This is a genomic window from Neobacillus paridis (assembly GCF_016765675.1).
GTDB lineage: Bacteria > Bacillota > Bacilli > Bacillales > Cytobacillaceae > Neobacillus > Neobacillus paridis.
In genome coordinates this window covers 1-90,372 of record NZ_JAESWB010000165.1, presented here as the reverse complement: position 1 = coordinate 90,372, position 90,372 = coordinate 1, and the positions used below count along the sequence as shown (strand labels likewise).

General features: G+C 42.5%; 81 protein-coding genes, 2 pseudogenes and 3 riboswitches. Of the genes and pseudogenes, 68 read left to right on the top strand and 15 right to left on the bottom strand.

Features of this window, described 5'->3' with window-relative positions; all coding sequences use genetic code 11:
* Positions 1–214: 214 nt before the first annotated feature.
* From JK635_RS08930 to JK635_RS08875, 12 genes are all read left to right on the top strand, one after another.
* Positions 215–1,198, top strand: coding sequence for a Gfo/Idh/MocA family protein (locus JK635_RS08930; RefSeq protein ID WP_202653612.1), 984 nt, complete (start codon positions 215–217; stop codon positions 1,196–1,198).
* A 69-nt stretch (positions 1,199–1,267) separates the two neighbouring features.
* Complete coding sequence (locus JK635_RS08925) at positions 1,268–4,084, top strand: sigma-54-dependent transcriptional regulator (protein WP_202653599.1); 2,817 nt, start codon at positions 1,268–1,270, stop codon at positions 4,082–4,084.
* Positions 4,085–4,448: 364 nt separating this feature from the next.
* Positions 4,449–4,871: a PTS sugar transporter subunit IIA gene (locus JK635_RS08920; protein ID WP_202653598.1), complete on the top strand. Its 423-nt coding sequence runs from the start codon at positions 4,449–4,451 to the stop codon at positions 4,869–4,871.
* A 2-nt stretch (positions 4,872–4,873) separates the two neighbouring features.
* Complete coding sequence (locus JK635_RS08915) at positions 4,874–5,362, top strand: mannose/fructose/sorbose PTS transporter subunit IIB (RefSeq protein WP_202653597.1); 489 nt, start codon at positions 4,874–4,876, stop codon at positions 5,360–5,362.
* A gap of 59 nt (positions 5,363–5,421) precedes the next feature.
* Positions 5,422–6,231: a PTS mannose/fructose/sorbose transporter subunit IIC gene (locus tag JK635_RS08910; RefSeq protein ID WP_235887994.1), complete on the top strand. Its 810-nt coding sequence runs from the start codon at positions 5,422–5,424 to the stop codon at positions 6,229–6,231.
* Between the two features lie 18 nt (positions 6,232–6,249).
* Positions 6,250–7,098: a PTS mannose transporter subunit IID gene (locus JK635_RS08905; protein WP_202653596.1), complete on the top strand. Its 849-nt coding sequence runs from the start codon at positions 6,250–6,252 to the stop codon at positions 7,096–7,098.
* A 78-nt stretch (positions 7,099–7,176) separates the two neighbouring features.
* The gene (locus JK635_RS08900) at positions 7,177–7,632 is read left to right on the top strand and encodes a DUF986 family protein (protein ID WP_202653595.1); all 456 of its coding nucleotides are present in this window, start codon (positions 7,177–7,179) and stop codon (positions 7,630–7,632) included.
* 204 nt (positions 7,633–7,836) lie between these two features.
* Entirely contained in the window at positions 7,837–8,970 is a 1,134-nt protein-coding gene (nagA, locus tag JK635_RS08895) for an N-acetylglucosamine-6-phosphate deacetylase (RefSeq protein ID WP_498043862.1), read from the top strand.
* Positions 8,971–9,702, top strand: coding sequence for a glucosamine-6-phosphate deaminase (gene nagB, locus JK635_RS08890; protein ID WP_202653593.1), 732 nt, complete (start codon positions 8,971–8,973; stop codon positions 9,700–9,702).
* Positions 9,703–9,727: 25 nt separating this feature from the next.
* The gene (locus JK635_RS08885; RefSeq protein ID WP_202653592.1) at positions 9,728–9,994 is read left to right on the top strand and encodes a phosphocarrier protein HPr; all 267 of its coding nucleotides are present in this window, start codon (positions 9,728–9,730) and stop codon (positions 9,992–9,994) included.
* Positions 9,994–11,706 (top strand): phosphoenolpyruvate--protein phosphotransferase, encoded by a 1,713-nt coding sequence (gene ptsP / locus JK635_RS08880; protein ID WP_202653591.1) that lies wholly within the window; start codon positions 9,994–9,996, stop codon positions 11,704–11,706. Before JK635_RS08885 ends, ptsP begins: the two co-directional genes overlap by 1 nt.
* 27 nt (positions 11,707–11,733) lie before the next feature.
* Positions 11,734–12,351 (top strand): NAD(P)-dependent oxidoreductase, encoded by a 618-nt coding sequence (locus JK635_RS08875; RefSeq protein ID WP_202653590.1) that lies wholly within the window; start codon positions 11,734–11,736, stop codon positions 12,349–12,351.
* A gap of 190 nt (positions 12,352–12,541) precedes the next feature.
* On the opposite strand, the gene JK635_RS08870 is transcribed toward JK635_RS08875, so the two are convergent.
* From JK635_RS08870 to JK635_RS08855, 4 genes are read right to left on the bottom strand one after another with little or no spacing between them, the layout of a single operon-like run.
* Positions 12,542–13,405: an energy-coupling factor ABC transporter ATP-binding protein gene (locus tag JK635_RS08870; RefSeq protein ID WP_202653589.1), complete on the bottom strand. Its 864-nt coding sequence runs from the start codon at positions 13,403–13,405 to the stop codon at positions 12,542–12,544.
* 15 nt (positions 13,406–13,420) lie between these two features.
* Positions 13,421–14,191 (bottom strand): cobalt ECF transporter T component CbiQ, encoded by a 771-nt coding sequence (cbiQ, locus tag JK635_RS08865; protein ID WP_202653588.1) that lies wholly within the window; start codon positions 14,189–14,191, stop codon positions 13,421–13,423.
* Between the two features lie 9 nt (positions 14,192–14,200).
* Complete coding sequence (locus tag JK635_RS08860) at positions 14,201–14,485, bottom strand: energy-coupling factor ABC transporter substrate-binding protein (protein ID WP_202653587.1); 285 nt, start codon at positions 14,483–14,485, stop codon at positions 14,201–14,203.
* Positions 14,482–15,159 carry an energy-coupling factor ABC transporter permease gene (locus JK635_RS08855; RefSeq protein WP_202653610.1) on the bottom strand — a complete coding sequence of 226 codons (678 nt, stop codon included), beginning with the start codon at positions 15,157–15,159 and terminating at the stop codon, positions 14,482–14,484. The genes JK635_RS08860 and JK635_RS08855 overlap by 4 nt, the downstream gene beginning before the upstream one ends.
* Positions 15,160–15,357: 198 nt before the next feature.
* Positions 15,358–15,554: riboswitch (cobalamin riboswitch) on the bottom strand.
* Positions 15,555–15,740: 186 nt separating this feature from the next.
* A riboswitch (cobalamin riboswitch) is annotated at positions 15,741–15,919 on the top strand.
* A 130-nt stretch (positions 15,920–16,049) separates the two neighbouring features.
* Between JK635_RS08855 and cobJ the strand changes: the two are divergent.
* The 15 genes and pseudogenes from cobJ to JK635_RS08780 form a co-directional block, all read left to right on the top strand.
* Positions 16,050–16,877: pseudogene (cobJ, locus tag JK635_RS08850) on the top strand (precorrin-3B C(17)-methyltransferase); the annotation flags it as partial.
* Between the two features lie 57 nt (positions 16,878–16,934).
* Positions 16,935–17,897: a sirohydrochlorin chelatase gene (locus JK635_RS08845; RefSeq protein WP_202653586.1), complete on the top strand. Its 963-nt coding sequence runs from the start codon at positions 16,935–16,937 to the stop codon at positions 17,895–17,897.
* 8 nt (positions 17,898–17,905) lie between these two features.
* The gene (cobK, locus tag JK635_RS08840) at positions 17,906–18,685 is read left to right on the top strand and encodes a precorrin-6A reductase (protein WP_202653585.1); all 780 of its coding nucleotides are present in this window, start codon (positions 17,906–17,908) and stop codon (positions 18,683–18,685) included.
* Positions 18,681–19,331, top strand: a complete 651-nt coding sequence (locus tag JK635_RS08835) for a precorrin-8X methylmutase (RefSeq protein ID WP_202653608.1) — start codon at positions 18,681–18,683, stop codon at positions 19,329–19,331. Before cobK ends, JK635_RS08835 begins: the two co-directional genes overlap by 5 nt.
* Positions 19,328–20,422, top strand: coding sequence for a cobalt-precorrin-5B (C(1))-methyltransferase (locus JK635_RS08830; RefSeq protein ID WP_438803825.1), 1,095 nt, complete (start codon positions 19,328–19,330; stop codon positions 20,420–20,422). Before JK635_RS08835 ends, JK635_RS08830 begins: the two co-directional genes overlap by 4 nt.
* On the top strand, positions 20,419–21,627 hold the full coding sequence (cbiE, locus tag JK635_RS08825; RefSeq protein WP_202653584.1) for a precorrin-6y C5,15-methyltransferase (decarboxylating) subunit CbiE: 1,209 nt from the start codon (positions 20,419–20,421) through the stop codon (positions 21,625–21,627). Before JK635_RS08830 ends, cbiE begins: the two co-directional genes overlap by 4 nt.
* A gap of 1 nt (position 21,628) precedes the next feature.
* Positions 21,629–22,330, top strand: coding sequence for a precorrin-2 C(20)-methyltransferase (cobI, locus tag JK635_RS08820; RefSeq protein WP_202653583.1), 702 nt, complete (start codon positions 21,629–21,631; stop codon positions 22,328–22,330).
* The gene (gene cobM / locus JK635_RS08815) at positions 22,330–23,100 is read left to right on the top strand and encodes a precorrin-4 C(11)-methyltransferase (protein ID WP_202653582.1); all 771 of its coding nucleotides are present in this window, start codon (positions 22,330–22,332) and stop codon (positions 23,098–23,100) included. Before cobI ends, cobM begins: the two co-directional genes overlap by 1 nt.
* Positions 23,097–24,245: a cobalt-precorrin 5A hydrolase gene (locus tag JK635_RS08810; protein WP_202653581.1), complete on the top strand. Its 1,149-nt coding sequence runs from the start codon at positions 23,097–23,099 to the stop codon at positions 24,243–24,245. Before cobM ends, JK635_RS08810 begins: the two co-directional genes overlap by 4 nt.
* The gene (locus JK635_RS08805) at positions 24,232–25,602 is read left to right on the top strand and encodes a cobyrinic acid a,c-diamide synthase CobB (protein ID WP_202653580.1); all 1,371 of its coding nucleotides are present in this window, start codon (positions 24,232–24,234) and stop codon (positions 25,600–25,602) included. Before JK635_RS08810 ends, JK635_RS08805 begins: the two co-directional genes overlap by 14 nt.
* A complete protein-coding gene (locus tag JK635_RS08800; RefSeq protein ID WP_202653579.1) occupies positions 25,599–27,110 on the top strand; it encodes a cobyric acid synthase in 1,512 nt (503 codons plus the stop codon). The genes JK635_RS08805 and JK635_RS08800 overlap by 4 nt, the downstream gene beginning before the upstream one ends.
* 57 nt (positions 27,111–27,167) lie before the next feature.
* Positions 27,168–27,956, top strand: a complete 789-nt coding sequence (gene cobA, locus JK635_RS08795) for a uroporphyrinogen-III C-methyltransferase (RefSeq protein WP_202653578.1) — start codon at positions 27,168–27,170, stop codon at positions 27,954–27,956.
* A 26-nt stretch (positions 27,957–27,982) separates the two neighbouring features.
* Positions 27,983–28,570 carry a histidine phosphatase family protein gene (locus tag JK635_RS08790; RefSeq protein ID WP_202653577.1) on the top strand — a complete coding sequence of 196 codons (588 nt, stop codon included), beginning with the start codon at positions 27,983–27,985 and terminating at the stop codon, positions 28,568–28,570.
* Between the two features lie 50 nt (positions 28,571–28,620).
* On the top strand, positions 28,621–29,694 hold the full coding sequence (gene cobD / locus JK635_RS08785; RefSeq protein WP_202653576.1) for a threonine-phosphate decarboxylase CobD: 1,074 nt from the start codon (positions 28,621–28,623) through the stop codon (positions 29,692–29,694).
* Between the two features lie 66 nt (positions 29,695–29,760).
* Entirely contained in the window at positions 29,761–30,345 is a 585-nt protein-coding gene (locus tag JK635_RS08780; protein ID WP_202653575.1) for a cob(I)yrinic acid a,c-diamide adenosyltransferase, read from the top strand.
* A gap of 97 nt (positions 30,346–30,442) precedes the next feature.
* On the opposite strand, the gene JK635_RS08775 is transcribed toward JK635_RS08780, so the two are convergent.
* Positions 30,443–31,582, bottom strand: a complete 1,140-nt coding sequence (locus JK635_RS08775; RefSeq protein ID WP_202653574.1) for a PD40 domain-containing protein — start codon at positions 31,580–31,582, stop codon at positions 30,443–30,445.
* Positions 31,583–31,765: 183 nt separating this feature from the next.
* Here JK635_RS08775 and JK635_RS08770 point away from each other — a divergent pair, with 183 nt between their 5' ends.
* From JK635_RS08770 to purD, 14 genes are all read left to right on the top strand, one after another.
* Entirely contained in the window at positions 31,766–32,308 is a 543-nt protein-coding gene (locus JK635_RS08770) for a DUF2179 domain-containing protein (protein ID WP_202653573.1), read from the top strand.
* Positions 32,305–32,496 carry an NETI motif-containing protein gene (locus JK635_RS08765; protein ID WP_202653572.1) on the top strand — a complete coding sequence of 64 codons (192 nt, stop codon included), beginning with the start codon at positions 32,305–32,307 and terminating at the stop codon, positions 32,494–32,496. Before JK635_RS08770 ends, JK635_RS08765 begins: the two co-directional genes overlap by 4 nt.
* Before the next feature lie 88 nt (positions 32,497–32,584).
* Positions 32,585–32,686, top strand: a riboswitch (purine riboswitch).
* 163 nt (positions 32,687–32,849) lie between these two features.
* Positions 32,850–33,335 (top strand): 5-(carboxyamino)imidazole ribonucleotide mutase, encoded by a 486-nt coding sequence (gene purE, locus JK635_RS08760; protein WP_202653571.1) that lies wholly within the window; start codon positions 32,850–32,852, stop codon positions 33,333–33,335.
* A complete protein-coding gene (gene purK / locus JK635_RS08755; protein ID WP_202653606.1) occupies positions 33,328–34,485 on the top strand; it encodes a 5-(carboxyamino)imidazole ribonucleotide synthase in 1,158 nt (385 codons plus the stop codon). Before purE ends, purK begins: the two co-directional genes overlap by 8 nt.
* On the top strand, positions 34,482–35,780 hold the full coding sequence (purB, locus tag JK635_RS08750; RefSeq protein ID WP_202653570.1) for an adenylosuccinate lyase: 1,299 nt from the start codon (positions 34,482–34,484) through the stop codon (positions 35,778–35,780). The genes purK and purB overlap by 4 nt, the downstream gene beginning before the upstream one ends.
* 113 nt (positions 35,781–35,893) lie before the next feature.
* On the top strand, positions 35,894–36,607 hold the full coding sequence (gene purC / locus JK635_RS08745) for a phosphoribosylaminoimidazolesuccinocarboxamide synthase (RefSeq protein WP_202653569.1): 714 nt from the start codon (positions 35,894–35,896) through the stop codon (positions 36,605–36,607).
* The gene (purS, locus tag JK635_RS08740) at positions 36,600–36,854 is read left to right on the top strand and encodes a phosphoribosylformylglycinamidine synthase subunit PurS (RefSeq protein ID WP_202653568.1); all 255 of its coding nucleotides are present in this window, start codon (positions 36,600–36,602) and stop codon (positions 36,852–36,854) included. The genes purC and purS overlap by 8 nt, the downstream gene beginning before the upstream one ends.
* The gene (gene purQ, locus JK635_RS08735; protein WP_202653567.1) at positions 36,851–37,534 is read left to right on the top strand and encodes a phosphoribosylformylglycinamidine synthase subunit PurQ; all 684 of its coding nucleotides are present in this window, start codon (positions 36,851–36,853) and stop codon (positions 37,532–37,534) included. Before purS ends, purQ begins: the two co-directional genes overlap by 4 nt.
* Complete coding sequence (purL, locus tag JK635_RS08730; protein WP_202653566.1) at positions 37,518–39,746, top strand: phosphoribosylformylglycinamidine synthase subunit PurL; 2,229 nt, start codon at positions 37,518–37,520, stop codon at positions 39,744–39,746. The genes purQ and purL overlap by 17 nt, the downstream gene beginning before the upstream one ends.
* Entirely contained in the window at positions 39,722–41,131 is a 1,410-nt protein-coding gene (purF, locus tag JK635_RS08725; protein WP_202653565.1) for an amidophosphoribosyltransferase, read from the top strand. The genes purL and purF overlap by 25 nt, the downstream gene beginning before the upstream one ends.
* A 5-nt stretch (positions 41,132–41,136) precedes the next feature.
* Positions 41,137–42,171 carry a phosphoribosylformylglycinamidine cyclo-ligase gene (gene purM, locus JK635_RS08720; RefSeq protein WP_202653564.1) on the top strand — a complete coding sequence of 345 codons (1,035 nt, stop codon included), beginning with the start codon at positions 41,137–41,139 and terminating at the stop codon, positions 42,169–42,171.
* A complete protein-coding gene (gene purN / locus JK635_RS08715) occupies positions 42,168–42,746 on the top strand; it encodes a phosphoribosylglycinamide formyltransferase (RefSeq protein WP_202653563.1) in 579 nt (192 codons plus the stop codon). The genes purM and purN overlap by 4 nt, the downstream gene beginning before the upstream one ends.
* A 1-nt stretch (position 42,747) precedes the next feature.
* Positions 42,748–44,283, top strand: a complete 1,536-nt coding sequence (gene purH, locus JK635_RS08710) for a bifunctional phosphoribosylaminoimidazolecarboxamide formyltransferase/IMP cyclohydrolase (protein ID WP_202653562.1) — start codon at positions 42,748–42,750, stop codon at positions 44,281–44,283.
* A 204-nt stretch (positions 44,284–44,487) separates the two neighbouring features.
* Positions 44,488–45,756: a phosphoribosylamine--glycine ligase gene (purD, locus tag JK635_RS08705; protein WP_202653561.1), complete on the top strand. Its 1,269-nt coding sequence runs from the start codon at positions 44,488–44,490 to the stop codon at positions 45,754–45,756.
* A gap of 52 nt (positions 45,757–45,808) precedes the next feature.
* On the opposite strand, the gene JK635_RS25460 is transcribed toward purD, so the two are convergent.
* Positions 45,809–45,922, bottom strand: coding sequence for an EYxxD motif small membrane protein (locus tag JK635_RS25460; protein ID WP_368857080.1), 114 nt, complete (start codon positions 45,920–45,922; stop codon positions 45,809–45,811).
* Between the two features lie 76 nt (positions 45,923–45,998).
* Positions 45,999–46,292 carry a YgaP family membrane protein gene (locus JK635_RS08700; protein WP_202653560.1) on the bottom strand — a complete coding sequence of 98 codons (294 nt, stop codon included), beginning with the start codon at positions 46,290–46,292 and terminating at the stop codon, positions 45,999–46,001.
* 159 nt (positions 46,293–46,451) lie between these two features.
* Here JK635_RS08700 and JK635_RS08695 point away from each other — a divergent pair, with 159 nt between their 5' ends.
* From JK635_RS08695 to JK635_RS08645, 11 genes are all read left to right on the top strand, one after another.
* Complete coding sequence (locus JK635_RS08695) at positions 46,452–48,197, top strand: adenine deaminase C-terminal domain-containing protein (RefSeq protein WP_202653559.1); 1,746 nt, start codon at positions 46,452–46,454, stop codon at positions 48,195–48,197.
* 72 nt (positions 48,198–48,269) lie between these two features.
* Complete coding sequence (locus JK635_RS08690; RefSeq protein WP_202653558.1) at positions 48,270–49,301, top strand: DUF3048 domain-containing protein; 1,032 nt, start codon at positions 48,270–48,272, stop codon at positions 49,299–49,301.
* 25 nt (positions 49,302–49,326) lie between these two features.
* Positions 49,327–49,638: a YerC/YecD family TrpR-related protein gene (locus JK635_RS08685; RefSeq protein WP_202653557.1), complete on the top strand. Its 312-nt coding sequence runs from the start codon at positions 49,327–49,329 to the stop codon at positions 49,636–49,638.
* A 293-nt stretch (positions 49,639–49,931) separates the two neighbouring features.
* On the top strand, positions 49,932–50,615 hold the full coding sequence (gene pcrB / locus JK635_RS08680) for a heptaprenylglyceryl phosphate synthase (RefSeq protein ID WP_202653556.1): 684 nt from the start codon (positions 49,932–49,934) through the stop codon (positions 50,613–50,615).
* Positions 50,616–50,679: 64 nt separating this feature from the next.
* Positions 50,680–52,935, top strand: a complete 2,256-nt coding sequence (gene pcrA / locus JK635_RS08675; protein WP_202653605.1) for a DNA helicase PcrA — start codon at positions 50,680–50,682, stop codon at positions 52,933–52,935.
* A 57-nt stretch (positions 52,936–52,992) separates the two neighbouring features.
* A complete protein-coding gene (gene ligA, locus JK635_RS08670; RefSeq protein ID WP_202653555.1) occupies positions 52,993–54,999 on the top strand; it encodes an NAD-dependent DNA ligase LigA in 2,007 nt (668 codons plus the stop codon).
* A gap of 15 nt (positions 55,000–55,014) precedes the next feature.
* Positions 55,015–56,181: a CamS family sex pheromone protein gene (locus JK635_RS08665; RefSeq protein ID WP_202653554.1), complete on the top strand. Its 1,167-nt coding sequence runs from the start codon at positions 55,015–55,017 to the stop codon at positions 56,179–56,181.
* Positions 56,182–56,392: 211 nt separating this feature from the next.
* Positions 56,393–57,985, top strand: a complete 1,593-nt coding sequence (aceB, locus tag JK635_RS08660; protein WP_202653553.1) for a malate synthase A — start codon at positions 56,393–56,395, stop codon at positions 57,983–57,985.
* Between the two features lie 46 nt (positions 57,986–58,031).
* The gene (gene aceA / locus JK635_RS08655) at positions 58,032–59,315 is read left to right on the top strand and encodes an isocitrate lyase (protein ID WP_202653552.1); all 1,284 of its coding nucleotides are present in this window, start codon (positions 58,032–58,034) and stop codon (positions 59,313–59,315) included.
* 204 nt (positions 59,316–59,519) lie between these two features.
* A complete protein-coding gene (locus JK635_RS08650; protein WP_374049098.1) occupies positions 59,520–61,055 on the top strand; it encodes a peptide MFS transporter in 1,536 nt (511 codons plus the stop codon).
* Between the two features lie 254 nt (positions 61,056–61,309).
* Positions 61,310–61,729 carry a YueI family protein gene (locus tag JK635_RS08645; RefSeq protein ID WP_202653551.1) on the top strand — a complete coding sequence of 140 codons (420 nt, stop codon included), beginning with the start codon at positions 61,310–61,312 and terminating at the stop codon, positions 61,727–61,729.
* A 1,026-nt stretch (positions 61,730–62,755) separates the two neighbouring features.
* On the opposite strand, the gene JK635_RS08640 is transcribed toward JK635_RS08645, so the two are convergent.
* The gene (locus JK635_RS08640; protein ID WP_202653550.1) at positions 62,756–63,421 is read right to left on the bottom strand and encodes a lysozyme family protein; all 666 of its coding nucleotides are present in this window, start codon (positions 63,419–63,421) and stop codon (positions 62,756–62,758) included.
* A gap of 381 nt (positions 63,422–63,802) precedes the next feature.
* Between JK635_RS08640 and gatC the strand changes: the two genes are divergently transcribed.
* The 3 genes from gatC to gatB are packed head-to-tail and all read left to right on the top strand — an operon-like array spanning position 63,803 to position 67,010.
* Positions 63,803–64,096, top strand: coding sequence for an Asp-tRNA(Asn)/Glu-tRNA(Gln) amidotransferase subunit GatC (gene gatC / locus JK635_RS08635; RefSeq protein ID WP_202653549.1), 294 nt, complete (start codon positions 63,803–63,805; stop codon positions 64,094–64,096).
* A 15-nt stretch (positions 64,097–64,111) separates the two neighbouring features.
* Positions 64,112–65,569, top strand: coding sequence for an Asp-tRNA(Asn)/Glu-tRNA(Gln) amidotransferase subunit GatA (gene gatA / locus JK635_RS08630; protein WP_202653548.1), 1,458 nt, complete (start codon positions 64,112–64,114; stop codon positions 65,567–65,569).
* Between the two features lie 13 nt (positions 65,570–65,582).
* The gene (gene gatB / locus JK635_RS08625; protein ID WP_202653547.1) at positions 65,583–67,010 is read left to right on the top strand and encodes an Asp-tRNA(Asn)/Glu-tRNA(Gln) amidotransferase subunit GatB; all 1,428 of its coding nucleotides are present in this window, start codon (positions 65,583–65,585) and stop codon (positions 67,008–67,010) included.
* Positions 67,011–67,124: 114 nt separating this feature from the next.
* Here the strand turns inward: gatB and JK635_RS08620 are convergent, their stop codons facing one another.
* Complete coding sequence (locus JK635_RS08620; RefSeq protein WP_202653546.1) at positions 67,125–68,723, bottom strand: WG repeat-containing protein; 1,599 nt, start codon at positions 68,721–68,723, stop codon at positions 67,125–67,127.
* Between the two features lie 204 nt (positions 68,724–68,927).
* The gene (gene putP / locus JK635_RS08615; protein WP_202653545.1) at positions 68,928–70,424 is read right to left on the bottom strand and encodes a sodium/proline symporter PutP; all 1,497 of its coding nucleotides are present in this window, start codon (positions 70,422–70,424) and stop codon (positions 68,928–68,930) included.
* Between the two features lie 214 nt (positions 70,425–70,638).
* On the opposite strand from putP, the gene JK635_RS08610 reads away from it, so the two are divergent.
* Positions 70,639–71,193, top strand: coding sequence for a thioredoxin family protein (locus JK635_RS08610; protein WP_202653544.1), 555 nt, complete (start codon positions 70,639–70,641; stop codon positions 71,191–71,193).
* A gap of 145 nt (positions 71,194–71,338) precedes the next feature.
* Here JK635_RS08610 and plsY read toward each other — a convergent pair whose 3' ends face one another.
* Positions 71,339–71,965 (bottom strand): glycerol-3-phosphate 1-O-acyltransferase PlsY, encoded by a 627-nt coding sequence (gene plsY / locus JK635_RS08605; protein ID WP_202653543.1) that lies wholly within the window; start codon positions 71,963–71,965, stop codon positions 71,339–71,341.
* 279 nt (positions 71,966–72,244) lie between these two features.
* On the opposite strand from plsY, the gene JK635_RS08600 reads away from it, so the two are divergent.
* The 4 genes from JK635_RS08600 to rlmD all read left to right on the top strand — a co-directional run bounded on the left by JK635_RS08600 (position 72,245) and on the right by rlmD (position 77,708).
* Positions 72,245–73,186, top strand: a complete 942-nt coding sequence (locus JK635_RS08600; RefSeq protein ID WP_202653542.1) for a diacylglycerol kinase — start codon at positions 72,245–72,247, stop codon at positions 73,184–73,186.
* A gap of 168 nt (positions 73,187–73,354) precedes the next feature.
* On the top strand, positions 73,355–73,900 hold the full coding sequence (locus tag JK635_RS08595) for a cysteine hydrolase family protein (RefSeq protein WP_202653541.1): 546 nt from the start codon (positions 73,355–73,357) through the stop codon (positions 73,898–73,900).
* 62 nt (positions 73,901–73,962) lie between these two features.
* Positions 73,963–75,426: a nicotinate phosphoribosyltransferase gene (locus JK635_RS08590; protein ID WP_202653540.1), complete on the top strand. Its 1,464-nt coding sequence runs from the start codon at positions 73,963–73,965 to the stop codon at positions 75,424–75,426.
* Positions 75,427–76,331: 905 nt separating this feature from the next.
* Positions 76,332–77,708, top strand: a complete 1,377-nt coding sequence (rlmD, locus tag JK635_RS08585) for a 23S rRNA (uracil(1939)-C(5))-methyltransferase RlmD (protein WP_202653539.1) — start codon at positions 76,332–76,334, stop codon at positions 77,706–77,708.
* Between the two features lie 241 nt (positions 77,709–77,949).
* On the opposite strand, the pseudogene JK635_RS08580 reads toward rlmD, so the two are convergent.
* Together JK635_RS08580 and JK635_RS08575 are read right to left on the bottom strand one after the other, a co-directional pair.
* Positions 77,950–78,213, bottom strand: a pseudogene (locus tag JK635_RS08580) (type II toxin-antitoxin system RelB/DinJ family antitoxin); the annotation flags it as partial.
* 289 nt (positions 78,214–78,502) lie between these two features.
* A complete protein-coding gene (locus JK635_RS08575) occupies positions 78,503–78,958 on the bottom strand; it encodes a helix-turn-helix domain-containing protein (RefSeq protein WP_202653602.1) in 456 nt (151 codons plus the stop codon).
* A 504-nt stretch (positions 78,959–79,462) separates the two neighbouring features.
* Here JK635_RS08575 and JK635_RS08570 point away from each other — a divergent pair.
* The 6 genes from JK635_RS08570 to JK635_RS08545 all read left to right on the top strand — a co-directional run bounded on the left by JK635_RS08570 (position 79,463) and on the right by JK635_RS08545 (position 85,396).
* On the top strand, positions 79,463–80,581 hold the full coding sequence (locus JK635_RS08570; RefSeq protein WP_202653538.1) for a helix-turn-helix domain-containing protein: 1,119 nt from the start codon (positions 79,463–79,465) through the stop codon (positions 80,579–80,581).
* A gap of 152 nt (positions 80,582–80,733) precedes the next feature.
* Positions 80,734–81,693: an alpha/beta hydrolase gene (locus JK635_RS08565; protein ID WP_202653537.1), complete on the top strand. Its 960-nt coding sequence runs from the start codon at positions 80,734–80,736 to the stop codon at positions 81,691–81,693.
* Between the two features lie 16 nt (positions 81,694–81,709).
* On the top strand, positions 81,710–82,435 hold the full coding sequence (locus JK635_RS08560; protein WP_202653536.1) for a CPBP family intramembrane glutamic endopeptidase: 726 nt from the start codon (positions 81,710–81,712) through the stop codon (positions 82,433–82,435).
* Positions 82,436–82,495: 60 nt separating this feature from the next.
* Positions 82,496–82,732, top strand: coding sequence for a hypothetical protein (locus JK635_RS08555; protein ID WP_202653535.1), 237 nt, complete (start codon positions 82,496–82,498; stop codon positions 82,730–82,732).
* On the top strand, positions 82,707–82,931 hold the full coding sequence (locus JK635_RS25455) for a GNAT family N-acetyltransferase (protein WP_202653601.1): 225 nt from the start codon (positions 82,707–82,709) through the stop codon (positions 82,929–82,931). The genes JK635_RS08555 and JK635_RS25455 overlap by 26 nt, the downstream gene beginning before the upstream one ends.
* Positions 82,932–83,116: 185 nt before the next feature.
* Positions 83,117–85,396: an MFS transporter gene (locus JK635_RS08545; protein WP_202653534.1), complete on the top strand. Its 2,280-nt coding sequence runs from the start codon at positions 83,117–83,119 to the stop codon at positions 85,394–85,396.
* Between the two features lie 512 nt (positions 85,397–85,908).
* Here the strand turns inward: JK635_RS08545 and JK635_RS08540 are convergent.
* The gene (locus tag JK635_RS08540) at positions 85,909–86,820 is read right to left on the bottom strand and encodes an AraC family transcriptional regulator (protein ID WP_202653533.1); all 912 of its coding nucleotides are present in this window, start codon (positions 86,818–86,820) and stop codon (positions 85,909–85,911) included.
* 747 nt (positions 86,821–87,567) lie between these two features.
* On the opposite strand from JK635_RS08540, the gene JK635_RS08535 reads away from it, so the two are divergent.
* Positions 87,568–88,263, top strand: a complete 696-nt coding sequence (locus tag JK635_RS08535) for a response regulator transcription factor (RefSeq protein ID WP_202653532.1) — start codon at positions 87,568–87,570, stop codon at positions 88,261–88,263.
* Here the strand turns inward: JK635_RS08535 and JK635_RS08530 are convergent.
* Positions 88,250–88,405: an anti-repressor SinI family protein gene (locus tag JK635_RS08530; RefSeq protein WP_306792927.1), complete on the bottom strand. Its 156-nt coding sequence runs from the start codon at positions 88,403–88,405 to the stop codon at positions 88,250–88,252. The genes JK635_RS08535 and JK635_RS08530 overlap by 14 nt on opposite strands.
* Positions 88,406–88,584: 179 nt before the next feature.
* Here JK635_RS08530 and JK635_RS08525 point away from each other — a divergent pair.
* Positions 88,585–90,372, top strand: a 1,788-nt coding sequence (locus tag JK635_RS08525; protein ID WP_202653531.1) for a serine/threonine-protein kinase, incomplete at its 3' end; no start/stop codon positions are given.

Genomic DNA, 90,372 nt, shown 5'->3' with positions numbered 1-90,372 from the left:
AGCATTAAAAGAGTTGGCCGGTTTTTAAAAAAGACAAATTTTCTATCAAGAGAGCACTCTAAATAAGTGAATCCGCTTTCACTTCTGTGGAGATAAAAAAACTGCCCACAAATACTTGACTCAAACTTCCGGAAGATGTGATTTCAAATTTAATCAATATTAGCGTAAAATAGAAACTTGAAAGAGAAAAAGTATAAAGGAGACAAGAGATATGATAAATTTCGGCACCATTGGTACAAGTTGGATTACTAAATCGTTTATTAAAGCTGCACAGCTTAGTGGGGAATTCAATTTAACTGCGGTTTATTCCCGTTCAGAGAAAAAAGCAAAAAGTTTCATAGAAGAATTCAATGTCAACGATGTTTTTACCGATATCGAAGCGATGGCAAAATGCAATGATATTGATATGGTCTATATTGCTTCACCGAACTCACTCCATTTTGAGCAGGCTTTATTATTTTTAAAAAATAAAAAGCATGTCGTCTGTGAAAAACCGATATTTTCAAACACAAAGGAACTGGATGAAGCGTTTAAAACGGCAGATGAAAATGGGGTATTCTTATTTGAAGCTACCCGTAATATTCATACTCCTAATTTTAACACTCTTAAAGAAAAGCTGGGAATGGCAGGGCAATTAAGAAGCGCGGTCTTACCATATATTCAATATTCCTCACGCTATGATGCCTTTTTACAAGGGGAAGAGCCTAACGTGTTTTCCGCTTCTTTTTCAGGTGGTGCACTGGTTGACTTAGGCGTATACTCGGTTTCGTTGGCAGCGGGATTGTTTGGGGCGCCAAAGAAAGTCAGCTATCATCCTGTAATGTTGAGAAGTGGAATTGACGGGGCCGGAACACTGGTGTTAGAGTATGACGGTTTTGTCTGCACGGTGATCTGCTCGAAAATTTCTCATTCCTCCATGTCGCCCGAGATTCATGGGGAAAAGGGGACGTTTATTTTAGAGGATGTCGCACCAATTTCTAAATTGGAGTTTGTTGATAATCATACGAAGGAGAGCGAAAACTTAGGTGTTCCGCAGGAGGAACAAGATATGGTCTATGAATGCCGGGATTTTGCTGCGATTATCAATACAAATAATCAGCGCGAATATGAAAAGTGGCGGAATTTGAGCACAACGGTTCTTCAAATTACAGAGGAGGCTCGAAAACAAAACAATATAATCTTTGCATCCGAAAAATGAGTCGATCCCCTGTCCAAACATTAACAGGTTTCTTGGAGTTTCCATTATAAAGTTGAGGTTGAGATAGGTATGAAACGTATTGAACGTATTTATCAATATTTGCAAGATAAGTCCAATGAATTAACGAAAGAACAGATATTGGAGATCGAAGGATTTACTGCCAGCGACATGGCTAAGGAATTGGAGATGCTGCGAAATAATGTAAGCCTTGAACTCAATAATCTTGTCCGTGATGGCAGAGTGGTAAAAATTAAAAAACGACCCGTCCGTTATATCCCCCGCGATGTGATACAGAAGTTTTTCGGTAATATCGTCGACAGGACTGTATTGGAAATCCCTTCCTTAACAGCTTTGTATCAGGAAAAGGAAAAACCTGCGATCCATAAAAATGAAGATCCTTTTAACCTGATGATCGGTGCGGAGGGAAGTTTGACAAAGTTAATTGATCAGGCCAAAGCAGCAGTTGTTTATCCGCCAAATGGACTTCATACCCTGATCCTTGGGCCAACGGGTTCTGGAAAGACGTTGTTTGCCCATATGATGCATGAATACGCAAAATATGTCGGAAGAATGAACGAACATTCACCATTTATCGTATTTAACTGTGCGGATTATTATAATAATCCTCAGTTGCTGTTATCCCAACTTTTTGGGCATGTCAGCGGTGCCTTTACCGGTGCCACCGGTAACAAACAGGGGCTTGTCGAAAAAGCCGATGGCGGAATACTCTTCTTGGATGAAGTCCATCGGCTTCCTCCTGAGGGGCAGGAAATGATCTTTTATTTTATGGATACCGGGCGATTCAATAAATTGGGAGAAGTCGAACGGAATCATACATCGAATGTTTTAATTATTGGGGCGACAACGGAGGATCCTTCATCTTCCTTTTTAAATACCTTTTTGCGGCGGATTCCGATAACGATCACCATTCCTTCATTTCATGGCAGAAAAGTAGAGGAGAAGGTTGAACTTTGTAAGTACCTGCTGGCTAAGGAGGCGAAGCGGGTCAATAAAGAGCTCAGAGTTCACGCAGATGTCATTAAAGCATTGATTGGGGCTGTTACTTTTGGTAATGTCGGACAGCTGAAATCCCATATTCAACTTGTTTGTGCCCAAGGATTCCTTGAAAGTATGAACAAGCCCTATATAACGTTATCACTAAAAACGCTTCCACAGGAAATTAAAGAGGGCTTATCACGGGTATCCCGAAATGTCAATGAAAATGAGAAAATCACGAAATTGATTAATACGGTCACGATCATTACGGGGGAAGGCAGTAAGGAACTGGTTGAGGATGATGTTTACGATCTGCCTTTTGATATGTATAAAATTATTGAGGATAAGGCACGGCTTCTTAAGGAAGAAGGGGTTGAGGATGAAGAAATAAATAAATTTGTCGAAACAGATATTAAAATCCATATTAAGAGTTTTTACCAGCAAGTATCGAAATATCATAATATGGAGCTGGCCAAATTAGTTAATAAACAGGTACTTGAACTTGCCGAAGAACTGCGGTCCTTTGCTGAAAGTGTTTTAAACCGGACTTTTAATGATAAGTTTATTTATTTCATCAGTCTTCATATTGATGGCTTTTTGCAAGGAAAAAACCACGATCAGCGAACAGCACCGCCTGCACTTGATGAGACCATAAAAGAAATCGAAAAAGAATATCAAGTTGCTTCTAAAATGAAAGAAATTATTGAAGAAAGACTTCAAATTACGCTGCCGGAATTTGAAACGACCTATTTGGCAATGCTGCTTGTATCCATCAATGAGCTGAACCAAAAAGGGAAAGTCGGGATTGTGGTGGCTACTCACGGAAATAGTACCGCCTCTTCTATGGTGGAAGTTGCCAAGGAATTACTTGGTGATTACAACATCGTGGCAGTGGATATGCCGCTGGATGTTGGCTTTTATGACATTTTAGATGATATTGTTGCTGCTGTCCGCGAAGTGGATCGCGGTGAAGGGGTTCTCATGCTGGTTGATATGGGATCACTTTATTACTTCGAGGAACAAATTCATGAAAAATCAGGGGTGGCTGTAAAGGCGATTGATATGGTTTCCATGCCGATGGTTCTTGATGCTGTCCGCCGCTCCAATTTTTTAGATATGGATTTAAACAGCATATATCAGTCAGTTCAAAAATCTTATTATAAAAGCGAAGAGGAAGTTCCTGAAAAACCGAAGGAGTCGGGAAAACCAAAAGCAATATTGACGATTTGCTCTTCCGGTCAAGGAACAGCGATTAAATTGGAAGAAATGACTGAGCTTTTTATTAATGATATTACTACTGAAAATATTACGATTATTCCGCTGTCAACGATTGGTCTGAACGCTGAAGTGGAGAGAATCTCCAAAATATATGACATTCTCGCTGCAGTAGGCGTCAAGAAGCCGCAATTGGATGTGCCTTTTATCTCTCTGGAAAAGTTTATCGAGGGAGAAGGCCAGAAATTAATTGAGCAAATTATTAAAAGCGGCCATATGACGGTGAAGAACAGTGAATCAGATGTTATTATCCGTGCATTGTGTGAGGATACCCTTAAATCCCTTTTGGTTTATCTTAATCCTACCCGGGCAATTTCGGTTCTTCTGAAGTTCTGTGGCCAATTACAAAAACAACTAGATGTTTATTTTAAAAATACAACCGTCATTCGGATTATCGTGCACACTGCTTTTGCAATAGAACGTGCAATTACCAGAGCGGAGCTTGTCTACAAAGGGGAACCGACAGACAAGGGAACCGCCCTATTGAAAAAAGTGAAAGATGCTGCCGATGTGATTGATAAAAATCTGAATGTAACTTTATCGAATAATGAACTCTGGTATATTGTAGATCTTCTTTTAGATGAAATTGGCAGTAAGTCAATTAAAGAAGATTAATACACTGTTTTATTATTTATTTTTGATTATGAAAAAAGTGTATTAGATATTATCTACAAAACAGACGAAGTGTATCAAATATAAAATTATTAAAAGTAGTGTATTAAAAAGTGCCGATGATGCGTGTTGGCGCTTTCTTTTTTGCAGAAAAGTGTATTGTTTATGTCGAAAAATGTAAAAATTAATTGAAACAGTTCTACTGAAGAGAGTTCTTTAAGAAGCTTAAAAACTAGCAAAATCGCGGCTTAGCAAGGTTTTCTAAGGAGTGATAACGGCGTCTATTAATTTCACTACATAGTTTGGCATGGTTTATGCATAATAAAATGATGAAGACTGGCAGTTAAGCCAAGAAGGAGGCTTATGAATGATTGCGCTCGTTGTCGCAACCCACGGTCAATTTTCGCGGGAAATTGTCAAATCTGCGGAAATGATCTTTGGCGAGCAGGAAAATGTTGCTATTATTACATTTAAACCTGGAGAAGGTTTGAATGATCTTCAGAATAAATATCAAAAAGCAATCGGAGAACTTGATACTCAAGATGGGGTACTCTTTCTCGTCGACTTATTTGGGGGAAGCCCATTTAATGCTGCAGCTAATTTAATTTCCCAAGAGGAAAATATGGATATAATTACAGGTGTTAACCTTCCTATGCTAATTGAATGCTTCACCCAGCGGGGGGGAAGTAAACTTGAAGCTTTAGTCGATACCATTTCTCAAACGGCTGTCAATGGTGTCAAATCTTTAAAGAAAACGCTACAGCAAAGTGAAGATGAGGAGGATTTATAAAAATGATTATTGCTCTAGCAAGGATTGATGATCGTCTTATCCATGGACAGGTAGCAACAGTTTGGACAAAGGAAACTGGAGTCAGCCGAATTATCGTGGTCAGTGATGAGGTTGCGAAGGATACCGTGCGAAAAACATTATTAACCCAAGTCGCACCTCCAGGGGTTAAAGCAAGTGTAGTTGACGTGGATAAAGCTGTTCGTGTTTATAACAATCCGAAGTATGCAAACGACCGTGTTATGCTACTATTTACCAACCCAACTGATGTCGTACGAGTTGTTGAGGAAGGGGTGGAAATTAAGAGTGTAAATATTGGCGGCATGTCCTATAAAGAAGGAAAAACAATGATCACCAATGCCGTTTCCGTAGACAAGAAGGATCTTGAAGCATTCAACAAACTGAATGAACGCGGTATTGAATTAGAAATCCGCAAAGTTATTGCGGATAGCAAAGTGGATCTCATGCCACTTCTAAAAAAACTTAATGACTAATCCCATTCTGTGACTTCAGCAAATTTTTAATAAATAACCTTTTTTGGGGGGGAATATCAATGGATATTTCAGGGGTTCAAATTGTTCTTATCTTTATTGTTGCATGTATTTCTGGTATGGGATCCATCCTGGATGAATTCCAGACTCATAGACCATTGATCGCCTGTACGCTGATTGGGTTAGTCTTAGGTGATATGAAAACCGGGATTATCATCGGCGGTACGCTGGAAATGATTGCTCTCGGTTGGATGAACATTGGTGCCGCCGTTGCCCCAGACGCAGCGCTCGCTTCCATTATTTCAACGATTCTGGTTGTTGCCGGACATCAACAAATTGGTGCAGGTATTGCGTTGGCGATTCCACTTGCTGCTGCCGGCCAAGTATTAACCATTCTTGTTCGCACGATCACGGTTGGTTTCCAACATGGTGCCGATAGAGCCGCAAAAGAAGGCAACCTGCGGATGATGGACTGGCTACATATGTCGGCTTTATTATTACAAGCCATGCGGATTGCTATTCCGGCCCTTGTCGTTGCTCTAACTGTTGGAACGTCTGCTGTAAGAAATATGTTGGATGCGATTCCTGAAGTAGTCACAGGCGGCTTAAACGTTGCCGGCGGGATGATCGTAGTTGTTGGTTATGCGATGGTTATTAATATGATGCGTGCTGGATATTTAATGCCATTCTTCTTCTTAGGTTTCGTTGTCGCGGCCTTTACGAACTTTAATCTTGTTGCATTAGGTGTTATTGGTTTAGTTCTAGCTCTAATCTTTATTCAACTACATCCTAAATATAATACTCAATATGCAGCAGCTGCTCCTGCAGGTGATTCCGGCTTAGATGACGATTTAGACGACGAATTGGATTAAGTAAAGGAGGGCTGAGGAATGAGTACTGAAATGACAACAGGTCAAAAGAAATTAACGAAAAAAGATTTATTTTGGGTCTTTGTTCGCTCGAATTTTCTTCAAGGCTCTTGGAACTTTGAACGGATGCAGGCCTTAGGTTTTGCTTTCGGGATGACCCCGGCGATTAGACGGTTATATCCAAAAGGCAGCGAAGAACGCAAGCAAGCGATGAAACGTCATAATGAATTCTTTAATACTCACCCATTTATGGCTGCACCCATTGTCGGCGTAACCCTGGCGATGGAAGAAGAACGAGCCAACGGAGCAGAAATTGACGATGCAGCTATTAACGGGATTAAAGTTGGTCTAATGGGACCGCTTGCCGGTGTTGGCGACCCAATTTTCTGGGGAACACTCCGTCCAGTATTTGCTGCACTTGGAGCATCCATTGCATTAAGTGGAAGTATTTTAGGGCCGCTATTATTCTTTATACTCTTTAATGCCGTCCGCCTTGGCATGAGATGGTGGGGTGTTTCCTACGGTTACCGTAAAGGGTCCGATATTGTGTCAGATATGGCTGGCAATGTGCTGCAAAAATTAACAGAAGGTGCATCGATCCTCGGACTATTTGTCATGGGGGCACTAGTCAATAAATGGACGAAGGTCAATATTCCGTTTGTCATTTCCAAAGTGAAGAACCCTACGACTGGAAAAACTGATATCACAACAGTTCAAAGCGTACTCGATCAGTTAATGCCTGGACTAGTTCCACTAGCACTAACCTTCCTATGCATGTGGTTATTACGCAAAAAGGTTAACCCGCTTGTGATTATTTTAGGCTTCTTTGCAGTCGGGATTTTAGGCTATTGGGCAAATATTTTAAGATAAAGGAACACAACATTTCAATGGGAATCGACCTTTATCCGATTCCCTTATTAACATGGATAAAATGGAAGGGTGCAAACCATGTCCATTACAGGTATAATCTTATTGGTATTTATCATAGTCATGGCAGGATATTTAATCTATGAGTCAGCTGTTATTCCCTCATTAAAGGGAAAAACAGAGCTTGTTGTTCCGTTGAGAAAACGTCTGCTGGCTGATCAACTCATTTTTGCCGCAATGCTGATCATCCTGTATATTTCGAATTATTTTCGTGGGGTGAAAGGATGGGACAATTATCTGTTGCTCATTGCCTCATTTCTCTTTATCTATTACGTGTTTATCCGTTCTCCAAAGGCCCATTTTAAGGATAAAGGCTTCTTTTACGGGTTGTTCTATACAGAATATGATAGGATTAAAGAGATGAAACTGTCTGAGGATGGATACCTGGTTGTTGATACGGACCGCCGCCGGCTTCTTTTACCTGTAAAACGGGTTGAGGATTTGGAGAGTATTCTAAACCATCTTCTCGAACATTAGGACGTAGAAAAAGTTAGAATACATAAAAATATTCAATAGCCAAAAGAATCATATGGAAGCGGTCTGGACATTATCTTTTACACGATACTATGGGGAAATCAATTCTTTGACGAGTTGATTGGGGCCAGAAAGGAAGGAATGAACGTGACAGCAAAAGATGATCCTGTGTTATTAATAGGTCCGCAAATTTACTCAGAGCATGAAATGATTGAAAATGGATATATCAAAATAAAAAATCAGCAAATCGAAGAAGTTGGGTCTATCGCTAATCTTCCAAATAAGGAAGGATATAGGATTGTTAAGCTTCCTTCAGAATACAAGGCTATTCCTGGTTTTATCGATGTTCATATTCATGGTGTGAATGGTGCGGATACGATGGATGCCACAAAAGAAGCATTAGACACGATCGTATCGGCACTTCCAAAGGAAGGGACCACGGCATTTTTAGCTACCACCATTACACAAGAAAATAATCAGATAGAATCTGCGATTGTAAATGCAGCGAATTATATCAGCAGCGAACAAGCACTAGGAAAGTCTGAGATACTAGGGATTCATTTAGAAGGGCCATTCGTAAATGCAAAGAGGGCAGGTGCCCAGCCAAGCCAATATATTATTGACCCTGATCTAGAGGTGTTTAAAAAGTGGCAAAGATTAGCAAACGGTTGGATTAAGTTAGTGACCCTTGCTCCTGAAAGACCGGGCGGCATGGAAATGATTAAATATTTAACCGATCATGACGTTATAGCTTCCATTGGTCATACGGATGCATCGTATTCAGAAGTCATTGCCGCTGTTGCGATGGGGGCTAATCACGTAACACATCTGTTTAACCAAATGAGAGGGCTGCATCACCGTGAGCCGGGTGTCGCAGGTGCAGCGCTTTTAGAAGAAAAATTAATGGCTGAACTGATTGTCGATGGCATCCATGTACGCCCCGAGATGGTGAGGTTGGCTTATAAGCTGAAAGGAAAAGCCGGCCTGATATTAATCACCGATTCAATGCGGGCAAAATGCCTGAAAAATGGTCAGTATGATCTTGGCGGACAGGATGTAACCGTAAAGGACGGCAAGGCAGTGCTTAAAGACGGGACTCTTGCCGGGAGTATTTTGAAGCTGGGACATGCAGTAAAAAATATTATCGACTTTACCGGATGTTCACTTGAAGATGTGATTGAAATGGCATCTGTTAACCCTGCTAAGCAACTGGATATTTTTCACCGCAAAGGAAGCATAGCTGCAGGAAAGGATGCAGATATCGTTCTGCTTAACGAAAACTTGGATGTGAAGATGACCTATTGCAGAGGGGTGGAAGCTTTTGTAAAGGAGGACAACTAAATGCAAATCATTAAAGTGAAAAATTATCAGGAAATGAGTAATAAAGCGGCCGAATATATCATTCAAAAGGTCGTCCAATTTCCAAATTGTAACCTTGGGTTAGCTACTGGGGGTACACCGATTGGAACCTATCAAAATTTAATTGAAGATCATCAAAAAAATGGTACGTCTTACCGGGATGTGACCACCTTTAACTTAGATGAGTACATTGGTCTTGCTGCATCCAATAAAAATAGCTATCATTATTTTATGAATGATCAGTTGTTTAAGCATATTGATATTAATCCTGAAAGAACGTTTATACCGCGCGGAGATGCCGCAGATATTCAAAAAGAGTGTCTTCGATATGAAGAATGTATTGAAAGACACGGCGGAATTGATTTACAGCTGTTGGGGATTGGCAGCAACGGACATATTGGTTTTAATGAACCAGGGGCTTCATTTGAGTCGAAAACTCATGTTGTTAATCTGACGCAAAGTACAATCAATGCTAACTCCAGGTTCTTCGCCAATAAGGATGAGGTTCCAACTAAAGCGATAACGATGGGGATTGCAACCATCATGAAGAGTAAGGAAATCTTGCTTTTGGCTTCGGGAAGCAAAAAAAGTGAGGCGTTGTTTAACTTGTTAAATCTCGAGGTCAACGAAGGCTTCCCGGCTTCTATTTTGCAAAAACATCCCTCTGTTACGATCATTGCTGATGAAGAGGCCCTATCCCGTGTAAAAAATTAAATAAACAATAGGAGAATGAGATAAAATGGCAGAAAAACAATTTAACGTAACTTCAGATACAGGTATTCATGCACGTCCGGCATCATTATTAGTTCAAACGGCCAGTAAATTTAATTCGAATATCAATTTACAATATAAGGAAAAAACCGTCAATTTAAAATCGATTATGGGCGTCATGTCTTTAGGCATTAGCAAGGGGGCAGACATTATCATCTCGGCTGAAGGCAGTGATGCTAATGATGCCTTAAAAGCTCTGGAGGAAATGATGATGAAAGAAGGTATTGCGAAATAATGGAATCTTTAAAAGGAATAGCTGCCTCTAACGGAATTGCGATTGCCAAAGCCTACCTGCTGGTTGAACCTGATCTGTCTTTTGAAAAACAGACCGTTGACGATGGAAATGCAGAAGTAGAACGGTTTCGTACGGCACTGGAAAAATCAAAGGAAGAGTTAAAATTAATTCAAAGTCATGCTGCAGAAAAATTGGGCGCCGATAAGGCAGCGATTTTTGAGGCACATTTGCTCGTTTTAAGCGATCCTGAGCTAACTGGACCGATCGAAGAAAAAATAACTGGAGAAAAGACGAATGCAGAAGCCGCCCTCAAAGAAACAGCAGACATGTTTGTCAGCATGTTCGAGCAAATGGATAACGACTATATGAAGGAACGGGCAGCGGATATCCGTGATGTGACGAAGCGTGTTCTGTCCCACCTGCTGGGGGTTCAAATACCGAATCCAAGCATGATTTCTGAAGAAGTTGTGGTGATTGCCAATGACTTAACACCATCTGATACTGCACAATTAAACCGTCAGTTTGTAAAAGGATTTGCAACCGATATTGGCGGTCGGACCTCGCATTCGGCGATTATGGCCCGTTCACTGGAAATTCCTGCAGTCGTTGGAACAAAAACAGCAACAGCCGAAATAAAAAATGGCGATTTGGTCATTGTCGATGGTCTAAAGGGGGAAGTGCATATTAACCCTGCAGCTGACCTGGTTGAGGAGTACGGTAAAATCTCTGAACAATATGAGCTGCAAAAAGCAGAATGGGCCAAGCTAGTAAACGAAAAAACGATTTCTGCGGATAATCACCATGTTGAACTAGTGGCCAACATTGGTTCACCCAACGATTTAAAGGCGGTCATCGAAAATGGTGGCGAAGGAGTCGGGCTTTTCAGAACAGAATTCCTCTACATGGGCAGGGATCAACTACCTTCGGAGGAGGAGCAATTTAATGCCTATAAAGCTGTTCTTGAAGGCTTAAATGGCAAGCCGGTTGTCATTCGGACATTGGACATCGGCGGTGACAAAAAACTTCCTTACTTGAGTTTGCCGGAAGAACTGAATCCGTTTTTGGGGGTTCGGGCGATCCGTTTATGTTTAATCGAACAGGATATTTTTCGGACACAGCTGCGTGCCTTGCTGCGGGCCAGCAATTATGGCAATTTAAAAATTATGTTCCCGATGATTGCAACCCTTGATGAGTTCCGGGAGGCAAAGAAAATATTTACCGAGGAAAAACAGAAACTGCTTGCGGACGGGCAGCAGGTTTCCGACCAGATTGAACTGGGAATCATGGTGGAAATCCCTTCTACAGCCGTGTTAGCTGATCAATTTGCTAAAGAGGTTGATTTCTTCAGCATCGGTACCAACGACTTGATTCAATACACGATGGCTGCGGACCGCATGAATCAGGGTGTATCTTACCTGTATCAGCCATACAGCCCATCGATTTTAAGATTGGTAAAGATGGTAATTGATGCAGCCCATGCTGAAGGAAAATGGGCAGGTATGTGCGGCGAAATGGCCGGCGATGAAACCGCCATTCCACTTCTTCTTGGTCTCGGTCTTGACGAATTTTCAATGAGTGCTACATCGATTCTGAGAGCACGTTCACAAATTCGCAAATTGAAAAAAACGGCTATGGAGGAGCTTACCAAGACCGTGCTGCAAATGCAAACCACGAGTCAAGTAATCGAAGCTGTGCACCAAGCAACAAAATAGGTAAGAATGGTTGTAAGAGGTGTTAGTATGTTACCGTTATTCATCAATTTAACAAAGAAAAAAATCGTCATCGCAGGCGGAGGAAAGATTGCTGCCAGGAAGGCAAGGAATCTGGAGGCGGAGGAACCGGAGATCACTTTTATTGCACCCGACTTTTGTAACGATGTCCTAATATTATCCGAAGAAAAGGGCTACACCTTAATCCATCGAGAAGCCAAACCAACTGACTTTAGTGATGCATTTTTCGTTATCTTGGCAACTAATGATCCAAAAATAAATAGGATATTGTCGAAACAGCTTTCCCCGAATCAGTTAGTATGTGTGGTTGACCCTGCGGAGGAAGGAAATGTAATTTTCCCATCAACTCTTCGGCGGGGGCAACTGCAAATTGCCGTCACAACCAATGGGGCGAGTCCCAAATTGACAAGAAAAATAAAACTAGATTTAGAACAGCAATTTGACAGGTCATGGGAAACATACATTAGGTTCCTTTCGCAATGCAGGAGCAAATTAAAAAAGATGGCAATTCCGTTTGAGCAAAAAAATGAGCTTTTGGAAGAGGTTCTTAATGACCGCTATCGGACAGAAGAACCATTGAGAAATGAGATGCTAAGGCGGATTCAATCACTGGAGAAAACTAGCTGAAGAGTGTAGAAGTCATTGTCAAAATGAACCTTGGGTAATGCGAATTGTTTATTAAAATTTTATTTAGAATCATTTCTAATGAATAACAGCCCCCTCCGATAATACGCCTGGATAGAGGGGGTTGTTCCTTTTATAAACTGAACAGCAAAAGTTGGTTTAGATTATTTTATGAGGGGTGGGTATTTTGTGATTATTGACCATTCTTCAAGATACGACTTGTACTGATTGACAACAGCTTCAAAAGATCTTCTTTTGTCCGCGGGATTTGTTTTTGTGTAGGAAAGTAATCATTGTCAATAAGAAATTGATAAAGGTCGAGAATCATCGGCCGCTCTAGGTTTGCCTTTTGAAAAAGGTCTTTCTGGAGAAATATTTCCTCCCTTCCCCCATTTCCAAGAACTTTGCCATCATGTAAGATAATAATCTCATCCGCCCATTCGAAAGCAAAATTGATATCATGGGTCGAGAGGACAATGGTTTTTCCATCACGGTTAATTTGATTTAAAAGATTAATAATCTTTTTCGCATAATAGCTGTCCAGACCGGCAGTTGGTTCATCCAAGATTAGGAGTTCGGGGTCCATGGAAAGCACACAGGCAATGGAAACACGCTTTTTTTGGCCAATACTTAAGGAATGAGTGGCTTTTTTTTGCAGTTCTAAAGTTCCAGTTTCTTTCATCGCCCAGTGAACCAAGCGTTCGATGGCATCTTTGGTCAGTCCCAAATTTCGCGGCCCATAGGAGATATCTTCAAATACAGTTGGAGAAAATAATAGCTCATCCGGATTTTGAAAAATGATTCCTACCTTTTGTCTTAGCGCCTGTAAATACTTCTTCGTATACTGGATCCTCTCCCCTTTAAAGGTAATTGACCCTGATAAAGGCTTAAGAATTCCGTTCAAATGTAAAAAGAAAGTGGATTTTCCTGCTCCATTGTTCCCGAGGATGGCTATTTTTTTTCCTTGGTTTAAGGTGAGGGAAATCCCCTTTAATGCTTCCGTACCATCCCCATAACGATAAATAAGATTGTTAGTTGTGATAATAGGTGTTGTCATATAAGGGGTTCCTCCTTAAAAGGTGAATAGCAAAACGAGCAATAACAGGACAATCATAAAAACACCCAAATTTAGTAAGGAAAGGCTGTACTCTCTTTCACTGCCGATAAACTCTCCATATCCGCCACGGGATTCGACAGCTTGATGTAGCTTAGCCGCTTTCTGAAAGCTTTTTAAAAATAAGGCAGTCGTTAAGTATCCCAAAGAGGTTAAGCCAGTTCTAAACGAAGTATACCCCAGCCTGGAAGACTGCGAATGGTAAATTTCCGCAGCCGTTTCAATTAGTGTAAATAAAAAACGGTAAGTGATCGCAATCATTTCAATGAAAAGCGGAGAGATCCGCCACTTTTTTAATAAATATAGAATTTCCACGAGTGGCGTGGTTAAAATGAGCAGGTATAAACAACTAATGCTGCCAATAGAAACCATAAATAGTTGAAAGGCTGCCCTTACACTCGACATATCTACATAGATGAACAGTTTCCCCATTGAAATATCAAAAATAATTTCGCTGCCGGGTATCGCATTCAGGGAGAAATTAACCATTAGAGGAATTAATCCCAAGAGAATAAAAGTAATCGGAAGAACTAATAATTTTATGTAATATTTTATAGGAATCCTTGCCAGAAGGATCATGATACTCGAAATCAGAAAAACTGTGAAACTTACCTTCATGTCTCTTGCGAATAAAGAGAACAAAAGCATAAACAGCGAAAAAGTAACTTTGTCAAAGGCGTGAATATCGCTGAAACGGTTATGGTAGGCGTACTGGTCAATTAACAACATCGCTATATATCACTTCATATCCTTGTCATGAATTTTGCGCTCTCGATAGGTCCCGATAATAAAACCGATGGCACCGGCACCTATAGCAGCTTGACCGGCAAATAAGAAACTTTCAACTTCACTGCTTGCCGGGGCCCAAAGGTAATTGACCCACGGTTTATAATTTGGCTTCAGAGAATGGACAATATCGGTTGCTCGTCCATCCGTCCCGGAAAAATCCGCTTGACCATGGATGAAAAACGGAATAGCAGTAATGAAGATAAAAACAAGAATTAAAAACGCATTATTTTTCATAGGTTAGCTTCCTCTCTGAAAGGAACTTTTAATAGTTTTAATACTTGAGTATTGTATTTAAATAGTAAATTCATCACGATGACCGTCAAGATAGCTTCACTTATAGCAAGCGGCAGCTGTGTAACTAAGAAAATGCTGGAGAATTTCAAAAAAGACGCTGCCACTCCACCCGTTGCCGCAGGAAAGGCTAATGCCAATTGGAACGAAGTAACAGAATAAGTAGCCAAATCACCTAACAAGGCTCCCGTAAAAAGAGAGACACGGAAAGACAGGCCGAGACGTTTTCCTAGCTGTATGATCCAATAGGCAACAAACGGACCGGCAACCGCCATAGAGAACCCGTTTGCACCGAGCGTTGTTAACCCTCCATGAGCAAGCAGAAGAGCTTGAAATAACAGAACAATGAATCCAAGTACGCTCATGACAATGGGACCGAATAAGGCTGTGCCTAAACCCGTTCCTGTCGGATGGGAGCTGCTCCCGGTAACAGAGGGCAATTTTAAGGCCGAGAGCACAAAGACAAAGGCGCCGGACAGACCTAGCATCATTTTCACTTCAGGTGCATCGGCAACAAGCTTGTGAATTTTTTTCATTCCGGCAAAAAGGAAAGGAAGGTAAATAGCCCACCAGATGATCACCCACTTCAATGGCAGAAATCCTTCAGCAATATGCATGGCATAAGCCGATTGATACGAATTAAGCCAAAAATAGATCGTAGCCGCTAATACTAAAATGGGGACAGTCCTCCGAAAAGGTTTTTTCTTCACTTCTCTCACTCCTTTAAATTGTAAAAAAAAGCATTCTGAACGTTAGGTTAGTTCAGAATGCTTTGGCTTTGTGACATTTTGAACATACCTATATCCCGTAGGCAGTTAAAACTTGAAAAACAGGCAGGTTTCCTGACTCATTGTCATCGCAGAACCGCGCCTTCCCTAGTCAAGGTTTTAAATTGACTAAGTGGCCTTCTTGCGGACTGCTCCAAATTACAGTGGCGGGAACCGTGCTGGAATTTAACCAGCTTCCCTTTTACGTTGATTAATTAATCAACACCCGTTTTCCCATGATTAAATTGTTATCACTAAGTATAGCCTTGTGTTTTTCGAGTTGTCCATGGAATATTTGTGACAGAAAGTTCAAAAATCCCTCGATAACAAGTCATATCTAAGTTCTAGCCAGTTGTGAATTTTTTGACAAAAATTGTTCACTTGTTAATTGTCAAATGTTGCTGTTTAATGATACTGACCTTTAAAAAAGTGAATAGGTAATACGTAAAAGTGCTCCGTTTTAAGGAGATAAAAGGGAAATCGGTTAGAAACCGATGCAGCCCCCGCTACTGTAACGCAAACGAAATTGTAGAATTCCACTGGAAAACCGGGAAGGGACAAGAGTAGGATGAAGCGAAGCCAGGAAACCTGCTTTTACGTTGTATCTTGTTCTTCGGAGGGAAGAATAGTGATAGCGTTGCAGTTAAAGACGTGTATCATTCGCTACTGTTAAAAAGCCTTAGCCACCTCCGATGGACTAAGGCTTTTTTGTATTGAAAGGAAAAGATGGAGGGGAAATGATGAAGGGAAAATTATTTGTGATTGGCTGCGGTCCGGGAAGTATGGAGCATTTGACAAAACGAGCGATAGATGCCGTAAGAGAGAGTGATTTCATCGTTGGTTATAAAACCTATGTGAACCTTATTAAAGACTTAATTACCACACAGGAAATCGTCAGTACGGGAATGTCGGAGGAAGTGGAACGGGCACAAGAAGCTGTCAAGTTGGCCAAAACCGGGAAAAAGGTAGCTGTGGTTTCAAGTGGTGATGCCGGTGTGTATGGAATGGCCGGTCTGGTATATGAGGTGCTGACCCAGCAAGGGTGGTCTGGCAAGACAGGAGTTGAAGTAGAAATTATTCCAGGTGTTTCCGCGATTCACTCAAGTGCGTCCTTATTGGGAGCCCCGATCATGCATGATTCCTGCACCGTAAGTTTAAGCGATCACTTAACCCCGTGGGAGATCATTGAAAAACGTTTAGAGGCCGCGGCAATGTCCGATTTTGTTATTGCGCTTTATAATCCCAAAAGCGGGAAAAGGACACGTCAAATCGAAGAGGCACAAAGAATTCTATTAAAATATAAATCACCTGATACACCAGTGGGATTGGTGAAAAGTGCTTATCGGCAAAAGCAACAAATTGTGATCACCAATTTAAAGGAAATGCTGGACCATGAAATTGGCATGCTTACCACCGTCATTATTGGAAACTCTGCAACCTTTGTTCATGATAACAAGATGATTACCCCAAGAGGTTATGAAAAAAAATACTCCCTAACTGATGCGGAGCAAGCTCTAGTTAAACATGAAAGACTGAAATCTGAACATGAACCATGGGCACTTCATCAAGGACAAGCCGATTAAGTAAAGTGGTCACAAAGAAAGTTATTTTGGGGAGGAATTATCGTGAAAGCTGTTTTAATGGTGGCCCACGGAAGCCGCGACCAAGAGGCAAATGATCAAGTCCGCCGAGTTATACATAATTTGAACCATTCATTAGATCCGGCACTTCTGCTGGAACTCTGTTTTTTGGAGCTTGAGGCACCAGGGATTGACCAAGGCATTGCAAATTGCGTGGCCAAGGGAGCGGAAGAAGTTGCGCTGATTCCCATCATGCTGCTGCAGGCCAGTCATTCGAAAATCCATATTCCAAATGCCATTGATCAGGCAAAAAAGAAATATCCTAATATTCATTTTAGCTACGGCAGACCGATTGGAATCCATCCGGCTGCGCTCGAAATATGTCAGACACGGCTTGAGGAGTGTGGTGAGGAACTAAGAAATCCAGATCCCAAAGCCGCTGTGCTTGTCGTTGGCAGAGGCGGAAGTGATCCTGATGCCAATAGTGATTTATACAAAATTTCCCGATTATTATGGGAACAGCTCGATTATAAATGGGTTGAAACCGCCTTTTTTGCCGTGACAGATCCGTCAGTAGAAGAGGGAATTAACCGCTTAATAAAGCTTGAAGCCAAAAAGATTATCATTCTTCCCTACTTCTTATTTACGGGGGTATTAATCAAGGAACTTGAAAGAATGGTAGAGCAATTAAAAATAAAATATCCTGATTGTCAGTTTAAACTTGCGGGTTTTTTTGGCTTTCATCCAAACTTGGAAGTTATTTTAAAAGAACGAATCAATGAGGCACTTAAGGAAGATGTCAGAATGAATTGTGATACCTGTCAATATCGTTTTGAAGCAAGCAAGCATACGGGGCACCACCATCATCATCATGAACCAGGACACCATCATGATCACCACCATAACACTGAAAACCATCATGACAGGGACGATCATCACTGCCATGATCATTGTCAACATGGCGAAAGCCAACATCACGATGGACATGATGGTCAAAAAGGCATCTGAGGCAACCGATGATTCTACTGATTGCCGGTACAAGTGATGCTCGGGATCTGGGTCTCCAAATAAAAGCAAGAGGCTTTTCCCAAATCGCAACGGTGGTATCGCCCAATGCGGCAAAAGAATGGCGCGATGCTGAAATTTCCGTACGGGTTGGCAGGTTAACGGCGGAGAAAATGAAAGATATTATTGCCCAAAATCAGATCACCGCCATTGTCGATGCCAGTCATCCCTTTGCGGATGAAGCCAGTATAAATGCGATTGCGGCTGCCAAGCATTGTGGGATTCCTTATATCCGCTTTGAGCGGGAATCAGTAAGGATAAACAACCCCTCCATCTCCTATGTCGATAGTTATCAAGAAGCAGCAGAACTTGCTGCAGGGAAAAAAGGGGTGGTATTTTTGACAACCGGAAGCAAGACGCTTCCAGTGTTCGCCGATAAGCTTCTTCCATTGCCAGATGTCAGAATGATAATCCGTCTCCTTCCGCAAAAAGAGAACTTGGAAACATGTGAAAGGCTACACATTCCCCAGAAGAATATCGTGGCGATGCAAGGACCATTTACGAAGGAATTTAACAAAGCCTTGTTTGCGTTATATAAGACAACGGTGATGATTACAAAAGAAAGCGGAAAAGTCGGGTCTTTAGAAGAGAAACTGACAGCTGCTTTGGAGCTGGGAATTGATGCGATCATCATCAAACGCCCTACTGTCGATTATGGAACCGTATATTGGACGTTTGAAGACGTGATTCATCATTTAAAAGGTGTAGAAAGGGAAGGGAACCATGATTGATTTTAAAACGGAGTTTAAACCATATACCATTCAACCACAAAAAATTGAGGGCCGGAGCTTTGAAATAATTGACGAGGAAATTGGCAGTCACTCCTATACAGCGGAACAATACCCGATCGTTCAAAGGGTCATTCATTCCTCAGCCGATTTTGAACTGGGGAAAAGCTTACGATTTCATCTCGATGCCATTCAGGCCGGGATCCATGCGATCAAAACGGGGAAAAAAATTGTTACCGATATCAAGATGGTAAGTGTCGGGATTAACAAACGCCGAATTGAAAAATTTGGCTGTACGATCCATGAATATATTACCGATGAAGAAGTTGTCAAGGAAGCACGTGCTTTAAATGTTACCAGATCCATTATCGCCATGCGAAAAGGGATAAAGGAAGCGGAAGGTGGTATTTTTGCAATCGGAAATGCCCCAACTGCCTTGCTGGAATTAATCCGTCTGATAAAACAGGGGGCACCAAAGCCGGGATTGATCATTGGGTTTCCTGTCGGCTTTGTCTCGGCAACAGAATCAAAGGAAGAGCTGATGAAATTAGATATTCCGTTTATTACCAATAAAGGGAGGAAAGGCGGGAGTACGGTTGCTGTAGCAGCCGTAAATGCCATTGCCATTATGGCAGAAAGGGTGGAATGATGTTAGATCAACAGACCCAGCCACTTAGATTTGGATATACAACGGGAGCCTGTGCAACCGCAGCGACGAAGGTAGCTTTAATCGCCTTGATTACCGGGGAAAGCCAAGAAGAAGTGACGATTTTGATTCCTGCCGGTAACCAGGTGAAATTCACCATTGAGGAAATGGTCATTTCCAAGGGCCAAGTAACCGCAGGAATTATTAAGGATGGCGGTGATGATCCTGATGCCACACATGGTGCGCTCATTCAATCAACCGTTTCCTGGAGGAAAGATGACAGAATTGCTTTAGATGGAGGCAAGGGTGTAGGCCGCGTCACGAAAGAAGGTCTTCCAATTCCTGTAGGAGAGGCGGCGATCAATCCCGTCCCAAGACAAATGATTGAAGCAGTGGCGGGAGAGATCTTGCGGCAGTATGGTGTGGGGAACGGTGTATCGATTATGATTTCTGTTCCAAAAGGCGAGGAAATTGCCAAAAAAACTCTTAATGGAAGATTGGGGATTATTGACGGTATCTCGATATTGGGGACCCGTGGAATCGTCGTCCCTTTTTCAGCAGAGGCCTATACAGCAAGTATTTCCTTGGCGATCAAGGTAGCTAGAAAAGCAGGCTGTGAGCATGTCGTCTTAACGACTGGAGGACGTAGTGAAAAATATGCGATGAAACAGTATTCCTACCTGCCGCAAGTGGCTTTTATTGAAATGGGTGACGTTGTTGGATTTGCCCTTGAAGAATGTAAGCAGCAAGGGATCAAGCAGGTATCGCTGGTCGGAATGGTTGGCAAGTTTTCCAAAATTGCACAAGGGAAAATGAACGTCCATGCGAGAAAGATTGATATAAATTTTTCCTTTCTTGCCCAAATTGCCAAAGAAGCAGGAGTAAAAGAAACCATTCTGCCGGACATTGTCCGGGCGAATACAGCCGCAAAAGTGGCTGAAATCATGATCGGGATCGGAAATTACCAGTTCTTTCAGTTAATATGTGAATACTGCTGCCAATCAGCTTTGGCTGAAATTGGTGGAGGACTGAAGGTGGAAACAAGCCTTTATACCCTTTCAGGTGACTTCTTAGGAAAGGCGGAACGACAGTGAACCAGTCAGTTAAATTAATCGGAATTGGAGACGGCGGCCAGGAAAGCTTATTGCCCATTTATCAGAGATGGATTGATGAAAGTGAGAGATTAGTAGGCGGGGAGCGCCATTTAGCTTTTTTCCCCCAATATAAAGGTGAAATAGTAGCGATCAAGGGCAAATTGGAACAGCTTCTGGAACGGTTGCAAAAGGAACCGAAAAATACAGTCATCCTGGCTTCCGGGGATCCCTTGTTTTACGGTATTGGTAACAAGCTCTCAAGCAGTATAGAGTTGGAAATATATCCCCATGTCAGTTCGATTCAGCTTGCTTTTGCTAAAATAGGTGAGCCTTGGCATGATGCTTATGTCACCAGTATTCATGGACGATCGATGAAAGGATTGGCACAGCGGATTGATGGAAAATCAAAGGTCGCTGTCTTGACGGATAAGGTAAACACCCCCGCGGCCCTGGCCGACTACTTATTATCATTTGGGATGAACGAGTACCGTCTTTTTGTTGCTGAAAACCTTGGCGGTGAAACGGAAAAGGCTGGCTGGTATAACCTTGAAGAAGCAAGAAAAAAGGAATTTTCCCCCTTAAATATTGTGGTTCTGAAAAAGTCAGGATTAGCACCACGTTGGCCGGTCGGGATAGATGATGAAGAGTTTTTCCAGCGAAAGCCGGAAAAAGGCCTAATAACCAAAAAGGAAGTGCGAATTCTTTCTTTGGCCGCACTCGGTTTACAAGCGGACAGTATCGTTTGGGATATCGGAACCTGTACCGGTTCACTCGCAATCGAAGCTGCAAGAATTGCCAGAGAAGGCATGGTTTATGCCATTGAGAAAAACAACAATGACTTGGCGAATTGCCAAAAAAACATGATGAAATTTCGCACCGATCTAACGCTTGTCCATGGGAAGGCACCAGATGGGCTGTCACCATTCGCTGACCCTGATGCTGTCTTTATTGGTGGGGCTTCAGATGCTCTTTCGCCAATATTGGATGTTTGCTATGATCGGCTGAGACCTGGAGGAAAAATTGTTATCAATGCGGCCACTATTGAAAAACTATATGATGCCGTCACAATGTTGAAAGAACGAAAATTTTCCGTGAGCATCACCCTTGCACAAATATCAAAAAGCAAGCCGGTACTGCAGTTAACAAGATTTGCAGCCTTTAACCCTATTTACATTATTACCGGTACTCGGGAGGGAGAATCATAATATGCTTGGCAGGTTATATGGATTGGGAGTTGGACCGGGAGATCCGGAATTGATTACGGTTAAAGCAGCGAGAATTTTACAGGAATCTTCTGTGATTGCTTTCCCAAAGAAACGAGACGGTCACAACAGCTATGCCTATTATATTGTCGACACATATATAGACCAAGAGGAAAAGGAAATGTTGGGGTTGATTTTTCCAATGACTAAAGACCCTGAAGAACTGAATCAGAAGTGGTCACATTCTGTTGAACAAATTTGGGAGAAGCTGGCCGCAGGGAAAGATGTGGCTTTTGTAACTGAAGGAGATCCTCTCCTGTTTAGTACCTTTATCTTTATGATGAATCTAATGAGAGACAGACACCCGGAAGCGGTTATTGAAATAGTACCGGGGATTACTTCCATGGGTGGAGCCGCGGCAAGGCTCGGTATCCCGCTCGCTGACGGTGAAGACCATGTGGCGATTATTCCAGCTTGCGATGACTACGATACGATGAAAAAGGCCATCAATGATCATGATTGCATCGTATTTATAAAAGTAGCCAAAGTAAAAGACCTGATGTTACAGGTGCTGAAAGACCTGAACTTACTGGATCGGGCATATGTCGTCACAAAAGTGACCTCTGAAGATGAGATCATTTGGAAAACCAATGAACTCGCAGGAGTGGAGTTGGAATATTTATCGCTGATGGTGGTGAGAAAGTAATGAAGCTATTTATTGTTGGAGCTGGTCCCGGGGATCCGGATTTAATTACCGTCAAGGGGTTAAAGCTTCTAAAGGAAGCAGATGCCATTTTTTATGCTGATTCGCTTGTAAATGATGCGCTGCTGACAGAAGTCAAGCCACAAGCGGAAATTATTAAAACAGCTCCGCTTCATCTGGAAGAAATCGTAGATAGGATGGAAGGGCGTTTGCTGGAGGGAAAAAAGGTTGTTCGCCTACATACAGGGGATCCGGCGATGTATGGTGCCATAATGGAACAAATGGCGCTCCTGAAGGAAAGGAATATCGACGTTGAAATTGTCCCTGGTGTGAGCTCCGTATTTGCTTCGGCAGCGGCTGTTGGTGCAGAGTTGACGATTCCGGACCTTACCCAAACGGTGATCTTGACAAGAGTGGAAGGACGGACTCCGGTCCCGGAACGTGAAAAATTGCGGGAATTGGCTGCACACCATTGTACCATTGGCTTGTTTTTAAGTGCTGCTTTAACGAAAGTAGTTGTGTCAGAATTTATTGCAGCCGGTTGGCGCGATGATACGCCTGTTGCTGTCGTATACCGGGCAACCTGGCCTGACCAAAAGATTATCCGGACAACACTGGCGCAATTGGAGCAGGCGATGAAGGCTGAAGGCGTCCGTAAGCAGGCGATGATTTTGGCAGGATGGGCACTGGATGAACGTATTTTGGAGCAGGAATATCGTTCCAAACTTTATGATAAGGCTTTTCCCCATGGATATCGGGGTGTGAAAGGATGAATCTGCAGCTTGGTCCATATGCCGTTGTAGCGATTACCAAAAACGGAGCAGAACTTGCCGGGAAATTACAGAATTCGTTGGGCAATACTGATATTTATGTGAAAAGAAAGTTTTTGAAAGAATCAGAGAGCAATGCTGCCGCATTTGCCTTTGATGGAAGTGCGAGCGAATTGATCGGAAGACTTTTTCAATCCTATAAAGGCTTGATCCTGCTCTTTTCATTAGGTGCGGCTGTCCGTTTGATTGCTCCGTATTTAAAAGATAAGAAGACTGACCCGGCGGTCGTTGTCGTTGATGAACAAGGAAAATATGCCATCAGCGTGGCTTCCGGACATCTTGGCGGGGCCAACCAATTAACGGAGCGTGTGGCCGAAATACTTCAGGCCCATTCAGTCATTACCACTGCATCTGACCGGCAAAAAACCATTGCGGTCGATTTATTGGGAAAAGAATTCGGCTGGACGTGGGAATCACCGGAAAATTTAACGGCGGTCAGCGCTGCCGTTGTAAATGGAGAGCGTGTTGTCATTATTCAAGAATCTGGGGAAAGAAACTGGTGGCCGGAAAAAGTGGAATTGCCAGCAAATCTTAAGCTCGTTGGGGATTTTAGCACTGCCTTGGCCGCAAAGCCTGATGCAGTCATTTGGATCACGCACCGCTTAATCAGTCATCAGGAATTAGCGGCCTTCCCTGTTTCCATCATCTATCGTCCGAAAGTGCTTGTTTTAGGGATGGGCTGTAACCGGGGTACTTCCGAGCAGGAAATTGAAGCTGTTATTAAGGAAACACTGGCTGAGTTAAAGTTCTCAATTAATAGTGTTAAAGCCATATGTACCATTGATATAAAAAAAGATGAGCCGGGGTTATGGAAAATCGTTCATAATCATGGCTGGGAATTTCATTATTACACCTCGGAAGAATTAAATTCAGTCAAGCTGGAGGCGCCATCGACGACTGTCTTTCACTATACGGGAGCATATGGAGTCAGCGAGCCGGCGGCCAAATTATATAGTGGTGCTGCAAGCCTCGCGGTAGTAAAAAAGAAATCTGGTAATGTGACCATCTCAGTTGCTGTCAGAGCAAATAAAGTCGGAAGTTTTTTTGAAACATGCCAGAAAAGGGGTGAAATTGTTGAGTTCAAATAGATTAGTCATTGCCGGAACCGGAAGCGGGGTAGGCAAAACAACCCTTACAATCGGCTTAATGGCGGCCCTGAGAAAGAAAAGCTTGCAAGTACAAGGGTATAAATGTGGACCTGATTATATTGATCCCTCCTATCATACAGCGGTCACAGGCAGACCTTCACGAAATTTGGACAGCTGGATGCAGGAACATGACTTGGTGAAAGACATTATCCGGCGATCCAGTGCGGATGCTGATATTTCGATCATTGAGGGCGTCATGGGACTCTTTGATGGAAAAGCCCCCACCTCAAATGTCGGAAGTACAGCGGAAATTAGTGTCATTACCCAAAGTCCTGTCATCCTGGTTGTTAATTGTGCCAGCATGGCCCGCAGTGTAGCTGCGATTGTCAAAGGGTTTCAATCTTTCGCCCCTAAGGTAAATATTGTGGCTGTTATCGCCAACAAGGCGGGGAGCGAGGGACACTACCAGCTGGTAAAAACCGCGGTGGAACAGGAGTGTCACATCCCTGTTATTGGGTACTTAAAGGCAGATACGGCTGTTAAAATACCAGAACGGCATTTGGGACTTATTCCTTCCATTGAGCGTGGTGAATTGGACCCCTTCTTTGAAAAACTTGGAGAACTAGTGGCAGAAACCATTGATCTTGATCAATTAATGGCCTTATCGGAGGCACCGCCGATCGTTACAACCACCCCGTCCATTTTTGCACGGAGACAGAAGCAAACTGTAAAGATTGCGGTGGCACAGGATGCAGCGTTTAATTTTTATTATCAGGAAAATCTTGACTTGCTGTCGGCGTTCGGAGCGGAATTATCTTTTTTTTCACCATTAAATGATGAACCGCTTCCAAATGAGGCTGCCGGGCTGTACCTAGGCGGCGGGTTTCCGGAAGAATTTGCAGAAATTTTATCAATGAGGTCAGACGTGAAGGCGTCTATACGGACTGCGATTAAGAATGGTCTGCCTACGATTGCCGAGTGTGGCGGATTTATGTATCTTACCGAAGCGATCGAAACGAAAGATGGGAAAAGCTTTGATATGGTCGGTACCATCCCAGGAAAAGTAGTGATGCAAGGCCATTTAGTTGCCCTTGGATACCGTGAAATTACGGGAAGATCCGGGAATCCCTTTTTATCTCAGGGGATGTCAGCCAAAGGACATGAATTCCATTATTCTGTTTATGTATCGCAGGCAGAGACGCCGTATGCCTACGAAACAATAAGCAGGAGAAAATCCCAGCCGGAAGGATACATGAATGGGAACCTCGTTGCCGGGTATAGCCATTTTTACTTTGCCTCCTGTCCGAAAATGGTGGAAAATTGGATTAACAAGTGTAAGGAGTGGAACAGCAGATGACGAATGCCCAGCGGTTAATGATTCAAGCGACCAATTCCGATGCTGGCAAGAGCGTATTAGTTACCGCGTTTTGTCGGATCTTTGCCCAAGATGGTTATAAAACAGCGCCTTATAAATCTCAGAACATGGCATTAAATTCCTACATTACTGTTGATGGTTTTGAAATCGGCCGTGCCCAGGGTGTTCAGGCGGAGGCTGCCGGGATTTTGGCAACGACAGACATGAACCCGATTTTAATCAAGCCGAGCCGGGAAAACGAATCCCAAATTGTTGTCAATGGCAAACCATATAGAAATATGGCTGCTTTTGAATATCGCGAGGATTTTTTTTACAAAGGGTTGGAACTCATAAAGGCATCTCTGGAGAGACTGGACCAACAATATCAACGAATTATCATTGAAGGCGCCGGGAGTCCTGCCGAAATCAACTTAAATGATCGTGAATTAGTTAATATGCGGGTAGCTAAGCTGGCCAACGCTCCGGTCATCCTCGTAGGGGATATTGAAAAGGGCGGGGTATTTGCCAGTTTAGTAGGTACATTGCAATTACTGTCAGAGGAAGATCGGCGGCGAATTATCGGTGTGGTGATTAATAAATTTCGCGGTGACATCGCTCTATTGCAGCCGGGCCTTGATTGGTTCGAACAGTATACAGGTGTACCAGTTCTTGGTGTTGTTCCTTATCTTCCTAATTTAACTATCGAGGCGGAGGATTCCTTGATTCTCGATAGCTATACGGCGCAGCAAGATTTGACGAAAGATCTTGATATTGCCGTGATTCGCTATCCGAAAATATCCAATTTCATTGATATCGATCCGTTCTTCGCAGAATCAGACTGTGATGTAAGGTTTGTGAGCAAACAAGATCAGCTGAAAAGCCCGGATATCATTATTCTGCCGGGGAGTAAAAATACGATTGAGGATTTGCAATTCCTCGAGCAAAGTGGGTTGAAAGAAGCCATTTTAGCTTTACAAGCAAAAGGGAATACCATTGTATTTGGAATTTGCGGTGGCTTTCAAATGCTTGGGGAGGAGATTCTCGACCCGGATCATATAGAAACAACCTGTGAAAAAATGGCGGGGTTGGCCCTTCTTCCGATTCATACCGTTATGACCACGGAAAAGACAACCGTTCTATCTAAAGGGGTTGTGACCTATCAAAATAAGCAATTTACGATTAACGGGTACGAGATTCATATGGGACAAACTCACTTGAAAGGTAATGCCGTCCCGTTCATTAAAATGGAAAAGGGATGCGATGGGTGCAAGCATTCATCCGAAAAGGTACTCGGTTCTTATTTTCATGGAATCTTCCATAATGATGAATTTCGTGCCTATTTCTTAAATAAGGTAAGGGAAAGCAAAGGTTTGGCACCTTTAACGGAACGTGTTGCTTTCAGCCAACTACGGGAGGATGCCTTCGATCGTCTTGCAGAGCATGTAAGGCAGCATGTAAAAATGGAATTCATTACTCAAAAAATGAAACAATTTCAGCAGCGGGAAAGTTAGCGGATGAAGACAAAAACAACATTTTACTGCATTTTTTAATAGAAAGGAAAAGGTCGGATGAAGAGCGGAAAAGTATTTTTAGTCGGGGCCGGACCCGGGGATGCTAAGCTTATCACAGTTTACGGTTTGGAATGTATCAAGAAAGCGGATGTCATCGTCTATGACCGCCTGATTAAAGAGGAACTATTACATTTTGCAAAGCCAACAGTTGAGTTAATCTTTTGTGGGAAATTCCCGGGAAATCATACGATGGTTCAGGATCGAATTAATAGTATATTAGTCAAGAAGGCATGTGAAGGGAACATCGTTACACGGTTAAAAGGGGGTGACCCATTTGTTTTCGGCCGAGGGGGTGAAGAGGCGGCAATTTTAGCCGAGAACTCAATTCCATATGAGATTGTTCCCGGTGTCACCTCGAGTATTGCCGCTTCCGCCTATGCCGGGATTCCGGTTACCCATCGGGGGTATGCCTCTTCTTTTGCTATGATTACCGGGCATGGTCGTCTTTATAAGGAGCCGGATAAGATCAATTGGCGGGCCCTTGCGACGGGAATTGACACGCTTGCCTTTTATATGGGGATTCGAAATCTTGACTATATATGTGAACAACTGATAAACAACGGAAGAAAGGCAGACACGCCGACAGCCGTGATTGAATGGGGGACAACGGAATATCAACGGACGGTAACCGGTACCTTGGAGACGATTCACTCCAAAGTGGAAAAAGAACAAATAACCAACCCGGCTATCATTTTGGTCGGAAATGTTGTTCAATTAAGAAAACAGCTTAAATGGTTTGAAGAGGAAAAGTTGAACGAGCCACTTCCCGTTTTTTTACAGGAATAGACAGGACTTTTTCGAGGAGAAACATTATGAAGCTTATTTTTCTCAGACATGGACAAACAGATTGGAATGTGCAAAGAAGAATCCAAGGATGTCAAGACACGGAATTAAATCAAACAGGTAGAGAGCAAATTAAGCGAATAGCTGTTGAGACAAAGGAACCTTGGCAGGTATCGCGGATTATTTCCAGTCCATTGGCAAGAGCACGGCAATCGGCGGATATTTTTAGTTCTGTCCATCAAGTTCCTGTCAGCGTTTCTCGTTTTTTTCGGGAACGGCATTTTGGTTTTTTGGAAGGTCAATCCATAGAGGACATAGAGAGGAAATATTTGATTGACTGTGAAGAAATTCCTGACAGCCGCTTTGGGATGGAGCCATTGGATCAAGTCAAGGTAAGAGTCATAAAAGGGATCAATATGCTAAAGGAAACTCATCAAAAACAAACACTTTTGATTATTACCCATGGCAGTATTATCAAATTGCTGGGGAATATATATGGCTATGACATGGGGATCATCACAAATGGCGGATATATCGAATTGGAATTGAATGACGAGAATAGTTTTTGGTGGGATTCCTACTATATGGATAAGTTTGAGGATATGCGCAAGTTTTGATAAAAGTGGATACAATTTTTCATGATTGAGATGGCTGGGGGGAATGCTGCTTGAAATGGCCAGCGCATGGAGCAAATTTAAATTATTTATTTGAAGCCTTAAAGATGCCTAAACCTGAAAGAATCATTGACTTCAGTGCCAATATTAATCCTCTTGGACCACCTCCATTGTTAAAAGAGCAATGGCATCAATTATATGATAGGATATCCGATTATCCTGACCCGATGGGATTTCTGTTAAAAAAAAGAATTGCCGAGAGGGAAGGATTGCTGGCAGAGCAGGTTTTAATCGGAAATGGTGGAGCTGAAATCATCTCGTTAATAGGCCGGATGCTCTCCGGCAAAAGGGTTGTCATTGTCCAACCTGCTTTTTCTGAATATGAAAAGGTCTGCCGGGTGAATGGATGTTCCATTGAATATCATCAGCTAAAACCGGATCATTGGGAGTGGGCGGACGAGGGCCTGGATCGAAAACTTGAACATGCAGATGCTATGTTTTTTTGTAATCCAAGCAACCCAACCGGCGTTTATTACCCAAAAACAGTTGTCCTCCATTTGCTGGAGAAATGCGCAACAAATAACTGTCTTTTGATTGTGGATGAAGCTTTTTACGATTTTGTTCCCACCTATGAGAGCATTGTCGAATATATGAAGGATTTCGCAAATTTACTGGTGATTCGCTCAATGACCAAAATGTTTGCCATTCCGGGGATCCGGCTTGGTTATTTGCTGGGAGATCCAACCATGATTAAAGAGATTGGTAAATTTCAACCTGAATGGAGTATAAATGCCCTTGCTTTAATGGTAGGGGAATGGTGTCTTTCCAGCGAAAACCATATAACCAAAACAATTAAGCTGATTGAAGCAGAAAAAGCAAGGCTGACAGATTTTTATGTTGCGGAAAACTTCCTAGTTTCTCCGTCCAGTACGAACTTTTATTTGCTAAGAGACCCTTCATTGGAAGACCAATTTCCGTTTTATCAATTTCTCATCACACAAGGGATGATTCCCCGTCATACGATGAATTTCGTCGGACTGGAAGGGACGTGGATGAGGTTTGCCATCAAATCACCAGATGCCAATGACCAGTTGGTCGGGGCGATTGTCGCATGGCGAAATCTTTAATAGAAGGGCCTTTAAGTTTTTTCGTCTATCATCAGCCATCAAGACATGTAAGGAGAGGTATGTCAAATGAGAATCTATACACGTACAGGAGACAAAGGGCAAACAAGTATCATTGGCGGCAGAGTGGATAAAGATGACATTCGTGTCCAAGCGTATGGAACCGTCGATGAGGTGAACTGCTTTCTGGGCCAGGCCATAACCCAACTGGATGGAGAGCTTTTCCAGGATATTTTGGCTGACCTTGAAACCATTCAGCATGAACTATTTGATTGTGGAGGAGATTTAGCCAATGTTACTGCCACCCGTCCTTTAAAGCTGAAAAAAGCATCAGTGGACAAGCTGGAAAAGAAGATTGACCTGTTGATGGCGGAAGCTCCTAACATTGAACATTTTATTTTACCAGGAGGAACTCCGGCCGCTGCGTCCATCCACATCGCCAGGGCAATCACACGAAGAGCCGAAAGATTAGTTGTTTCATTAAGGAAAGCTTCCCCCGAGATTTCGGAAACCGCTTTGCAATACTTAAATCGCTTATCCGACTACTTCTTTGCCCTGGCGCGAGTAATCAATTTTCGTCTACATCACAAAGATGTTGAATATATCCGCAGCGCTAAAGTATTCAGAACAGGCAAACGTCTCAAGGAAAAATAGAGACAAAGAACAAAAGCTGGTGTCAGGCAACTTGGAGATTTCTAACAAACTGTCCACCCCACACGGACATTTGTCCACGGATGGTGCCTGACACCATTTAAAGGCGGTACAAACTAAATACCTCCTGCCAATTCCACTTGCCGTAATACGAACTGGCCAGGGTTATGTTTTTTATCCAATGTTTCCCCACATTTCTCCCATCTGAAAACATGACATCGGCGGTTCGTGGATTTGTATTACTGATCCAAAATAACTGTCGGTTGAAAAACTCCGGTGCATAATCGCCTTCATTTAATTCAGGGTAGCTGGCCGGCTTGGCCTTTCCGGTAGAAGCATTTACTTTAAACAAACTTGGTAGGGGTCTTAGATGCAATGGGGCTTGTTCATCTTCAACCAGGCGGGAAACAAATAACCAGCCGTCGTTTTTCCAGGTAAAGTCACCGTCGACCAAGCCATCCGGTGTGTAGACAAGTCCTTTTGTGGAGGTGGCCTGGATGGCCCGCAATTGTTTGTTTATGTTTGCTTCTCGGCCAGTCCCGCTAATATAGGCAAGAATGTTCTTCTTTGGTGCCCAGCGAAACCAATCTATTTCATCGATGCGGCGAAATAATTTTCCGTCCGCGGAAAGGATGCAAAGCGTGTTGCTGTCTGCAGATACTGAGGCGGTCGGGACAAGTAAAAAGCTAAGCCATCTGTGGTCGTGTGACCACTTAAACTGGCTTGTACTGACCACAATTTCATTGCTTCCAACCGGCACCGTATAAAAGTGATTGATTACAGGTTCCTGTTGATTTTTCCCTAACATCACTTGGTATAAAAGAATATCAGAATTGAGCAGTTGATTTTTCTTTTTTGAGACTAATAGGCCGTCACCGCTTGGCAACCAGGAAAAGTTTTCGATTGACTTCGCGACGAGACGAATAGATAAGGTCTCTGAAGGTTCTATCGTTAATACATATACATCATTCTGTATCATAAAACTCAGTTCCGTTTTCCTTGGCGACCACTGAAAATGGTTACTTACCTCTTCCTTCACTTTTAAGTGTTTGTTGGTCGGAAGATGATAAAGCCACAGTTCGTCGGGATTTCTGCTGTCCTTTCTCCCCCTTAAGTAGGCGATCCAGCTGCCATCCTTGGACCATTTCGGAAAGCGGATATATTCCCTGTTCGTCAGCCGTCTTTCTTGCTTATCGATTTTCAACCAGAGGTCGTCATTTCTGATAAAAGCCGCCAGCATTGGTTTCGCTGCAGAAACCTGTACATGATGGCATGGAAAAAAAACTAAGCAGCACAACCAGCAATCTAATCAACTTTTTTAGCATGAAAATCACCTCATGTTAGTTTGTGCAATTTTTAGGGTTAACAAAATAAAAATTTGTGCTAAAGTGAAATGAGAATCTTTCATATGGAGGGATTATCCATGTTAGAAAATAGTTTTGTAATGGTTGCGATTATCCTTATAATAAATATTGTTTACGTATCATTTTTTACGATCAGAATGATTCTAACGCTAAAAGGCCAGCGTTATTTAGCTGCCTGTCTGAGTATGGTGGAAGTGGTCATTTACGTACTCGGACTTGGACTGGTTCTAAAAAACCTTAATGAAATCCAGAATTTGATTGCCTATGCCGTCGGGTACGGCATCGGCGTAATTATCGGGATGAAAATTGAAGAAAAGCTGGCATTGGGCTATATTACAGTCAATGTCATTACTACTGAGTGGGATAAAGACTTGCCTAAACTCATAAGGGAAAAGGGCTACGGGGTCACGGACTGGCAGGCCCATGGTCTGGAGGGAAACCGGATGGCAATGCAAATTTTGACTCCGCGAAAATTAGAATTAAAGCTTTATGACACCATCAAAAGTCTGGACCCAAAAGCCTTTATCATATCATACGAGCCAAAAACGATTCACGGCGGTTTTTGGGTGAAATCAGTGAAACGAGGGCAGCTGTTTAAATGAGTAAAAAGAAATTTGAAGTCAGGGAATATGAAAGTATTGATGAATGTCTTAATAGAATGAAACAGGAAGGATACGTACCAGTTCGCAGGATTGAGAAGCCGATTTTTCAAGAAATAAAAAAAGGAAATGAGGCAATTTATGAACCAGTCGGTCGACAAATCGTCTTTGAGGCAAAGTTAATTAAGTAAAACCCGAACGTTTTACTGAATAAGATAAATTATCGTTCGATTTATTTATTGACACCTTGATGATTTACCTGTTAAGATAAAGGTAGTCAATAAGAAATTCCATTACCCTCGTATATCCATGGGAATATGGCCCATAAGTTTCTACCCAATAACCGTAAATTATTGGACTATGAGGGAAAGTCAATATGTTCGGCAACCGGAGGGCGTAGGCCCTTGCTTTGTGTTGACCTGATTTTTTCTATGCCCGGGCAAATGGCTTTCTCTTTTTTGAGAGGCTGTTTGCTTCGGGTTTTTTAATTGGCAAATGGCGGCAAGCCACGTACATAGGTATACCTAAAAAAGGGGGGCTTTGGATGACACAGGTTGGAGTGATTATGGGAAGTAAATCGGATTGGGAAACGATGAAGCATGCTTGCGATGTGCTGGAGCAACTGGGGGTTAGCTATGAAAAAAAAGTGGTATCTGCCCATCGGACACCTGATTTGATGTTTACATACGCAGAAGAGGCGAGAGATAGGGGCCTAAAAGTTATTATTGCCGGTGCAGGGGGAGCAGCGCATCTTCCGGGAATGGTGGCCGCTAAAACAACGTTGCCAGTCATTGGCGTTCCCGTTCAATCGAGAGCTCTGAACGGATTGGATTCGTTATTGTCGATTGTGCAAATGCCTGGCGGTGTACCGGTAGCGACGGTGGCAATTGGTAAGGCCGGGGCGGTCAATGCCGGACTTTTGGCGGCCCAAATTATCGCGACAGAGGATGTCGTCTTAGCAGAACGGATTGCGGCCAGAAGAGAGGCAACCCGTCAAGAAGTGTTAGAAAGTAGTGATCAACTTGTTTGATAAGGTTATTTTACCGGGTGCTACGATTGGGATTGTTGGCGGTGGGCAACTTGGGAGAATGCTTGCGCTGGCAGCAAAGGCACAGGGTTTTCGGGTGGCAGTATTAGAGCCGACTGCCGATTCTCCATGCGGCCAGGTAGCCGATATTGAAGTGATTGGAGCCTATGATGACCGCGAAGCAATCAGTAAATTGGCCGCGGTCAGTGATGTTATTACCTATGAATTTGAAAATATCGATGCCGATACACTAAGGTGGATTTGCGATCAGGCGTATGTCCCGCAAGGACCCGAGCTGTTGGCCATCACTCAGGACCGGATCAAAGAAAAAGCGGCAATTCGTCAGGCCGGTGTTGAGGTTGCACCATATGAGGTAATTGAAACGATCGAAGATTTATTTTTAAAAATAGAAAAAGTTGGTTATCCGGCGGTGCTGAAGACAGCGAGAGGTGGCTATGATGGCAAGGGGCAGCTGGTCATAAAGACGGAACAGGACTTGGCAAAGGGAGAGGATCTACTCAAACATGGAGCCTGTGTGTTGGAGAAATGGGTTCCCTTTACAAAAGAAATTTCAGTGATTGTAACGCGGAAATTTAACGGTGAAACAGCGATTTTTCCAGTTGGGGAAAATATTCATGTCGAAAATATTTTGCATCAAACCATTGTACCGGCAAGGATTTCTGTCGGTCTGCAGTTACGGGCAGTGGAAAAAGCCAAGCAGATTGCCGACTCGCTTGGATTAGTGGGGATCTTAGCAGTTGAAATGTTTGTCACCGAAGAAGGAACGATTTACATAAATGAACTGGCACCACGGCCGCATAACTCTGGGCATTACTCGATTGAGGCCAGCATGACATCACAGTTTGAACAGCATATCCGTGCTATCTGCAATTGGCCGCTGGGAAGTACTGAGCTATTAAAACCGGTCGTAATGGTCAACCTATTAGGAGAGCATTTAGAGCAGCTTTTTGCCGAAATTCCTTTCCTAACAGACTGGAAGATTCATTTATACGGGAAGAAGGATGCGAAGATCAAACGGAAGATGGGGCATGTGACATTATTAAGAGATTCAGTTGAAGCGGCTTTGGCTGAGGTCGAAAACAGCAAGATTTGGAATGGAGTTAAGCAAAAGATCGGAGGAAATGTAAAATGATTGATCGCTATACAAGACCGGAAATGGGTGCGATTTGGACAGAGGAGAACCGTTTTAATGCCTGGCTGGAGGTTGAGATTCTTGCCTGTGAGGCATGGGCGGAATTAGGTGAGATTCCAAAAGAGGATGTGCAAAGGCTGCGCCAAAATGCCTCTTTTAATATTGAGCGGATTAAGGAAATTGAAGCGGAAACAAGACATGATGTCGTCGCCTTTACCCGTGCTGTTTCGGAAACATTAGGCGAGGAGCGGAAATGGGTTCATTACGGTTTAACGTCAACAGATGTTGTTGATACGGCGCTTTCATATGTATTAAAGCAGGCCAACGAGATTTTATTGAAGGACATCGAAAACTTTATTGAGATTTTGCGAAATAAGGCAATCGAACATAAATACACCGTGATGATGGGACGGACACACGGCGTCCATGCCGAGCCGACGACATTTGGATTAAAGCTGGCGCTTTGGCACGAAGAAATGAAACGTAATCTCGAGCGGTTTAAGCAGGCGGCAGAAGGAATTGCCGTTGGAAAAATCTCCGGTGCTGTTGGCACCTATGCCAATATCGACCCGTTTGTCGAGCAATATGTATGTGAAAAATTAGGTTTGCAGGCCGCACCGATTTCGACGCAGACATTGCAGCGTGACCGTCATGCCCACTATATGTCGGTGCTGGCATTGATTGCGACTTCGATCGAAAAATTTGCTGTTGAGGTGCGGGGACTGCAGAAAAGTGAAACCCGTGAGGTCGAAGAGTTTTTTGCCAAGGGTCAAAAGGGGTCTTCAGCGATGCCGCATAAGCGCAATCCAATTGGCTCGGAAAACATGACAGGGATGGCGCGTGTGATTCGCGGCTATATGATGACCGCCTATGAGAATGTGCCGCTCTGGCATGAACGTGATATTTCCCATTCCTCTGCTGAGCGGATTATTTTACCGGATGCGACGATTGCCTTGAATTACATGCTCAACCGCTTCGGGGGGATTGTGAAAAACTTGACGGTTTATCCGGAAAATATGAAACGCAACATGGACCGCACCCTCGGGCTGATCTATTCCCAGCGTGTCCTGTTGGCACTGATTGATAAGGGTTTATCCCGGGAAGAAGCGTATGATACGGTACAGCCGAGAGCAATGGAAGCATGGGAGAAACAGGTGCCATTCCGCAGCCTGATTGAGGCCAATGAAAAAATTACTTCTCTGTTGTCACCGGAAGAGCTATACGATTGCTTTGATTATCATTACCATCTTAAACATGTCGATATGATCTTTGATCGACTCGGGCTAAATGACTAGATGATGGTCAACAATTAGCTTTAAAACCTAAGCGCAAGCATGATGTAGGGGCTTCACCTGCCCCTACAGATAATAAAAAAATTCCCAATATTAAAAAATAGGAGTGATCCACAATGAAGGAACTGCTATATGAAGGAAAAGCGAAGCGACTTTATGCAACAGAGGACGAACAGGTTGTTCTTGTTGAGTACAAAGATTCTGCTACCGCCTTCAACGGACAAAAAAAGGCGGAAATCGCCGGTAAGGGCAAATTAAATAACGAGATTACCAGTTTGTTATTTTTAAAGCTTAAAGAAAACGGTATCGATTCGCATTTTATTAAGCGTGTCTCGGAAAATGAACAACTTGTCAAAAAGGTGGCGATCATCCCGCTTGAGGTTGTTGTCCGCAACGTTGCTGCCGGCAGTCTGTCAAAGAGATTGGGAATTGAGGAGGGGGCACCATTAACTGCTCCCATCGTGGAGTTTTACCTGAAAAATGATGAACTTGGCGACCCGCTTGTCACCGTAGACCATATTTATGAACTAAAGGTAGCAAGTGCATCAGAGATAGCTATATTACGAGAAAAGGCACTACAAATTGATAAAGTGCTAACAGACTTTTTTGCTGACCTTGGCATTCGGTTAATCGATTTCAAGCTGGAATTTGGTAAGGATCAGGACGGACAAATTTTACTGGCCGATGAAATCTCCCCAGACACCTGCCGTCTATGGGACAAACAAACAAACGAAAAGTTGGATAAGGACGTATTTCGCCGTGATTTAGGCAGCCTGACAGAAGCGTATGAAAAGATTTTAGAAAAACTTGGAGGTCACCAGCATGTATAAAGTAAAGGTATATGTCATATTACGGGAAAGTGTTTTGGATCCGCAGGGCCAGGCTGTAACCCATTCGCTAAATTCGTTAAATTATCGAGAAGTAACCGATGTTCGCATCGGCAAATACATGGAATTGACAATCGAAAAATCGGAACGCGAGATCAATGAGGTAGTTGATGAAATTTGCCATAAGCTGCTTGCAAATCCAGTCATTGAAGATTACCGATACGAGATAGAGGAGTGTGTCGTGCAGTGAAGTTTGCGGTGATTGTCTTTCCGGGATCCAATTGTGATGTTGACATGTACCATGCGATTAAGGATGAGCTCGGGGAAGAAGTAGAATATGTATGGCATGATGCTGACACCTTAGACAGTTATGACGGAATCCTGCTTCCGGGCGGCTTTTCTTATGGCGATTATCTCCGTACTGGTGCAATTGCCCGTTTCAGCAGGGTGATGCAAGAGGTCATCAAAGCTGCCGATGCCGGGAAACCAATCCTTGGTGTCTGCAACGGATTTCAAATCCTTTTAGAAGCAGGCCTCTTGCCCGGGGCAATGCGGCGAAATGAAAGTCTTTCCTTCATTTGCAAGCCGGTTGAATTGAAGGTTGAAAACAACACCACTATGTTCACAAACAGCTACGAGGAAGGTCAGACGATTACGATCCCAGTCGCCCATGGCGAAGGGAATTACTACTGTGATCAAGAAACTCTAGCAAACTTGAAAGCAAAAAAGCAAATTGTTTTTACCTATAAGCAAAATCCGAACGGGAGTCTCGAAAATATCGCTGGAATCATCAATGAAAACGGAAATGTCCTCGGAATGATGCCGCACCCGGAACGGGCTGTAGATGCCCTTTTAGGCAGCGCAGACGGGCTGAAACTGTTTCAATCAATCGTAAAGACTTGGAGGGAATCGCATGTTGTTAAAGCATGAACCAAATCCAGAGCAAATCAAAGCCGAAAAACTCTATCAACAAATGGGTTTATCTGATGAAGAATTTACGATGGTTGAAAATATTCTTGGCCGCATTCCGAACTGGACAGAAACGGGCTTGTTTTCCGTCATGTGGTCGGAACATTGCAGCTATAAAACCTCCAAGCCGGTCTTAAAGAAATTCCCGACAACGGGGGAAAAAGTGCTTCAAGGTCCAGGCGAGGGTGCGGGGATTGTCGACATTGGCGATAATCAGGCGGTTGTGTTCAAAATCGAAAGTCATAACCATCCATCGGCGATTGAGCCCTATCAAGGTGCAGCCACAGGGGTAGGCGGAATTATCCGTGATGTTTTTTCAATGGGTGCCCGACCGATTGCGATGCTAAACTCCCTCCGTTTTGGGGAGCTTGATTCGGCCCGCGTTAAATATTTATTTAAAGAAGTTGTTGCCGGAATCGCTGGCTATGGTAACTGTATTGGAATTCCAACAGTTGGCGGTGAGGTGCAATTTGAACCAAGCTATGAGGGCAATCCGCTGGTAAACGCCATGTGTGTTGGTCTGATCGACCATAAGGATATTAAGAAAGGTCAGGCCCACGGTGCTGGCAATACGGTCATGTATGTAGGCGCGAAAACTGGCCGGGACGGGATCCATGGAGCCACCTTCGCTTCGGAAGAATTGACCGAACAGTCCGACGAAAAACGCCCGGCTGTACAGGTTGGTGACCCTTTCATGGAAAAACTGCTTCTTGAAGCCTGCCTGGAGCTAGTACAATCAGATGCTCTAGTGGGGATTCAGGATATGGGAGCAGCCGGCCTCACCAGTTCTTCGGCAGAAATGGCAAGCAAGGCCGGAATGGGGATCGAAATGAACCTCGACCTTGTACCACAGCGGGAAACCGGAATGACTGCCTATGAAATGATGCTGTCGGAGTCACAAGAGCGGATGCTGATTGTCATTGAAAAAGGCCGAGAGCAGGAAATTATTGATTTGTTTAAAAAATATGATCTGGAAGCAGTGGCAATTGGTACTGTCACCGATGATAAAAAACTGCGTCTAATCCATCATGGAGAAATCGTTGCCGACGTTCCGGTCGATGCACTGGCGGAGGATGCCCCGGTTTATCATAAGCCTTCAAAAGAACCTGCATATTTTGCCGAGTTCCAAGCGATGGCTCCAGAAGTTCCACAGGTTGACGACATAAAAGAAACGTTCATCCAAATTCTGTCACAGCCAACGGTGGCCAGCAAAGAATGGGTTTACGAACAATATGACTACATGGTACGGACAAATACAGTTGTGGCACCGGGTTCTGATGCCGCCGTCCTTCGGATTAGAGGTACTAAGAAAGCATTGGCGATGACAACCGATTGTAATTCCCGCTTTGTTTATCTTGATCCGCAAACCGGTGGGAAAATTGCCGTCGCTGAAGCGGCCCGCAATCTTGTCTGCTCCGGTGCCGAGCCATTAGCGGTTACTGATAACTTAAATTTCGGCAGCCCGGAAAAGCCGGAAGTATTTTGGCAGATAGAAAAATCCGCCGACGGCATTAGTGAAGCCTGCCGTGTCCTTGGAACTCCGGTCATCGGTGGGAACGTCTCTTTATACAACGAAACAAGCGGTACGGCCGTCTATCCAACCCCGGTCATTGGCATGGTGGGGCTTGTCACCGATCTTGACCATATTACAACGCAGCCGTTCAAAAACAGCGGCGACCTGATCTATTTAGTAGGGGAAACAAAACCGGAATTTGGCGGCAGCGAACTGCAAAAGCTGCTTAACAACGGAAGAATCTACGGCAAGGCCCCTGAAATAAACATCGAGCTTGAAAAAGAACGCCAGGATCAGGTACTGGCGGCTATTCGCGCCGGTGTCGTGCAGTCGGCACATGATTTAGCAGAGGGCGGTTTGGCCGTTGCTTTGGCAGAATGTCTTTTTGACAATGGGGAACTGGGGGCAGACATCCACTTAAATGGCAACCCGGTCACAGCTTTATTCAGCGAATCGCAGTCGCGTTTCCTATTATCGGTGAAAAAAGAAGATCAACAACAGTTTGAAAGTTTAGTAGCAGCAGAGCTGATTGGTCAAGTGAATCAAACCGGCAGCCTGAACATTACCGTCGAAGGGGAAAACATTTTGGAGGCGGAAGTTGCCGAATTACGCGCAGCCTGGAAAGGAGCGATCCCATGCTTGCTGAAATCAAGGGATTAAATGAAGAGTGCGGCATCTTTGGTGTTTGGGGACACCATGATGCCGCCCAGCTGACCTATTATGGCCTTCATGCCCTTCAGCATCGTGGCCAAGAGGGAACAGGGATTGTTGTTTCCGATGGCAAAATGTTAAAAGGGGTAAAGGGAGAAGGATTAGTAACGGAAATTTTCACCGCAGAAAGCATGGCTGAATTAACCGGATCGGCGGCCATCGGCCATGTCCGCTATGCAACAGCAGGAGGAGGCGGCTACGAGAACGTTCAGCCGCTCCTGTTCCATTCCCAAACCGGCAGTTTGGCGCTAGCCCATAATGGAAACTTGGTCAACGCCAATTTCTTAAAGCACCAGCTTGAAGCACAAGGAAGTATTTTTCAGACGAGCTCCGACTCAGAAGTATTGGCCCATCTGATCAGAAGAAGCGGTTTTCCCAACATCAGCGATCAAGTGAAAAATGCCTTGTCAATGCTAAAAGGGGCCTACGCTTATTTAATCATGACCGAGACCGAGCTAATGGTGGCATTGGACCCGCATGGCCTGCGACCGCTATCGCTCGGCTGTCTAGGTGATGCCTATGTTATCGCCTCGGAAACATGCGCCTTTGATGTCATCGGAGCCCAGTATATTCGTGATATTGAACCGGGAGAATTATTAATTATCAATGATATAGGCTTAAAGTCAGAACAGTTTGCTGTCAGTTCAACAAAAGCGATGTGCATGATGGAATATGTTTATTTTTCCAGGCCGGACAGCAATATTCTTGGCGTTAATGTCCATACAGCCAGGAAAAACATGGGGAAACGGCTGGCCCTTGAGGTGCCGATTGAGGCAGATGTGGTAACGGGTGTTCCAGACTCCAGTATTTCCGCAGCGATCGGTTATGCTGAAGCGGCCGGGATTCCTTATGAAATGGGGTTAATCAAGAACAAGTATGTCGGCAGGACGTTTATTCAACCCTCGCAATCGTTGCGGGAACAAGGGGTGAAAATGAAGCTGTCTGCAGTCCGCGGCGTTGTTGAAGGAAAACGGGTCATCATGGTGGATGATTCCATCGTTCGCGGCACGACGAGCCGACGAATCGTGAACCTGTTAAAAGAGGCAGGAGCGACAGAAGTCCACGTTGTCATCAGTTCTCCCCCGATAAAAAATCCTTGCTTTTACGGTATCGACACATCATCGAAGGAAGAATTGATCGCCTCCGATAAATCTGTCGAAGAAATCCGCCAGATTATTAGTGCTGATTCGTTAACCTTTTTAAGCTTGGAAGGAATGCTGGCAGCTTTAGGGCAAACAGAGGGAACGAACGGATTTTGCCTTGGCTGCTTTACCGGGAATTATCCGACAGAAATTTATCCCGATACACTTCAATACTATTACCAAAGGGGGTAGCGGCTGTGGCCAATGCATATAAACAAGCAGGCGTTGATATCGAAGCCGGCTATGAAGCAGTTAAACGAATGAAAAAGCATGTCGAAAAAACAGCCAGAGCCGGTGTCCTCGGCAGCCTGGGCGGTTTCGGCGGCATGTTTGACCTATCGGCATTAAATTTAAAAGAACCGGTGCTGGTGTCAGGCACCGATGGCGTCGGCACGAAAATCATGCTCGCTTTCATGCTGGATCGTCACGATACGATTGGAATTGATGCGGTCGCGATGTGTGTGAACGACATTGTCGTTCAAGGAGCAGAGCCGCTTTACTTTTTAGATTATATAGCCTGTGGAAAGGCAGAGCCTGAGAAAATTGAAGCCATTGTCAAGGGGGTCGCTGATGGCTGCCAGCAGGCCGGCTGTGCCTTAATCGGCGGGGAAACAGCAGAGATGCCTGGGCTTTACCGCGAAGAGGAGTACGATCTTGCCGGGTTTGCCGTAGGCGCTTGTGAAAAGCAGCAGCTTGTCACCGGCGAAACGATTAAGCCGGGTGATGTCTTAATTGGGCTGGCCTCAAGCGGCATTCACAGCAATGGTTACTCACTAGTGAGAAAGGTATTTAACAACTGGTCGTTGTTGGAGTTCGTGGATGGACTCGAGTGTACATTGGGCGATGAATTGTTGAAACCAACGAAAATCTATGTGAAATCGATCTTGGCTGCTCTGAAAAAATTCAATCTGAAGGGTATGGCCCATATCACCGGCGGCGGTTTTATCGAAAATATTCCACGGATGCTGCCGGAAGGTCTGGGGGCGGAGCTTGATGAAAGAAACTGGCAGATACCTGCTATTTTCAAGTTAATCTCTGAGGTTGGGCAAATTGATTATAACGAAATGTATAATATTTTTAACATGGGAATCGGTATGGTAATTGCTGTTGACCGGGAGGAAGCTTCTGCCGTAATGGAGCATTTTCAACAATGTGGTGAAACGGTTTATGAAATTGGGGTTGTAACCGCTCAAGAGGGGATCATTATTAAAGGACGCGGTGGACGCCGATGAAGAATATTGCCATCTTTGCATCTGGAAGCGGGAGCAATTTTCAAGCGATTGTCGAGGCGGTCAGGGCGGAAGAACTGGCGGCGAAAATTTGCCTGCTTGTTTGTGACAACCCAAAGGCCTATGTATTGGAGCGAGCAAGGAAGGCGAGGATTCCAACATTTGTGTTTCAGCCAAGGGAATACGCCAGCAAGGAAGAGTTTGAGCAGCAAATTGTTACCCAGCTTAAGGAAAGAAACGCAGAGTTCATCGCACTTGCCGGCTATATGCGGCTGGTCGGGCCAACGCTTTTAAGGGAGTACGAAGGCCGGATTGTGAATATTCATCCGTCGCTGCTGCCGGAGTTCCCGGGTAAAGATGCCATTGGTCAGGCGTTGGCCGCCAACGCCAAATGGAGCGGTGTGACGATTCATTTTGTTGATCAAGGAATGGATACTGGTCCAATCATTGTTCAGGAACGAATCCGGATTGCCGATGATGAAACGAGAGAAAGTCTGCAACGGAAGATTCAGGATACCGAACACAAGTTATATCCAGCGATTCTGCAAATGCTGTTGACAAGAGGAGAGGGAAAATAAAATGAAAAAACGTGCATTAATAAGTGTCTCTGACAAAAGCGGAGTGGGGGAATTTGCTAAGGAACTCAGCCGTCTTGGGTTTGAAATTATTTCAACAGGCGGGACGAAAAAAATGCTCCAGGAGCAAGGTGTACCTGTTCTTGGTGTCAGTGATGTAACGGGATTCCCGGAAATTCTTGAAGGCCGTGTTAAGACATTAAATCCTTTGATCCATGGCGGGTTACTGGCCAAACATGATGATGAAGGGCATCAACAACAGCTAAAGGAACATGGCATTGAACCGATTCAACTTGTCTGTGTCAACTTGTATCCATTTCAGCAAACCATTGCAAAACCGGATGTAACCGTCGAGGATGCCATCGAAAATATTGATATCGGCGGACCGACGATGCTTCGGGCCTCGGCAAAAAACCATCAGTATGTAACGGTTGTCGTCGACCCGGCGGATTATGTAACGGTTATCGCTGAGTTAAAGGACCACGGTGAGACGACACTTGAAACGCGCCGTAAGCTGGCGGCAAAAGTTTTCCGTCATACGGCAGCCTATGATGCTCTTATTGCCGAATATATGACAAATCTTGCAGGTGAGGAAACGCCGGAAAAGTTAACAGTTACATATGAATTAAAGCAATCCCTTCGTTATGGTGAAAACCCGCATCAGAAGGCCGCTTTTTATCGCAAACCGCTCGGTTCGACCTTCTCGATTGCATATGCGAAACAGCTGCACGGAAAAGAATTATCCTACAATAATATCAATGATGCTGATGCTGCCCTGCAAATTGTCAAAGAATTCACTGACCCGGCGGCAGTTGCCGTAAAACATATGAACCCGTGTGGCGTCGGTACTGGAACAACGGTATTTGAGGCATTTGAAAAAGCCTTTGAGGCGGATCCAGTTTCAATTTTTGGCGGAATCGTTGCTTTCAACCGGGAAATCGATACGCAAACAGCTGCGAAACTTCATGAAATCTTCTTGGAAATAGTGATTGCCCCGTCCTTCACGGACGAAGCGGTAACGATTTTAGCAGCGAAAAAGAATATCCGCTTACTCACTGTTCCATTTGGACAGTCGCAAAAAGCAGAGTCGAAGTTGGTAACCGTTGAAGGCGGATTGCTTGTCCAAGATCGCGACAATTATACACTAGACGATGCCACGATCACGATCCCAACAAAGCGGCAGCCTACTCCTGAAGAATGGGCAGCTTTGAAGCTTGGGTGGAAGGTCGTGAAACATGTAAAGTCGAACGCGATTGTTGTTGCAAATCAAGATATGACGCTCGGGATTGGTGCGGGACAGATGAATCGCGTTGGTTCAGCAGAAATAGCCCTTAAACAGGCTGGCAAGCGAGCAGAAGGGGCGGCACTGGCCTCCGATGCCTTCTTCCCAATGGATGATACCGTCGAAGCAGCGGCAAAAGCAGGCATCACTGCGATTATTCAACCCGGCGGCTCGATTAAGGACGCGGATTCGATTAAAAAAGCCGATGAATATGGTATCGCCATGGTATTTACCGGGGTAAGACATTTTAAACATTAATGTTGAAGTGCTTTCTACGATTCGCTAATATGTTGGTTGAAATCGCTAATAAACTAGACGAAACCGCTAATAAACGAGTTGAAACCGCTAATAAATGAGTCGATATCGCAAATAAACGAGACAAAACCGCAAATCAGATTGTTAAATTCGCTAATATAACTCAATTAATCGTTATTTTTACAATAAGAAACGGAGGTGGGCAGCGTGAAGGTTCTAGTTATCGGACGCGGTGGCAGGGAGCATGCGATATGTCGCAAGGTCAGCGAAAGTCCGCTGGTTGAGAAAGTATTCGTGGCCCCCGGGAACCCCGGCATGACAGATGTGGCTGAACTTGTTGCCATTGAGGAGTCCAACCACGAACAGCTGCTGGATTTTGCCCAGTCTAAAGAGGTCGGCTTAACCATTATCGGTCCAGAGGTTCCGTTGTTAGCAGGACTGGCTGATCAATTTCAGGCGGCAGGATTAAAAGTGTTTGGTCCGCAAAAAGCAGCGGCGGAAATTGAAGGCAGCAAATCGTTCGCCAAAGAATTGATGAAAAAATATAAAATCCCAACGGCTGATTACGCGGTGTTTACCTCCTATGAGGAAGCGCGTCAGTATGTCGAGGAAAAAGGGGCGCCGATTGTCATCAAGGCAGACGGTTTAGCGGCAGGAAAGGGTGTAACAGTAGCGTTCACGAAAGAAGCGGCGTTCGCTGCTCTGGAGGAGATGTTAGTTGCGGCAAGATTTGGCGAAGCCTCTTCACGTGTTGTTGTCGAGGAGTTTTTGAGCGGGGAAGAATTTTCGTTAATGGCATTTGTCAATGGTGAGGTCGTGATACCGCTTGAAATTGCTCAAGATCATAAACGGGCATACGACGGGGACGAAGGTCCGAATACCGGCGGAATGGGGGCGTATTCCCCTGTGCCGCAAATCGGTTCGGAAACGGTGCAAACTGCCGTCGACACCATTTTGATTCCAGCCGCAAAAGCATTAGTGCAGGAAGGCAGGAGCTTTTGCGGAATTTTGTATGCAGGGTTGATCAAGACGGCTGAGGGTCCAAAGGTCATCGAGTTTAATGCTAGGTTTGGCGATCCGGAAACACAGGTGGTGCTCCCACGGCTGCAATCAGATTTAGTCGAAGTAATCCTTGAACTTTTAAGTGGCGGCCGACCGATTCTGACATGGGACTCCCAAGCAATGCTTGGGGTGGTTGTTGCTTCAAAGGGATATCCGGGAAGCTATCAAAACGGTGCTGTCCTGGCTGGTTTAGCAGACATTGATCAATTTGTTTTTCATGCTGGAACGGCCAAGAATCAGGCCGGGGACTTTGTTACAGCAGGCGGCAGGGTACTTCTTGTGGGGGCAAAAGCACCCGGACTCAATGAGGCACAGGCAAAAGTTTATAAAGAGCTTGAAAAAATAAACTGTTCGGGTATTTTTTATCGAAAAGATATCGGTATGAAGGCGATCGCCGCCGCATATCGCGGCTGATTGACAAAACTCACAGTTATATGTGTAAGCATGCGGAAATCGGACTCGAAATTCATTGTCGAGCCCGATTTTTTGTACGGCGTGTGAAAGCATATAGGATGGCGACAATGCTTCCAATTAACAAAATAACGACAAATGAAGTATGCGTTACCCATTCACCAATCATGGTGACCAACTTCCTTTCCAAAGGGCTGTCCGGTTAGGGGCAGCCATCTATTTTGTTTGAGAATGTGATCCCCTCATCAAGATGGGTTATCTGTGAAAACATCATCAGTCAGCCCTTCCATGCCGTCGAGCGAATCTTGCTCACCACTGGACTGCTGCGGCATTTGCTGACATTTTTCAAAAAATGCCGTCATCGGACAATAGCGAACAATTCCTTCCGCTACCTTCATGGCTGCACAGATGGCGACAAACAAATAGGAATCCCGCCAAGGCCGTTTTACCAGTTTTGCCGTGCACCATGTTAGAATCGTTAATCCTGCAGTAATTCGAATTAACGCGTTGATAATCCCAATATTTGGTTTTACATTCATTACGCTCACTCCTTCGCAAATCGTTTACAGTTTTTATCAATTCTTTACTGCTTTAACTGAGAAAATATGATAGTATAGTAATTAAGATAATTTGTAAGGGTTTTCTTTTTAGAAAAATTTCATTTGAATTATAGATATTACACTTAGGGAGGGTTTCGTATGCTGGAACAGCGCTACCGTTGGAAAAATAAACATTTACGCATGCATGTGTCCGTTTTGGACGGGACGATATCACCCACTATTTTATTAAAAAATGCCACCTATCTAAATCAAACCTTCCGGAAATGGATGAAAGCTCATATATGGATTTTCCAAGATCGGATTGTCTATGTCGGTGAAAACTTACCAAAACATGTGGAAAATTGTGAAGTGATCGATTGTTCGGATCAAATCCTCGTACCAGGTTACATCGAACCGCATGCTCATCCGTTCCTGTTATATAATCCCCATACACTTGCGGAATATGCATCACAGTTTGGCACGACGACTATCATTAATGATAACATGCCACTTGTTTTAAATTTCGAAAAAAAGGAAGCGTTTTCATACCTGAATGATCTTCAATCAATTCCGACAACCATGTTTTGGTGGTGTCGCTTTGATTCCCAAACGGAAATTTTGCATGAGGAAGAAAAATTTTCGCACAGTAATATTAAGTCATGGCTTGAGCATGAGTCTGTTCTCCAAGGAGGGGAACTGACGGGATGGCCGAAGCTGTTAAACGGTGATGATATGATGCTTCATTGGATTCAGGAAGCAAAAAGAATGCGAAAGCGAATTGAAGGTCATTTTCCGGGTGCATCCGAAAAGACATTGGCCAAAATGATGCTCTTGGGCGCAGACTGCGACCACGAAGCGATTAACGGGGAAGAAATTTATACCCGTCTAATGCAAGGCTATATGGTGTCATTAAGACATTCATCGATCCGTCCCGACCTTCCTGATTTATTAGACGATATGAGAAGAATGGGCATTGATGCCTATGATCGGATGATGCTAAACACCGATGGGGCCACTTCGCCTTTTTACGAGCAAGGGGTTACCGACCAATTAATCCGGATTGCCATTGAAAAAGGAGTTCCCGTCATGGACGCCTATAATATGGCGACTGTAAATATTGCCAGATACTATAATATCGATTATATACATGGAAATATTGCAACAGGACGGGTCGCCAATATTAACTTTTTATCAAGTATTGAGAATCCGACGCCGGTTTCGGTTTTAGCAAAAGGAAGATGGGTAAAACGCGATGGGGTGAAGGTTGAGGGTGCCTATCCGCAATTCGATTGGGGACCATATGGGCTTAAACCGCTAGAATTAAATTGGCAATTATCAATGGATGATTTACAATTTTCGATGCCTTTTGGAATTAAAATGGAGAACTCTGTTATTACGAAACCCTATTCCATTTCAATTGATGTTTCGAGTGATGAGCTGTCGACTAATCATGATGAAAGTTTCTTTACGATGATTGATCGAAAGGGAACATGGCGGATTAGCACTATGTTAAAGGGGTTTACGTCTAAATTGCAGGCGTTGGCAAGCTCCTTTTCCAATACAGGCGATATCATTTTAATCGGAAAAAGCAAACAGGATATGCTTTTTGCTTTTAATAGAATGAAAGAAATGGGCGGTGGCATTGTTCTCGTAGAGAATCGCAAAATTGTTTGTGAACTGCCGCTGCCTTTAGCCGGGGTTATGTCTAGTCTCCCAATCGAAGAGTTGATGCTTCAGCAAAAAACGCTGTTTGCAGAATTGGTAAAACGGGGTTATGCTTTTAACGATCCAATTTATAGTTTATTATTCTTGCAATCAACTCACCTGCCATACATTCGTGTTACACAGCAAGGAATGTATGACGTCATAAATAAAACAGTACTCTTTCCGACAATAATGCGTTAAAATATAAAGGTATTACTGATTTAAAGTATAAAAGAATTTATCAACTTGACTGGAAGCAGGGGTGTTCATTAGATGAAGAAATGGGCTGTTGCGATAGCAGCTGTCCTTCTACTTTTTTCTGGCTGCAGTAAGGAGAAAGTGAAGGAACCGGAGAAGAAAGAGAAAGCAGCCAAGCAGGTCGTGAAAAAGCAGGAAACTCAATATACTTTTCCTTTAACAGGTATGGCTGCTGCGAAAGAGCCGGAGCAAAGAGCGATAGCGGTGATGATAAATAATCATCCGAAGGCACGGCCGCAATCCGGTTTAAGCAAGGCTGATGTGGTATACGAAATTCTTGCAGAGGGTGATATTACCCGTTTCTTAGCTGTGTTTCAAAGTGAAAAGCCGGCTAATATTGGTCCAGTAAGGAGTGCCAGAGATTATTATATAAAGTTAGCCAAGGGTTTGAATGCTCTTTACATTGCTCACGGCTACAGCCCGGAAGCAAAGAAAATGCTCAACAATAATTATGTCGATAATTTAAACGGAATGGTGTATGACGGTACGTTATTTAAACGCTCTACAGCTCGAAAAGCCCCCCACAACTCTTATATTACGTACGAGAATATTTTAAAAGGGGCAAAGTTGAAAAAGTATTCGATGAAAAAGACAACACCAGGCTTCCAATTTTTGTCGGATGAAGAAATGAAAAATTTATCCGGTAAAGCTGCAAATTCCGTTGATATAAACTATTCAACTGGCGGAATCTCCAATTCTTCGTTTGTGTATGATGCTGCACTCGGAAAATACAAGCGCTTTTTCTCCGGTGGTCAACAAACCGTCGATTTGGAAACAAACGACCCGGTTTTAGTGGATAATATTTTTATCATTGAAGCAGTTCATAGCTTTATCGACTCTTACGGGCGCCGGGATATTGATTTAACTTCTGGCGGGAAAGGCTATTTGCTGCAAAAAGGCAAGGTAAATGAAGTGAATTGGGAAAATCATGATGGCCTGATTGTTCCGCTGAAAGATGGACAAGAGGTGCGAATGGTACCAGGGAAGACATGGGTCAATGTAGTTCCGACCAAACCGGGATTACAAAAGAGTGTTAGCTTTAAATGATTCTCATATTAAAGGAGTAAGATATATGCAAATTGATAAATTACGGGGTAAAGAACTCGATCAATTATTTAAGGCGATCCTTTCTTTAAAGGATCTGGAAGAATGCTATCGATTTTTTGATGATTTATGTACGATTAACGAAATTCAATCATTAGCCCAACGCCTCGATGTTGCAAGAATGCTTCGCGAGGGTAATACCTATCATAAAATTGAAACCGAAACAGGGGCAAGCACGGCAACGATTTCACGGGTAAAACGCTGCTTGAATTTTGGCAATGATTCCTATGAAATGGTACTTGAGCGGATTAAAGAAGATCGTAAAGAAGAAGAGGAATGACCAGCCGGAGATCCAAGTCTCCGGTTTTTCCTTTTAGGATAAAAGCTGAAAGTATTAATCTTACATATTTGAAGCTTTTTTTACAAAATCCCTCAATAATTCTACAAAATTAGGAATAAAAAGGGAATTTCACTTCGTTAATGTGTCAGATCTACATAATCAAAGCTCTTTTATTATAAAGTGGCTTCCCGTCCTATATATTTCCAACCCCAGATTTAATGTTTTCTTTTTGAATCGTTTCCGCAAATGCTATAATGATGTAATGGAATTAGAATACAGGAGGACTCCTTTCAATGTACGATGTTAGCAAGTGGCGCCATGTATTTAAACTTGACCCCAATAAAGAAATTTCCGATGAAAAATTGGAATTACTGTGTGAATCAGGAACGGACGCAATTTTAGTTGGAGGAACGGACGGGGTGACACTCGACCAAGTCCTACATTTAATGGCGAGAATTCGTCGCTATACGGTTCCGTGTGTTCTCGAGGTATCTAGCATCGAGACAGTAACACCGGGCTTCGATCTTTATTTTATCCCAACGGTCCTCAACAGCAGCGACCCAAAATGGGTTACCGGACTGCATCATCAAGCTGTAAAAGAATATGGTGAAATCATGAATTGGGATGAAATCATCATGGAGGGCTATTGTATCCTTAACGAAAATTGTAAAGCTGCCCTATTGACAGCAGCAAACTCCAATTTAGCGGCGGATGATATAAAGGCATATGCAATGATGGCAGAGAAAATGTTTCATCTGCCAATCTTCTATTTGGAATATAGCGGAAAATACGGGGATCCGGGGCTAGTGGCTGAAGTGAAAAAAACGCTTGAGAGCACAACTTTGTTTTATGGCGGCGGTATTTCGACCTTTGAACAGGCAACAGAAATGGCCAAGCATGCTGATGTAATTGTCGTGGGCAATGCCATTTATGAGAATTTTTCTAATGCCTTGGAAACTGTCCAAGCCATCCACTAAAGATTTGCCAGAATACGAAATAAACGATAAAATAAGAACAAACGTTTGTACGGTGGTGAAAAAATTGCAATATTTAACTGATAAGCTTCTTAACGGCTTAAATCCGGAGCAGCAAAAAGCAGTCAAGGCAACAGACGGTCCACTGTTAATTATGGCCGGTGCCGGCAGCGGCAAAACAAGGGTGTTAACACATCGTATTGCTTATTTAATTGTTGAAAAGCGCGTGAATCCCTACAACATTCTAGCGATTACCTTTACCAATAAAGCGGCCCGGGAAATGAAAGAAAGAATTGCGAAGATGATGGGCGGGACAGCCGAAGAAATTTGGATTTCGACGTTCCACTCCATGTGCGTTAGAATTTTACGCCGGGACATTGACCGGCTCGGTTTTAATCGTAATTTTACTATCCTTGACTCAGCCGATCAGCAATCGGTGATCAAGGGCATTTTGAAAGATAAAAATATAGATGCCAAAAAATTTGATCCGCGGGCCATTCTTGGTTCGATAAGTTCGGCAAAAAATGAATTGATAGATCCCGAGGAATATGCTAAAACTGCCGGCGGCTACTATGAGCAAGTTGTCAGTGATGTGTATGAAGAATATCAAAAGCGCCTCCGGAAAAATCAGGCGCTCGACTTTGATGACTTGATCATGAAAACGATCCAGCTATTTAAGCGTGTTCCGGAAGTGCTGGAATATTATCAACGCAAATTTCAATATATACATGTCGATGAGTATCAGGATACGAACAAAGCCCAGTATATACTCGTCAAGCTACTGGCAAGCCGCTTTAAAAATCTCTGTGTCGTCGGCGATTCGGACCAATCGATCTATCGTTGGCGCGGCGCTGACATTACCAATATTCTTTCGTTTGAAAAAGATTATCCCAATGCCACAGTGATTCTGCTTGAGCAAAACTACCGTTCAACGAAACGAATTTTGTTAGCGGCGAACAAGGTGATTGAACATAATTTTAACCGCAAGCCGAAAAATCTGTGGACGGAAAACCCGGAAGGAAACAAGATTGTTTATTACCGTGCTGATAGTGAGCAGGGCGAGGCCCAATTTGTCGCCGGAAAAATTAAAGAGTTAACCCGTGACAATCAGTATAAGCTGTCTGATATGGCTATCCTTTACCGCACCAATGCCCAATCGCGTGTGATGGAGGAAGTGCTGTTAAAATCAAATATAAGCTATCAGATTGTCGGCGGGACGAAGTTCTATGACCGCAAAGAAATTAAAGATATGCTGGCGTATTTACGGCTTATATCTAATCCGGATGATGATATCAGTCTGCAGCGGATTATCAATGTCCCAAAACGCGGGATTGGAGCGAGCTCTTTAGATAAAATTGCAAGCTTTGCAGCAGCGCATGATCTTTCTATTTTTGAGGCATTGAATTCGGTTGAACTGATTGGGCTAAGCCCGAGAATCACCAAATCGGCGAGAGAATTCCGCGACTTAATCAAAAACTATACGCAAATGCAGGAATTCCTTTCAGTTACGGAGTTAGTCGAGGAAGTCTTAGAGAAAACAGGTTACTCGGAAATGCTGAAAGCGGAAAAGTCAATCGAAGCGCAAAGCCGCTTGGAAAACCTGGAAGAATTTTTATCTGTTACGAAGAACTTTGAGGAAGTAAATGAAGACAAAAGCCTCGTTGCCTTCTTAACCGATTTGGCTTTAGTCGCCGACATTGATTCGATGGATGATGAAGGGGAAAAAGCGGATTCCGTCGTCCTGATGACCTTGCACTCGGCAAAAGGGCTGGAATTTCCGGTTGTCTTTTTAATCGGGATGGAGGAGGGCGTCTTCCCTCATAGCCGCTCATTAATGGAAGAGGCGGAAATGGAGGAAGAACGGCGCCTTGCTTATGTTGGCATTACCCGAGCGGAGCAAAGCTTGTTCCTCACCAATGCCCAGATCAGAACGTTGTTTGGCCGTACTAATGTCAATCCGGCATCACGGTTCATCAGTGAAATTCCGGAAGAACTTTTAGAAGGGGTCGAACAGGAGACTAGTGTGGACACGCCGTTTGGGTCAAGACCCTTTGGCCGATCGGGATCGGCAACATTTGGGACATCGAGATCATCCTTCGGAGCTCCTGCAGCACCTAGAAAACCGGTGATGAGGCCGACTTCTTCCGGCGGTGAAAATGTCGCTTGGAAGGTCGGCGATAAAGCAGAACACGGGAAATGGGGAATTGGAACGGTTGTCAGTGTGAAAGGTCAAGGCGAAGGAACAGAGCTTGATATTGCTTTCCCAAGCCCAATTGGCATTAAACGTCTACTGGCAAAATTTGCACCTATCAAACAGGTGTAACAAAAACTCCCGTTATGGAGTCCAATTTAATGATTTTTTCAGGAAAGGGCTGGATATATGGACCTTCAAACTGCTGAAACAAGGATACAAGAATTAAGAAGTTTATTAAATCAATATGGCTATGAATATTATGTGTTAGACAAACCGTCAGTACCGGATGCGGAATATGACCGTTTAATGCAGGAGCTAATCCAGTTGGAAGAACAGTTTCCCCAGCTTAAAACTCTGGACTCGCCAACCGTTCGTGTTGGCGGTGCCGTACTTGATATGTTTGAAAAAGTTGAGCATCGGATTCCGATGTTAAGCTTGGGAAATGCCTTTAATGAGCAGGATTTGCGCGACTTTGACCGGAGAGTCCGTCAGGCTGTCGGCGATTATGTATCCTATGTGTGTGAACTGAAGATTGATGGACTAGCGGTTTCCCTGCGATATGAAGACGGTCTGTTTGTTCAAGGCTCCACCCGCGGTGACGGCACGATCGGCGAAGATATCACGGCAAACTTAAAAACGATTAAATCGATTCCGCTGCGTTTAAAGGAACCAATTTCCATCGAGGTTCGCGGGGAAGCATACATGCCAAAGCGTTCATTTGAAGCTTTAAATGAAGCCAGGAAAGAGCGGGGTGAGGAACTGTTTGCCAACCCGAGAAATGCTGCGGCAGGTTCACTCCGCCAGCTCGATCCGAAAATAGCTGCCTCAAGACGGCTGGATATCTTTTTGTATGCTATTGGAAACCCCGAGGTAATTGGAGCTGCTACCCATAGCGACAGTCTTGACCAATTAGACAAGCTTGGCTTTAAAACAAATAAAGAACGGCGCAAATGTGCCACAATTGATGATGTATTGGCATACATCCATAACTGGACTGAAAAACGCCCACAACTTCCGTATGAAATAGACGGGATTGTCATCAAAGTCGATTCACTTGCCCAGCAGGAAGAACTCGGCACAACGGCTAAAAATCCGCGCTGGGCGATTGCCTATAAATTTCCGGCTGAAGAAGTGGTTACGACCCTCTTAGATATTGAAGTTAGCGTTGGCAGGACGGGTGTGATTACGCCAACCGCCATTCTTACTCCTGTTAAAGTAGCCGGAACAACTGTTCAACGTGCCTCGCTCCACAATGAGGATTTAATTCGGGAGAAAGATATTAGAATCGGCGATAAGGTTGTGGTCAAAAAAGCCGGCGATATCATTCCGGAGGTGGTAAATGTTCTTGCTGGTGAGCGAACAGGTGAAGAGGTTGATTTTCAGATGCCGACCCATTGTCCGGAATGTGGTAGTGAACTTGTCCGTCTTGAAGGTGAGGTTGCACTGAGATGTATTAATCCGAAATGTCCGGCACAAATTCGTGAGGGGCTGATTCACTTTGTCTCTCGTAATGCCATGAACATTGAAGGCCTTGGAGAAAAGGTCATTAGTCAGCTGTTTGCTGCAAAATTAATCAGTGATGTCGCTGATATTTATAAGCTAACTCGTGAGCAACTGCTGGCGCTGGAAAGAATGGGTGAAAAATCTGTTTCCAATTTATTAGCGGCGATTGAAGCATCGAAGGGCAATTCCTTGGAGAAATTGCTGTTTGGACTTGGTATCCGTCATGTCGGGGCAAAAGCAGCCAAAACACTGGCAATCCAATTTGATACCATGGAAAAACTGGCTGCCGCTTCAAAAGAGCAGTTAATCGCAATCGCTGAAATTGGCGACAAGATGGCCGATTCCATTGTCAGCTTTTTTGAACAGGAAGAAGCGAAGGAACTCATTCAGGAGTTAGTGGCTGCCGGAGTTAATATGGAATACAAAGGGGCAAAACCCGTTTCAGCAGCGGAACTGGATTCGATTTTTGCCGGAAAAACAGTTGTGCTTACTGGAAAACTCGAGCAGTTAACCCGCAGTGAAGCAAAGGAAAAGCTGGAATCCCTTGGTGCCAATGTTTCCGGAAGTGTGAGTAAAAAGACAAATCTGGTCATTGCGGGTGCCGACGCAGGTTCAAAGCTAACCAAGGCACAAGAGCTGGGAATTGAAGTGTGGGATGAAGAGAAGCTGCTGGAAGAATTAAATAAGTAAGAGGTGTTTCATTATATGAGAAAACTCTCATTGCTTGCCTTTACCCTCGTTCTTTTGCTTAGTGCCTGTGCACCTAATTTCAGTAAGCAAAATGAAGAGGTCCAAACTTCAGGGAAGTCGAGTAAAGGAAAGGCAATTATTCCAAAGTACAATATATCGGATAAATATTATCGGACGATTCTTCCCTTTAAACCAGGGGAAGCGCGCGGGCTGGTCGTAAATAATATTAATACGAGATATGATTTAAATGAATTCGAAATGGGTTTAATGCGGATTGCCCAGAACAGTTTTGATACGGATAAGTATTATTTTCGTGAAGGGCAGGAGATTAAGGCTGATACCATTAAGGCCTGGTTAAACCGCCGATATACAAAACAACAACTAAAGAAAAATAAACTAAAACAATCTGATAATGTCGGATTGAACCCGATTAATACAGGGACTGAAGCAAACCCGAGCTCACCGATTTATTTGGCTCATATTCTCGAGCATGATTATTTAACCAAGGATGATAAAGGAAATGTAAAATTAGGCGGAGTTGTAATTGGACTCGCGATGAATTCGACCTATTACTATAAAGTTTCCGTCGGCAGCGGTACGGTGGAAAGGGATGAAACGATTAAATATGCCGATATGGTACAGGAAGGAAAAAAAATCGCCGCTGAAGTAGTCAAGCGGATGAGGGGAATGAAAGGTCTGTCCGAGGTCCCGATTACGATTGCCTTATTTAAACAGGAAAAGAAATCGTCTGTCGTCCCCGGTAATTTCTTTGCTTATACCACCGTTGACAGTGGCAGTTCGAGCCTGAATAAATGGGAGAAGGTAAATGAAAAGTTTTATTTATTCCCTTCAGCTGATGCCCAAAAAGATCATCGCGATGATGTCATTTCCTTTTTGAACTTTAAGCAGGATGTAGAGGATTATTTTCCTAACTTTACCGGTGTTATTGGAAGAGCTTTTTACGTAGGAGATCAGCTGCAGGATCTTTCGATTACGATCCCAATCCAATTTTATGGGAAATCGGAAGGAATCGGTTTTACCCAGTATGTAACAGGGTTAGTAATGCAATATTTCCCTAAATACTTACCGGTTTCGGTAAGTGTCACCTCTGTCAACGGACCCGAAGCGCTGATCGTCAAAAAGGCCAATGATACCGAACCGTTTGTTTATATTTACCCGTAATAACCGACCGGCTTTTTTGCCGGTTATTTTTTTGCTTTTAGGCTATTTTTTTATTTCTGTCAGCTGTTTTCCCCTTGTAAATATTGAATTAAGGTAATATTCACCTCTTTTTTATAAAAATTTTCAGAAAAGTGGTTTCTTTTTTGTAAATAGTGTTATATAATACAAAACGAGGTAAGTTTCTGTATTATAACAAGAGGTGATGTAGTACATGTCGACGCAAACAAGGGGTATTGAAGTGGTCGGGGCCTTGAAAGCCCAATTTGAAGAGATTTTGACGCCTGAAGCGTTGAATTTCATTGAAGAATTAGAGCGGAATTTTGGCGCGAGAAGAGTGGAACTGTTACAGTCCAGACAAAAGCGCCAAGAGGAAATTAACAATGGCAAGCTGCCTGACTTCCTTCCGGAAACAAAACATATCCGCAACGGGGATTGGACAATTGCCCCGCTGCCAAAAGATTTACAAGATCGCCGCGTGGAAATTACCGGGCCGACAGACCGAAAAATGGTGATAAACGCCTTGAATTCAGGTGCAAAAATGTTCATGGCTGACTTTGAAGATGCCACATCACCGACATGGGAAAATATTGTTGAAGGACAGATCAACTTACGAGATGCGGTAAAGCGGACGATTTCCTTTGAAAATCCAAATGGCAAAAAGTACGAATTAAATGAGCAGACAGCCGTGTTGATCGTAAGACCCCGTGGGCTCCACCTTGAGGAAAAGCATATTTTAGTAGACGGAAAACCAATCTCGGGAAGCTTTGTCGATTTCGGCCTTTACTTTTTCCATAACGTAAAAGAATTGTTGGCTAGAGGTACAGGCCCCTATTTCTATCTGCCAAAGCTGGAAAGTCATTTAGAAGCTCGACTTTGGAACGATGTATTCGTTTTTGCTCAAGAAAAACTCGGTATCGCGCAGGGAACGATTAAAGCAACTGTGCTGATCGAGACGATTATGGCAGCATTTGAAATGGAAGAAATTCTCTATGAGTTAAAAGAACATTCAGCCGGCTTGAACTGTGGACGTTGGGATTATATTTTCAGCTATTTGAAAAAGCTGCGCCAACAGGACGATGTCATTCTGCCAGATCGTTCACAGGTGACAATGACCGTTCCGTTTATGCGTTCGTACTCGCTACTTACAATTCAAACATGTCACCGCCGCAAGGCACCGGCAATTGGCGGAATGGCCGCACAAATTCCGGTAAAAAATAACCCGCAGGCTAATGAAGAAGCATTTGCGAAGGTTCGCGCCGATAAAGAGCGTGAAGCGCGTGATGGTCATGATGGGACATGGGTTGCTCATCCGGGGCTGGTACCGGTAGCAATGGAAGTGTTCAATCGCGAGATGCCGACGCCAAACCAGATTCATACGACAAAACAGCAGAAAATTACCGTCACTGCTCAAGACCTGTTGGAAGTACCAAATGGAACGATTACCGAGGCAGGAGTTCGTACCAACATCAACGTTGGGATTCAATATGTTGCATCATGGCTATCCGGACGAGGAGCAGCCCCTATTTACAACCTGATGGAGGATGCGGCAACAGCGGAAATTTCACGGGCTCAGCTTTGGCAATGGATCCGTCACCCGAAAGGGATCTTAAATGACGGACGTAAAGTGACAGTTGAAATGTATGAGGCGTTTAAGGCAGAGGAGTTGGAGAAAATCAAACAGGAAATTGGGGAACAAGCTTTTGCCGGCGGCCGTTTTGAAGAAGCCGTTAAACTGTTTGATCAATTAATTTTAGACGATGAATTTGTTGATTTCTTAACACTACCCGGATATGAGCTGTTATAAAAAATTTATATATAAAAAATAGTAGATTAATAGGAGGAAATGGAAAATGACAGATGCAAGAGTAGCGCAATTACAAGAAAGCTGGGAAATGGATGCACGTTGGAAGGGGATTACAAGACCATACACGGCAGAAGATGTTATCAAACTTCGCGGTTCCATCGACATTGAATATACATTGGCTCGTAAAGGCGCCGAAAAGCTTTGGAAGCTGTTAAACGAGGAAGACTATATCAATGCACTTGGTGCTCTGACAGGTAACCAAGCAGTTCAACAAGTGAAAGCAGGCTTGAAAGCCATTTACTTAAGCGGCTGGCAGGTTGCTGCAGATGCCAACCTGGCTGGACAAATGTATCCGGACCAAAGCTTGTATCCGGCAAACAGCGTTCCTGCTGTTGTGAAGCGGATTAACCAAGCATTGCAGCGCGCCGATCAAATTACACATGGAGAAGGCGACCACTCAATCGACTGGTTTGCTCCGATTGTAGCTGATGCTGAGGCCGGCTTTGGCGGTCAATTAAACTGCTTCGAATTAATGAAAGCAATGATTGAAGCAGGGGCATCCGGCGTTCACTTCGAAGACCAACTATCTTCCGAGAAAAAATGCGGTCACTTAGGTGGTAAGGTATTACTTCCGACACAAACAGCCGTCCGCAACCTGATTGCAGCCCGTCTAGCAGCCGATGTTATGGGTGTGCCAACTGTATTGGTTGCTCGTACAGATGCCAACGCTGCTGATTTAATTACAAGCGATATCGATATGAACGATGCTCCATTTATTACTGGTGAGCGTACAACCGAAGGATTTTTCCGTACGAAAGCCGGAATTGATCAAGCAATTGCCCGTGGCTTAGCTTATGCACCATATGCGGACTTGATCTGGTGTGAAACTTCCGAGCCAAATATTGAGGAAGCAAGACGTTTTGCGGAAGCAATCCATGAACAATTCCCTGGCAAGCTATTGGCATATAACTGCTCTCCTTCTTTCAACTGGAAGGCTAAGCTCGATGAAGAAACGATTGCAAACTTCCAACAAGAGCTTGGTAAAATGGGCTACAAATTCCAATTCGTTACACTTGCAGGTTTCCATGCTCTAAACCACAGCATGTTCGAGCTTGCTCGCGGCTACAAAGATCGTGGCATGGCCGCTTACTCTGAATTACAACAAGCTGAATTTGCCAGCGAACAATACGGTTATACTGCAACTCGTCACCAACGTGAAGTTGGCACAGGTTACTTTGACCAAGTATCTATGGTAATTACTGGTGGTACTTCTTCTACAACTGCACTAAAAGGCTCAACAGAAGAAGAACAATTTACAAGTACAAAATAAATATAATCCTTTTGATCCTTCTCTCCTTAACTGGAGGGAGGGATTTTTTGTTTTCAGATGCATTTTATAAAAAATTTTGACGAATTAGTATTTTAAGATAATTTTCACTAAGTACTAAACAAATCTAATCTTTGAAAAAACTAACAATTGACAACTTTCAACAATATATTTATTATTTTAATATAGAAATGGAGGTTAAATTGAATGTCAACATTAAGAAAACAGAAAATTGAGGAAATAATTCCAGAAGAAATGTCAAATAGACAGAAGATTGTGGATAGTGTTCCTCAAACAGGTTTTTTTGGTCATCCTAAAGGATTGTTTACGTTATTCTTTACTGAATTTTGGGAAAGATTTTCATACTATGGCATGAAAGCCATTCTAGTCTATTATATGTATTATTCCGTCACTAAAGGCGGATTAGGTATGAACCAGCAGACGGCCCTCGCCATCGCTTCTGTATATGGATCATTGATCTACATGTCAGGGATCATTGGTGGATGGGTGGCAGACCGGTTGATTGGACCATCCAAGTCGCTGTTTTACGGCGGTATTTTGATTATGTTCGGTCATATCGCTTTAGCTGTACCTGGAAGTAAAGCAATGTTTTTTACTTCAATGGTGTTAATTATCCTCGGTACAGGCTTATTAAAGCCAAATATTTCGACGGTTGTAGGGGAAATGTATGATATTAATGACGCCCGCCGTGATGCTGGCTTCAGTATTTTTTATATGAGTGTAAACCTCGGGGCCTTTATTGCTCCATTAATTGTCGGAACAGTTGGAATGAATTATAATTTCCATTTAGGTTTTGGTATCGCTGCTCTTGGAATGTTCTTGGCATTAGTTTGTTATGTTTTAACAAGGAAAAAGAACCTTGGCCTTGCTGGTCAATTCGTTCATAATCCATTATCCTCAGAGGAAAAGAAAACTACTTTTGTAAAATTTGGCTTGGCAGCAGTTGTTCTTGCCGTAATCATTACGATTTCTGCTATGACCGGCATTTTAACCGTTCAACGGTTTATTTACCTTGTCGGAATCCTTGGATTTGTAATTCCAACCATCTATTTTATTTACATGTACCGCAGTCCAAAAACAACAAAGGAAGAGCGTTCGCATTTGATCGCCTTTATTCCGTTATTCTTGGCAGCCGTTATGTTCTGGTCAATCCAAGAGCAAGGTTCAACGATTCTTGCCGCTTTTGCTGACAAACGGACACAATTAGACTTTGCGGGAATTCATATTAATCCATCTTGGTTCCAGTCAGCGAACCCATTGTTTATCGTTGTGTTTGCACCAATTGTTGGAACACTTTGGGTAAAATTGGGTAATAAGGCACCAACGATCCCGGCGAAATTTGCCTACGGTCTGCTATTCGCGGGGTTGTCATTCGTCGTTATTTTAGTTCCTGCTTTGATCGGCGGAACGCATGCATTGGTTAATCCATTATGGCTTGTACTTAGCTACTTTATCGTCGTAATCGGGGAATTGTGCTTATCGCCTGTTGGCCTGTCAGCGACCACCAAACTGGCACCGTCTGCTTTCTCATCACAAATGATGAGTATGTGGCTCTTATCGAACGCAGCGGCTCAAGCACTTAACGCGCAAATCGTTAAATTCTATACGCCGGAAACAGAAATGACCTACTTTGGTGTTATTGGAGTACTGTCAATTGTTCTTTCGATTATTTTGTTTGCACTGACTCCAAAAATCAAAACCTTTATCAAGGATATCCGCTAATTTGTTATCATAAAACTACGGGGAAGCCGGTTTCTCCGTAGTTTTTTACTTTTTTACGCCTTGCCTGGATGGATAGAGAGAAGGGGGCATTGTCCAGAATATAGCCATAGGAACTCCCATCAACGCAAAATTTATAAATGAGAGCCCTTGCTCAAGAAAGTCCGGTTGCTTGGTACGAAAAAATAAAAATGAATGGAACAATCCTTTTTGTCCTATCATAGGAAATAATAGTTCTTGTATTGGAGTTGATTGGATTGAAAAAAACGAATGTTGAAGAGATCCTTCAACAAGGGATTCATGGACCTTTGGAAACGAAGCCGGATGAGCGGCGGACATACTTGGGGACACTGCGCGAGCGGATAGTGGTCGCTTTAAAGAAAGGCCAGGTTGCAGAGGAAACGGTATACCCAGAGGTAGAGCAGTATATGAAGGAGTATCCCAAGGCACACCTTTTTCTTAATGGAACTTTGAGCTATGAGCAACTATCCAAATATGTAAAACAAGCAACGAAGAACAAAATTGGGCATACCATTGTCACAAATAAAGAAAGTAACACAGACATTGGTTTGGTATTGGCACTGGATTATGCAATTGATAAGGATGAAATTTTTATTACAAAGAAAGCTCCGGAAATCCCTGCTGCCAAGGAAAGCTTTTGGACAAAATTATTTTAAAGCAAAAAAGAGTGTATGATTCACAACGGAGTCAGGCACTCTTTTTTCATAACGCAACTCCTCGTAAGGTATAAGTCCGATAAGAGACAGGGAAGAGCGAAAAAGAGTAACGAAGGTCACCAAACGAGGGAGCGGAGCGGGGAAAAGTGAACATGGGAAGGTTCAATGAACAGAAAGCAGTGAGTGGAACGAGGAAAAGTGAATATGGGAGGGTTCAATGAACAGAAAGCAGGGAGCGGAGCGGGAAAAGTGAATATGGGAAGGTTTAATGAACAGAAAGCAGTGAGCGGAACGAGAAAAAGTGAATATAGGAGGGTTCAATGAACAGAAACGAACGAGCGGGAAAGGAAAAAGTGAATATAGGAAGGTTCAATGAACAGAAAGCAGTGAGCGGAGCGGGGAAAAGTGAATATGGGAAGGTTTAATGAACAGAAAGCAGTGAGCGGAACGGGGAAAAGTGAATATGGGAAGGTTCAATGAACAGAAACGAACGAGCGGGAAAGGAAAAAGTGAATATAGGAAGGTTCAATGAACAGAAAGCAGGGAGCGGAACGAGAAAAAGTGAATATAGGAGGGTTCAATGAACAGAAACGAACGAGCGGGAAAGGAAAAAGTGAATATGGGAGGGTTCAATGAACAGAAACGAACGAGCGGGAAAGGAAAAAGTGAATATAGGAAGGTTTAATGAACAGAAAGCAGGGAGCGGAACGAGAAAAAGTGAATATAGGAGGGTTCAATGAACAGAAACGAACGAGCGGGAAAGGAAAAAGTGAATATAGGAAGGTTCAATGAACAGAAAGCAGTGAGCGGAACGGGGAAAAGTGAATATGGGAAGGTTCAATGAACAGAAACGAACGAGCGGGAAAGGAAAAAGTGAATATAGGAAGGTTCAATGAACAGAAACGAACGAGCGAGAAAGGAAAAAGTGAATATGGGAGGGTTCAATGAACAGAAACGAGTGACCGGGAAGGGAGAGAAAACCCAAGTCCGGCCAGTCACCCCTGCAAATTACACTAAGAAAATCAACTATTCAAAACGATTCCCCAGTTTTATTTTTTCCCCATTCCCACTTACTGGCACGCTGTCAACCAGCAATCGCATGTTTTTTATCACCTTTGTACTGTAGGTGAAGTCACCATAACAGTAAGGGTAGCGGAAATTATTTTTATCTCCGCCGCAATTATAAAGATCAGGCTTCTTTTTCACCTGTATCTTTGAGAACTGTTTAGCTAGTTCCTCGCTATGCTTGCCGCCGTGCTGTGCCACGAAGGTAATATAGCCGGTGCCCATGTTGTAGGCTTGAATAATTGTCGGGAAATCCACCTTTTGCTGACGGCCATAGGTGAGAACCCGATGAAAATGTTTCACCCCTACTTGAATGCTCTGTTTCGGATTCTGAATCGTATTCTTTGCCAAACCGGCCGACTCGGAAGCCTGCATGGGATCGCCGCCTTGACCGTGGCTTTCTTGCTGCATCAATGCAACCAAAACATCTGTGTATTTTTCAAGATGGTACTTTGCTAATTCACTTTGAAGTTGAGGACGATATTTTTTAACCCCAGCAAAGGGATCAGTTTTTTCTCGCGGTATAGAAGGACTTTGTTGAAAATAAGTTTGAATCATCGCCAAAATTCCAAAAAGCACGAGCAGACCGAAAAACGTTCTAAATTTCTTCCGTCTTCTTTTTTTCATAAGTGATTCTCCTAAACTATAAAGTTTGATTTTTATGTTTTAACCAAAAATTCACTCGCAGCAATAGGATTCTAGGTGGGTTTTACATAAATTGAAAAAATTCCCTAGTTTGCTACTCTTTACTTTGTATATAAAAATTAAAACTAGAGTCAATGCGATGTAATCATGAAGCATAGTTGGAATCTATTTTACCATTGTTTAAAGGTAGATTTCAAAATAACGCAAATTTGCAGGCCATATCTTTGGGTATCAAAAAATAGGTGTTCCAAGACAGCCATTAAATCATAATGAACTTGGCCATAATGGAGAAGGAATCATTGCGGTAAAGCAAAAAAGTTTGGTATCATCAATAGTAAATAAAAGTGATCGGAGGGGATCGTTATGTCACGGATTTCAACAGAGCAGGTGAAGCATGTGGCCAATTTGGCACGGCTTGCGATTACGGAACAAGAGGCGGAAAAGTTTACAAAACAGCTTGATGCCATCATCACATTTGCAGAACAATTAAATGAACTGGATACGGATAATGTCAAACCTACATACCATGTGCTTGATATGAAAAATGTTTTGCGCGAGGACATTCCGCAGCTGGGATTACCGCAGGAAGAAGTATTGAAAAATGCGCCTGAACATCAGGATGGGCAATTTAAAGTGCCATCGATTTTAGGGGAGTAGAGGAGGACCAAAAAAGTGAGTTTATTTGATCATAAAGTATCAGATTTGCATGAGCTTTTACATAAAAAAGAGCTGAAAGTATCTGACCTTGTTGATGAATCGTATAAACGAATCGCTGAAGTGGATGACAAGGTACAGGCATTTTTAACATTAAACGAAGAACAGGCGCGGCAAACCGCAAAGGTCCTTGACGAAAAGCTCAGCTCTGGTAACGCCGAAGGGCTTCTTTTTGGCATGCCGATTGGAATAAAGGACAATATTGTCACGAAAGGATTAAGGACAACCTGTGCCAGCAAAATTCTTGAAAACTTTGATCCAATTTATGATGCCACTGTCGTGCAAAAATTACAAAAGGCAGAGACGGTGACAATCGGTAAATTGAACATGGACGAGTTTGCGATGGGGTCATCGAACGAAAACTCGCACTTCCAAAAAACATATAATCCATGGAATTTAGACAGAGTTCCAGGCGGATCTTCAGGCGGTTCGGCTGCTTCCGTTGCTGCAGGTGAAGTATTATTCTCCCTTGGTTCTGATACAGGCGGGTCGATTCGCCAGCCAGCTGCATTTTGCGGTGTCGTGGGCATGAAGCCAACCTATGGGAGGGTCTCCCGCTTTGGACTTGTAGCCTTTGCCTCTTCACTTGATCAAATCGGGCCGATCACGAGAACGGTTGAGGATAATGCTTACCTGCTTGAAGCTATTTCCGGCCTTGATCCGATGGACTCCACATCAGCCAATGTCGATGTTCCGAATTTTACCAAGAGCTTGACTGGTGATGTCAAAGGTTTAAAAATTGCTGTTCCAAAAGAATATCTTGGTGAGGGTGTCAATGAATCTGTCCGTCAATCCGTTTTAGACGCATTAAAGGTGCTGGAAGGCCTTGGGGCTGTTTGGGAAGAAGTTTCACTACCACACTCGAAATATGCCTTGGCCACTTATTATCTGTTGTCATCATCCGAAGCATCGGCCAACCTTGCCCGCTTTGATGGTGTCCGCTACGGGTATCGGTCACCGAATGCCGAGACACTATTAGACTTATACAAAAATACAAGAGCGGAAGGCTTCGGTGATGAAGTCAAGCGCCGTATTATGCTTGGTACTTTTGCGTTGAGTTCAGGTTACTATGATGCTTACTATAAAAAGGCACAGAAAGTGCGTACTTTGATTAAGCAAGATTTTGAAAAGGTATTTGAACACTATGATGTCATTATCGGTCCGACTACGCCGACTCCAGCGTTCAAAATCGGCGAAAATATCGACGATCCAATGACAATGTATGTCAATGATATTTTAACGATTCCGGTGAATCTTGCCGGCGTCCCGGGCATATCTGTGCCATGCGGCTTTGATGGCGGACTTCCGCTTGGATTACAAATTATCGGTAAGCATTTTGATGAAGCTTGCGTTTATCGCGTTGCCCATGCCTTCGAGCAGGCAACAGACTATCATACACAGAAGCCACAATTGTAGGGGGTGAACGAAAGTGGAATTTGAAACAGTAATCGGACTTGAAGTCCATGTTGAGTTAAAAACCGAATCGAAAATCTTTTCATCCAGTCCAAACCATTTTGGGGCCGTGCCGAACACTAATACAAGTGTGATTGATTTAGGGTACCCAGGCGTCCTTCCTGTTTTAAACAGGAAGGTTGTTGATTACGGCATGAAGGCGGCGATGGCGTTGAATTGTCAAATCGCCACGCACACAAAATTTGACCGAAAAAACTATTTTTACCCAGACAATCCCAAGGCATATCAGATTTCTCAATTTGACCAGCCAATCGGCGAGCATGGCTGGATTGAAATTGAAGTTGATGGCTATAAAAAGAAAATCGGCATTACCCGCATCCATTTAGAAGAAGATGCCGGTAAGTTAAACCATGAAAAAGGCTATTCTTTGGTCGACATTAACCGTCAGGGAACACCGCTGATTGAAATTGTCTCGGAACCGGATATTCGCACGCCGAATGAAGCCTACGCCTATTTGGAAAAATTAAAATCGATTATTCAATATACCGGTGTATCCGACTGTAAAATGGAAGAGGGCTCACTAAGATGTGATGCCAATATCTCCATTCGTCCTGTGGGACAAAAAGAATTCGGGACAAAAACCGAGTTGAAAAACTTAAACTCGTTCAATTTTGTCCGTAAAGGACTTGAATTTGAGGAGAAGCGGCAACGAGAAGTTGTGATGGCAGGCGGAAAAATCGAGCAGGAAACACGCCGCTTTGATGAAGCCACCGGGACAACAATCCTCATGCGGGTGAAGGAAGGCTCTGATGATTACCGCTACTTCCCCGAACCGGACTTATTAGAGCTTTATATTGATGAAGACTGGAAATCCCGCATCCGTGCTGAGATTCCGGAACTGCCGGATCAGCGGCAAAAACGCTATGTAGAAGAGCTTGGATTGCCGGTTTATGATGCCAAAGTATTAACTGTGACAAAAGAAACCGCTGACTTCTTTGAAGCCACCGTTCATGCCGGGGCTGATGCCAAACAGGCTTCCAACTGGATTATGGGTGAAGTTTCCGGTTATTTAAACGCCGAAGGAAAAGAATTGCATGAGGTTGCTTTGACTCCAGAGGGTCTGGCCGGCATGATTAAACTGATTGAAAACGGCACGATATCTTCAAAGATTGCCAAGACGGTATTCAAAGAGTTAATCGAAAACGGCGGCGATGCTGAGAAGATTGTTAAAGAAAAAGGACTTGTGCAAATTTCTGATGAAAGCACACTGCTAAAAATTATCTCAGAGGTTTTGGATGCAAATCCGAAATCAGTTGAGGACTTCAAAGGTGGTAAAGCAAAAGCAGCAGGCTCCCTTGTTGGTCAGGTTATGAAAGCAACAAAAGGACAAGCCAATCCGCAAGTAGTCAACAAATTATTGCAGCAGGAATTACAAAAACGCTAAAAGGCCAGTCGGCAGAATCCTTTCTGCCGGCTGTTTCTTACTAGAAAAGAAAGTATAAAATTTCACCTAACTTTAAGAAGTGATACAAGCCGAGTTTACCGGTACATTTTTGTTTTATTTATAAATCAGCTTTATAACCACTTTTCCATTTTTATCAATAAATCCAGCTTTTCCGTCCTTTTTCACATAGAGCAGACCTTCATGAAAGCTGTTTATTTGATCATATTGCGGTTGAATGACGATTTTTCCCTGCTCATTGATAAAGCCGGATTTTCCTTTATAAACAACACTTGCCAAATGATAATTACTTGGATAAAAGAGGCCAATCTCGCTATATTTTGGTTCAACTAGTACCTTTCCGGATGAGGTGACGAGTCCATATTTAGACCCTTTCATCACTCTGATCAAACCTTTATATTCTAATGGATCAATCCGGTCGTATTTCGCTGTAATGATGATTTTTCCTTTACTATCAATGGCCCCTTCTTTGCTGCCTTTTTTATAGATAACGAAATCCCCATTAATCTCACCGTCGGCATAGCTGGCCAGTCGCATATAGTCATAGGTTGGTTTTACAATAATTTTCCCCGCCAAATTCACGATGCCGTATTTATGGTTCTGCCTGATAACCGCTAACCCTTTTTGGTTGAAATGGCTGATATAATCGTAGTTGAAATCGAGTACCACAGCGCCTTTTTTGTTAATAATACCAAACTTTTCATTTTTGGAAACAACCGCTGCATCCTGCCAAAATTCAAACAATCCACCTTCGTCACTCTCGTAATCTGCGTCATACTGTGGCTTAATCACGATGTTTCCGGTGGTATCAATAAACCCAAGTAGACCATTTACTTTTATTGGTGCTAAGCCATTTCTAAACACACCAACAGAGTCAAAACTTGGTTCAGCCACCACTTTCCCCTTTGTACTAATGAAACCAAATTTATTATTGAATCTTGTCTGGGCATAACCATTGAAAAAGGTTGAGATATAATCATATTTGGGTGGGGAAATGATATTTCCCGTTATGCTAATAACCCCGTACTTTCCGCCATCGCGGATATGTGCTAAACCATTTATGAAGGAACCTATGCTAGAATAGGCTGGCTTTACAATGACTTTACCATTGTGATCGACTAAACCATACTTTTTATTTTGAACTACTGTAAAGATGCCGTTGGTGTTGGCGGTTATTTTTTCGTAGTTTGCTTTAAGAATAATTTTCCCCTTTGAATTGATGATGCCGTATTTCCCGTTCTGCTTGTAATAAGCGACTTCATTAGAGAAGCGGGAAATTTTTTCATATTTGGGAGAGACTATTGTCTTGCCGCTGGTGCTAATGAGTCCATATTTTTTATTTTTAACAACGATGATCAGGCTGCTGTTCCCGTACTCAACGGAATCATATACTGGAGAAACAATCACCTTTCCCTTCACACTAACGGCTCCGTACTTCTTGTTCTTTTTAACCAATACGAAATTCTTGAATGACCTTGATGGGTAGATCTCGTCATACACCGGTTTAATTACCGTTTTTTCTTTTTTGTCGATCATGCCGTATTTTCCGTTTTCCTTGAATAAAACAAGCCCATTGATGAATTCATTGCCAAGAACCTTTTTGCTGGTTGCGGCAAAGGTGGAGGACAGTGATGTGCCGAATAACATACAAAATGAGACGAGCCCAATAATCCAAATTTTCATTTGGCTTTTCATCCTTTTCACTCCTTCAAACATATTCATACTACTACTTCTATTATATTGGCTGTATGCAAAAATAGTAAGCCATCAAAAATGTAGAGTTAGGATGAGTTTGCTATTCTGTTGGCTGAAAGTGAGGATTCTATTTGAGGAGTAATGAAGAACACGACCTGCTTAAAAAGAAAAACGCTCGGGTTGAGCGTTTCTCTTCTATAATTCTTATTGTTCTTCTCTTAATAAACGAACACTTTCATCAAATTCGCTTTCGATTTCTTCATTTTTCTTATAGGTAATCAAGCTGACGATGACAGCAACCATAAGGTTAAATACAAAGCCTGGAACGATTTCATACAAGGATTGTCCGAAAATAACTTTTCCAAGGTCAAAGTTTTTCCAAACAATAACGGTGATAGCCCCGACAATCATTCCGGACAAAGCACCCCAGTTCGTCATCTTTTTCCAGAATAAGCTTAAAAGAATAACCGGACCGAAGGAAGCTCCGAAACCAGCCCATGCATAGGCAACCAGGTTTAAAATGGTGTTATCCTGTTTGAATGCGAGGGCAATAGCAACTATAGCTACGAGCAGAACGGCCATTCTGCCTAAGAAAACAAGGTGGCGGTCGGTGGCTTTTTTGTTCATGACGACCTTATATAAATCTTCAACCAGGGCACTGGAGGTAACGATTAATTGTGACGAAATCGTACTCATAATCGCGGCCAAGATAGCAGCTAAAGCAAATCCGGCAAACAGCGGATGGAAGAAAATCTGGCTCAAGGAAATGAACACAGCCTCCGGATTTTTCAGGATATGGGCCGTGTTTTCATGGAAATAGGCAATCCCAATTAATGCTGTAAAAATTGTCCCAAGCAAGGAGAAAATCATCCAGCCCATTCCAATGCGGCGGGCACTTTTTGTTTCTTTAACGGTTTTGATTGCCATAAAGCGGACAATGATGTGCGGCTGACCAAAGTAGCCAAGCCCCCATGCCGCAGCAGAAATAATCCCAATAAAGGTTGTGCCTTTGAACAAATCTAGTAAAGTTGGGTCAATTGCCCGGATCGTATCAAATGTTTCGGCAGGGCCACCGGTTTTGAAAATTCCAATTGCCGGAACAAGGAGAAGGGCAATCAGCATCATCAAGCCTTGAATAAAGTCAGTGTAGCTTACGGCAAGGAAACCACCGAACAATGTATAGGCCACGACAACGCCGCCAACAATAAATAATCCAATATGATAACTAGTACCAAAGGAGTTCTCAAAGAAGACAGCACCGGAAACCATTCCGGAAGAAACGTAGAATGTAAAGAACAGAAGAATAACAATTCCAGAGACAACACGCAACAACTTTGTATTATCCTTGAAGCGGTTTTCCAAGTAACTTGGAATGGTAATTGAGTCGTTTGCCACTTTCGTGTAGGAACGTAAGCGCGGTGCAACGAATAACCAGTTTAGATAGGCACCAATAGTTAAACCAATGGCGATCCAGGCTTCTGCCAGCCCGCTGACATAAATGGCGCCAGGCAGCCCCATTAACAGCCAACCGCTCATGTCGGCGGCGCCTGCACTCAGAGCGGTTACCGCAGGTCCTAACGACCGGCCCCCAAGCATATAATCTGTAAGATTGCTAGTTTTTCGGTAGGCATACCAGCCGATCCAGAGCATACCTACGATATAGATGGTGATCGAAATAAGTTGTAAAGTTTGATCAGACATCCATTTTCCCCCTTTTTAGAATAATAATTATAATAATATTTCCCCTATATTTAATATTCTATCAATTTATTGAAAGCATTTCCAGTAGAAAATATTATTTTTTTACCATAATTATAAATACTTTTAATATAGTAATGGTACTATTTGTAAGTACTATCATTGTAAGGACAAACAAAAACATTTATGATAAAGGAAATGAAAGGAGTTCGATATTGTGGATTTAAATTCATGGTTCCAAAAAGGAATGACGGTTGAGGAGTACATAAATTCAATGAAAAGGAATAAGGTGGAAATGCTTTCGATTTATGAACGCTTCACGTTAACGGAGAATGATCGAAGTAAACTGGCAGCATTAAGGCAGCACAAAATACGCGCCCTTGTAATATCAGAGGATTGGTGCGGGGATGCCCTGTTAAATAACCCAGTGTTGCTTCGGATTGCAGAAACGGCGGGAATTGAAGTTCACTTTCTGCTTCGGGATCAAAACCTTGAACTGATGGATCAATATTTAACGAATGGTACATCAAGAGCTATTCCCATTTTTATCTTTATCGATCAGGAAGGGGAGGAAGTTGCTGTCTGGGGGCCTCGTGCACCAAAAATTCAGGAACTTGTCGAGAAAGAGCGGGCTTCCTTACCAGACAAGGAAGCAGCGGATTTCCAAGAAAAGCAGCTGGCAATGTACAAAAGCCTTGGAAAAAGGTATCAAACTGAACCGGATATGTGGCAAACAGTGGCAGAAAGCATTATTTCTACACTATTAAAATAAAATAAAACCGGGATGAAGGACAAAACCGGCAGCGAACGAAGGTAAACTGTCTTTCATAAGCGGGATGAAGGACAAAACCGGCCGTGAACGAAGGTAAACTGTCTTTCATAAAAAGAGGGCGCAGTAAAAAGCCGACCCTCTTTTCTCATGTCTTAAATCCTCCGCCCTTTGGAGGGATCCGATCATTTTTTAAACTTTTATCATTAATTTTCGGCTCAATGCCGAGAATGAAGTTTCGAATGTTGGAACGGTGGAGATAAATCAATAGGATGAAAAATAATAAGAAGATCAATTCAAAATCCAGCCTGACTGAATATAGATCATAAGCGAGCAGGCTTATGCCGACAGAAATCGACCCAAGAAATACATATTTTGTTAGCAGGATAACGAAAAAGAACGTTACATAAGCAATTAATAGTAACGGCAAATCCGCAATCATCAAAGCCCCGGCGGTAGTAGCAATAGCCTTGCCGCCTCTAAATCCGGCGAAAATCGGGAAACAATGCCCAATGACGGCAGCCAAGCCAAAATATAATGGTTCAGCACTAAGGTGGAAGAACAGTGGGAGGTAAGCCGCAAGTGCACCTTTCCCAAGATCAATCAGCAGGACAAAAACAGCTGACTTTTTTCCCAGGACTCTAAGCGTGTTGGTGGCTCCGGGGTTCTTGCTGCCGAGTTCACGGATATCAACGCCAAAGAATAATTTACCTACGATTAAGGCGGTGGGAACGCTGCCAATTAGATATGAAACGGCCAGCAAAAGCCAAAACATTTATACCAATCCCTTATTTGGTAAATTTGTAGTTATATTGTAACATGGGAAAATGGTAGAATTCCGTTGAAATATCTGAATTTGAAAAATAAAAGTAGGAAGGACGTGTACAAAATTCTCGTTGGAAGTAAATCATTACTTGTTTTTTGCAAAAAAAATAAAATGGTTTATGATAGTTAATGGGCTTGCCTGACAAATTATTTGTAAGTGGCAGTGTTAATTGGTAAAATATTGAACAGACTAAACCGTTATGGATTTTAAAAATAGGTGGATGAATTTATGAAACGAGCGAGATTGATTTATAATCCGACATCAGGGCGCGAAATGATTAAGCGTCATTTGCCGGAAATTCTTGAAAAACTGGAAATAGCCGGATATGAAGCATCCTGTCATGCAACAACCGGAGCCGGTGATGCAACGCGAGCAGCACGAATCGCTGTTGAGCGTCAGTTTGATGTGGTTATCGCTGCTGGTGGGGACGGAACGATTCATGAGGTAGTAAACGGATTAGCTGAGCAGGAGTTTCGCCCCAAATTAGGAATTATTCCATCCGGTACGACGAATGACTTTGCCCGTGCTCTGCATATTCCCCGTGATGTCGCTTCAGCTGTGGACATTATTACCAATGGTGAGCTGATTCCTGTCGATATTGGCCGCATCAATGATAAGTATTTCATTAATATCGCCGGTGGAGGCAGACTCACCGAGCTTACCTATGAAGTTCCAAGTAAATTAAAGACCATGCTTGGTCAGCTCGCCTATTATCTAAAAGGAATCGAAATGCTGCCTTCGATTAAAGCTTCGAACTTACGCATCGAATATGATGGAAAGCTGTTTGAAGGCGAAACGATGATGTTTCTTGTCGGTCTGACCAATTCCATTGGCGGCTTTGAAAGATTAGCACCCGATGCTTCGATTAACGATGGCCTATTTTCTTTATTAATTTTGAAAAAGGTTAATCTTGCAGAATTTATTCGGATTGTTACACTGGCAATCCGCGGCGAGCACGTGAATGACCCCAATGTGATTTATACGAAAGCAAATCGGATTAAAGTTCAATCCAATGAAAAAGTTCAAGTGAATTTAGACGGAGAATACGGCGGCTTGTTACCAGCCGAATTCGCCAATCTGTACCGGCACTTGGAGGTATTTGTTCCGCTAAAAGACATTCGGCCAAATGACCGCCCAACCGATTGGGTGTCGGGAAAAAGATATAGTTAAGAGTGTTCGTTCCTATCGTGGAACGAACTTTTTTTCATAACCGACAGGTGAAGTGGCCTGGTTATTAGCGCTCTCTCTAGCAGTTTTGAAAATTGTAATTTTTTTTCGTTAACGTGTATAATGAATTAAAGACAAGAGTCAAGACAGCCGAAAAAAGGAGCGATTAGGGTGAGGGCGTTAATAAATATTGATTATACGTTTGATTTTGTTGCTGATGCCGGTGCGTTAACCTGCGGTAAGCCAGGGCAGGACATCGAAGGAAAAATTACGGAACTGACGAAAGAATTTATCGATAACGGTGATTATGTCGTATTTGCTATTGATGTTCACGACAAAGGCGACGAATACCATCCTGAAACAAAGCTATTCCCACCTCATAATTTGCGTGAAACAGATGGCAGACATTTATATGGAACATTGCAACAGGTTTACGAGGAAAACAAACAACGCAGTAATGTTGTTTTCATGGATAAAACAAGATATTCTGCTTTTGCTGGTACCAACCTGGAAATAAAATTACGGGAACGGGGAATTACAGAAGTCCATCTAGTAGGTGTATGTACCGATATTTGCGTTCTCCATACGGCCGTCGATGCCTACAACAAAGGTTTTAAAATTGTCGTCTATAAAGATGCTGTTGCTTCCTTCAATTCCGCGGGGCATGATTGGGCCTTGGGACATTTCGAAAAAACACTGGGCGCTATGGTGAAATAAGTATTTTAATGATATGATTGTAAAAAAGGTGTAAAGCTGTAATAGTATTATGGAGGGCGATTATGAAACACATTTACCACGATGATAGTTTCACTTTGCATACAGATCTTTACCAGATTAATATGGCAGAAACATACTGGCGTGATGGCATTCATAATAAACGGGCGGTCTTTGATTTATATTTTCGTAAGCTGCCGTTTGGGAACGGGTATGCCGTGTTTGCCGGCCTTGAAAAAGTCATTCAATTTATTCAAGGCTTCCGTTTTAGTGAGGAAGACCTTCATTATTTGAAAAACGAAGTGGGCTATAAGGATGACTTTTTAGATTTTTTAAAAAATATGCGGTTTACCGGGACGATTCGCTCAATGAAGGAAGGAGAACTTGTTTTTGGCAATGAGCCGATGTTACGAGTTGACGCTCCTTTAGCAGAAGCACAAATAATCGAAACAGCCTTACTTAATATTGTGAACTATCAAACATTAATTGCCACCAAAGCATCAAGGATCAAGCAGGTCCTTGGTTCTGATATTGCGATGGAATTTGGAACAAGGCGGGCCCAGGAAATGGATGCAGCCGTCTGGGGAACGAGAGCCGCTTATTTGGCCGGATTTGCTGCTACGAGCAATGTCAGGGCAGGTAAGATGTTTGGCATTCCGGTTTCGGGGACACATGCCCATTCGCTGGTCCAGGCTTACAAGGATGAGTACACTGCCTTCCATAAATATGCTGAAACCCATAAAGATTGCGTTTTCTTGGTGGATACGTATGATACACTTCACCTTGGTGTACCAAATGCCATTAAAGTTGCCAAAGAATTAGGTGACAAAATTAATTTCGTCGGGATTCGCCTTGATAGCGGAGATTTAGCTTATTTGTCTAAGGAAGCACGTAAACTTCTCGATGAAGCAGGCTTTAAGGATGCAAAAATTTTTGCCTCAAGTGACTTGGACGAGTATACGATTATTAACCTAAAAACACAGGGGGCCAAAATTGACAGCTGGGGAATCGGCACTAAACTGATTACTGCATTCGATCAGGCCGCTTTGGGGGCTGTTTATAAAATAGTAGCAATTGAAAATGAAACGGGAGAGATGGAAGATACGATAAAAATTTCATCTAATCCTGAGAAAGTGACAACTCCGGGCCTGAAGAAAGTTTACCGGATTATTAATAATCGGAACGGTCATGCCGAAGGGGATTACATTGCAATGGAGAACGAAAAACTGCCGGAAAAACGTCTAAGCATGTTCCATCCGACCCATACGTATATAAACAAAGTGGTGACGAACTTTACGGCAAAAGAGCTCCATGAGGATATTTTTGTAAACGGAGAGCTTGTTTATGAAGTTCCATGCTTAGAAGAGTCGCGTGAATATTTACAACAAAATCTTGATGCATTATGGGATGAATATAAGCGAACAATGAATCCAGAGGAATATCCAGTCGACCTAAGCAAAAAATGCTGGGATAATAAGATGCACAATATTGAAGAAGTGAAAGAAAAAGTCGCGAAAATGAAACAATAGCCATTTAACAACGCCCAGAAAAGTTGTCTCTCTGAGCGTTGTTTTTTTGGTTAATAGGAAAGTGTGAAATTTTTTCCGGATTTTCCTATGCCTTTCTATGTCGCATAAATCTACGCCTCATGAACCGCCTTAGCGGACTCGCCAGTCGGCTGGTGTTCATTTAAAAAATGGGGTAAAAAACACCCGTCATTTTTGTTTAAATAGGTCCATAAAAGCATGGAAGGTTTCAATTCCTTGATAGGTAAAAATGCTGGCGGCGGATAGTGAAAAGAAGCCAATGATAAGAAAGCGGATCCACATAATACTTCCTCCCTTGTTATGTTTTTACAGATCATACCTAAGGAATGTGGATCAAATAATTAGACTGATGAAAGATCGGGATAAGAAAGGATATGTTGCGTTTTAAGGTTGAAGAAAAATAGGGTGATGATATTTTCGTTGTGGATAAGATGAAAAAAAGTTCAAAGAGGTTTGATAGGGTGGCAGTATATTTCTTTTCATCGTCCCACGGTGCTTTTACCTTCCAGTCGTTTAACTGGATAATAGCCTTGCCTACCGGATGTGTTTTCACGAGTGCGTTTGAAAGATACATAACATTAAAAGCCAAAAAGACAAGGAACGAGGTAAAGCAAATACTTTTCTTGATCATCATCATTATCCACTCCTTTCTTATTGGATTGTTTTAATCATATCCACTTTTATTATATTTTTAAATAAAAATTTTCTGACAATTTTCTCTCCTGTTTTACTCAGAGTGTTTCGCAATCAGCCAGGCTTTGTGATACAATTTTGCTAGTTATCAGTGGGACGGCGCTAATTAAGGAGTGCAATCCGCTAATTGGAGAGGTTTATCCGCCAATTGGAGAGGATAGATTTGCAAACATAAAGTGTAAAGGAAGAAATACATGAGTAGAACATTGCCGGTTAAAAAGAATGATTATATAGATGTAGAATTTGAAGATTTAACCCATGACGGAGCGGGTGTGGCAAAGGTTGACGGTTATCCCTTATTTGTCGCAAGCGGACTGCCTGGTGAAAAAGCAAAGGTCAAGGTTATTAAAACGGGAAAAAGCTACGGAGTTGGGCGGTTAATCGAGCTTTATGAGAAGAGTCCCTATCGCGTGGACATTCCTGCCAGCGAAAAACATAAATATGGCGGCTGTCAGCTGGAACACATTAGCTACGAAGGACAGCTTAAATATAAAGAAAATCAAGTGCGGCAGGTCCTTGCACGCATCGGTAAGCTGGACGATGTTCAAGTACATCCGATTATCGGCATGGACAATCCATGGCACTACCGCAACAAGGCTCAAGTTCCGGTAGGTGAAAAAGACGGCAAATTGATTGCTGGATTTTTCAAACCAAGAAGCCACGAAATTATTGATACAGACGAAAGCTTGATCCAGCTGCCGGAAGTGAACGAAGCGATCCAAACGGTAAAGGAAATTTGCCGTAAATTAGAGATTCCAGCGTATGATGAAGAGGCCCATAAAGGAGTTCTGCGCCATATTATGGCTCGCTGTGGAAGGCAAACAGGTGAACTAATGGTGGTGGTGATTACAAGAACTGAGGATATACCTCATAAAAACAAGCTGATAGAGGAAATAATCGCGAGACTCCCTAAAGTGAAGTCGATTATTCACAATGTCAATTCGAAACGAACCAACGTCATTCTCGGAGAAAAAACAACATTGCTTTGGGGCAGTGAAGTCATTTATGACTATATTGGTGATGTGAAATTTGCAATTTCGGCCTTATCGTTTTATCAGATCAATCCTGTACAGACAAAGGTACTCTACGATAAGGCTCTGGAATATGCCGGCCTTAGCGGCGAGGAATCTGTTATTGATGCCTATTGCGGCATTGGCACGATTTCTTTATTTTTGGCACAAAAGTCGAGCAAGGTTTTTGGGGTAGAGGTTGTCCCAGAAGCGATTAAAGATGCCCGCCGCAATGCTGACCTCAATGGCATAACAAACGTGGAATTTGCCGTCGGCCAAGCAGAAGTTGTGATTCCTAAATGGTATGAAGAAGGTAATGCAGCAGATGTCTTGGTCGTTGACCCGCCCCGAAAAGGCTGCGATGCGGCGCTGCTTCAAACCATCATTGAAATGAAGCCAAAAAAGGTTGTCTACGTGTCCTGCAACCCGGCAACATTAGCACGGGATTTACGGATATTGGAGGATGGCGGTTACATGACACTCGAAGTACAGCCGGTGGATATGTTTCCACATACGAGCCATGTGGAGTGTGTTGTCTTGATGTCAAGGGGGGAGAAATAGGACTATTCAAAGCACTGATAAATAAAGGGTTTCCTGATATTGCATTTTTCGTTCGACCATTTTTACGAAGATGCTAATGCCGGGAAACCCTTATTCTTACTGTTTAAGGAAACATATCAATCGCCCTAAAAGCAGTAGGGTTGAGTTGACAGCATCTGGGGCTTTTAGTTCAGAAGCAATGTAGTGTGTGACTTTCTGCATTTGTTCCTGTGCCTGTGTTGTGATTTTTACAACGTAGGTTTCAGCCATCGGCCCGTCTTAAGTCTGCAAATACATCGGCGGCTGGACGGGAACGATCAGACTTTGCTTCTTCGAACCCTGTTTGCATCATGGCCTCAAATTCTGCTGCATCCATTTCATCGAAAGCAACAGGTGCAGTGGGAACGGACAGAGAGAAAGGGATGCTCTTTGTCATAATAATTTGTTTGTAAAGCATATTGATGACAACAGAAGCTGGCACTCCTAATTTAACCATGATCGCTTCAGCTTTTTCTTTTATTTCAGGTTCAACACGAGCAAGGAATTTGCGGTTTTAGCGGCCATAAGTATTCTACCTTTCATTTTTCTTTATTGTATGTTTTTGTATAACGATTAGTAATACAAATGCAATTTTACTGCAAGTTAGAATAGGGGCGGTTTGAATTTTTAAAAGCAAAACTCCTAAAGAACAGCGCCCCCCATCGTGCGAAAAATCGCAAAATTAATAAAGGGGGTGCTCACGAATGAAAAATACAAAGGTGATTGTATCCTATAATAAGTATTACACGCCTGAGAATCGAAGGAATTCTACTTGATTAATCAATATATTTATTTTTTAACTGATCAGAACCAATGCCACCAATCACCATTAAAGCTAATGGTAAGAAATTTGATATAATTTTTGGTAAACCGTCTGGAATTATAATATTTATACCAATAAAATGATTTAAACCGATAATAATTAGTTTTGCTGCTAATAAAAATGCCCCTAATAAAATCACGCTGTCAAAGAACGCTTTCCATTTCGGATACATTAGTTGTTTGCTATCTCGAATTACTTTCTCTTTCAATTCTTCGTCACTCCTCAACAATTCGTCTATTGTAACACCGAATATATCACTCAAATCAATTATTACTTCGATACTGGGGTAGTTCTTGCCAGTTTCCCATTTTGAAACTGACTGACGACTAACATGAATTTTTTCAGCAAGATCCGTTTGTGACCAACCTCTTTTTTCTCTTTCAATTTTTAATCGTTCACTAAAAATCACGTATTTCATCACCTCTCCTTGCTTTTCATTATTGTAAGAGTGAATACTAAAGTAAAGATAGTTCTAGGCGCACCAAGGTGCAACCTATCGTTGCTACTTAAAAACTTGTTTTATCGGACATAATAATTTTTTGGTTATCCACATTGTAACAATGTTATAAGCGATTCTGAAATCTTATCAACTTCCATTGCATTTTTTTCAAGCCAGCCTAACTTGTTTCGTTTTTCATTAGCGTATGTAGTATGGCATTAAAGTTGTTTGCGGGAAGAAATTTGAGAGTCGATCTACTAATGTAACCTTTTGTAGCCATAAGTGCTATATACGAGACAGATTCTGGAGAAAAGAAGATATAGAGGAAGTCGTATTATGTTGTTGTAAAATCCAAACCACTGTTTATGGTTAACACAAACAACCAATGGTTGATTTTGGGGATTTAAAACAACTATAATTCGCTTGTTAATCTTGTTGCCCGTATTTATTATTTTAACTGAGGAGATTTTTATTATGAGAGAATTAAAATTTGCAGAAAATTTTGTGCGTCTCAGAAAACAGTTCGACATGACTCAGGGAGATGTAGCTGCTTATGTGGGAGTATCGAATTCTGCAGTGTCAAAGTGGGAACAGGGTTTAAGTTACCCTGATTTATCATTACTTCCAAAATTGGCTACACTTCTTGACGTTACCATAGATGAACTGCTTGGCTATGAGCCGCAACTTACTAATATCAGAATAATGGAAGTTTATCGAGACTTTTCCCAACGATTTAGCAAGGAAAGTTTTGAGACTGTTCAGGATGATATCGAGGATATGCTTAAAGAGTACTATTCTTGCTACCCACTTCTGGTAAGAATTTCCCAGCTATATCTAAACCATTATTTTTACTCCGAGCATCCACAAACGGTTTTGAAGCGGGTTATCGAACTGTGTGAGCGTACAGTCGCATTAAGTGGTGACTACCATTTGAACCAAGAGGCACAGGTGATTCACGCCTCCGCATTGTTAATTATGGGTAAGCCACAAGAACTGTTAAATTGTGTTGGATATGACGTTCCCATTCAATTTGGAGTAGAGAAATTGATCGCAAAGGCTTATGCTATGCTCGCAAATGTACAAAAAGCCAAAGAAACATTGCAGATAAGTACATTTCAACATCTATTGATTATGATATCAAGCGAAATAGAATTTTTGGAATATGCTTCAGATGATCGGAAGTTGTTTGATGAGATGATCAATCGGATTGAGAATGTGATCAACCTTTATAATATTGAAAATTTAAACATTCATATAAAGCTTATGTTTTATTATAAAGCGGCATTAGGTTATATGCAACAACAGAGACATAAAGCGGCATTAAGTATGTTGGAACGTTTCTATCAGACTTGTAAGAATATATCATTCCCTATGAAAATATGTGGTGATGATTATTTTTATACAGTTGATAATTGGATTGAACAAAATATTAACTCAAGTTCTTACGCTCCACGCGATGAGCAAGCGATCAAAAATGATTTGTTAAAAATGTTACAAAAGGAACCGATGTTTCTTCCGTTACATGAAGAACCTACATTTAAGATGATTTTTAGGAACTTGCAACGTATTTTTAATCTAAATGAGAAACCATAATCAAATTTAGTCATCTCAATTACATAAAAACAGGATGGAGCTTACAACTCAATTAGACATATCTACATGTACACAAGTTATCAATCAGTGGTACGTAAGTTGAATATATTATCAGTTAAACAGTTACAGGATAAATGGATATGGGGGATACGATGATAAAAGAAAATATGAAAATTTCAGTAGATCATGGGAGCTTGGTAATCGGAGCAACATTGGTGAGACCAGGAAACGATAGCAAATCAGATATTCTCGTTGTAATAGTCCCAGGAAGCGGCCCAGTTGATCGCGATGGCAATATGAGAGGCATGCGGGCAAACCTTTATAAACAGCTAGCTGATGCATTGACAAAATCGGGATTTGCGACGCTGCGTTATGACAAAATTGGTGTAGGAGAAAGCACAGGCGATTTTAACCGTGCGGGACTTTATGATGCAGTTCAATGCATATGTGATATCATTGATTATTTCAACTCAAATGAAGGCATCGCATTTAATAGGATTGTTTTGCTGGGACATAGTGAAGGCACGATTATAGCAACACTTTCTGCAAGCCGAAGCAATGTAGACGGGATAATTTTATTGGCTGGTGCTGGTACATCATTGAAAAGCGTAATGACATCTCAAAATGAAGCGTTATTATCAGAAATCGCCAATAAATCTGGACTTTCTGGAGTGCTCCTGCGCAAGCTCGTGTCGCCTGAAAAACAGCGGCTTAAACAGAAGCAGCTATTTGATAAAGTAACCCAAACAAATGATGCCACTGTAAGGATTAGCGGTCGGATCGTTCAAGCCAAGTGGTTAAGAGAGCATTTATCTCTGAATGATAAAGAGATTTTAAATATTTTGTCCTCTTTAACGTGCAAGGTGCTGGCAATTAACGGAAGCAAAGATGTTCAATCGCCAATAGAGCCCTTTTATAATTTGAAAAATTTAGCTTTAGCAAATGTCCGCACTGTTATGATTGATGATCTGAATCATATGTTGAAACAGCAGAAGGAAGCTTGTTCTTTATTAGCATTGAACAAAATTTATAAAAAATCAGCATATGAGCCAATATCATCCGAGCTTGTCGATGAGATTGCGAAGTGGCTTCAATCTATTCGCGAAACATGATATGGAGGTGTTAAGTATGAAAAAGGTTTTTGCCGCATTGATTTTGGGGCTGGCAGTAGGTGCGGTTTTAGGAGTGCAGCAAGTTATGACATTAACCCCTGAAATGGAAAGTCAAGTTGCGGCTCAACTTGGGTCGAAGCAAGTCATTATTATCATTGCTATGCTCCAAACGGCAGCAATGACGAGTATTGCAACTGTAATTGGAGCATGGGCCTCTCCGAAAGTAAGCCTGAACAAACCGTTTATGTATAACAGAAAAAGCATTGCTGTAGCAGCGATCATCGGACTATTATCTGCCAGCCTTATTGCTATCCCGGAAAAGCTGGTATTTGCTGAGGCATTGGGATTGGAGGAGAAATTTGAGTTCTCTTGGCTTAATTTTCTTAGCAGTGTATTATACGGCGGCATAATTGAGGAAGTGCTTCTAAGGTTCGGACTTATGTCGCTTATTATATGGATTGCCAGCAAGATTACAAAATCCAGGGATAACAATGGAATTTATATTGCTGGAATTGTGATTGCCGCGCTCATATTTGCAGCAGGACATCTTCCTGCGACTGCACAAATGTTTGGTTTAAGCACAGTGTCCGTAACTCGTACTTTGTTGCTTAACTTCTTCCCAGGAATTGGCTTTGGCTATTTATATTGGAAACATGGATTAGCATATGCGATGCTCGGTCATGTTACTACTCATGTCATCAATCAACTGATTTTGTTACCAGTATTATTTAATTTAATTTGAATACAAAAAAAGGATTAATCGGATGTGCAGATATTCGTAGCAATGGAGGTTTGTGCAACTATGGATAGACTTGTTTTTCAAGATATAAACATCGAACATATTGCACTTATAAATAGTTGGTACCATGATGATGATAGTTTTCATGTTGAGAAACTGACAGAGCAGTATATAAACTATGTGGCTTCAAAACCTGATTTTTACTGCTGGATTATTTCAAACAATAACGAGTTTATTGGTAAAGTTGATTTCGAAATAGAAGAAGACAAGGCATATATATCCATCTATAATAAGGCCTGATTATAGACGTAAAGGTTATGGAAAAAAAGTGCTCGAACAAATTATTAATAGATATGTAAATACCGGCATAACACAAATTGTTGCAGGTATTTACCATACTAACGAGGCAAGTATTCGATTATTTTCGTCCGTTGGATTTATTCCTATATGTAATGAACCAGATCAGGATGGCTTTATAAATGTCATGTTTCATTATTAAGTGAAAACAATGCCCCGAACTGTTTGAGAACTTTTCTACATAATTATGCTAACTGTCCTCTTCGTGCTTCATATCTAATTTCCTGCTATAAGATTAGTGCAAGTACAAGGACAGGCTGGGTATTTGTAATCAATTTTGCGGCAGCATTCAGCCTAGATCTAAACCAAAAAGAAAGAAGGGATTTTATGTCAGATCCAGCATTGCAAGAAAAGAAAAAGTCAAGCTTCGGATTATTGCATATCGCTAAATTCCTGAAATATCCGGCACAGCTTTCTCCTGGATGGAAAGGAGCATCGCTTGCACTGGGAATTATAGCTTTATTGCTATATTTCGTGCAAGGGTACAACATGATTGGAACACGTGGAGCAATCCCTTACTTCGTCGGAATCGTCGTGTTCCTGCTCGCTGTGATGCTATTGGCTGGTGTAATAGCTCTGCTGCTTCATTGGATAAAGAAAATACCCACCCGTTACATTTGGCTTGCGCTTACCTCCTTCTGCCTGCTAGTTATCTGCTTTATCGGCCCTCTGCCGTTAATGTTTATTGTCTCTATATCCACGATCGTGTCCTTCTCCTTATTGGGGATGTTGATTTGGCGTTGGATGACTGGCCAATATCGCAAGGCAAGCAAAGTATCGAGAATAATCGCCAGTATAATGGCCGGTTCGACCTTAGCCTGCATTCTTTTAGGCGGTTATTGGCTGCTTGGCAACGGTAATGGCGAATTGCCAAAGCCCTACCGGCTACAGGTCATGAAGGCAGCTGACAGTTATCTGGCTACACTGGCTAATCCAGCTGAACCGGGTTCTTATCAAATCAAGACATTGACGTACGGAAGCGCCAACAGCTATCGAAAGGAATTCAATGCCGAAAATTCACTGACCACGAAGCCAGTGGACGGATCGCCATTTGTGAAAAATTGGTCCTCAATCCGCACAAAGACATTTGGATTCGGGCCAGATCAGATGGCGCTTAACGGGCTCGTCTGGTATCCCGATGGAAATGGGCCCTTTCCCTTAGTCGTCGCTGTTCATGGCAATCACCTGGCTACCGATTATTCAGACCCTGGATATGCTTATTTAGGTAATTTGCTTGCCAGCAAAGGCTATATTTTTGTCTCGATTGATGAGAATTTCTTGAATACTTCACCGTATGATGACTTGTTCATGCTGAAGGTGTTGAAAAATGAAAATTCAGCTCGCGGCTGGCTTATGCTGGAGCATTTAAAGGTATGGGAGGAATGGAATAACACAAGGGACAATCCATTCTTCAACAAAGTGGATATGAGCCGAATTTCGTTGATTGGCCATTCCCGTGGTAGCGAGGCGGTGACAGTAGCTGCAGCATACAACAAGCTGTCTGCGTCTCCAGAGAATGGCAATATAAAATTTGACTATAACTTTGGGATTCGATCCATTGTTTCTATTGCTGGAACTGATGGTCAATATAAGCCTGCTGGTCAGCCAACCCAGTTGAAGGATATTAGCTATCTGGCGATTCATGGCTCGCACGATATGGATGTCAGTTCTTTTGACAGCGCGAGCCAATACAGCCGAATCGGTTTTTCAGACAAAAGTCCTCACTTCAAAGCAGCGGTCTATGTGTATGGCGCCAACCATGGACAGTTCAATACGGAATGGGGCAGGGGAGACAGCGTTGGCTTTGGCAACAAGCTCTATAATACAGCTCAGCTTTTACCCCAGAAGGAACAATTGCAGGTGGCGAAGGTGCTCATCTCTTCCTTCTTGGAAGCTACTTTGCAGAAGAAAACTCAATACCGGAGCGTATTCCAGGACATCGGTTACGCCAGGGAGTGGCTTCCCGACACGATGTACATCAGCAATTATTGGGATGGCAACACAAAGCTGATTACAAACTTTGATGAGGATATTGATCTGTCTACGACGACAATGAGCGGTGGGCGCTTGGTTGGTAACGCATTGAAGAAATGGAAGGAGGAAAAGGTCAAGATGAAATATGACTTTGGCTCGTACAGTGCCGTTCGGCTTGACTGGAATCGCACAACGACTAGAGGGCTTCCTAGCTATACGGTCGATTTGACTGACACTGGTCTTGCCGCAGAAGCAAGTAGCTCCATCGTTTTTTCAATAGCTGACCGGGAAGACAAGAAGAAGTCGGGCATGCAGGAGGCGCTTGTCGATTTGACTGTTCAGGTAGCGGATAAGAGCGGTAATACGGCATCGCTGCCGTTAAGCAGTGTTGCCAGCTTGCTGCCTATGCTTGAAGGAGATATTGTGAAATGGCCGTTTACATCGTTGCTGCCCACTAGGGAGCCGATATTCCAGAACTTTACTTTCCGGCTTGCCGATCTCAAAACAGTGAATCCTGCTTTCCAGCCTGAGCAGATCAGCCGAGTCAGCTTCATCTTTGATAAAACAGATAAAGGCTCGATTTATTTGCGTGATGTCGGCATTCGCGGAGCTGCAGTTATCAGCGGCTCATAAAGGGATATTAGACTTCACGAACGATTCGATAGAAGAAAGGGCGTAGTGATATGACCCGCCTCCTGGCTTGTCATGGATGTCTATGTTTTTAGGAACGGTATGTAAAATAATCCTCCACATTACGAGATCAGAAAAAGTCTGTTTAAAGTGAAAAGGAAGCTAACGGCCTACTATATATAGGCTGTTGGCTCCTTTTTTTGGCTCTATGAGGATGCATTGATATTTAAGGGTAAAGGGATTGCCCAGAATTCATCAATGAAGGCAGCCTACGGTAACTTTTCATTTCATAATGTATGCTTTCCAGAATCCTGCAGATAGTCTGAACAGAAACGGCTGTAAGGAGCGATGCCTTCTTTAAAAGAGAATAGCTGTTGAAACAGTGAAATGACATAAAATGCTAACCATCTGGTTCTACGTGATAGTGAGGCAGGCAATAATCGTGTTCCAAAATCTTTTGCCAAAGTGTGTATATAGGTATCTTGTTAGCACTTACAAACATAAGCACTAATCCTTCATTTTGTTTTAACAGGCAATATATAATCTATTGTTACCTTTCCCCCCCGATTTAAAGGCATACTAAAACGTTCGTGCGTGTATACTTCACACCAGTAAAAATTATCATGATCAATTTCTCTGTCAGTTTTTTCAATTGCTTCAGTAATTAACAAATAGGCTGAATCAAGTATTTCTGCAATATTATTCCCTTCAATCTGAACATGCGCAGTTAAGCCGCCAGGAACATATTTTGCATGCAGACCCTCTGGTAATTCTGTACCGACCTGTACAAAATCGCCGATAATGAAGTCAAAATTATTCATATCTTTAAAATTATACATCATACCTATGCCATCATTTGAATCAATATCTTCGCAACATTTTGCATCTGACAGCAGTTTTAAGTTCTCAATAATGTCACTTTTGAAGAAGTCTCTCCATACATTTCCAGCCTCAAAAAATGAGGTTTCACGATACATTCCTACCATTAAGCGTTCTTTGGTTTCTTTATAAATAATCTTTTTCATTTCTGCCATAATACGTTTTCCTCCTATAAATCTCATTTCTAAATAATTAATCGGAGGATAATTATTTAGTTTAGTAGTTTCTAGCTTCGCTTCTGACGGTGTGATACCATGATGTTCTTTAAACGCTCGTGAAAATGAAGAATGTGATTGAAAACCATATTTTATTGCTACATCTAGAACAGAAACATCGCTATTTTTCAGATCATATCCGGCTAATGTCAGTTTGCGCTTTCTTACATAATCGGAGATGCTGACTCCGGATACAAAAACAAAAATGCGCTGGAATAAAGCTGCCGGACTAGTAGTAATTTTCGATATTTCGTTATAATCTATTTCGTAGCCATCAGAAATGGTTTTTTCAAGATATTGTATTACATCATGAAATGCTTTACTACTGTTCATAAGTTTATCCTCCGTTATAAATATATTAAAGAGAACATTATAATTTTGCTTTGCACTAAGTGTACAACTTTTGCACAAATGTCATATGTAAAGATAGGTTAATTGATATTTTGTATACCACTCTGACCATAGAGAAATATTCATCTTTAATTTTTTATTATGGTAAAAATTTTAGCCATCATGCTTACGAGCCCTTCTACTATCGTTGCGAACTTTCACTAAATTTATTATATCCTGACTTTTGCAGTTATAACAAATAAAAGACAGCCTCGATACCGCATGAATACTGGTTTCTTGGCTGTTTCTATTTGTTACAAAGTTGTAGTGTAAATCACCTTTTTTGACAGCCCCTAAAGTTGACCATATTCATGGGGTGAAACCAGAGCCATTTCGTCCATTTGTGAAAGCAAGTAAAGGGATAGCACCTGATCAGTATCAGTACGGCGGAGAATGAGTATTAACTTAGATGGCTGTCAGGCTCTGCTGGCTTTATTTTGCAAAATTGAAACTTATCACTCAATCACTTATAATAAAAATAGTTGAATAGTATCAAGTTTTGTTACTTTTCGGAATTTAAGTACGTTATAAGTATAGTTATCATTTTGCCCTTAGATAAGTTTTGAGTAGATATTTTCATGTAGAAGTCTTTAGTATACCTTCAAGATACACCCGTTCAGGACCATTCCTATACTTGAATCCAAAAATCAGAGTCAATGGGAAGGAGTGTTTTATGTGGGGGAAAAAATTATGCTTGTTGATGATGATGCTAGTATTCAAGAAATACAAAAACTATATTTGGAAAGAGAAGGATTTCAATTGTTTTTTGCTGGGGATGGAGCAACCGCAGTTAGAATAGCGGAGGAACAGAAGCCCGATTTATTCATTCTAGATGTCTCTCTTCCGGATATGGATGGATTTGAACTATGTCAAATATTGCGTAAAACAACGCAAGCGCCCATCCTGTTTTTGAGTGCAAGGGAAGACGATGTCGAGCAAATTCTAGGGCATCGAATTGGTGGAGATGATTATATTACGAAGCCTTTCAGTCCAGGTTTACTCGTGGCAAAGGTGAAAGCGCATTTACGGCGTTATCGGGATCTGAAGGATGATGAAGAAGCCAAAGCATCTGAGCAAAAAAAAGCAATTCTTTCCTTCTCGGATCTAGTCATTGAAAAAGAGAATTATGTTGTAAAAAAAAATGGCAGGGAGATCCCACTATCTGCAAAGGAGTTCATGCTGTTACGCTTACTTGCAGAACATCCAAATAGAGTGTATAGTGTCGAGCAATTATTTGATGCTATATGGGGAGAAGACAGCCTTGGCGATTATCGAACTGTTATGGTTCATATAAGCAATTTACGTAAAAAAATAGAAACGAATCCATCAAAACCGATATATATATCTACGGTTAGAGGGTTTGGATATAAATTTAGCATTTCCTAGATTTACTTTTAGAGTTTCTGAGAAATTCCCTAATTTCATTTGGCTGTAAGCCTATTTTTTTCGCCTCTAAGATTAACAGTAACCATTCTTTATATTGCTCAACTGTAGGAACTTGATCAGTCATAATCTCGTTTTTATTCATTTTAATCACCCTCCAGAATACCGTATTCACTGTAGTTATAGTATAATTGGACAATTTAAAGTTTTGTTAAAGTCCTGCTTAAATTTACATAAATACTAAACCTTCCCTATGGGAATAAAAATTCATTGAATTTAGATGTTCCTTATACAATTGATTTTCTAAATATGTAGGTGATATGAATGACTGATCAAATCAATTTGCCAGGATACAAGTTGTTGACCAAAGAAACCGAAACCGAAACGAGCTGCTTCTATAGGGGATATTCCACGGTAATGAAGAAGCAAGTTCTAATAAAGGTGCTAAAGAATTATCATATGACTTCGCATGAAGCAGCTTCAATTTATCACGAGTACAATGTAAGCGGAAAATTAGAAGGTGATTTTATCCTTCGACCATTAAATATGGGTAAGCATTTAAATTCCCCCTATATAGTGTTCGAATATTTCCCATGTATAACCGTAAGTGAGCTGTTTTTATCCAATCCTGGGTTCCATATAACGGACTCCTTACAAATCGCGGTAAATATAGCATCGGCTTTATCTTATATTCATCAGCAACAAATCATTCATAAAAATATTAATCCAGAAAATATTTTGATCAATCCAAAAACATATAGGATCAAATTAACGGGATTTAATCATGCAACTACTTTGAAACAAGAAAATTATTTCGTGACAGTCCGCCCAAATGCTGTAGATTGTCATTTACCCTACATTTCACCTGAACAAACGGGACGTATGAATCGATCAATGGATTATCGCACTGATTTATATTCATTAGGTGTTACGCTTTATCAGCTGTTTACAGGAAAGCTCCCATTTACGAGTAATGACCCTATTAAGCTAGTACATGCTCATTTAGCAAGGATGCCTCTTGAGCCGAAAAAGGTAAAAAAGGATATTCCAGATATGGTGTCAGCTATCATAATGAAATTATTAGCAAAAACACCAGAAAGTAGATATAGCAGTGCTTTTGGTGTAAAAGAGGATTTAGTGATTTGCCTAACTCAGCTACATTCGTTTGGTAAAGTAGAACCTTTTCAAATTGGAAAAAAAGATATCAACAGCATTTTTGAATCTGCATGCAAACTATATGGACGTGAACAGGAAGTAAAACAAATCGAAACGATTTTCAACCAGGTTCGCCAAGGAGATTTGGGGTTTGTGCTCATTTATGGCAATTCAGGAATGGGGAAAACTTCCCTTGTGAATGAGATTCATAAACCGCTCGTTGGGGAGAATGGGTATTTTATTTCAGGAAAATTCGAACAGCTGCATCGACAGGTTCCATATGCTCCGATCATGCATGCATTTCAATCTCTTATTCGGCAAATTATGACGGAAAGTCCAATACTCATTCAGCGATGGAAAGAAAAACTTGAACAAGAATTGACAGGGAATATCGCCATGCTCACCACTATGATTCCCGAGCTTAAATGGCTATTAGGGGAACAAACTTATGAAAATGAAAGTTTGTCAGGCGATACTCAGAAACAATTTTTATTTACATTTCAACAGTTTGTTAACATTTTCGCCGCTAAGAACCACCCGCTTGTGCTTTTTCTCGATGATTTGCAGTGGGCTGATCTTGCTTCCTTGGAGCTGATTGAATATCTGGTTACACAGGGGAATTGTCAATATTTGATGTTGATTGGGGCATATAGGGATAATGAAGTGGGGGTAACCCATCCCTTATTAAAAACAATCCAAAGGGTCCGGGAGGCTGATATTCCTATTAAGGAAGTTCCTCTACATACTCTTGGGAAGGAAAACATTCAAGAATGGGTAGAGGACTCTTTAATGGATAGAGGGGAACATGTGGCAGACCTTTCTGCATTCTTGCACAGGATTACACAAGGAAACCCTCTATATATGAAGCAACTTCTACAATCCTATTATGAGGATGGCTATTTGTTATTGGAGCCTAACAAAGGGAAATGGATTGCCGATATTAAACGCATAACAGAT

Bases quoted from the DNA above. Each gene is read 5' to 3' on its own strand.
- cobA (WP_202653578.1), top strand. From the start codon at position 27,168: ATGAAGAGCGGAAAAGTATTTTTAGTCGGGGCCGGACCCGGGGATGCT.
- nagA (WP_498043862.1), top strand. From the start codon at position 7,837: ATGATTGAAAATGGATATATCAAAATAAAAAATCAGCAAATCGAAGAA.
- JK635_RS08665 (WP_202653554.1), top strand. From the start codon at position 55,015: ATGAGAAAACTCTCATTGCTTGCCTTTACCCTCGTTCTTTTGCTTAGT.
- JK635_RS08570 (WP_202653538.1), top strand. From the start codon at position 79,463: ATGAGAGAATTAAAATTTGCAGAAAATTTTGTGCGTCTCAGAAAACAG.
- JK635_RS25460 (WP_368857080.1), bottom strand. From the start codon at position 45,922: ATGATTGGTGAATGGGTAACGCATACTTCATTTGTCGTTATTTTGTTA.
- pcrB (WP_202653556.1), top strand. From the start codon at position 49,932: ATGTACGATGTTAGCAAGTGGCGCCATGTATTTAAACTTGACCCCAAT.
- JK635_RS08590 (WP_202653540.1), top strand. From the start codon at position 73,963: ATGAAACACATTTACCACGATGATAGTTTCACTTTGCATACAGATCTT.
- cobM (WP_202653582.1), top strand. From the start codon at position 22,330: ATGAAGCTATTTATTGTTGGAGCTGGTCCCGGGGATCCGGATTTAATT.
- putP (WP_202653545.1), bottom strand. From the start codon at position 70,424: ATGTCTGATCAAACTTTACAACTTATTTCGATCACCATCTATATCGTA.
- JK635_RS08775 (WP_202653574.1), bottom strand. From the start codon at position 31,582: ATGCTGGCGGCTTTTATCAGAAATGACGACCTCTGGTTGAAAATCGAT.
- JK635_RS08870 (WP_202653589.1), bottom strand. From the start codon at position 13,405: ATGACAACACCTATTATCACAACTAACAATCTTATTTATCGTTATGGG.
- purC (WP_202653569.1), top strand. From the start codon at position 35,894: ATGAAGGAACTGCTATATGAAGGAAAAGCGAAGCGACTTTATGCAACA.
- cobI (WP_202653583.1), top strand. From the start codon at position 21,629: ATGCTTGGCAGGTTATATGGATTGGGAGTTGGACCGGGAGATCCGGAA.
- cobK (WP_202653585.1), top strand. From the start codon at position 17,906: ATGATTCTACTGATTGCCGGTACAAGTGATGCTCGGGATCTGGGTCTC.
- purS (WP_202653568.1), top strand. From the start codon at position 36,600: ATGTATAAAGTAAAGGTATATGTCATATTACGGGAAAGTGTTTTGGAT.
- JK635_RS08855 (WP_202653610.1), bottom strand. From the start codon at position 15,159: ATGCATATTGCTGAAGGATTTCTGCCATTGAAGTGGGTGATCATCTGG.
- JK635_RS08885 (WP_202653592.1), top strand. From the start codon at position 9,728: ATGGCAGAAAAACAATTTAACGTAACTTCAGATACAGGTATTCATGCA.
- JK635_RS08530 (WP_306792927.1), bottom strand. From the start codon at position 88,405: ATGAATAAAAACGAGATTATGACTGATCAAGTTCCTACAGTTGAGCAA.
- rlmD (WP_202653539.1), top strand. From the start codon at position 76,332: ATGAGTAGAACATTGCCGGTTAAAAAGAATGATTATATAGATGTAGAA.
- aceA (WP_202653552.1), top strand. From the start codon at position 58,032: ATGACAGATGCAAGAGTAGCGCAATTACAAGAAAGCTGGGAAATGGAT.
- JK635_RS08650 (WP_374049098.1), top strand. From the start codon at position 59,520: ATGTCAACATTAAGAAAACAGAAAATTGAGGAAATAATTCCAGAAGAA.
- JK635_RS08780 (WP_202653575.1), top strand. From the start codon at position 29,761: ATGAGAATCTATACACGTACAGGAGACAAAGGGCAAACAAGTATCATT.
- JK635_RS08690 (WP_202653558.1), top strand. From the start codon at position 48,270: ATGAAGAAATGGGCTGTTGCGATAGCAGCTGTCCTTCTACTTTTTTCT.
- ligA (WP_202653555.1), top strand. From the start codon at position 52,993: ATGGACCTTCAAACTGCTGAAACAAGGATACAAGAATTAAGAAGTTTA.
- cbiQ (WP_202653588.1), bottom strand. From the start codon at position 14,191: ATGTTGTTAATTGACCAGTACGCCTACCATAACCGTTTCAGCGATATT.
- JK635_RS08695 (WP_202653559.1), top strand. From the start codon at position 46,452: ATGCTGGAACAGCGCTACCGTTGGAAAAATAAACATTTACGCATGCAT.
- purL (WP_202653566.1), top strand. From the start codon at position 37,518: ATGTTGTTAAAGCATGAACCAAATCCAGAGCAAATCAAAGCCGAAAAA.
- JK635_RS08640 (WP_202653550.1), bottom strand. From the start codon at position 63,421: ATGAAAAAAAGAAGACGGAAGAAATTTAGAACGTTTTTCGGTCTGCTC.
- JK635_RS08765 (WP_202653572.1), top strand. From the start codon at position 32,305: ATGAGTAAAAAGAAATTTGAAGTCAGGGAATATGAAAGTATTGATGAA.
- JK635_RS08555 (WP_202653535.1), top strand. From the start codon at position 82,496: ATGGATAGACTTGTTTTTCAAGATATAAACATCGAACATATTGCACTT.
- purE (WP_202653571.1), top strand. From the start codon at position 32,850: ATGACACAGGTTGGAGTGATTATGGGAAGTAAATCGGATTGGGAAACG.
- JK635_RS08800 (WP_202653579.1), top strand. From the start codon at position 25,599: ATGACGAATGCCCAGCGGTTAATGATTCAAGCGACCAATTCCGATGCT.
- JK635_RS08700 (WP_202653560.1), bottom strand. From the start codon at position 46,292: ATGAATGTAAAACCAAATATTGGGATTATCAACGCGTTAATTCGAATT.
- JK635_RS08830 (WP_438803825.1), top strand. From the start codon at position 19,328: ATGATGTTAGATCAACAGACCCAGCCACTTAGATTTGGATATACAACG.
- gatC (WP_202653549.1), top strand. From the start codon at position 63,803: ATGTCACGGATTTCAACAGAGCAGGTGAAGCATGTGGCCAATTTGGCA.
- JK635_RS08860 (WP_202653587.1), bottom strand. From the start codon at position 14,485: ATGAAAAATAATGCGTTTTTAATTCTTGTTTTTATCTTCATTACTGCT.
- JK635_RS08560 (WP_202653536.1), top strand. From the start codon at position 81,710: ATGAAAAAGGTTTTTGCCGCATTGATTTTGGGGCTGGCAGTAGGTGCG.
- JK635_RS08915 (WP_202653597.1), top strand. From the start codon at position 4,874: ATGATTATTGCTCTAGCAAGGATTGATGATCGTCTTATCCATGGACAG.
- JK635_RS08620 (WP_202653546.1), bottom strand. From the start codon at position 68,723: ATGAAAAGCCAAATGAAAATTTGGATTATTGGGCTCGTCTCATTTTGT.
- JK635_RS08545 (WP_202653534.1), top strand. From the start codon at position 83,117: ATGTCAGATCCAGCATTGCAAGAAAAGAAAAAGTCAAGCTTCGGATTA.
- JK635_RS08685 (WP_202653557.1), top strand. From the start codon at position 49,327: ATGCAAATTGATAAATTACGGGGTAAAGAACTCGATCAATTATTTAAG.
- JK635_RS08875 (WP_202653590.1), top strand. From the start codon at position 11,734: ATGTTACCGTTATTCATCAATTTAACAAAGAAAAAAATCGTCATCGCA.
- JK635_RS08770 (WP_202653573.1), top strand. From the start codon at position 31,766: ATGTTAGAAAATAGTTTTGTAATGGTTGCGATTATCCTTATAATAAAT.
- JK635_RS08790 (WP_202653577.1), top strand. From the start codon at position 27,983: ATGAAGCTTATTTTTCTCAGACATGGACAAACAGATTGGAATGTGCAA.
- JK635_RS08810 (WP_202653581.1), top strand. From the start codon at position 23,097: ATGAATCTGCAGCTTGGTCCATATGCCGTTGTAGCGATTACCAAAAAC.
- JK635_RS08920 (WP_202653598.1), top strand. From the start codon at position 4,449: ATGATTGCGCTCGTTGTCGCAACCCACGGTCAATTTTCGCGGGAAATT.
- purB (WP_202653570.1), top strand. From the start codon at position 34,482: ATGATTGATCGCTATACAAGACCGGAAATGGGTGCGATTTGGACAGAG.
- JK635_RS08925 (WP_202653599.1), top strand. From the start codon at position 1,268: ATGAAACGTATTGAACGTATTTATCAATATTTGCAAGATAAGTCCAAT.
- JK635_RS08905 (WP_202653596.1), top strand. From the start codon at position 6,250: ATGAGTACTGAAATGACAACAGGTCAAAAGAAATTAACGAAAAAAGAT.
- JK635_RS08565 (WP_202653537.1), top strand. From the start codon at position 80,734: ATGATAAAAGAAAATATGAAAATTTCAGTAGATCATGGGAGCTTGGTA.
- JK635_RS08535 (WP_202653532.1), top strand. From the start codon at position 87,568: ATGCTTGTTGATGATGATGCTAGTATTCAAGAAATACAAAAACTATAT.
- purF (WP_202653565.1), top strand. From the start codon at position 39,722: ATGCTTGCTGAAATCAAGGGATTAAATGAAGAGTGCGGCATCTTTGGT.
- JK635_RS08900 (WP_202653595.1), top strand. From the start codon at position 7,177: ATGTCCATTACAGGTATAATCTTATTGGTATTTATCATAGTCATGGCA.
- plsY (WP_202653543.1), bottom strand. From the start codon at position 71,965: ATGTTTTGGCTTTTGCTGGCCGTTTCATATCTAATTGGCAGCGTTCCC.
- JK635_RS08600 (WP_202653542.1), top strand. From the start codon at position 72,245: ATGAAACGAGCGAGATTGATTTATAATCCGACATCAGGGCGCGAAATG.
- ptsP (WP_202653591.1), top strand. From the start codon at position 9,994: ATGGAATCTTTAAAAGGAATAGCTGCCTCTAACGGAATTGCGATTGCC.
- purH (WP_202653562.1), top strand. From the start codon at position 42,748: ATGAAAAAACGTGCATTAATAAGTGTCTCTGACAAAAGCGGAGTGGGG.
- JK635_RS08540 (WP_202653533.1), bottom strand. From the start codon at position 86,820: ATGAACAGTAGTAAAGCATTTCATGATGTAATACAATATCTTGAAAAA.
- JK635_RS08910 (WP_235887994.1), top strand. From the start codon at position 5,422: ATGGATATTTCAGGGGTTCAAATTGTTCTTATCTTTATTGTTGCATGT.
- nagB (WP_202653593.1), top strand. From the start codon at position 8,971: ATGCAAATCATTAAAGTGAAAAATTATCAGGAAATGAGTAATAAAGCG.
- aceB (WP_202653553.1), top strand. From the start codon at position 56,393: ATGTCGACGCAAACAAGGGGTATTGAAGTGGTCGGGGCCTTGAAAGCC.
- purN (WP_202653563.1), top strand. From the start codon at position 42,168: ATGAAGAATATTGCCATCTTTGCATCTGGAAGCGGGAGCAATTTTCAA.